The 115,343-nt window shown below is 62.7% G+C and carries 96 protein-coding genes (2 of these 96 cut by a window edge); 64 read left to right on the top strand and 32 right to left on the bottom strand.

Annotated elements, in window-relative coordinates; all coding sequences use genetic code 11:
* The 6 genes from ligA to LW136_RS10510 all read left to right on the top strand — a co-directional run.
* Positions 1–2,201: the 3' portion of an NAD-dependent DNA ligase LigA gene (ligA, locus tag LW136_RS10485; RefSeq protein WP_234175144.1), read on the top strand. Its footprint begins 169 nt before the window's first position; 2,201 of the gene's 2,370 nt are visible here — the last part of the coding sequence; its start codon lies off the left edge, out of view; the stop codon is at positions 2,199–2,201.
* A 401-nt stretch (positions 2,202–2,602) separates the two neighbouring features.
* Positions 2,603–4,138 (top strand): flagellin, encoded by a 1,536-nt coding sequence (locus LW136_RS10490; RefSeq protein ID WP_234175145.1) that lies wholly within the window; start codon positions 2,603–2,605, stop codon positions 4,136–4,138.
* 113 nt (positions 4,139–4,251) lie between these two features.
* Positions 4,252–4,545, top strand: coding sequence for a flagellar protein FlaG (locus LW136_RS10495; RefSeq protein ID WP_063543361.1), 294 nt, complete (start codon positions 4,252–4,254; stop codon positions 4,543–4,545).
* A gap of 65 nt (positions 4,546–4,610) precedes the next feature.
* A complete protein-coding gene (fliD, locus tag LW136_RS10500) occupies positions 4,611–6,059 on the top strand; it encodes a flagellar filament capping protein FliD (protein ID WP_003302380.1) in 1,449 nt (482 codons plus the stop codon).
* Between the two features lie 122 nt (positions 6,060–6,181).
* Complete coding sequence (fliS, locus tag LW136_RS10505; protein ID WP_026006571.1) at positions 6,182–6,568, top strand: flagellar export chaperone FliS; 387 nt, start codon at positions 6,182–6,184, stop codon at positions 6,566–6,568.
* A 46-nt stretch (positions 6,569–6,614) separates the two neighbouring features.
* A complete protein-coding gene (locus LW136_RS10510; protein WP_017245261.1) occupies positions 6,615–6,908 on the top strand; it encodes a flagellar protein FliT in 294 nt (97 codons plus the stop codon).
* 125 nt (positions 6,909–7,033) lie between these two features.
* Here LW136_RS10510 and ppnP read toward each other — a convergent pair whose 3' ends face one another.
* Both ppnP and LW136_RS10520 read right to left on the bottom strand, forming a co-directional pair.
* Positions 7,034–7,315 (bottom strand): pyrimidine/purine nucleoside phosphorylase, encoded by a 282-nt coding sequence (ppnP, locus tag LW136_RS10515; protein WP_003302386.1) that lies wholly within the window; start codon positions 7,313–7,315, stop codon positions 7,034–7,036.
* A gap of 77 nt (positions 7,316–7,392) precedes the next feature.
* On the bottom strand, positions 7,393–7,734 hold the full coding sequence (locus tag LW136_RS10520) for a DMT family protein (protein ID WP_003285450.1): 342 nt from the start codon (positions 7,732–7,734) through the stop codon (positions 7,393–7,395).
* 128 nt (positions 7,735–7,862) lie between these two features.
* On the opposite strand from LW136_RS10520, the gene LW136_RS10525 reads away from it, so the two are divergent.
* Entirely contained in the window at positions 7,863–8,114 is a 252-nt protein-coding gene (locus LW136_RS10525; RefSeq protein ID WP_082041303.1) for a YkgJ family cysteine cluster protein, read from the top strand.
* 252 nt (positions 8,115–8,366) lie between these two features.
* Here LW136_RS10525 and gltA read toward each other — a convergent pair whose 3' ends face one another.
* Positions 8,367–9,638, bottom strand: coding sequence for a citrate synthase (gene gltA / locus LW136_RS10530; protein ID WP_003294794.1), 1,272 nt, complete (start codon positions 9,636–9,638; stop codon positions 8,367–8,369).
* A 360-nt stretch (positions 9,639–9,998) separates the two neighbouring features.
* Between gltA and sdhC the strand changes: the two genes are divergently transcribed.
* The 15 genes from sdhC to htpG all read left to right on the top strand — a co-directional run bounded on the left by sdhC (position 9,999) and on the right by htpG (position 28,323).
* Complete coding sequence (gene sdhC, locus LW136_RS10535; RefSeq protein WP_042922770.1) at positions 9,999–10,373, top strand: succinate dehydrogenase, cytochrome b556 subunit; 375 nt, start codon at positions 9,999–10,001, stop codon at positions 10,371–10,373.
* Positions 10,367–10,735: a succinate dehydrogenase, hydrophobic membrane anchor protein gene (gene sdhD / locus LW136_RS10540; RefSeq protein ID WP_011913018.1), complete on the top strand. Its 369-nt coding sequence runs from the start codon at positions 10,367–10,369 to the stop codon at positions 10,733–10,735. Before sdhC ends, sdhD begins: the two co-directional genes overlap by 7 nt.
* Positions 10,736–10,738: 3 nt before the next feature.
* Complete coding sequence (gene sdhA / locus LW136_RS10545) at positions 10,739–12,511, top strand: succinate dehydrogenase flavoprotein subunit (protein WP_014820478.1); 1,773 nt, start codon at positions 10,739–10,741, stop codon at positions 12,509–12,511.
* A gap of 10 nt (positions 12,512–12,521) precedes the next feature.
* Positions 12,522–13,226 (top strand): succinate dehydrogenase iron-sulfur subunit, encoded by a 705-nt coding sequence (locus tag LW136_RS10550; RefSeq protein ID WP_003302396.1) that lies wholly within the window; start codon positions 12,522–12,524, stop codon positions 13,224–13,226.
* Positions 13,227–13,518: 292 nt separating this feature from the next.
* Complete coding sequence (locus LW136_RS10555; protein WP_031298534.1) at positions 13,519–16,350, top strand: 2-oxoglutarate dehydrogenase E1 component; 2,832 nt, start codon at positions 13,519–13,521, stop codon at positions 16,348–16,350.
* Positions 16,351–16,419: 69 nt separating this feature from the next.
* Positions 16,420–17,640, top strand: a complete 1,221-nt coding sequence (odhB, locus tag LW136_RS10560) for a 2-oxoglutarate dehydrogenase complex dihydrolipoyllysine-residue succinyltransferase (RefSeq protein WP_023447232.1) — start codon at positions 16,420–16,422, stop codon at positions 17,638–17,640.
* 94 nt (positions 17,641–17,734) lie between these two features.
* Positions 17,735–19,171, top strand: coding sequence for a dihydrolipoyl dehydrogenase (gene lpdA / locus LW136_RS10565; RefSeq protein WP_044314278.1), 1,437 nt, complete (start codon positions 17,735–17,737; stop codon positions 19,169–19,171).
* A gap of 192 nt (positions 19,172–19,363) precedes the next feature.
* On the top strand, positions 19,364–20,530 hold the full coding sequence (sucC, locus tag LW136_RS10570; protein ID WP_014820474.1) for an ADP-forming succinate--CoA ligase subunit beta: 1,167 nt from the start codon (positions 19,364–19,366) through the stop codon (positions 20,528–20,530).
* Positions 20,530–21,414, top strand: a complete 885-nt coding sequence (gene sucD / locus LW136_RS10575) for a succinate--CoA ligase subunit alpha (protein WP_014820473.1) — start codon at positions 20,530–20,532, stop codon at positions 21,412–21,414. Before sucC ends, sucD begins: the two co-directional genes overlap by 1 nt.
* 451 nt (positions 21,415–21,865) lie before the next feature.
* Entirely contained in the window at positions 21,866–23,185 is a 1,320-nt protein-coding gene (brnQ, locus tag LW136_RS10580) for a branched-chain amino acid transport system II carrier protein (RefSeq protein ID WP_044314279.1), read from the top strand.
* Between the two features lie 120 nt (positions 23,186–23,305).
* Positions 23,306–24,031, top strand: a complete 726-nt coding sequence (locus LW136_RS10585) for a DUF599 domain-containing protein (RefSeq protein WP_014820471.1) — start codon at positions 23,306–23,308, stop codon at positions 24,029–24,031.
* A 59-nt stretch (positions 24,032–24,090) separates the two neighbouring features.
* Entirely contained in the window at positions 24,091–24,552 is a 462-nt protein-coding gene (locus LW136_RS10590) for a PaaI family thioesterase (RefSeq protein WP_041014092.1), read from the top strand.
* A complete protein-coding gene (locus tag LW136_RS10595; RefSeq protein ID WP_023447228.1) occupies positions 24,549–24,992 on the top strand; it encodes a PaaI family thioesterase in 444 nt (147 codons plus the stop codon). Before LW136_RS10590 ends, LW136_RS10595 begins: the two co-directional genes overlap by 4 nt.
* 65 nt (positions 24,993–25,057) lie before the next feature.
* Entirely contained in the window at positions 25,058–26,299 is a 1,242-nt protein-coding gene (locus LW136_RS10600) for an MFS transporter (RefSeq protein ID WP_234175146.1), read from the top strand.
* A gap of 119 nt (positions 26,300–26,418) precedes the next feature.
* Positions 26,419–28,323 carry a molecular chaperone HtpG gene (gene htpG / locus LW136_RS10605; protein ID WP_234175147.1) on the top strand — a complete coding sequence of 635 codons (1,905 nt, stop codon included), beginning with the start codon at positions 26,419–26,421 and terminating at the stop codon, positions 28,321–28,323.
* Between the two features lie 61 nt (positions 28,324–28,384).
* Here htpG and LW136_RS10610 read toward each other — a convergent pair whose 3' ends face one another.
* Complete coding sequence (locus LW136_RS10610; RefSeq protein WP_014820466.1) at positions 28,385–28,819, bottom strand: OsmC family protein; 435 nt, start codon at positions 28,817–28,819, stop codon at positions 28,385–28,387.
* A 230-nt stretch (positions 28,820–29,049) separates the two neighbouring features.
* On the opposite strand from LW136_RS10610, the gene LW136_RS10615 reads away from it, so the two are divergent.
* From LW136_RS10615 to sstT, 4 genes are all read left to right on the top strand, one after another.
* Positions 29,050–30,075, top strand: coding sequence for an amidohydrolase family protein (locus tag LW136_RS10615; RefSeq protein ID WP_042922786.1), 1,026 nt, complete (start codon positions 29,050–29,052; stop codon positions 30,073–30,075).
* Between the two features lie 66 nt (positions 30,076–30,141).
* On the top strand, positions 30,142–30,609 hold the full coding sequence (locus tag LW136_RS10620; protein ID WP_044314282.1) for a DUF3859 domain-containing protein: 468 nt from the start codon (positions 30,142–30,144) through the stop codon (positions 30,607–30,609).
* Between the two features lie 164 nt (positions 30,610–30,773).
* The gene (locus tag LW136_RS10625; RefSeq protein WP_125898468.1) at positions 30,774–32,399 is read left to right on the top strand and encodes a methyl-accepting chemotaxis protein; all 1,626 of its coding nucleotides are present in this window, start codon (positions 30,774–30,776) and stop codon (positions 32,397–32,399) included.
* A gap of 175 nt (positions 32,400–32,574) precedes the next feature.
* Entirely contained in the window at positions 32,575–33,813 is a 1,239-nt protein-coding gene (sstT, locus tag LW136_RS10630) for a serine/threonine transporter SstT (protein WP_104097484.1), read from the top strand.
* Between the two features lie 64 nt (positions 33,814–33,877).
* Here sstT and fabB read toward each other — a convergent pair whose 3' ends face one another.
* Both fabB and fabA read right to left on the bottom strand, forming a co-directional pair.
* Complete coding sequence (fabB, locus tag LW136_RS10635) at positions 33,878–35,095, bottom strand: beta-ketoacyl-ACP synthase I (RefSeq protein WP_234175148.1); 1,218 nt, start codon at positions 35,093–35,095, stop codon at positions 33,878–33,880.
* Positions 35,096–35,106: 11 nt separating this feature from the next.
* Positions 35,107–35,622, bottom strand: coding sequence for a 3-hydroxyacyl-[acyl-carrier-protein] dehydratase FabA (gene fabA, locus LW136_RS10640; protein ID WP_003285418.1), 516 nt, complete (start codon positions 35,620–35,622; stop codon positions 35,107–35,109).
* A 430-nt stretch (positions 35,623–36,052) separates the two neighbouring features.
* Between fabA and LW136_RS10645 the strand changes: the two genes are divergently transcribed.
* The 8 genes from LW136_RS10645 to LW136_RS10680 all read left to right on the top strand — a co-directional run bounded on the left by LW136_RS10645 (position 36,053) and on the right by LW136_RS10680 (position 42,444).
* Positions 36,053–37,075 carry an NAD(P)H-dependent glycerol-3-phosphate dehydrogenase gene (locus LW136_RS10645; protein WP_031298530.1) on the top strand — a complete coding sequence of 341 codons (1,023 nt, stop codon included), beginning with the start codon at positions 36,053–36,055 and terminating at the stop codon, positions 37,073–37,075.
* Between the two features lie 21 nt (positions 37,076–37,096).
* Entirely contained in the window at positions 37,097–37,453 is a 357-nt protein-coding gene (locus tag LW136_RS10650) for a DUF4389 domain-containing protein (RefSeq protein ID WP_023447219.1), read from the top strand.
* Positions 37,450–37,908 (top strand): phosphohistidine phosphatase SixA, encoded by a 459-nt coding sequence (gene sixA, locus LW136_RS10655; protein WP_023447218.1) that lies wholly within the window; start codon positions 37,450–37,452, stop codon positions 37,906–37,908. The genes LW136_RS10650 and sixA overlap by 4 nt, the downstream gene beginning before the upstream one ends.
* Before the next feature lie 80 nt (positions 37,909–37,988).
* A complete protein-coding gene (locus LW136_RS10660) occupies positions 37,989–38,432 on the top strand; it encodes a hotdog fold thioesterase (protein WP_023447217.1) in 444 nt (147 codons plus the stop codon).
* A gap of 127 nt (positions 38,433–38,559) precedes the next feature.
* Complete coding sequence (locus LW136_RS10665) at positions 38,560–39,372, top strand: alpha/beta fold hydrolase (protein WP_234175149.1); 813 nt, start codon at positions 38,560–38,562, stop codon at positions 39,370–39,372.
* Positions 39,369–40,226, top strand: coding sequence for an alpha/beta hydrolase (locus LW136_RS10670; protein ID WP_234175150.1), 858 nt, complete (start codon positions 39,369–39,371; stop codon positions 40,224–40,226). The genes LW136_RS10665 and LW136_RS10670 overlap by 4 nt, the downstream gene beginning before the upstream one ends.
* Positions 40,227–40,460: 234 nt before the next feature.
* Complete coding sequence (locus LW136_RS10675) at positions 40,461–41,264, top strand: DUF4892 domain-containing protein (protein WP_023447214.1); 804 nt, start codon at positions 40,461–40,463, stop codon at positions 41,262–41,264.
* An 85-nt stretch (positions 41,265–41,349) separates the two neighbouring features.
* The gene (locus tag LW136_RS10680; protein WP_023447213.1) at positions 41,350–42,444 is read left to right on the top strand and encodes an AI-2E family transporter; all 1,095 of its coding nucleotides are present in this window, start codon (positions 41,350–41,352) and stop codon (positions 42,442–42,444) included.
* 15 nt (positions 42,445–42,459) lie between these two features.
* On the opposite strand, the gene LW136_RS10685 is transcribed toward LW136_RS10680, so the two are convergent.
* Entirely contained in the window at positions 42,460–43,449 is a 990-nt protein-coding gene (locus LW136_RS10685; protein WP_031298529.1) for a patatin-like phospholipase family protein, read from the bottom strand.
* A gap of 181 nt (positions 43,450–43,630) precedes the next feature.
* Between LW136_RS10685 and selD the strand changes: the two genes are divergently transcribed.
* From selD to LW136_RS10720, 7 genes are all read left to right on the top strand, one after another.
* Complete coding sequence (gene selD, locus LW136_RS10690; RefSeq protein ID WP_234175151.1) at positions 43,631–44,665, top strand: selenide, water dikinase SelD; 1,035 nt, start codon at positions 43,631–43,633, stop codon at positions 44,663–44,665.
* On the top strand, positions 44,665–45,771 hold the full coding sequence (mnmH, locus tag LW136_RS10695) for a tRNA 2-selenouridine(34) synthase MnmH (protein ID WP_234175152.1): 1,107 nt from the start codon (positions 44,665–44,667) through the stop codon (positions 45,769–45,771). The genes selD and mnmH overlap by 1 nt, the downstream gene beginning before the upstream one ends.
* A 29-nt stretch (positions 45,772–45,800) precedes the next feature.
* Positions 45,801–46,079 (top strand): hypothetical protein, encoded by a 279-nt coding sequence (locus LW136_RS10700; protein WP_014820449.1) that lies wholly within the window; start codon positions 45,801–45,803, stop codon positions 46,077–46,079.
* Positions 46,080–46,338: 259 nt separating this feature from the next.
* Positions 46,339–47,256 carry an AAA family ATPase gene (locus LW136_RS10705; RefSeq protein ID WP_014820448.1) on the top strand — a complete coding sequence of 306 codons (918 nt, stop codon included), beginning with the start codon at positions 46,339–46,341 and terminating at the stop codon, positions 47,254–47,256.
* Positions 47,257–47,290: 34 nt separating this feature from the next.
* Positions 47,291–48,253, top strand: a complete 963-nt coding sequence (locus tag LW136_RS10710; protein WP_234175153.1) for a DUF58 domain-containing protein — start codon at positions 47,291–47,293, stop codon at positions 48,251–48,253.
* On the top strand, positions 48,250–50,250 hold the full coding sequence (locus tag LW136_RS10715) for a transglutaminase TgpA family protein (RefSeq protein ID WP_234175154.1): 2,001 nt from the start codon (positions 48,250–48,252) through the stop codon (positions 50,248–50,250). The genes LW136_RS10710 and LW136_RS10715 overlap by 4 nt, the downstream gene beginning before the upstream one ends.
* A 118-nt stretch (positions 50,251–50,368) precedes the next feature.
* Entirely contained in the window at positions 50,369–51,166 is a 798-nt protein-coding gene (locus LW136_RS10720) for an acyl-CoA thioesterase (protein WP_014820445.1), read from the top strand.
* Between the two features lie 62 nt (positions 51,167–51,228).
* Here the strand turns inward: LW136_RS10720 and LW136_RS10725 are convergent, their stop codons facing one another.
* The 4 genes from LW136_RS10725 to LW136_RS10740 form a co-directional block, all read right to left on the bottom strand.
* Positions 51,229–51,777 carry a rhodanese-like domain-containing protein gene (locus LW136_RS10725; RefSeq protein WP_234175155.1) on the bottom strand — a complete coding sequence of 183 codons (549 nt, stop codon included), beginning with the start codon at positions 51,775–51,777 and terminating at the stop codon, positions 51,229–51,231.
* A 78-nt stretch (positions 51,778–51,855) separates the two neighbouring features.
* Positions 51,856–52,452, bottom strand: a complete 597-nt coding sequence (locus LW136_RS10730; protein WP_023447204.1) for a cytochrome b/b6 domain-containing protein — start codon at positions 52,450–52,452, stop codon at positions 51,856–51,858.
* 1 nt (position 52,453) lies between these two features.
* Positions 52,454–54,073, bottom strand: a complete 1,620-nt coding sequence (locus LW136_RS10735; RefSeq protein ID WP_234175156.1) for a tetrathionate reductase family octaheme c-type cytochrome — start codon at positions 54,071–54,073, stop codon at positions 52,454–52,456.
* 3 nt (positions 54,074–54,076) lie between these two features.
* Positions 54,077–54,523: a glutaredoxin family protein gene (locus LW136_RS10740; RefSeq protein WP_336512881.1), complete on the bottom strand. Its 447-nt coding sequence runs from the start codon at positions 54,521–54,523 to the stop codon at positions 54,077–54,079.
* 263 nt (positions 54,524–54,786) lie between these two features.
* Here LW136_RS10740 and LW136_RS10745 point away from each other — a divergent pair, with 263 nt between their 5' ends.
* From LW136_RS10745 to LW136_RS10785, 9 genes are all read left to right on the top strand, one after another.
* Complete coding sequence (locus LW136_RS10745; RefSeq protein WP_014820440.1) at positions 54,787–55,242, top strand: hypothetical protein; 456 nt, start codon at positions 54,787–54,789, stop codon at positions 55,240–55,242.
* A 254-nt stretch (positions 55,243–55,496) separates the two neighbouring features.
* Positions 55,497–55,934 (top strand): YqaA family protein, encoded by a 438-nt coding sequence (locus LW136_RS10750; protein ID WP_090519774.1) that lies wholly within the window; start codon positions 55,497–55,499, stop codon positions 55,932–55,934.
* A 74-nt stretch (positions 55,935–56,008) separates the two neighbouring features.
* On the top strand, positions 56,009–57,076 hold the full coding sequence (locus tag LW136_RS10755) for an AraC family transcriptional regulator (protein WP_234175157.1): 1,068 nt from the start codon (positions 56,009–56,011) through the stop codon (positions 57,074–57,076).
* Positions 57,077–57,261: 185 nt separating this feature from the next.
* Positions 57,262–58,029 carry an SDR family NAD(P)-dependent oxidoreductase gene (locus LW136_RS10760; RefSeq protein ID WP_234175158.1) on the top strand — a complete coding sequence of 256 codons (768 nt, stop codon included), beginning with the start codon at positions 57,262–57,264 and terminating at the stop codon, positions 58,027–58,029.
* 11 nt (positions 58,030–58,040) lie between these two features.
* Entirely contained in the window at positions 58,041–59,225 is a 1,185-nt protein-coding gene (locus LW136_RS10765) for an acetyl-CoA C-acyltransferase (protein ID WP_234175159.1), read from the top strand.
* A 10-nt stretch (positions 59,226–59,235) separates the two neighbouring features.
* On the top strand, positions 59,236–60,375 hold the full coding sequence (locus LW136_RS10770; protein ID WP_234175160.1) for an acyl-CoA dehydrogenase: 1,140 nt from the start codon (positions 59,236–59,238) through the stop codon (positions 60,373–60,375).
* A gap of 135 nt (positions 60,376–60,510) precedes the next feature.
* Entirely contained in the window at positions 60,511–62,130 is a 1,620-nt protein-coding gene (locus LW136_RS10775) for a long-chain fatty acid--CoA ligase (RefSeq protein WP_234175253.1), read from the top strand.
* A gap of 75 nt (positions 62,131–62,205) precedes the next feature.
* Complete coding sequence (locus tag LW136_RS10780; RefSeq protein WP_234175161.1) at positions 62,206–63,288, top strand: CaiB/BaiF CoA transferase family protein; 1,083 nt, start codon at positions 62,206–62,208, stop codon at positions 63,286–63,288.
* A gap of 269 nt (positions 63,289–63,557) precedes the next feature.
* Positions 63,558–63,824 carry a hypothetical protein gene (locus LW136_RS10785; protein ID WP_014820432.1) on the top strand — a complete coding sequence of 89 codons (267 nt, stop codon included), beginning with the start codon at positions 63,558–63,560 and terminating at the stop codon, positions 63,822–63,824.
* A gap of 846 nt (positions 63,825–64,670) precedes the next feature.
* Here LW136_RS10785 and LW136_RS10790 read toward each other — a convergent pair.
* The 5 genes from LW136_RS10790 to LW136_RS10810 are packed head-to-tail and all read right to left on the bottom strand — an operon-like array spanning position 64,671 to position 70,215.
* The gene (locus LW136_RS10790) at positions 64,671–65,822 is read right to left on the bottom strand and encodes an acyl-CoA dehydrogenase family protein (RefSeq protein ID WP_234175162.1); all 1,152 of its coding nucleotides are present in this window, start codon (positions 65,820–65,822) and stop codon (positions 64,671–64,673) included.
* A 37-nt stretch (positions 65,823–65,859) separates the two neighbouring features.
* Positions 65,860–66,954, bottom strand: coding sequence for an enoyl-CoA hydratase/isomerase family protein (locus LW136_RS10795; RefSeq protein ID WP_048329313.1), 1,095 nt, complete (start codon positions 66,952–66,954; stop codon positions 65,860–65,862).
* Between the two features lie 2 nt (positions 66,955–66,956).
* Positions 66,957–67,847, bottom strand: coding sequence for a 3-hydroxyisobutyrate dehydrogenase (gene mmsB / locus LW136_RS10800; RefSeq protein WP_234175163.1), 891 nt, complete (start codon positions 67,845–67,847; stop codon positions 66,957–66,959).
* Positions 67,848–67,883: 36 nt separating this feature from the next.
* A complete protein-coding gene (locus LW136_RS10805; protein ID WP_234175164.1) occupies positions 67,884–68,657 on the bottom strand; it encodes an enoyl-CoA hydratase in 774 nt (257 codons plus the stop codon).
* A 46-nt stretch (positions 68,658–68,703) separates the two neighbouring features.
* Positions 68,704–70,215 carry a CoA-acylating methylmalonate-semialdehyde dehydrogenase gene (locus LW136_RS10810; protein WP_234175165.1) on the bottom strand — a complete coding sequence of 504 codons (1,512 nt, stop codon included), beginning with the start codon at positions 70,213–70,215 and terminating at the stop codon, positions 68,704–68,706.
* A gap of 156 nt (positions 70,216–70,371) precedes the next feature.
* On the opposite strand from LW136_RS10810, the gene LW136_RS10815 reads away from it, so the two are divergent.
* Positions 70,372–71,262: a LysR family transcriptional regulator gene (locus LW136_RS10815; protein WP_046619524.1), complete on the top strand. Its 891-nt coding sequence runs from the start codon at positions 70,372–70,374 to the stop codon at positions 71,260–71,262.
* 123 nt (positions 71,263–71,385) lie between these two features.
* Here LW136_RS10815 and LW136_RS10820 read toward each other — a convergent pair whose 3' ends face one another.
* The 4 genes from LW136_RS10820 to LW136_RS10835 form a co-directional block, all read right to left on the bottom strand.
* On the bottom strand, positions 71,386–71,739 hold the full coding sequence (locus tag LW136_RS10820) for a YgaP family membrane protein (protein WP_046619521.1): 354 nt from the start codon (positions 71,737–71,739) through the stop codon (positions 71,386–71,388).
* A 65-nt stretch (positions 71,740–71,804) separates the two neighbouring features.
* On the bottom strand, positions 71,805–74,330 hold the full coding sequence (gene glgP, locus LW136_RS10825; RefSeq protein WP_234175166.1) for an alpha-glucan family phosphorylase: 2,526 nt from the start codon (positions 74,328–74,330) through the stop codon (positions 71,805–71,807).
* A gap of 75 nt (positions 74,331–74,405) precedes the next feature.
* Complete coding sequence (locus tag LW136_RS10830) at positions 74,406–75,503, bottom strand: endonuclease/exonuclease/phosphatase family protein (RefSeq protein ID WP_234175167.1); 1,098 nt, start codon at positions 75,501–75,503, stop codon at positions 74,406–74,408.
* A gap of 185 nt (positions 75,504–75,688) precedes the next feature.
* The gene (locus LW136_RS10835) at positions 75,689–78,808 is read right to left on the bottom strand and encodes a transglycosylase domain-containing protein (protein WP_234175168.1); all 3,120 of its coding nucleotides are present in this window, start codon (positions 78,806–78,808) and stop codon (positions 75,689–75,691) included.
* A gap of 193 nt (positions 78,809–79,001) precedes the next feature.
* Between LW136_RS10835 and LW136_RS10840 the strand changes: the two genes are divergently transcribed.
* The 3 genes from LW136_RS10840 (at position 79,002) to LW136_RS10850 (ending at position 80,927) form a co-directional block, all read left to right on the top strand.
* Positions 79,002–79,805 (top strand): AraC family transcriptional regulator, encoded by an 804-nt coding sequence (locus LW136_RS10840; RefSeq protein ID WP_102831633.1) that lies wholly within the window; start codon positions 79,002–79,004, stop codon positions 79,803–79,805.
* Between the two features lie 94 nt (positions 79,806–79,899).
* Entirely contained in the window at positions 79,900–80,619 is a 720-nt protein-coding gene (locus LW136_RS10845) for an AzlC family ABC transporter permease (RefSeq protein ID WP_102831634.1), read from the top strand.
* Entirely contained in the window at positions 80,616–80,927 is a 312-nt protein-coding gene (locus tag LW136_RS10850; RefSeq protein ID WP_045666188.1) for a hypothetical protein, read from the top strand. The genes LW136_RS10845 and LW136_RS10850 overlap by 4 nt, the downstream gene beginning before the upstream one ends.
* A 5-nt stretch (positions 80,928–80,932) precedes the next feature.
* On the opposite strand, the gene LW136_RS10855 is transcribed toward LW136_RS10850, so the two are convergent.
* Both LW136_RS10855 and LW136_RS10860 read right to left on the bottom strand, forming a co-directional pair.
* Positions 80,933–81,607 carry a TIGR04211 family SH3 domain-containing protein gene (locus tag LW136_RS10855; protein ID WP_234175169.1) on the bottom strand — a complete coding sequence of 225 codons (675 nt, stop codon included), beginning with the start codon at positions 81,605–81,607 and terminating at the stop codon, positions 80,933–80,935.
* Positions 81,608–82,034: 427 nt separating this feature from the next.
* Positions 82,035–82,808 (bottom strand): TerC family protein, encoded by a 774-nt coding sequence (locus LW136_RS10860; protein WP_101275637.1) that lies wholly within the window; start codon positions 82,806–82,808, stop codon positions 82,035–82,037.
* Positions 82,809–83,137: 329 nt separating this feature from the next.
* Here LW136_RS10860 and LW136_RS10865 point away from each other — a divergent pair, with 329 nt between their 5' ends.
* Entirely contained in the window at positions 83,138–86,164 is a 3,027-nt protein-coding gene (locus tag LW136_RS10865; RefSeq protein ID WP_234175170.1) for a PAS domain-containing hybrid sensor histidine kinase/response regulator, read from the top strand.
* 142 nt (positions 86,165–86,306) lie between these two features.
* Positions 86,307–86,696, top strand: coding sequence for a GFA family protein (locus LW136_RS10870; protein ID WP_125898437.1), 390 nt, complete (start codon positions 86,307–86,309; stop codon positions 86,694–86,696).
* A gap of 3 nt (positions 86,697–86,699) precedes the next feature.
* Here LW136_RS10870 and LW136_RS10875 read toward each other — a convergent pair whose 3' ends face one another.
* From LW136_RS10875 to LW136_RS10900, 6 genes are all read right to left on the bottom strand, one after another.
* Entirely contained in the window at positions 86,700–89,048 is a 2,349-nt protein-coding gene (locus LW136_RS10875; protein ID WP_234175171.1) for an FdhF/YdeP family oxidoreductase, read from the bottom strand.
* Complete coding sequence (gene fdhD / locus LW136_RS10880) at positions 89,045–89,848, bottom strand: formate dehydrogenase accessory sulfurtransferase FdhD (RefSeq protein ID WP_234175172.1); 804 nt, start codon at positions 89,846–89,848, stop codon at positions 89,045–89,047. Before fdhD ends, LW136_RS10875 begins: the two co-directional genes overlap by 4 nt.
* Before the next feature lie 101 nt (positions 89,849–89,949).
* Positions 89,950–90,852, bottom strand: coding sequence for a LysR family transcriptional regulator (locus tag LW136_RS10885; protein ID WP_234175173.1), 903 nt, complete (start codon positions 90,850–90,852; stop codon positions 89,950–89,952).
* Between the two features lie 45 nt (positions 90,853–90,897).
* Complete coding sequence (locus LW136_RS10890; protein WP_234175174.1) at positions 90,898–91,935, bottom strand: AraC family transcriptional regulator; 1,038 nt, start codon at positions 91,933–91,935, stop codon at positions 90,898–90,900.
* A 7-nt stretch (positions 91,936–91,942) separates the two neighbouring features.
* On the bottom strand, positions 91,943–92,857 hold the full coding sequence (locus tag LW136_RS10895; RefSeq protein WP_041014041.1) for a GGDEF domain-containing protein: 915 nt from the start codon (positions 92,855–92,857) through the stop codon (positions 91,943–91,945).
* A gap of 159 nt (positions 92,858–93,016) precedes the next feature.
* A protein-coding gene (locus tag LW136_RS10900; protein WP_086937305.1) for an IS3 family transposase occupies positions 93,017–94,563 on the bottom strand; the annotation gives its coding sequence in 2 pieces (ribosomal slippage) (positions 93,017–94,077 and positions 94,077–94,563; 1,548 coding nt in all).
* Positions 94,564–95,602: 1,039 nt separating this feature from the next.
* Here LW136_RS10900 and LW136_RS10905 point away from each other — a divergent pair.
* From LW136_RS10905 to LW136_RS10930, 6 genes are all read left to right on the top strand, one after another.
* Positions 95,603–98,086, top strand: a complete 2,484-nt coding sequence (locus tag LW136_RS10905; protein ID WP_234175175.1) for a TonB-dependent receptor — start codon at positions 95,603–95,605, stop codon at positions 98,084–98,086.
* A 75-nt stretch (positions 98,087–98,161) separates the two neighbouring features.
* Entirely contained in the window at positions 98,162–100,078 is a 1,917-nt protein-coding gene (locus tag LW136_RS10910) for a phytase (protein ID WP_234175176.1), read from the top strand.
* Positions 100,079–100,147: 69 nt separating this feature from the next.
* A complete protein-coding gene (gene tolQ, locus LW136_RS10915; protein WP_003300068.1) occupies positions 100,148–100,861 on the top strand; it encodes a protein TolQ in 714 nt (237 codons plus the stop codon).
* 13 nt (positions 100,862–100,874) lie between these two features.
* Positions 100,875–101,336: a protein TolR gene (gene tolR, locus LW136_RS10920; protein WP_102831647.1), complete on the top strand. Its 462-nt coding sequence runs from the start codon at positions 100,875–100,877 to the stop codon at positions 101,334–101,336.
* Between the two features lie 2 nt (positions 101,337–101,338).
* Positions 101,339–102,166: an energy transducer TonB gene (locus LW136_RS10925; RefSeq protein WP_419586382.1), complete on the top strand. Its 828-nt coding sequence runs from the start codon at positions 101,339–101,341 to the stop codon at positions 102,164–102,166.
* Positions 102,167–102,194: 28 nt separating this feature from the next.
* Positions 102,195–104,156 (top strand): PhoX family protein, encoded by a 1,962-nt coding sequence (locus tag LW136_RS10930; RefSeq protein ID WP_234175177.1) that lies wholly within the window; start codon positions 102,195–102,197, stop codon positions 104,154–104,156.
* A gap of 184 nt (positions 104,157–104,340) precedes the next feature.
* On the opposite strand, the gene LW136_RS10935 is transcribed toward LW136_RS10930, so the two are convergent.
* Positions 104,341–104,928 carry a phosphatidylglycerophosphatase A family protein gene (locus LW136_RS10935; protein WP_230697659.1) on the bottom strand — a complete coding sequence of 196 codons (588 nt, stop codon included), beginning with the start codon at positions 104,926–104,928 and terminating at the stop codon, positions 104,341–104,343.
* An 82-nt stretch (positions 104,929–105,010) separates the two neighbouring features.
* Between LW136_RS10935 and LW136_RS10940 the strand changes: the two genes are divergently transcribed.
* Positions 105,011–106,735: a potassium/proton antiporter gene (locus tag LW136_RS10940; protein WP_102831650.1), complete on the top strand. Its 1,725-nt coding sequence runs from the start codon at positions 105,011–105,013 to the stop codon at positions 106,733–106,735.
* 61 nt (positions 106,736–106,796) lie between these two features.
* On the opposite strand, the gene LW136_RS10945 is transcribed toward LW136_RS10940, so the two are convergent.
* Both LW136_RS10945 and LW136_RS10950 read right to left on the bottom strand, forming a co-directional pair.
* Positions 106,797–108,794, bottom strand: coding sequence for a methyl-accepting chemotaxis protein (locus LW136_RS10945; RefSeq protein WP_234175178.1), 1,998 nt, complete (start codon positions 108,792–108,794; stop codon positions 106,797–106,799).
* A gap of 211 nt (positions 108,795–109,005) precedes the next feature.
* The gene (locus LW136_RS10950) at positions 109,006–111,996 is read right to left on the bottom strand and encodes a PAS domain-containing protein (RefSeq protein ID WP_234175179.1); all 2,991 of its coding nucleotides are present in this window, start codon (positions 111,994–111,996) and stop codon (positions 109,006–109,008) included.
* Between the two features lie 207 nt (positions 111,997–112,203).
* On the opposite strand from LW136_RS10950, the gene LW136_RS10955 reads away from it, so the two are divergent.
* A complete protein-coding gene (locus LW136_RS10955; RefSeq protein ID WP_234175180.1) occupies positions 112,204–114,168 on the top strand; it encodes a DEAD/DEAH box helicase in 1,965 nt (654 codons plus the stop codon).
* On the opposite strand, the gene LW136_RS10960 is transcribed toward LW136_RS10955, so the two are convergent.
* Positions 114,165–115,343: the 3' portion of a bifunctional protein-serine/threonine kinase/phosphatase gene (locus tag LW136_RS10960; RefSeq protein WP_234175181.1), read on the bottom strand. Its footprint extends 543 nt past the window's final position; the window shows 1,179 of its 1,722 coding nt (coding positions 544–1,722); its start codon lies off the right edge, out of view; it ends in the stop codon at positions 114,165–114,167. The two genes, LW136_RS10955 and LW136_RS10960, sit on opposite strands and share 4 nt — an antisense overlap.

Below are 115,343 nucleotides of genomic sequence, written 5' to 3' on the forward strand. Positions count from 1 at the left end.
CACCCGAGTCGCCAACCCAGCGGGTCGGCGGAGCGGCACTGGCGGCGTTCGGTCAGGTGCGCCACGAAGTGCCGATGCTGAGCCTTGGAACTGCCTTCCAGGAGCAGGATCTGCTCGACTTCGACCGCCGCGTGCGCAAAGGGCTGGATCTGCCGGCAGGTGACCTGTTCGGCGATGACGCTGTGGTCGAGTACAGCTGCGAACCCAAACTGGATGGTCTGGCGGTCAGCCTGCTTTATGAGAACGGTCATCTGGTGCGTGGCGCCACCCGGGGCGATGGCAGCACGGGTGAGGACATCAGCGCCAATGTGCGTACCGTGCGCAACATCCCGCTCAAGCTGCATGGCAGTGGTTGGCCTGCGGTACTTGAGGTGCGCGGCGAAATCTACATGCCCAAGGCGGGGTTCGAAGCGCTGAATGCGCGGCAGCTGGAAAGCGGCGGCAAACCCTTCGCCAATCCCCGCAACGCCGCTGCTGGAAGCCTGCGCCAGCTGGATTCGAAGATCACCGCAAGTCGTCCGCTTGAGCTGTGTGCATATGGTGTCGGACGTAGCGACGGCGAGCTGCCGGGCACGCACATCGGGATTCTCGAAGCGCTGAAAAGCTGGGGCCTGCCCATCAGTCGTGAGCTGAAACTGGCCAGGGGCGTGGCCGAATGCCGGGCTTACTACGACGCCATCGGTGAAAAGCGCGACGCGCTGCCGTATGAGATTGACGGTGTGGTGTTCAAGGTCAACGCGGTCGCGCAGCAGCGTGAACTGGGCTTCCGTGCGCGGGAGCCGCGCTGGGCCATCGCCCACAAGTTTCCCGCGCGGGAGGAAATCACCGAGCTGCTCGATGTGGAGTTCCAGGTCGGCCGTACCGGCGCGATCACCCCGGTCGCCCGGTTGAAGCCGGTGCAGGTGGCGGGCGTTACGGTTTCCAACGCGACGCTGCACAACATGGACGAAGTGGCGCGCCTTGGCGTGATGATCGGCGATACGGTGATCGTGCGACGTGCAGGCGACGTGATTCCCCAGATCCTCGGCGTAATTGCCGAACGCCGCCCGGCCGACGCGCGCGCCGTGCATGTGCCGGAGCAGTGCCCGGTGTGCGGTTCTGCCGTGGAGCGCACCCAGCTGATCAAGCGCAGCAAGGGGCGTGAGTCGGTGAGCGAAGGCTCGATCTACCGTTGCGTCGGTCGTCTGGCCTGTCAGGCGCAGCTCAAGCAGGCGATCATCCACTTCGTATCGCGCCGCGCCATGGACATCGATGGCCTGGGCGACAAGATTGTCGAGCAGCTGGTGGACAGGGGGCTGGTCAATTCCCCGGCGGATCTTTACTGCCTGACCCATGAGCAGGTCATCGAGCTGGAAGGTTTCGCCGAAATTTCCACCCGCAACCTGCTCAACGCCATCGATGCCAGCCGCAAACCGACGCTGGCCCGCTTTATATATGCGCTAGGCATTCCCGATGTCGGTGAAGAAACCGCCAAGTTGCTGGCCCGTGCGTTGGGCTCCCTGGAGCGCATTGGTAGGGCGCTGCCGGATGTGCTGGTCTACCTGCCGGAAATCGGCCTTGAGGTGGCCCACGAAATCCACAGCTTCTTCGAAGACGAGCACAACCGCACGGTCATCGCTCAACTGCGCGAACGCGGCGTGGAACTGCAGGAGGAGGGCGAGCTGCATCCCGAATTCGCCGCCTGCGCCACCCTGGCTGGCCTGATCGACAAACTGAACATCCCCTTTATCGCCAGCACCGGCGCGCAGCGCCTGGCCGATCGCTTCGGCAGCCTGGACGCCATCATCACCGCCGACTGGCTCGACCTGCGCCAGGTCGAACGCCTCACCGAAAAAGCCGCCCGTTCATTGCGCGACTATTTCGACAACCCCGAAAACGCCCACCGCGCCCGGCAGATCGAAGCGCAACTGCGTGAATTCGGCATGCACTGGCAAAGCGAGCGCAAGCAAGCCGCAGGGCTGCCCCTCGCCGGCCAGACCTGGGTCCTGACCGGCAGCCTCGAATCGATGAGCCGCGACGAAGGCAAAGCCCGCCTCGAAGCCCTCGGCGCCAAGGTCGCCGGTTCTGTATCCGCCAAGACGAGCTGCGTGGTGGCAGGGCCGGGTGCCGGCTCGAAGCTGACCAAGGCCAACGAGCTGGGGTTGACGGTGCTGGATGAGGAGACGTTTCTAAAGCAGCTGTCGCAGCTGGAAGGCGCCTGATCGCAAATAGATGGCCGTCATTTGGTACATCGGCGGCGCCTGGTATCGCCGCCGCATCAGCCAGCTACGCCTAACCTTCTGTGGGAGCGGGCCATGCCCGCGAAAAGCCCCTGCAACCCTACCTTAAACCGCGGTCCTTCCACTGCTTGGTGGGACCTGGCTAAAGTTTCCCACCCCTCGCCCGAAAACCTGTGCAGGCAGGCTCGCTTGTTTCGTGAGCACGCTGGCGTCGTACAGGTTGTTTCCGGGGCGGGCAAATTATTTTCAACCGCCTCCTAAAGCTCACCGAAACGGCGCCGATAAGCTAATCGAATGCGAACTCGATGGGTGCCTGGGCAAAGCCGGACCCGGAGTCGCAAGCTCAGGCAAACCAAAGTAACCAGCGCCCTTGGAGGCTCATCATGGCTCTTACTGTCAATACCAACATTGCTTCGCTGAATACGCAGCGTAACCTCAGCAATTCTTCCAATGCGCTGCAAACTTCCATGCAGCGTCTGTCCACTGGTAGCCGCATCAACAGCGCCAAAGATGACGCTGCCGGTCTGCAGATTTCCAATCGCCTGACCAGTCAGATTAACGGCCTCGGTGTTGCGGTGCGAAATGCGAATGATGGTATCTCCCTCGCTCAGACCGCAGAAGGAGCGATGCAACAGTCAACCAACATCCTGCAGCGCATGCGTGACTTGGCTCTGCAGTCGGCTAACGGTTCTAATGACACCGCCGATCGTAAGGCATTGCAGAAAGAAGTTTCTGATCTACAGAGCGAGTTAACTCGAATCGCTGAAACTACCTCGTTTGGCGGGCGCAAGTTGCTGGATGGAAGCTTCGGTAACACTTCGTTCCAGGTCGGAGCGAACTCGAACGAGACTATCGATGTAGGGCTGACGTCTGTTAAGGCAAACGATATTGGTTTGAATGGTAAACAATTGACTGCGGCGGCTCTGACGGGTTTCGGTGGGCTGAGTGACGCCGGATATCAGAAAGGCGCTACTGATGCTCTTTCTGTTCAGGTTGGTAGCAGTAAGAAAGATGTGGCCTTGAGCGATGGTATGTCTGCAGCTCAGTTGGCCGGCCAATATAATAGTGTAAACGGTGTAAGTGGAGTGACTGGTTACACCGGGCTGAAGGTAACTGCTGACGCAAACACGACAGCTGGCGATACGGTAAAGCTGAACGTTCAAGGTGTTGAGATAAACTATACTCTTGGCACGACGAACGCCCTATCGTCTGCCGCGTTAAACACTGCTCTAAACGATGCGACTAAGAATGCTTTGGCGGACAAAGGCATTACAGTAGAATATAACGGTGCTACAGGCCAAGAGGCAGTTATATTCAAAAGTGTCACTGGTGAAAATATAAATGTTTCAGCGCAGGTAACTGGAGCCGCTACGGATGGCGCTACTATTAATCTGACTGCCGTGGACAAACTCGGAGGTGTAGTTGGTTCCTCTGAGCAGGTTGTTGCGGCCGTAGGTGTTGCTGGCGATGCGGTTAGTCAGGTGGTTACTGGTACTCTTGATTTTGATAGAGCTGTTTTAGATGCAGATTATGGCGCTATGACTGTCAGTGGTGCTGGGGGAATTGGTGGTGGCGCCGTGACTGTTGGCGCAGAGTCGAAATTCATTTCTGTAGCGGATATCGATATATCTTCAGCGGGTGGCGCGCAAGCAGCTGTCGATATTATCGACGCAGCGCTTGTTCAGGTTGATAGCCAGCGTGCAACCCTTGGTGCTGTTCAAAATCGTTTCGACAATACTATTGCTAACCTGCAGAACATCGGCGAAAACGTCTCTGCCGCCCGTGGCCGTATCCAGGATACCGACTTCGCAGCTGAAACCGCTAACCTGAGCAAGAACCAGATTCTGCAACAGGCCGGCACCGCGATCCTGGCCCAGGCCAAGCAGCTGCCGCAGGCCGTACTCAGCCTGCTCCAGTAAGCCGAGCGTAGTGGAAGGGGTGGCGTTGCTGCCCCAACCATTTATTGAGGTGAACCATGGACGTCGCAAGAATTGCGTTGAATTCCCTTGCGTCATCCTCTGGCAACACTGCGATGCCCAGCTCCCGTTCGGAGGCTGGGCTTTCGTCGTTGGGCGCAGAGAATGAAGCCGGCAAGGCTGAACAGAAACTGGATGTTGGTGAGGCGGTAGAGCGCATTCGTACGCAAATGCAAACGTTGCAGCGCAACCTCAACTTCAGCGTGGATGACTCCACCGGCGAAGTGGTGGTGCAGGTACTCGATGGTGATTCGGGCAAGGTGGTGCGGCAGATCCCTTCCGAGGATATCCTGCGCCTGGCCGAGCGACTGGATGAAATGCGCAGCCTGTTATTCGAGGCTAAGGCCTAGCGGCACGTTTCTTGTTTGGTTTTCGATCCAATACGGTCGTGTGGTTTATTTGACGAGGTGAAGCTATGGCAAGCGTATCAGGCATCGGTTCCGGCATCGACATCGATAGCATCGTTGCGAGTATGGTTGCCGCTGAACGTGCTCCGAAGGAAACCCAGCTTGCAACCCTCGAAAAGAAGACCACTACGCAGATCACGGCGGTTGGTGCGCTAAAGGGTGCAATCAGTGATTTCCAAACTGCACTGGGTGCGTTGAACAAGCCAGAGCTGTTCCAAGCGCGCTCGGCTACTTCCAGCAAGTCGGACCTCGTCGGCGTTACGGCGTCAACCGCCGCGGGAGCTGGCAGCTATCAACTGGAAGTCAAATCACTGGCGAGCAGCAGCAAGGTTGCATTGGCAGCGATTCCCAATACGGCCGAAGCCCCGGCGCGTTTTACCAGTGGAACGTTCGAGGTCTCGCTTGGCGTGCCAGGCATCCCGCCCGCGCCGAACACCAAGGAATCCTTTTCTGTCACGATTGACGAAAACACCAACACGCTCGCCGGTGTGCGTGATGCAATCAACACGGCCGGGAAAGACATGGGTGTTAGCGCCACCATTGTCACGGACGAGTATGGTTCTCGACTGGTGCTGAGTAGCAGCAAGACGGGCGCAGGGCGCGATATTACCGTCACTGCAACCGGGGCAGACGAACCTGGGCTCATCGGTCTTTCCGCATTGAACTTCGACGGTACCTCAGGCACCGGCAAAGATGCTCGCGTGTTGACCTCGGCACAGAGTGCTGAATTGTATGTCGACGGTTTGAAGGTAATCAGCGAGACCAACAAAGTCGATGGTGCCATTGAGGGCGTCACGCTCGACCTTAAGGCCAAAACCGTTGCAAACGAACCGCTGACTATCGCGGTGGCGGAAGACAAGGCGGGGGTTAAAAACCAGATCCAGACCTTTGTCGACAGCTACAACAAGCTGATCGGCGTGATCAATGCGCAGACCAAGGTTACATCGGTGGGTGAGGGTAAGGCGCCCGTAACAGGCGCATTGGTGGGCGATGCCACGGCGCGCACCTTGCTCAACACGATTCGCAACGAGCTGGTTAACGTGCAGGGTGATGGTGCACTGCGTGCGCTGACCGATATTGGTATCACCACACAGAAGGATGGCACGCTCGCCATTGACAGCGCCAAGCTGGACAAGGCGATGGCCGGTAATTTCGGCGAATTGTCGGGCCTGTTCACAGGTGACAAGGGGTTGGCTTCCAGGCTTGATGCGAAGCTGAAGCCATACACCGAGACCGGTGGAATACTCGAGCAGCGCAACAAGGCAATGACCGAGACGATCACTAAGATAGATGATCAGAAAGAGGCGCTCACCCGCCGTATCACCTCGCTTCAGGAGCGACTGTACAAGCAGTTCAATGCAATGGATCTGTTGGTGGGGCAGTTGTCTAATACGTCTTCGAGCCTTCTCGCGTCGCTGGAGAACCTGCCTTGGGCAGGAAGCAATTCGAAAAAGTAGGCCAGACTGCTTATACAAGAACCGCCGGTAGGCGGTTTTTTGTTTGCAAAACAAACTCAAGTCCTGCGCCAGATGACCGATAAACAGGTATGTGAGATCGATGTGGCAAGGGGCTCATCCAAATGAATGCTATGGCAGCAATGCGGCAATACCAGCAGGTTGGCGTAAAAGCCCAGGTTACCGAGGCCGACCCGCATCGCCTGATTCAGATGCTGATGCAAGGTGGTTTGGATCGTATCGCTCAGGCCAAAGGTGCGATGGAGCGTGAGGCTTTCGCTGAGAAGGGTGTGCTGATCGGCAAGGCCATCAATATCATCGGTGGGCTGCGTGATGCGCTGGATCAGGATGTTGGCGGCGAGCTGGCGGCCAACCTTGATCGTCTGTATGAATACATGACGATGCGCCTGTTCGAAGCGAGCCGGCATAATGATGTCGACAAACTGAACGAGGTGGGCAAGCTTCTGGGTGAGATAAAGCTGGCTTGGGATCAGATCGCGCCTAGGGGCTGATTCACCTGAAGCTGGCTTGCTGGCTTACCGCGTTTTCGGGGAAAAGATGTCGTTGAAGAAGCAAGCCTTCGCCGCGTTGGCGCAAAAGCTCCGCGGCGCACTGAGCGCAGGGGAGTGGGATGCGGTCAGCTCGCTGGATCATGAGTGCAGCGCGCTGGTGGCATCATTGTGCGACGAAGATGCAGCTGATGCCGGGCTGCGTGCGGAAATCGACGCAGTGGCGGCTCTGTATGATGAGCTTCAGCGGGCGGGGCGCGCTGAGCGTGAGCGGCTGGCCGCGGAGCTGACCAGGCTGAATCAGGCCAAGCAGGTCAGCCGCGCTTACGGGTCGTTAGGCTAGACGCCCGTCACGCTGGATTCTCGCGCGGCGAAGAGCTGGGCGGTACCGAGGGTGCGTGGAGTAGGGTGGATGACGCTTCGCTCATCCACCGCGAACCCACCGTCTCAGGGAGTGCTCGCTGCGTCTCAGCGGTACTCGCACAGATACGCGGTGTCTACCTTGACCTTCAGCTGAAATTTGCTGTTCGCCGGTACGGTGAACTGGCTGCCGCTGGCAAAGGTTTCCCAGGCGTCGCTACCCGGCAGTTTCACGTCCAGGCTGCCAGCAACTACGTGCATGACTTCCAGTTGCGCAGTGCCGAATTCGTATTCACCTGGCGCCATGACGCCGATCGTGGCCGGGCCTTCAGTCATGTCGAAGGCGATGGATTTGACGGTGCCATCGAAGTACTCATTGACCTTGAACATTTGGATTCCTTTGCAGGGTCGGGAAAAGGGTCGCCAGTATGCCCAAGCGCCAGGCCTGGCGTCACCTGGCAGAAGTGCTAGCTGCGAAAAATGAAGTAGACCGCTCCGACCATGCAAAGCCCTGCCCATAGATAATCGAGCTTCAATGGCTGCTGCATGTACAGCACGCTGAACGGAACGAACACCATCAGGGTGATTACCTCCTGCATGATCTTCAGTTGGCCGATCGACAGCTCGGTATAGCCGATGCGGTTTGCTGGCACCATCAGCATGTATTCGAAGAATGCGATGCCCCAGCTGATCAATGCGGCGATAAGCCAGGGTTTGCCGTTCAGGCTCTTCAGGTGGCCGTACCAGGCGAAGGTCATGAAGAGGTTGGAGCAGCAGAGTAGGGCGGCGGTTTGCAACCAGACAGGCATGATGGGGTGGGGCTCGAAATACTGACGCGCTAGCGTATTTCCAGGCGGTGCTGCGTGCAATGGCCATCTGGTGCGCACACTTCTGTCGGATTATCATCGCGCGCGTTTTTTCACTGAGTGGCAGTTTTATGGATTGTCGCCCCGGTTGCGGTGCCTGCTGTATCGCCCCCTCAATTAGCTCCTCGATACCTGGCATGCCTCATGGCAAGCGTGCGGGGGAGCGCTGTATTCAATTAAGCGCTGACTTTCTCTGTTTGCTGTTCGGCGATCCGCGGCGGCCGGTTGTCTGCTCGGCTTTTTCGGCGGACCCTGTTTGCTGTGGTGAAACTAGGGAGGATGCGATTCGATTGTTGGGTTGGCTGGAGCAAGCGACTGCGTAGGCAAGTCTGCGCTTGTTAAGTCCAAGATTGCGTATTCAACTGCTCGTCGGGCTATGAGTTGCTGGCTCCGCCGGTATGTCTGCTGAGAGCTGATCAATGACGTCAGGCCGGAAGATCGCTGATTGCGCTCGATGGCCATCGCTCACCTGTGTCGACCTTTAGTGAATCGAATGGAAGGGATAAATATTCAGTCGGCCCAGGGGGAATAAAAAAGGCTGCCCAAGGGCAGCCTTTTTTTGCGCTGGTTGTCGCTTAACGCGGCAGGTCGCGCTTGGTGTGGCCGGTGTACAGCTGACGCGGGCGGCCGATCTTCTGGCCGGAGGCGATCATTTCTTTCCAGTGAGAGATCCAGCCGACAGTGCGCGCCAGGGCGAAGATGACGGTGAACATGCTGGTCGGAATGCCGATGGCCTTGAGGATGATGCCCGAGTAGAAGTCCACGTTCGGGTACAGGTTGCGCTCAGCGAAGTAAGGATCGTTGAGGGCAATCTCTTCCAGCTTCATGGCCAGATCCAGCTGCGGGTCATTGATGCCCAGCTCGCCCAGAACCTCGTCGCAGGTCTGCTTCATGACCTTGGCGCGCGGATCGAAGTTCTTGTAAACGCGATGGCCGAAGCCCATCAGCTTGAACGGGTCGTTCTTGTCCTTGGCCTTGGCCAGGAATTTCTCGACGTTCGACACGTCGCCGATTTCGTCCAGCATGGTGAGTACGGCTTCGTTCGCGCCACCGTGTGCCGGTCCCCACAGGGCGGCGATACCGGCGGCGATACAGGCGAATGGGTTGGCACCGGTGGAGCCGGCGAGGCGTACGGTGGAGGTCGAGGCGTTCTGCTCATGGTCGGCGTGCAGGATGAAGATGCGATCCATTGCCTTGGCCAGCACCGGGCTGATCGGTTTGATCTCGCACGGGGTGTTGAACATCATGTGCAGGAAGTTTTCCGAGTAGCTCAGATCGTTGCGCGGATACATCAGCGGCTGACCGATCGAGTACTTGTAGACCATCGCAGCAATGGTCGGCATCTTCGCGACCAGGCGCACCGCGGAAATCTCGCGATGGTGCGGGTCGTTGATGTCCAGAGAGTCGTGGTAGAAGGCCGAGAGCGCGCCGACAACGCCGCACATGATGGCCATGGGATGAGCGTCACGGCGGAAGCCATTAAGGAAGGATTTCAGCTGCTCGTGAACCATGGTGTGGTTCTTCACGGTGCTGACGAACTGTGCCTTCTGTTCGGCGGTCGGCAGTTCCCCGTTCAGCAGCAGGTAGCAGGTTTCCAGGTAGTCGGATTTCTCTGCCAGCTGTTCGATCGGGTAGCCGCGGTGCAGCAGGATGCCCTTGTCGCCGTCGATGTAGGTGATCTTGGACTCGCAAGAGGCGGTCGACATGAAGCCGGGATCGAAGGTGAAGTGACCCGTGGAGGTCAGGCTTCGTACGTCTATTACATCAGGCCCTACGGTACCGGTTAAAACGGGCAGTTCGACGGGGGCAGCGCCCTCGATGATCAACTGCGCTTTCTTGTCAGCCATGTATGGCCTCCTGTTTTGTGCTTGGAATCATCATGGCCCCCCACGCAGGGCCCGCATCACTATAGAGTGATAAATCGCAAAGTCAATTTGCGTGAACCCATGCCGTAGAGGGCTCTGCAGGGGGATGCGTGCAGCTTGGATGCACTGTTTACGGCATTTATATAGGGGCTGCTATCAGCCTTTAGTGGCACTTCACCACATTGTCATTAGTGACCTAACTGTTTATACTCGGACACCGACCGGCAGGGGCCTTACAGGCAGTATTCTGTAGGTTGTCACTCGTGGGTAGCGGGTACTGCTGCGTACTCTTCCCAACAACTTTGCCCTGCGCTCTGGGGCTCTCAAGTGTGAAAAAAAGCCGTGAAAAGCCAACGACCTGTAAACCTAGATCTTAGGACAATAAAACTCCCCATCACTGCTTACACGTCGATTCTCCACCGTGTATCCGGTGTCATCCTGTTCGTCGGTATCGCCTTGCTGCTGCTCGCGCTCGATACCTCGCTGTCTTCTCCGGAAGGCTTCGAGGAGGTCCGTGTGTACCTGGGTAGCCCTCTGGCAAAGCTGGTGAGCTGGGCGTTGCTGTCCGCACTGCTGTACCACCTTGTGGCGGGTGTTCGTCACCTGATCATGGATTCTGGCCATGGTGAGACGCTGGAAGGCGGCAAGCTGGGCTCGAAAATCGTAATCGCCGTATCGGCGGTGCTGATCGTTCTGGCGGGAGTGTGGATATGGTAACCAATGTCACCAACTTTTCGCGCTCGGGTCTGTACGACTGGATGGCGCAGCGCGTTTCTGCAGTGGTTCTTGCGGCTTATTTTCTGTTCCTGCTTGGGTACCTGATTGCGAACCCGGGACTGGAGTACACCCAGTGGCACGCGCTGTTCTCGGCCAACTGGATGCGCATCTTCAGCCTGCTGGCTCTGGTCGCCCTGAGTGTGCACGCGTGGGTAGGCATGTGGACGATCTCCACTGACTACCTGACCAACATGGCGATCGGTAAGTGGGCTACCGGCGTTCGTTTCCTGTTCCAGGCGGTGTGTGGCATTGCCATGTTCACCTTCTTCGTCTGGGGCGTGCAGATTCTTTGGGGTATCTGATTCATGGCTAACATTCGTACGCTTTCTTTTGACGCCATCATCGTCGGTGGCGGTGGCGCCGGTATGCGCGCGGCGCTGCAGCTGTCCCAGTCTGGTCACAAGACCGCTGTGGTCACCAAGGTTTTCCCGACTCGTTCGCACACCGTTTCCGCTCAGGGCGGCATCACCTGCGCCATTGCTTCGGCCGACCCGAACGATGACTGGCGCTGGCACATGTACGATACCGTCAAGGGCTCCGACTACATCGGTGACCAGGATGCGATCGAGTACATGTGTTCTGTCGGCCCGGAAGCCGTGTTCGAGCTCGAGCACATGGGCCTGCCATTCTCCCGCACCGAGCAGGGCCGCATCTACCAGCGTCCGTTCGGTGGTCAGTCCAAGGATTTCGGCAAGGGCGGGCAGGCTGCTCGTACCTGCGCTGCTGCCGACCGTACTGGTCATGCGCTGCTGCATACCCTCTATCAGGGCAATCTGAAGAACGACACCGTATTCCTCAATGAATGGTACGCGGTCGATCTGGTGAAGAACCAGGATGGTGCGGTCGTTGGTGTTATCGCCATCTGCATCGAGACCGGCGAAACCGTTTACATCCGCTCGAAGGCCACTGTTCTTGCAACTGGTGGTGCTGGTCGCATCTATGCATCGACCACCAACGCGCTGATCAACACCGGCGACGGCGTGGGCATGGCGCTGCGTGCAGGCGTACCGGTACAAGACATCGAGATGTGGCAGTTCCACCCGACCGGTATCGCCGGTGCCGGCGTGCTGGTAACCGAAGGTTGCCGTGGTGAAGGTGGCTACCTGATCAACAAGCACGGCGAGCGTTTCATGGAGCGTTATGCTCCTAACGCGAAGGACCTGGCTGGTCGTGACGTCGTTGCGCGCTCGATGGTCAAGGAAATCCTGGCTGGTAACGGCTGTGGTCCGGATGGCGACCACGTGATGCTGAAACTGGATCACCTCGGTGAAGAAGTGCTGCACAGCCGCCTGCCGGGCATCTGTGAACTGTCGAAGACCTTCGCGCATGTCGATCCGGTGACCGCACCGGTACCGGTCGTGCCGACCTGTCACTACATGATGGGTGGTATCGCCACTAATATTCATGGTCAGGCCATCACTCAAGACGCCAATGGTAATGACACCATCATCGACGGCCTGTTCGCGGTAGGCGAAGTGGCTTGTGTATCGGTGCATGGCGCTAACCGCCTGGGCGGCAACTCGCTGCTGGATCTGGTTGTGTTCGGTCGCGCCGCAGGTCTGCACCTGGAGAAAGCGCTGAAGGAGGGTATCGAACATCGCGGTGCCAGCGAAACCGATCTGGACGTCGCCCTGAGCCGTCTTGCCGGTCTCAACGAGCGCACCACTGGTGAAGACGTCGCCCCGCTGCGCAAAGAACTGCAGAACTGCATGCAGAACTACTTCGGTGTATTCCGTACCGGCGAGTACATGCAGAAGGGTATCGCTCAGCTGGTGGACCTGCGCCAGCGTATCGCCAATGTCAAGATCTCGGACAAGAGCCAGGCGTTCAACACCGCGCGCATCGAAGCGCTCGAGCTGCAGAACCTGCTGGAAGTTGCCGAGGCTACTGCTATTGCCGCGGAGAACCGCAAGGAATCCCGTGGCGCGCATGCTCGCGAAGATTTCGAAGAGCGTGATGACGAGAATTGGCTGTGCCACACCCTGTACTTCCCGGGTGACAAGCGCGTTGCCAAGCGTGCCGTGAACTTCGCTCCGAAGACCGTTCCGGCATTCGAGCCCAAGGTTCGGACTTATTGAGGTCGACGATATGTTGCAAGTGAGTGTTTATCGCTACAACCCCGATCAGGACGAAAAGCCGTTCATGCAGGATTTTCAGGTCAATACCGATGGTAAAGATCTGATGGTTCTGGACGTCTTGGCTCTGATCAAGGAACAGGATCAGGGTTTCTCCTATCGTCGCTCCTGCCGCGAAGGCGTGTGTGGCTCCGATGGGATGAACATCAACGGTAAGAACGGTCTGGCTTGCATCACGCCGCTGTCCGCCGTGGTCAAGAACAACAAGCTGGTCGTACGTCCGCTGCCGGGTCTGCCAGTTATTCGTGACTTGGCCGTCGATATGAGCATCTTCTACAAGCAGTACGAGAAAGTGCGTCCGTATCTGATGAACGATACGCCGCCACCGGCTATCGAACGTCTGCAAAGTCCGGAAGATCGCGAGAAGCTGGACGGTCTGTACGAGTGCATCCTGTGCGCTTGCTGCTCGACCAGCTGCCCGTCCTTCTGGTGGAACCCGGACAAGTTCCTCGGTCCGGCCGCGTCGCTGCAGGCTTATCGCTTCCTGGCCGACAGCCGCGACACCGAAACCGAGAACCGTCTGGCAGGTTTGGACGATCCGTTCAGCGTGTTCCGCTGCCGCGGTATCATGAACTGCGTTGACGTTTGTCCGAAGGGATTGAACCCTACCAAGGCAATCGGTCACATACGCAACATGCTGCTGCAGAGCGGCACCTGATGACACCCCGGTCGCGAAAGGTTATGCGCTAGCCTGGAATGGCCGGATTGCGTTACCCGTTACACCTGCGGCGCCGAAGTTGAAGCTCGGCGCCGTAGTTTTAGTAGGAATCCCAGCTCACAAAGCCGGGATTCCACTCTGAAAATTTGATGACCAGCAGGAGCACCCGGCTTGTGCCCGGGAACTATCTGCGCGGTCCGTAGTGGCTTTACCTGAGTCGCTGCTTCAGAACTTGGGAAGTCATGCTGCGGTTTCCACGCTGGTGGTGTCTCCTTATCGAAGGTGACCAGACATGCAAGAAAGCGTAATGCAGCGCATGTGGGACAGTGCCCACCTATCCGGTGGTAACGCTGCCTATGTGGAAGAGCTTTATGAGCTCTACCTGCACGATCCCAACGCTGTGCCCGAAGAGTGGCGCACTTACTTCCAGAAGTTGCCCTCCGGTGGCAGCGCTTCAGCCGATGTATCGCACTCGACGATTCGCGACCACTTCGTCCTGCTGGGCAAGAACCAGCGTCGTGCTCAGCCTGTGTCCGCGGGCAGCGTCAGCAGTGAGCATGAAAAGAAGCAGATCGAAGTCCTGCGCCTGATTCAGGCCTACCGAGTGCGCGGCCATCAGGCAGCACAGCTCGATCCGCTTGGCCTGCAACAGCGCACCGTTCCTGCCGATCTGGCGATCAACAACTACGGCCTGACCGACGCCGACCTCGACACCGTGTTCCGCACCGCTGACCTGGCCATGGTCAACGGCCAGGCCACTCTGCGCGAAATCCTGCAGGCGTTGCAAGAAACCTATTGCCGCACCATCGGCGCCGAGTACATGCACATCGTCGATTCCGAGCAGCGCAGCTGGTTCGTTCAGCGCCTGGAAAGCGTGCGTGGCCGCCCGGACTTCTCGCCGGAGATCAAGAGCCATCTGCTCGAGCGCCTGACTGCCGCCGAAGGCCTGGAAAAGTACCTGGGTACCAAGTATCCGGGCACCAAGCGTTTTGGTCTCGAAGGTGGCGAGAGCCTGATTCCGCTGCTTGACGAGATCATCCAGCGTTCTGGCTCTTATGGCACTAAGGAAATCGTAATCGGCATGGCCCACCGTGGCCGCCTGAACGTGCTGGTCAACACCTTTGGCAAGAATCCGCGCGACCTTTTCGACGAGTTCGAAGGCAAGAAGGTCGAGGGTCTGAGCTCAGGTGACGTGAAATATCACCAAGGCTTCTCCTCCAATGTGATGACCCCGGGTGGCGAAATTCACCTGGCCATGGCGTTCAACCCGTCCCACCTCGAAATCGTTTCCCCGGTGGTCGAGGGTTCGGTGCGGGCTCGTCAGGATCGCCGTTGTGATCCGGTCGGCGACAAGGTGCTTCCGGTAACCATCCACGGCGATGCTGCTGTCGCCGGTCAGGGCGTGGTGATGGAAACCTTCCAGATGTCGCAGACCCGTGCTTATCGCACCGGTGGCACCATTCGCATCGTGGTCAACAACCAGGTCGGCTTCACCACCAACAAGCAGGAAGATGCTCGTTCCACCGAGTACGCAACCGATGTGGCGAAGATGATCCAGGCGCCGATCTTCCATGTGAACGCAGACGATCCCGAGGCGGTGCTGTTCGTCACTCAGCTCGCTGTCGACTACCGGATGCAGTTCAAGCGCGACATCGTCATCGACCTGATCTGCTACCGCCGTCGTGGTCACAACGAAGCGGACGAGCCGAGCGGCACTCAGCCATTGATGTATCAGAAGATCGCCAAGCAGCGCACCACTCGTGAGCTGTACGCCGATTCGCTGATCCAGTCCAAGGTGCTGGACGACGAGCGTGTTCAGGCCAAGATCGACGAGTACCGTACGGCGCTCGACAATGGGCTGCACGTAGTCAAGAGCCTGGTCAAAGAGCCGAATAAAGAACTCTTCGTTGACTGGCGTCCGTATCTGGGTCATGCCTGGACTGCCCGTCATGACACCAGCTTCGATCTGAAGACCTTGCAGGATCTGTCCAACAAGCTGCTGCAGACGCCGGAAGGCTTCGTGGTGCAGCGTCAGGTCTCGAAGATTCTCGAAGATCGCCAGAAGATGGGTGCGGGCGCGCTCACCATCAACTGGGGCTACGCGGAAGTCATGGCGTACGCCACGCTGCTGTTCGAAGGCCACCCGGTACGTATCTCCGGTCAGGACGTCGGCCGCGGCACCTTCTCGCACCGCCATGCTGCGCTGCATAACCAGAAGGACGGCAGTACCTACATTCCGCTGCAGCACCTCTATGAAGGTCAGCCGCGTTTCGATCTGTACGACTCGTTCCTCTCCGAGGAAGCGGTTCTGGCTTTCGAATACGGTTACGCCACCACCATGCCCAACGCGCTTGTCGTGTGGGAAGCGCAGTTCGGCGACTTCGCCAATGGCGCCCAGGTAGTGATCGACCAGTTCATCACCAGCGGTGAGCACAAGTGGGGTCGCCTGTGTGGCCTGACCATGCTGTTACCACATGGCTATGAGGGGCAGGGCCCGGAGCACTCGTCCGCTCGTCTGGAGCGTTACCTGCAGCTGTGCGCCGAGCACAATATCCAGGTTTGCGTGCCGACGACTCCGGCGCAGGTCTACCACATGCTGCGTCGCCAGGCGATTCGCCCGCTGCGCAAGCCGCTGGTTGCGCTGACACCCAAGTCGCTGCTGCGTCATAAGCTTGCGACCTCGACTCTGGAAGAGCTCACCCAGGGTTCCTTCCAGACCGTTATCCCGGAAGTCGACGCGATCGATCCGGCGAAGGTCGAGCGTGTAATCATGTGTAGCGGCAAGGTCTACTATGACCTGCTGGACAAGCGTCGTGCCGAAGGCCGCGAAGATATCGCCATCGTACGTATCGAGCAGCTGTATCCGTTCCCGGAAGAGGATCTGGCCGAAGCGCTCGCGCCTTACCAGAATCTCAAGCACATCGTCTGGTGCCAGGAAGAGCCGATGAACCAGGGTGCCTGGTACTGCAGCCAGCATCACATGCGCCGTGTGGCCACCGCACACAAGAAGGAACTGTTCCTTCAGTACGCGGGTCGTGATGCTTCAGCGGCGCCGGCGGTCGGTTACGCCTCCATGCATGCCGAACAGCAGGAAAAACTGCTGCAGGACGCCTTCACCGTTTAACCATTTCGTGCAAGGGGCCGCGATATCGCGGCCTCGATGTAGAAACCGAATCAATAGGACCCCTGAATAATGGCTATCGAGATCAAAGCCCCTACATTCCCGGAATCGGTTGCCGACGGCACCGTTGCCACCTGGCACAAGCAGCCGGGCGACGCGGTCAAGCGTGATGAGCTGATCGTCGACATCGAAACCGACAAGGTGGTGATGGAAGTGCTCGCCGAAGCTGACGGCGTGCTGACCGAGATCGTCAAGAACGAAGGCGACACCGTGCTGAGCGGCGAGCTGCTCGGCAAGCTGGAGGCTGGTGCTACTGCCGCCGCTGCACCTGCGCCGGCTGCTGCCCCGGCTCAAACTGCTGCTCCGGCTGCTGCCGCAACCGCAGGTGAAGAGCCAATCCTGGCTCCTGCTGCGCGCAAGATGGCCGAAGAGAACGGCATCGATCCGAACAGCATCGCCGGTACTGGTAAAGATGGTCGCGTGACCAAGGAAGACGTGGTTGCCGCCGTTGAAGCCAAGAAATCCGCTCCGGCTGCTGCTGCCAAGCCGGCTGCTCCGGCTGCATCCGCTCCGATCTTCGCCGAGGGCGATCGTGTCGAGAAGCGCGTGCCGATGACCCGCCTGCGTGCGAAGGTCGCCGAGCGTCTGGTCGAAGCGCAATCCTCCATGGCGATGCTGACTACGTTCAACGAAGTCAACATGAAGCCGATCATGGAGCTGCGTTCCAAGTACAAGGACCTGTTCGAGAAGACTCACAACGGCGTGCGCCTGGGCTTCATGTCCTTCTTCGTCAAGGCCGCGGTCGAAGCACTCAAGCGCCAGCCGGGCGTCAATGCTTCCATCGATGGCAATGACATCGTCTACCACGGTTATCAGGATATCGGCGTCGCCGTTTCCAGCGACCGCGGCCTGGTGGTTCCGGTCCTGCGCAACGCCGAGCACATGAGCCTGGCCGAGATCGAAGGCGGCATCAACAACTTCGGCAAGAAGGCCAAGGCCGGCAAGCTGACCATCGAAGAGATGACTGGCGGCACCTTCACCATCTCCAATGGTGGTGTGTTTGGTTCGCTGCTGTCGACGCCGATCGTCAACCCGCCTCAGACCGCCATCCTCGGTATGCACAAGATCCAGGAACGCCCGATGGCTGTTAACGGTCAAGTGGTCATCCTGCCGATGATGTACCTGGCGCTGTCCTATGACCATCGCTTGATCGACGGCAAGGAAGCTGTGACCTTCCTGGTTACCATGAAGGACCTGCTGGAAGACCCGGCCCGTCTGCTGCTGGATATCTGATAGAAACGTCACGGGCTGCAGCTGGTAGGTCAGGCGAAAGCCGTCCCTGCTGCCTGCAGCTTTTGGCTTTTAGCTGCTTTTAAGAGGATTCGTAATGAGCCAGAAATTCGACGTCGTCGTCATCGGTGCCGGCCCTGGCGGCTATGTGGCCGCCATTCGTGCAGCCCAGCTGGGTCTGAAGACCGCATGTATCGAAAAATACCAGGGCAAGGATGGTAAGACCGCTCTGGGCGGCACGTGCCTGAACGTAGGTTGCATTCCTTCCAAGGCGCTGCTGGACAGCTCCTACAAGTTTCATGAAGCCCACGAGAGCTTCAAGGTTCATGGCATCAGCACTGGCGAAGTGGCCATTGACGTTCCGACCATGGTCGCGCGCAAGGACCAGATCGTTAAGAACCTTACCGGTGGGGTTTCGGCTCTGCTGAAGGCCAACGGTGTGACCGTATTCGAAGGCCACGGCAAGCTGCTGGCCGGCAAGCAGGTTGAAGTGACCGGCCTGGACGGCAACGTGCAGACCTTGGCTGCCGAGAACGTCATCCTTGCCTCCGGCTCGACTCCGGTAAACATTCCGCCGGCGCCGGTCGATCAGAACGTCATCGTCGACTCCACCGGCGCACTGGACTTTCAGAGCGTTCCGGGCAAGCTCGGCGTCATCGGTGCCGGCGTGATCGGCCTCGAGCTGGGTTCGGTCTGGGCGCGCCTCGGCGCGGAAGTGACCGTTATCGAAGCCATGGAAAAGTTCCTGCCGGCTGCCGATGAGCAGATCTCCAAGGAAGCGTTCAAAGTCCTCTCCAAGCAGGGTCTGAAGATTCTGCTGGGCGCTCGTCTGACCGGTTCGGAAGTGAAGGGCGATCAAGTGACCGTCAACTTCACCAGCGCCGAAGGCGAGCAGCAGATGACCTTCGACAAGCTGATCGTCGCAGTTGGCCGTCGTCCGGTCACCTCCGAGCTGCTGGCTGCCGATGCTGGTGTCGATATGGATGAGCGCGGTTTCATCTTCGTTGACGACTACTGCGCGACCAGCGTCCCTGGCGTCTACGCCATCGGTGATGTTGTTCGCGGCGCCATGCTGGCCCACAAGGCCTCGGAAGAGGGCGTGATGGTTGCCGAGCGTATCGCTGGTCACAAGACCCAGATGAACTATGACCTGATTCCGTCGGTCATCTACACTCACCCGGAAATCGCATGGGTCGGCAAGTCCGAGCAGGCGCTCAAGGCTGAAGGCGTTGAAGTCAACGTCGGTACCTTCCCGTTCGCTGCCAGCGGACGTGCCATGGCTGCCAACGACACCGCTGGCCTGGTCAAGGTCATCGCCGATGCCAAGACCGACCGTGTGCTGGGCGTTCATGTCATGGGCCCAAGCGCTGCCGAGCTGGTTCAGCAAGGCGCAATCGGCATGGAATTCGGCACCAGTGCCGAAGACCTGGGCATGATGGTGTTCTCGCACCCGACGATGTCCGAAGCGCTGCATGAAGCGGCCCTGGCTGTGAATGGCCACGCCATCCACATCGCCAATCGCAAGAAGCGCTAATCGGTTTCGTGCTGTACCCGGGCCCGACGTATCTGTGGATACGCCGGGCCTTTTGCAAACTGCAGATTCGAAAAGGATTGCAGGTCGCTGAGAGGTATCGTGAATTCGCAGATAGTTTTCAGCGACTTGTGAGGGGGCACGGCGGCTCGTCGTGCCGTAAATGCGCCAATACCAAACCAGACGGTAGAAAGCATGAATCTTCACGAGTACCAAGGTAAACAACTGTTCGCTGAATACGGTCTGCCCGTGTCCAAGGGTTACGCAGTCGATAGCCCGAAGGAAGCAGCGGAAGCCTGCGACAAGATCGGCGGAACGCAATGGGTGGTCAAAGCCCAGGTGCATGCCGGTGGACGTGGCAAGGCAGGTGGCGTAAAGCTGGTTCGCAGCAAGGATGAAGCACGGGCGTTTGCCCAGCAGTGGCTTGACAAGCGTCTGGTGACCTATCAGACCGACGCCAATGGTCAGCCAGTCAGCAAGATCCTTGTCGAGGCTTGTACCGATATCGACAAGGAGCTCTATCTGGGCGCCGTGGTTGATCGCGCGAGTCGCCGGGTCGTGTTCATGGCCTCCACCGAAGGTGGCGTGGATATCGAAAAAGTCGCTCACGACACGCCTGAGAAAATCCTCAAGGCCACCATCGACCCGCTGGTCGGTGCACAGCCGTTCCAGGCGCGCGAGCTGGCATTCCAGCTGGGTCTGAAGGGCGATCAGGTCAAGCAGTTCGTCCATATCTTCGTCGGCCTTGCCCAGCTGTTCCAGGACTATGACCTGGCCCTGCTCGAAGTGAACCCGCTGGTGATCAAGAAGGACGGCAACCTGCATTGCCTGGACGCCAAGATCAACATCGACAGCAACGCCATCTATCGTCAACCCAAACTGCGCGACATGGCCGATCCGTCTCAGGACGATCCGCGCGAGGCCCACGCGGCCAAGTGGGAGCTCAATTACGTAGCGCTCGACGGCAACATCGGTTGCATGGTCAATGGTGCGGGCCTGGCCATGGGCACCATGGATATCGTCAACCTGCATGGCGGTGCGCCGGCGAACTTCCTCGACGTGGGCGGTGGTGCCACCGAGGAACGCGTGACCGAAGCGTTCAAGATCATTCTCTCCGATAGCAATGTCGCGGCCGTTCTGGTGAACATCTTCGGCGGCATCGTGCGATGCGACATGATCGCCGAAGGCATTATCGGTGCCGTTCGCGAAGTGGGCGTCAAGGTACCGGTGGTGGTTCGCCTGGAAGGCAACAACGCCGACTTGGGGGCCAAGATGCTGAGTGAAAGCGGTCTGAACATCATCGGTGCGAGCAGCCTGACCGATGCGGCCATTCAGGTTGTCAAAGCCGCGGAGGGCAAGTAATGAGCGTATTGATCAACAAGGACACCAAGGTCATTTGCCAGGGCTTCACCGGCTCGCAAGGTACCTTCCACTCCGAGCAGGCCATTGCCTACGGCACGAAGATGGTCGGCGGCGTCACGCCGGGCAAGGGCGGCACCATGCACCTCGGTCTGCCGGTATTCAACACCGTTCGGGAGGCCGTCGAGACCACCGGTGCTGACGCCTCGGTGATCTACGTGCCGGCGCCGTTCTGCAAGGACTCGATTCTCGAAGCGGCTTTCGGTGGGATCAAGCTCATCGTCTGCATCACCGAAGGCATTCCGACACTGGATATGCTCGAGGTTAAGATCAAGTGCGACGAGCTCGGTGTGCGCCTGATCGGGCCGAATTGCCCCGGCGTGATCACGCCCGGTGAGTGCAAGATTGGCATCCAGCCGGGGCACATCCATATGCCCGGCAAGGTCGGTATCGTCTCGCGCTCCGGCACGCTGACCTACGAAGCCGTGAAGCAGACCACCGACGCCGGTTTCGGCCAGTCGACCTGTGTTGGTATCGGTGGTGACCCTATTCCGGGCTCGACCTTCATCGATATCCTCAAGCTGTTCCAGGATGATCCGCAGACCGAGGCCATCGTCATGATCGGCGAGATCGGCGGTTCGGCCGAGGAAGAAGCGGCGGCCTTCATCAAGGCCAACGTGACCAAGCCAGTCGTTTCCTACATCGCGGGTGTCACGGCTCCGGCTGGCAAGCGGATGGGGCACGCCGGCGCGATCATTTCCGGCGGCAAGGGAACGGCGGAAGAGAAATTCGCAGCCCTGCAGGACGCCGGCGTGAAGACCGTTCGCTCGCTTGCCGATATCGGCAAGGCGCTGGCGGAAGTGACTGGCTGGGAAATGAAGGCCTGATGTAACGCCCGCCCGGCTGCAGCCGGGCGTTCGAGCTGCTCAGTCTTCGCATGCCCCGAGGCAGACCTGACGGTTCTGCCTCGGGGCTTTCAGCTTTGGGGTTGGTAATGTTGCAGCTTCAATCGCTGCTTGGTCCCGCGCTTCATCTATCACGCGTTGAGCGCTTCAACCCTGCGGCGCGACGTTTTTTCGCGGCCAATGCTGACGCTCCGGTCAGCATCCATCGCCGCATCGTGGCATCATTGCCGCTCATTCATACGCTTGTTCGGTCCACAAGAGCGACAGCGTGCAACGAAGGATTCGGCCCAACCGGCTGAATGACGTTTCCCCTTATCCCTGAAGGAAACCCGTAATCCCATCATTCAGGCCAATATGAACCGCTGACCCGTCGCGCTCGTGGCATGTGCGTCGCGTTCATTTATGCCGTCATCCATTTGGTAGTTTTTTCCGCATGAATCGTTTGAAAGGTTTTGACCTGCTGGCTCTTGGCTTCATGACATTTGCGTTGTTCCTTGGCGCCGGCAACATCATCTTCCCGCCCAGCGCCGGTATGGCGTCGGGCGAGTTTATCTGGCAGGCGGCGCTGGGCTTCTTGCTGACAGGTGTCGGGTTGCCGCTGCTGACCGTCGTCGCGCTGGCGCGAGTGGGTGGGGGCATGGACCGTTTGACCGCACCGCTCGGCAAGGTCGCTGGTACGGTGCTGGCGGTGGCCGTCTACCTGGCGATCGGTCCGCTGTTCGCGACTCCGCGCACCGCCGTCGTTTCGTTCGAGATGGGCATTGCGCCATTCAGCGGTAACGCCGGCATGCCGCTGTTCATCTACACGCTGGTGTTCTTCGCGGCCATGCTGTTCCTGGTGCTGAACCCCGGTCAGCTGGTCAACCGTATCGGCAAGTTCATTACGCCGGTGCTGCTGGCGGCACTGCTGGTGCTCGGTGGCGCGGCGATTTTCGCCCCGGCGGGAGAGGTCGGTGCTGCGAGTGAGAGTTACCGTGCGTCGCCGCTGATCAAGGGTTTTCTCGAAGGCTATCTGACCATGGATACCCTCGGCGCTTTGGTTTTCGGCATCGTGATCGCCACCGCCATTCGCGACCGCGGTGTCACCGAGCCCGCGCTGGTTACCCGTTACTCGATGATTGCCGGCGTGATTGCTGCGGTCGGGCTGTCGTTGGTCTATCTCGCTCTGTTCTATCTCGGTGCTACCAGCCAGGGCATCGCCGCCGGTGCGGAGAACGGCGTGCAGATTCTGACGACCTACGTGCAACACACGTTCGGGACGCCGGGCAGCCTGCTGCTCGCAGTAGTCATCACGCTGGCCTGCCTGACCACGGCGGTCGGCCTGACCACGGCCTGTGGCGAGTTCTTCAGCGCATTGCTGCCGGTTTCCTATCGCACAGTGGCGGTCGTTTTCGCTCTGTTCAGCCTGCTGGTGGCCAACCAGGGTCTGACGCAATTGATCAGTGTGTCGGTGCCGGTCTTGGTGGGCCTTTACCCGCTGGCCATCGTCCTGGTTGCTCTGAGCTTGCTGGATCGCTTCTGGGTTTCTCCCTCGCGGGTGTTCGTGCCAGTCATGGCGGTGACGCTGATCTTCGGCGTTGTCGATGGACTTGCCGCCGCGGGCTTCATCGATTGGGTTCCGGTGCTGTTCACGCAGTTGCCATTGGCCGATCAGAGCATGGGCTGGCTGGTTCCGGTTCTGGTGATGCTGGTGTTTGCAGTCGTCACTGATCGCCTGCTCAGTCGCGCCGATCAGGCGCAGCATCACGCCTGACTTGTTCTCGCGCTGCGCCGTGGCTGACGATAGATCGGTCGCGGGGTAGCGCTGACATTAGGCGCAAGCTTCGGCGACGCGGTGCTGGCTATAATCGCGTGATGTCTCCGAGGGCGCGCCATGACGTTATCCGATTCAACCCTGCCGCATCTGATCGCCGTGCTCTGGTTCATCGTCTGTTGGGCTGGATACACCCGCTACGCGAGCTGGCGCGGCCGGGATACGGCTTGTCTGGCGAGTGTGTTGCACCTCTATCGGCAGGACTGGATGCAGCGCCTGCTGTTGCGTGACAACCGTATCGCCGATGCCAACGTGATCGGCAATCTGGAGCGCAACGCATCGTTCTTTGCATCCAGCACGCTGATCATCCTTGCAGGCATCCTGACCGCGTTGGGTGCATCCGATCGAGCGGTTTCTCTATTGGCCGACCTGCCATTTGCGCAACCGGTCAGCCGCGGTCTTTCGGAAGTCAAGCTGCTGTGTCTGGCGGTCGTCTTCGTCTATGCGTTCTTCACCTTCAGCTGGTGCATGCGCCAGTACAACTTCGCCGCGGTACTGGTTGCTTCGGCGCCGATGGTGGGCGAGCGCAACGTCAGTGATCAGGAGCGCAGGGCTTTCGCCGAGCGTGCGGCGCGGGTCCTGTCCATGGCGGCCAACCAGTTCAACTTCGGCTTGCGCGCCTATTACTTCGGCATGGCCACCTTGGCCTGGTTCGTTCACCCCTGGTTCTTCATGTTGGTCACCACAGGCGTGGTCCTGATCCTCTACCGCCGCGAATTCCACTCGGACGTGCTCGGGGTGATGGTATTCACGCCAACTTCCCCGGCCGAAATGCCCAAGGAATAGGGCGCGTGCATGGCAAGGCGGTATCATGCGCGCCTTGAGCCATCCCCCCGAGAATTCGAATGAGCGATAGCCAGATACTCGAGCGCACCCAGCGCTTCTTGTCCTTTCTGCGACACTGTCAGGTGCTGGGTCTTACAGTCGAGCATGCCGACAGCCGCGGCCTTACCCTGCGCCTTCCATACAGCGAGAAGATCATCGGGAACCCGGAAACCGGCGGAGTCCATGGCGGCGCGATCACCACGCTGATGGACACCACCTGCGGCATTTCCACGGCCTGCGCCCTGCCGGAGCTGGAAGTTTGCCCGACGCTCGATCTGCGAATCGACTACATGCATCCCGCCGAGGCCGGACACGATATCTTCGGGTTCGCCGAGTGCTACCGCGTCACCCCAACGGTCATCTTTACTCGTGGCGTCGCCTATCAGCGCGACATCAACGAACCGATCGCTCATGTGGTAGGCACCTTCATGCGCATGGGCAAGGCTGCACCGGCAGCCATGGGCAAGGAGGGCGGCGCATGAGCGATTTTAACCTCAACGAGCTGGTCCAGCATGCACACGCCAACAACGATTACGACGCGCTGATCAAACTGGTGCCGTACGCCAAGCTGATCGGCATTGAGTGCCTGCGGCTCGGTGACGAAATGGTTTTTCGTCTGCCGCAGAACGAGGACAACATCGGCAATCCGCTACCGGCCATTCACGGCGGGGTCATCGCAGGCTTCATGGAGCACGCGGCGATGCTGCATCTGCTGATGTTCATGGGCGCGCCACATTTGCCCAAAATCATCGACTTCTCGATAGATTATCTACGCGCCGGTCACTATCGTGACACCTTTGCCGCCTGCCAGGTCTGGCGCCAGGGTCGCAGGGTCGCCAACGTCGCGATCACCGCCTGGCAGACCCATCAGGCCGAGCCCATCGCCACCGCCCGCTGCCATTTCAAGATCGACGAGCCCTGACGCATTCGTCAGGGTGGCGTTGCGGTGTGCGGCGTCACCTTGTGCGATTGCGTGAAGGAACTCGAATGGAAGCACTTCTGATCCTCGGCGGCTTGCTGCTGATTCTTGCTGGCGCCGTCTGGCTCATCAGCCTGGCATTCTCGACGAGCTTGCTCTGGGGCCTGGGCAGCCTGCTGCCTCCATTGACGTTGGCGTTTGTATTCAGTCACTGGCGCGTTGCGCGCAAGGCGCTGATCCTGTCCTGCCTGGGTTTCATTCCGCTGATCGTGGGGCTGTCGCTGCTGGCCAGTCGCGATGCCGAGCGGCTGGATGCGATTTTCAGTCTGCGTTGGCTGCCAACTCAGGTCGAGCCGGATCTTGCCATGGGGGTGCGCGGGGAATTGAACGGACGTCGATTCGCGCCGCAACAGGGTGAGCTCATAAATGGCGTACTGAATCTGCGTGAGGGGAAGGGCTTCTTCGCTCGCCAGGAGGTAACGATTCGCTTGCGCGAACCGATCGAGGGTGCGTTGCGCATCGACGTTCTGCCCGACGACATCGGCGCATTGCCTGAGGTCGAAATCGCCTGGCTGAACCCCGATCAGGAGCTGCCGGAGACGCGACGCCTCGATCGCGGTTACACGTTGCATCTTGATCTGCAGCCGGTGGCGCCGAACAAGCTGCGTGGCGATTTCCATCTCGTGCTGCCGCCACAGTTCGACACCAGCATCACTGGCGTCATCGAGCTGTACACCGATCGCCTGCGCTACCTGAATGGTCAGGTCGACCGCCGCCATGATTCGCGGGACACCCTGGCCTTCGTGATCGAGGACTACCTGCAGCGTCGTCACGCGAGCCGGGACGTCGCTTTGCAATCGACGCCCGTCGTCACGTTGCCGGCCGAAGAGTTAGAGGTTGAGGTCCAGGCTCAGGTGAATGGCGAGATGCAGGCGTTCACGCTGCCCCTGGCAAAGAACGAGCAGGGCTGGCACGTCAGGGGCGATGACTATCCGCCCCTGACCGAACCTGCGGTGGAGACACCTGTAACGACGATCAAGGCGGCTGAGCCCGTTGCTGCGACGGTGCCGCAAAGCAGTCTGGATCGGCGACTGCGCTTCTCGATGGAGCAGGTCCTGCGCACGCCTGACCGCTATCAGCACCTGTTGATGCGCGCGCACACCGAGCGCGGCGGTGTTGCAGAAGGGCGCTTCGCTGGTCTGGATAGCGAGGGCAATCTGATCATCAGGCGGGTCATCAGCGGCCCAGGCGAAGCGACCTATAACCTGGCTCCCGGGGAGATCGTGCTGCTCGAACTCGTTGACCCTTGACTGACTGGCCGGCGTTGCGACGCGTCGGCTGCCCTTGAAAATCATCGCCACGCCCCCATCTGCCAGACATCGCCGCAACCGCGGTCCGTGCCATTACGCTGATGTGGAGTTTGTAGACGATGAGTGTGGAGACTCAAAAAGAAACCCTGGGCTTCCAGACCGAAGTGAAGCAGCTGCTTCATCTGATGATCCATTCGCTGTATTCCAACAAGGAAATCTTCCTTCGCGAGCTGATTTCCAACGCCTCCGATGCCGCCGACAAGCTGCGCTTCGAAGCGCTGGCCAAGCCGGAGCTGCTTGAGGGTGGCGCTGATCTGAAGATTCGCCTCAGCTTTGACAAGGATGCCAATACCGTCACCCTGGAAGACAACGGCATCGGCATGAACCGCGATGACGTGATCGCGCATCTGGGTACCATCGCCAAGTCTGGTACTGCCGACTTCCTGAAAAATCTCTCTGGCGACCAGAAGAAGGATTCGCACCTGATCGGTCAGTTCGGTGTGGGCTTCTATTCGGCGTTCATCGTCGCCGACAAGGTCGACGTCTACAGCCGCCGCGCCGGTACCCCGGCCAGCGAAGGGGTGCATTGGTCGTCGAAGGGCGAGGGCGAATTCGAAGTCGCCACCGTCGAAAAGGCCGAACGCGGCACCCGCATCGTCCTGCACCTGAAGAAGGGCGAAGAAGAGTTTGCCGATGGCTGGCGCCTGCGCAACATCGTCAAGAAGTACTCCGATCACATCGCGCTGCCGATCGAGTTGCCTAAAGAGTTCCACGGCGAGGAGAAGGACAAGCCGGCCGAGCAGGAGTGGGAGACGGTCAACCGCGCCAGCGCCCTCTGGACCCGTCCGCGCACCGAGGTGAAGGACGAGGAGTATCAGGAGTTCTACAAGCACGTCGCTCACGACTTCGACAACCCTCTGTCCTGGAGCCACAACAAGGTCGAGGGCAAACTCGAGTACACCTCGCTGCTCTATGTGCCCGGCCGTGCGCCATTCGATCTGTATCACCGCGAGGCGCCGAAGGGCCTGAAGCTTTACGTCCAGCGCGTCTTCATCATGGATCAGGCGGACGAGTTCCTGCCGCTGTACCTGCGCTTCGTCAAGGGCGTGGTCGATTCCAACGACCTGTCGCTCAATGTGTCCCGCGAAATCCTGCAGAAGGATCCGGTCATCGATTCGATGAAGTCGGCGCTGACCAAGCGCGTGCTGGACATGTTGGAGAAGCTGGCCAAGGACAAGCCCGAGGACTACAAGAAGTTCTGGTCGCAGTTCGGCCAGGTACTCAAGGAAGGTCCGGCGGAAGATTTTGCCAACAAGGAGAAAATTGCCAGCCTGCTGCGTTTCGCTTCCACCAGCGACGCGTCGGGCGAGCAGTCGGTTTCGCTGACCGATTACCTGTCGCGCATGAAGGAAGGTCAGGACAAGGTTTACTACCTGACTGGCGAAAGCTACGCGCAGGTCAAGAACAGCCCGCACCTGGAAGTCTTCCGCAAGAAAGGCGTCGAGGTACTGCTGCTCACTGATCGTATCGACGAATGGCTGATGAGCTACCTGACCGAGTTCGACGGCAAGCAGTTCGCCGATGTTGTGCGCGGCGACCTGGATCTGGGCAAGCTGGATTCCGAAGAGGACAAGAAGGCTCAGGAAGAAATCGCCAAGACCAAGGAAGGGCTGATCGAGCGCCTGAAGGGCGCGCTGGGTGATGAAGTCGCCGAGGTGCGCGTCTCCCATCGTCTGACCGACTCGCCGGCGATTCTCGCCATTGGCGAGCAGGACCTGGGCCTGCAGATGCGGCAGATTCTCGAGGCAAGCGGGCAGAAGGTGCCAGAGTCCAAGCCGATCTTCGAGATCAACCCGCAGCATCCGCTGATCGAAAAGCTCGATGCCGAGCCGGACGAGGATCGCTTCGCGGATCTGTCGCACATCCTGTTCGACCAGGCTGCGCTGGCGGCGGGGGATAGCCTGAAGGATCCCACTGCTTACGTGCAGCGTTTGAACAAACTGCTGGTCGAACTATCGGCCTGATCCCTGGCTGCGATGTACGAACGGCCCGTCAAGTGACGGGCCGTTTTCGTTTCGGGTTGCTTCAGAGCAGGACGCTGACCAGACGAGTGCCGTGGGTGAGATTGTCGGCTACCGGGCAACGCTGCTCGATCTGCTCCAGCAATGCCTGCTTGCCGGCCCGATCCAGATCCGCGTCGATGTCCACCTTGATGCGTAACTCCTGAAAGCCCGGCCGTACAGCAGGATCGCGTCCGAGCAGTCCGGCGGGATCGTAATCGGCTTCGATCTCGAAGCGCATGCCGCGCAGTTCGATCTTCTGCTGGTGAGCGATGAAGCGGCCGATGGTGCCGAAACATCCGGCCACTGCCGCCAGAATGGCTTCCAGCGGCGTCGGGCCGAGGTCTTGGCCCGCCGCGCTCTTTGGCTGGTCCATGATCAGGCGGTGGTTACCGCATTGCACCTCGATTGCCATTCCGGCATTCAATGTTCCGTGCGCGCTGATGGTTTTCATTGCCATGCGATGGGTCCTTTTGTGAAGCGGAAGAAAAGCAGCGCGCAGTGAGGTAGCGGCTGCGCGGTTGTGGTGGTCATGAGACTAGTGTGATGGCGATGGATGGTCGTTGATTTCAGTCAAATACCGTGGGGGGTATATCTAGGCTGAGCCCCTGGTTGTGTCCCGCAGCATGGCGAAGCTGAACGGGTAGCCCTCCTGGCGGTCTACTCGCTGGCTGTCAGGAGGACCGAGCTTTGTACCTTTTCAGAATATTTTCCGTTGTAGCCCTCGTTACGTTGTCGTCCGTCGCGGTAGGGGAAGGGCGTGACTATCGTTACAGCGATGCGCATCTGCACTATGTGGATTTTTTCCAGGAAACCGATGGCATGCAAAAGCTGCTTGCAGCGATGGACGCGGGCAGCATCGATCACGTGATGATCAGCGGCATTCCGGTGGCGAAGAAATGGCACGAGAACGAGCCCAAGCGGCCTCGCTACTACGCCGGTGACGATGCGCCGGTTTACTGGTACAGCGCGACCGACGTGCTGGTTGCCGCGGCGCTGGAGGATCTCGATGAAGAGCAGCGCAAGCGTTTCCATCCGTTTCTTTCCGGTTTCAACCCTAACGACAAGAACGCCGACGCGCATATCCGCCGCATGCTGGAGCTGAACCCGGGTCTCTGGCAGGGTCTGGGGGAGGTATTCACCCGACACGATGACGTGACCGCGTTGACCGAGGGCGACACCCCGCGGGCCAACAACGAGGCGCTGGCCAGGGTCTATCACCTGGCGGCGGAGTTCGATCTGCCGGTGATGCTGCATTCCAACATCACCTCCAAGCGAGAGCGCAATCCGCTCTACCTGGTCGAGCTGGAGGAGCCGCTGCGCAATCATCCGCATACGCGCTTTATCTGGGCTCATGCCGGAACCAGCATGGAGCTGCACCGACACCAGGAAAAGCTTGAATTCCTGCACGATACGGTCAGCCGCCTGCTCGATGACTATCCGAATCTGTACATCGACCTTTCCTGGACCATGTTGCAGCCTTATCTGCTGGACGAAGATAAGCGTCCCGACCCGAAGTGGGTCGCGCTGGTGAAGCGGCATCCCAAGCGCTTCGTGATCGGCTCAGACGTGGTCGGCCATTTCGATAACCTGGCGACCGGCATGCACGCCTTCGCTCCCTTCCTCGATGCACTTCCAGCCTCCGTAGCGCAAGGCGTGGCGCGAGATAACTTTCTCGCGCTGCTCCCCCGCAAGCGTCAGGCTGAGCTACGTTGAGCGTCATGAGACTGTAATCGGGGCGTCATAACCTGCCTGCTTCGCAAACAGGAAGGAGCAGGTTCCATGTCGTTCACTCGTTGGGCGCTCGTCGCCATGGTACTGAGTGTGAGTTCGCCCGCAGCGCTGGCGCAGGTCGAGGTCGTGGGTGCCGTGGAGTACGGCGTGTTCGAAACCGTCAAAGAGGATTTCGAGCCAGGCGAGCGCGTGCTGACTCGTCGTGACCAGCCCATTCGCCAGACGACTGAGGTGCCGGCGCGGCTCGGAAGCAAGTTCGGCCTGCGCTATCGCCTCGCTGGTAAGCACAAAGCCGATACGCCGCTGACCTTGCTATACCTTACGCCAGGTGTGGTGACACCCGATGGCAAGCGGCATGACAAGTTCGAGGTCGTGCAAGCGCTGGTGTCGGGCGCCGAAACGGACGTGATGGCGTTCGAATTCACCGAGCCCCATGAGATTGTGGCTGGCCGATGGCATCTGATGGTATTCCAGGGAGACCGCAAGTTGGCCGAGCAGGCATTCCACGTGCGGTGATGGCCATCCTGTCCGGTTCTGCTGGCCATTCGAACCGTTAGTCGGTGTGAGGGGTGCGAGAGGCAAAAAGCTGGCGCCAAAGTTCAAGTGATTGGCCAGGCCTTCCGATAACGGAACAAGTCACGGTTTGTGGCTGTTCCGTTTTTCATGGAGAAGGTAGTCCCATGTCGATTCGCTCGCTCACTATTGGTAAACGCTCAACACTGGGCTTCGGCCTGATTGGCCTGCTCGTCCTCTTCCTCGGTCTGTTCGCACTGAACCAGATGACCAACATGCGCAACGAGAGCAAGGAGGTCGATGAGAACTGGCTACCCAGCATCATGGCGCTTAGTGAACTCAACGTCACAGTAATGCGCATTCGAGCCAATACCCTGCGCCTGGCTCTGGCTGAAGAGTCGCAGATGGTGCAGGAAACTGCCCAGCGCTTGACTCAGCTGCGCAGCGAAGTGGCGCAACGTGATGCCGATTACGCCAAGCGAGTAACTACGGCTGACGAGCGTGCTGCGTATGAACGCTTCAAGCAGAGCTTCGAACAGTACCTGCTGCTTCAGCAGCGTGTCGTCGAGCATGTGGTCCGCGGTGAGCGCGCCCAGGCCGTGACGATAATCAACGGTGAAATCAACGGGCACGCGGATAACGTGACTGCGTCACTGAACCAGCTCCTGACCATCAACAGCGAGGAAGCCGGCGGGGCGGCGGATCGCGCGTCCGCACAATACGACACGGCGTTCAGCTGGGTGGTAGCGACGCTGGTGTTCGCTGCCGCTATCACCGTTACGCTGGCCTGGGTGTTCACCCGCAGCGTCGTGGGCCCGCTGGGAACTGCTGTTTCGGTAGCCGAGCGTATCGCTGGTGGTGATCTGACCGGCGATTTTGTGGTCGAGGGCAAGGACGAGCCGGCCCGCCTGCTGACATCACTGAAAGCCATGCAGGCCAATCTGCGCTCGACCATTCAGGGCATCGCCGACTCGTCCAATCAGCTTGCCTCGGCAGCCGAGGAGCTCAACGCGGTCACCGAAGACTCCACCCGCGGCCTGCACCAGCAGAACCACGAGATCGAACAAGCGGCTGCCGCCGTGAATGAGATGACCGCAGCCGTAGACGAAGTGGCGCGCAATGCGGTGGCTACCTCCGAGGCCTCCCAGGACTCCAACGACACCGCACAGCGCGGGCGCAAGCAGGTGCTGCAGACAGTCGAGTCGATCAATCTGCTGGCGAGCGACGTGACCAACACCGCCGGAGAAGTCGAGCATCTGGCTGGTCAGGTGCGGGACATCAGCAAGGTGCTGGAAGTGATCCGCTCGATTGCCGAACAGACCAATCTGCTCGCACTGAACGCCGCGATCGAGGCGGCTCGGGCTGGCGACGCTGGGCGCGGCTTTGCGGTGGTGGCCGACGAGGTACGTGCCTTGGCGCATCGTACCCAGCAGTCCACCGGTGAGATCGAGCAGATGATTGGCAGCGTGCATCAGGGCACGGACAAGGCCGTGCACGCGATGCAATCGAGCAACGAGCGTGCCCGTACCACGTTGGAAATGGCTCGGGCGGCCGGCGAAGCTCTTGATGGCATCACCTCGGCGATCAGCCAGATCAGCGAGCGCAACCTGGTGATTGCCAGCGCCTCAGAAGAACAGGCTCAGGTCGCGCGGGAAGTGGATCGGAATCTGGTTAATATCCGTGACCTGTCGCTGCAGTCCTCGGCAGGTGCCAATCAGACGAGCGCGGCCAGTCAGGAACTGGCGCGCCTGGCCATCGACCTGAACGGTCTGGTAGCGCGCTTTCAGGTGTGACATGCGCTAGCCGCAATAGCGCCTTCCCGCCGTCTGTAGGCGCTTCAGCAGCCTCCTGTGCCCCCGTGACAGCACAACGCTGGGCATGGGCGGGAGAGCGGCGTACCATCCGGCGTTTTTCCATGGCAGGCACGGGCTGTTTCGGGCCGTACCTGCCGAGCTGCGAGATGCGCCCATGTCCGATATGCCTCGATTCATTCGCTTCATCAGTCGTACCAGCCTCGTTGCCCAGATCGTCGCGGGCCTGGTGGCTGGCGCCTTGCTTGCGCTACTGCTGCCTGGCGCAGCAAAATCCGTAGCTCTTCTCGGTGATCTGTTCGTGCAGGCGCTCAAAGCGGTAGCACCGATTCTGGTGTTCGTGTTGGTGACCTCTTCACTGGCCAACCACAAGCGCGGCCAGCCTACCCATATCCGCCCCATCATCTTGTTGTACGCGCTCGGCACGCTGAGTGCGGCGGCCGTTGCCGTGCTGGCGAGCTTCATATTTCCAACCACGCTCACGCTGGTCAGCGGTGCTGCGGATGTAACGCCGCCGTCGGGCGTGGGGGCCGTATTGCAGACGCTGCTGTTCAATATCACGGCTAACCCGGTGCAGGCGTTGCTCGACGGCAACTTCATCGGCATCCTGGCCTGGGCCATCGGACTTGGCTTCGCCTTCCGTCATGCACAAGAAAGCACCCGGCATCTGATCAGTGACCTTTCCGATGGCGTCACCTTGATCGTCAAGGTGGTCATCCGCTTCGCCCCGCTGGGGGTATTCGGGCTGGTAGCCGGCACGTTGGCCGAATCGGGCTTCGACGTGCTGCTGGGCTACATGCGGTTGTTGCTGGTGCTGGTCGGCGCGATGCTGTTCATGGCGTTGGTGATGAATCCGCTGATCGTGTTCTGGCAGATCCGTCGCAACCCGTATCCGCTGGTATTCGCCTGCCTGCGAGAAAGCGGTATCACGGCGTTCTTCACGCGCAGTTCTGCCGCGAACATTCCGGTGAACATGCAGCTCTGCCAGCGGCTCGGGCTGCACAAGGACACCTATTCGGTATCCATTCCGCTCGGGGCGACGATCAACATGGGCGGCGCGGCGATCACCATCACGGTGCTCACCCTGGCGGCGGTCAACACTCTGGGTATCGAGGTGGATATCGCCACGGCGGTGCTGCTCAGCCTTCTGGCTGCGGTATGTGCCTGCGGTGCGTCGGGTGTCGCCGGTGGTTCGCTGCTGCTCATTCCGCTGGCGTGCAGCCTGTTTGGCATCTCCAATGACCTAGCGATGCAGGTGGTGGCTGTCGGCTTCATCATCGGGGTCGTCCAGGACTCGGCGGAAACCGCGCTCAACTCCTCTACCGATGTGTTGTTCACCGCCGCTTCATGTATTGCCCATGGCGATATCGATGGGGGCGCCGAGCGCCGGGTGTGACGGCATTAGGTGGAAACAAAAAACGGCGCCCTAGGGCGCCGTTCTTGTTTGTCGCTAGTCAGATTCAGCCTTTGTAACGGCGCAGCACCAGCGTAGCGTTGGTGCCACCGAAGCCGAAGCTGTTGCTCATCACGGTGTCGAGCTGCACGTTCTCGCGGGTTTCGCGAAGAATCGGCATGTCGGCGACTTCCGGATCCAGCTCGTCGATGTTGGCGGAGCCCGCGATGAAGTTGCCTTCCATCATCAGCATCGAGTAGATCGCTTCATGAACGCCTGCAGCGCCCAGCGAGTGACCGGACAGGCTCTTGGTCGAGCTGATGGTCGGGATCTTGTCGCCGAACATGTTGCGCACGGCCTTGATCTCGGCAACGTCACCGACCGGCGTGGAGGTGCCGTGGGTGTTGAGGTAGTCGATCGTGGTATCAACGGTCGACATTGCCTGCTGCATGCAGCGCAGGGCGCCTTCGCCACTCGGCGCAACCATGTCGTAGCCGTCGGAAGTAGCGCCGTAGCCGACGATTTCCGCGTAGATCTTGGCGCCGCGCTTGAGTGCGTGCTCCAACTCTTCGACCACCACCATGCCGCCACCGCCGGCAATGACGAAACCGTCACGCTTGGCATCATAGGCGCGGGAGGCTTTCTCCGGCGTATCGTTGTACTGGCTGGACAGCGCGCCCATGGCGTCGAACAGGCAGCTCTGGCTGTAATGCTCTTCTTCACCACCACCGGCGAAGACCACATCCTGCTTGCCCATCTGGATCTGTTCCATGGCGTGGCCGATGCAATGCGCGCTGGTGGCGCAGGCCGAAGCGATGGAGTAGTTGATGCCCTTGATACGGAACGGCGTGGCCAGGCAGGCGGATACCGTGCTGCTCATGGTGCGCGGAACACGATATGGGCCGATGCGCTTGACGCCCTTGTCACGCAGGATGTCGATGGCTTCCATCTGGTTGATGGTCGAAGCACCACCGGAGCCGGCCACCAGGCCGATGCGCGGGTTGGAGATGTCATCGAGGGTGAAGCCGGCGTCTTTCACGGCCTGCTCCATTGCCAGATAGGCGTAGGCGGCAGCGTCACCCATGAAGCGCAGGACCTTGCGGTCGATCAGTTCTTCGAGGTTCAGATTGACGGAACCGGAAACCTGGCTGCGCAACCCCATGTCCGCGTAGGACTGGTTGAAGCGAATGCCGGGGCGGCCGGCGCGCAGGTTGCCGGAGACGGTCTCTTTGTCATTGCCCAGGCAAGAAACGATACCCAGGCCAGTGATCACGACGCGACGCATGCGGATGTCCTTCAAAAGCTGTCGGTAGAGGTGAACAGGCCGACGCGCAAGCCTTCGGCACTGTAGATCTCGCGGCCATCAACGCTGACGGTGCCATCGGCAATGCCGAGAATCAGCGAGCGGTTGATGGTGCGCTTGATGTGAATGTTGTAGGTGACTTTCTTGGCGGTCGGCAGAACCTGACCGAAGAACTTCACTTCGCCGGAGCCGAGGGCACGGCCACGGCCGGGGTTGCCCTGCCAGCCGAGGTAGAAGCCGACCAGCTGCCACATGGCATCCAGGCCCAGGCAGCCGGGCATGACCGGATCGCCTTCGAAATGGCAAGCGAAGAACCAGAGATCAGGGTTGATGTCCAGTTCGGCGACCAGTTCGCCCTTGCCATACTTGCCGCCGACTTCACTGATGTGAACGATACGATCGACCATCAGCATGTTCGGCGCGGGCAGTTGCGCATTACCGGGACCGAAGAGTTCGCCGCGGCTGCAACGAAGCAGGTCTTCCCGAGTAAAGGCGTGTTGTTTGGTCATGCGTATTCCTCAATGGGCCCCTTGCGAAGGGCTTTGCTGCTTACATACCGGGCCAGAGTTCGAGGCCTGATCATCAAGACTAGTCATAGACTGCCGCGTTGTGGCTAAAGTCACAGCCCGCCAACAGCGACGCCATTCAACCCGTACCTGCGGCTGAATGCGCAAAGACAGAATTGGGCGGCTACTTTAACACTCCTTAACGGCGAACGAGGACCTTGCGACAGCGTGTCCTCTATAGACAATCGTTGCAGTGACGGTTGCATGGCGTGAACGAATACCGATCCAAAGGCCCCCGGGAGGCTCTGGGCTAGCCTTCGTGACGACTGTAACCAAATGATTTCACTGGGCCCCGTAGTTGCGCTGGCCGCTGTGAAGATGAAACGTATAATGCCCGGCACTGCCATTTCGGATGGCCAACAACGGATTCCACATGACACGACAGCAACCCATCGCGGTACTCGGCGGCGGCAGTTTCGGTACCGCGATCGCCAATCTGCTGGCCGAGAATGGTCACCACGTCCTGCTCTGGATGCGCGATGCGGAGCAGGCCGAAAGTATCCGGACGCTGCGACAGAACCCGCGCTATCTAAAGGGCGTCGAGATCCTTACGCAGGTCGAGCCGACCACCGATCTGTCGTCGACCCTCGATGCCTGCGAGCTGATCTTCGTTGCGCTGCCGTCCAGCGCGCTGCGCCAGGCACTGCAGCCGTTCGCGGCGCAGCTCGGCGGCAAGATGCTGGTCAGTACCACCAAGGGCATCGAGGCTGACGGCTTCATGCTGATGAGCCAGATTCTCGAGCAGATCGCGCCGCAGGCGCGCATCGGCGTGTTGTCCGGACCGAACCTGGCGCGTGAGGTGGCCGAGCACGCGCTGACCGCAACGGTCGTGGCAAGTCAGGACGAGGCGCTCTGCCGCAGCGTCCAGCAGGTGCTGCACGGCCGCACCTTCCGCGTCTACGCAAGCTCGGATCGCTTCGGCGTCGAGCTGGGTGGGGCGCTAAAGAATGTTTACGCGATCATGGCGGGTATGGCCGCAGCGCTGGGCATGGGTGAGAACACCCGTAGCATGCTTATCACCCGCGCTCTTGCGGAAATGACTCGTTTCGCCGTGAAGCTGGGCGCCAATCCCATGACCTTTCTCGGCCTGGCCGGCGTCGGCGACCTGATCGTCACCTGTACATCGCAGAAAAGCCGCAATTTCCAGGTGGGCTTTGCGCTCGGTGAAGGCCTCAGCCTTGATGAGGCGGTTTCCCGGCTGGGCGAGGTCGCGGAAGGCGTCAACACTATCAAGGTGCTCAAGTGCAAGGCCGAGGAGCTGCAGGTGTATATGCCGCTGGTCGCGGGTCTGCATGCCATCCTGTTCGAGGGGCGTACGCTCGATCAGATCATCGGTGTGCTGATGCGTGGCGAGCCCAAGACCGATGTGGACTTCATTTCAACCGACGGTTTCTGAGCCGAGCGTAGGGGACATTCCATGAGTCAATCGAACCAGGCAACGGACCGGGAATCGCTGATCCTGCGAGCCGTCTGGATGCTGATCTTCTTCTTCGTCTGGCAATTGGCCGAACTGGCCCTGCTGGTGGTCGTGGTGCTGCAGCTGGTAATGCGCCTGGTCAAGGGCTACCCGGACTCCAGCCTGCAGGGCTTTGGCGACAGCCTCAGCCAGTACATCGCCCAGATTGGCCGTTTCGCCACCTTCAATACCGAACGCAAGCCCTGGCCGCTTTCGGACTGGCCGACCCCGCGCCCGGCGGATGTCGAGCTGACCACCCCGGCTCCGCCCGTTGCGCCGCACGAGCCGAAGGACTCCCAGCAGGGTCCGACGGCATGAAGCTGTGGCTGCTACGACACGGCGAAGCCGAACCCCGTGCGCGCACCGATGCGGAGCGCAACCTGACCGAGGGAGGGCGCCGCGACGTGCGGCGCAGCGCCACTTTTCTTCGCGGCAAGCCGCTGCAAACGATCCTGGTCAGTCCGTTTCATCGTGCACAGCAGACTGCGGACGAGGTGCGCAAGGCGCTGAGCTTCGGCGGTCAATGTGAAACCGTGGACTGGCTGACGCCGGAGGCGGATCTTGGCGAAGCATTGCGCCAGCTCGATCTGCGCGGCGAAAGCGATCTGCTACTGGTCACCCACCAGCCCTTCGTCGGCAATCTTGCCGGCTGGCTGATGAACGGCAACTATGCGGAGCCTGTGCCGATGGCGACCGCGTCCCTGGCGGAGCTGGAGGGTGAGGCAATAGCCGGAGGGCTGATGCGGCTGGTGTCCTTGCGTCACGTTAGTTAGGGTTGACCGGTCCGCCAGGCTGTTTTGCTCACGGCGGCACATCAAGCAAAGAACAACAATAGACGTCAGGAGTATGCGCCTTGAGTATCTGGCACCGTCAGCCAAACCTGGAAGAGCTTCACAGTACCCGCAAGAACACCATCACCGAATTGCTGGACATCCGCTTCGAGACCTTCGATGACTCGTCCATCACCGCCAGCATGCCGGTCGATGCACGCACCCACCAGCCTTACGGCCTGCTACATGGCGGTGCCTCTGTAGTGCTGGCTGAAACCCTCGGTTCGATGGCCAGCTATCACTGCATCGACAGCAGCAAGTTCTATTGCGTTGGCCTCGAAGTGAACGCCAACCATCTGCGCGGTTTGCGCAGCGGGCGCGTGACCGGCGTATGCCGGCCGGTGCACCTGGGACGCTCGACCCATGTCTGGGATATTCGTCTCAGCGGCGAGGACGGCAAGCCAAGCTGCATTTCACGTTTGACCGTCGCGATCGTGCCCCTGGAAAAAGGCGCTCCCGCGGGCTGACAGCAAACCTGGAGCATTGCGGCCTGCTGATTGGCCTGAATGCCCTTCATTCGGCAGGGCTATGGCGATTGCTGCCTGCCGAGGCCTGCCAGACAATGAGGCTTCAGTCTGTCCGGCAACGCCTTCCATGTCGCAACGCATCTTCTTCGCCCACGCCAATGGCTTTCCCTCGGCCACCTATCGCAAGCTGTTCGACGCCCTGGCGCCGGAATACCGGGTCACGCACATGGACCGCCATGGGCACGACCCGCGCTTTCCGGTCGACGATAACTGGAACAACCTGCTCGACGAGTTGTTCGAGCAGCTCGATCGATTGCACGAGCCGGTGTGGGGGGTAGGGCATTCGTTCGGTGGCATGCTGCATTACCGCGCCGCGCTGCTGCGCCCGGACCTGTACCACGGGGTCGTCATGCTGGATTCGCCGATACCGACCTGGTTCGACCAGACGGTGATCTGGGCGGCCAAGCGCCTCGGTTTCATCGACCGGCTGACGCCGGCTGGCCGTACGCTGGGACGGCGCGAACAGTTCGCCAGTGTCGAAGAGGCACGCGCCTATTTCGCCGGCAAAGTCCTGTTCAGCAGCTTTGATCCGGAATGCCTCGAAGCCTATCTCGAGCATGGTCTGGAGCCTGTGGGGCAGGGGGTGCGCCTGCGTTTCGATCCGCGGACCGAAATCAGCATCTATCGCAGCGTGCCTCATCTCACTCCCGGTTGGCCGCCGGCCTTGAAGATTCCGCTGGCGATGATTCGCGGGCGCGATAGTCGTGTCGTGCTGCCGCATCATGGTTATCTGCTGCGGCTGATGTCGCGTGGCGAAGCGCACAGCTTGCCAGGAGGCCACATGTTTCCGTTCGAACAGCCGCAGCAGACCGCAGAAAAGCTGCGTGAACTGCTTGGTCGCTGGGGCAGCTATACCGAGCTTTCCAAGGGGGCTGCATGAGCGTGCTGTTCGAAGAAGTCCGGCTGAGCCTGCCGCATCTTGAGGTGGCGGCGCATCTTTACGGGCCTGACGATGGCAAGCCGGTGATTGCGTTGCATGGCTGGCTGGATAACGCGGCAACCTTCAGCCGTCTGGCGCCCAGGCTGCAAGGGCTGCGCATCGTGGCGCTGGATCTGCCTGGTCACGGCCATTCCGATCATCGTCCGATCGGGGCCGGATACAACATCTGGGACTATGCCCATGACGTGCTGCAGGTCGCCGAGCAGTTTGGCTGGCAGCGCTTTTCATTGCTCGGGCACTCCATGGGCGCGATCGTTTCCGTGCTGCTCGCCGGTGCGCTACCCGAGCGCGTCGAGCGGCTCGCATTGATCGATGGCGTGATTCCCTACACCGGCGAGGCGGATAGCGCGCCGCAGAAGCTTGGTTCCGCCCTCGAGGCGCTGCTCGCGGTGAACGACAAGCGCAAGCCGGTCTACGCGAGTTTCGACCAGGCTGTGCAGGCGCGGATGAAAGGCGTCGGCGCGGTCAGTCGCGAGGCGGCCGAGATGCTCGCACAGCGAGGGTTGATGCCTGTGCCCGGCGGCTACACCTGGCGCACCGATCCACGCCTGATGCTTCCCTCGGCAATGCGGCTGACCCGCGCCCATGCGTTGGCCTTCGTCAGTCGGGTCGCTTGCCCGACCAGCCTGGTGCTGGCCGAGCAGGGGTTGATGATGCAGCCTGAGCTGCTCGAGCTTGTCGAAAGCTTCCCGTTCGATATCCGCCGCCTGGCGGGTGGGCATCATTTGCATCTGGACGATGACATTGGCGCTGAGGCGGTCGCCAGGGTATTCAACAGCTTCTTACACGACTGACGTATCCGGCGGGCTCGCAATACTCTCTCGCAAACCCTTGCTTGACTTGCTTTTGCCAACTGGCGAGGCTGGGAAGCAATGTTCCAGCAGAGCCAGCGCAATGATCAATCGCTACAGTGCCACGTTTCCCTGCGAGCACCGGCCTGCTGACGTTCTGAGCCTATCGGGTCCATGCGACGCGATACGCCGGTTGAGCTTCGGCAAGCAGTCGAAGGTGTCCCGTTGAGGAGAGTTATGCGAAGTGCATGGATAGCAGCGGCGGCGTTTTTCTCCGCCGCTGTGCTGGCGGCTGACGTTACCGGGAGTGCCGATCTGGAGCGCCTGCCTCGTTTTGCCCAGGCGCAGATCGTCGATTACCGGCAAACCCAGGTTCAGGAGCGGGTGTATCCGCAGGACTCGATACGTCGCATCAGTGGCAACCTGCGGATGGCCTCCCAGGTGGTCGTCTCTGGCGAGCTGACCGCGATCACCTATCAATTGCCAGCCACGCACACGGGTATTGAAGCCTTTACCGAGGCTCGCGGCACGCTGTTGCAACGGGGCGCCGAGTTGCTCTTCTGGTGCGAAGGGCGTGAGTGTGGTTCCAGCAGTCTGTGGGCCAACGCAATCTTCGACAAGTCGATGCTCTACGGTCCCGAGGCGCAGCAGGCCTATCTATTGGCGCGCATGCCCGGCGGTGAGGGCGAACTGATCGCGCTGTACGGGATTACCCGTGGCAACGGTAGGCCTTACCTGCATGTCGAACAACTTCTCTCCGACCGGCCTTTGACGGGTGTACTGCCGACTGCGGCGACATTACAACGACAGCTGCGCAGCACCGGCGAACTGCGTCTACCGGATCTGGCCGATGAGCCGACGGCCGAGTGGGGTGCGCTGCTGGCCAACGTCATGCGCCTGGACAGCACAACGCGGGTGAGCCTGGCCGGGCGTAGCGCAGCCGCCTGGCGTGAAGCGCTGGTCGCCGAACGCATTCGTGGCGGCCGCCTGGAAGTGGATGAGTCGGAGCAACCCGGTTTGCTCATCAGACTATTGCGCTGATCCTGCGTAACGGCTGCAATAGCCGTCTTCGCTGACGCGTCACGCTGACAGAACGCGCCGGCTCTTTTCAGTAGAGTAATTTCACATGCTCAACAATGATCGCCTGCTGGTGCAGATTCTGCTCCTCGGGCTGCTGGCCGCCTGTCTCTGGGTACTGGCGCCCTTTGCTTCCGCGTTGTTCTGGGCTGCCGTTCTGGCATTCGCCAGCTGGCCGGTCATGCGCGTGCTGACCCGTTGGCTGAATGGCAATGCCACGCTCGCCGCCGGTCTGCTCACGTTCAGCTGGATGGTTCTGGTGGCGGTGCCGCTGGTTTGGCTGGGCTTCAACATCGCCGACCAGATCCGCGATGCCAACGCATTGCTGCACGATCTGCAGGTCGAGGGACTGCCGCCGGCGCCGGCCTGGCTGGGTGAGGTGCCGCTGATAGGCGATGCACTGCTGAATTTCTGGAGCACCGTGGACGAGCAGGGCACGGCGCTGATCGCCAGCATTCGGCCCTACATCGGCCAGGTCGCCAACTGGCTGCTAGTGCGCAGCGCGCGCATCGGCGGCGGGATGCTCGAACTGGCGCTGAGCCTGGTGCTGGTGTTCTTTTTCTATCGCGATGGGCCACGCTTGTCGGCATTCGTCCATAGCCTGTTGCACAGGCTGATCGGTGACCGTGCGGATCATTATCTGGAACTCGTTGCGGGGACGGTGCAGCGAGTGGTCAACGGGGTGATAGGCACTGCCGCGGCTCAGGCGATTCTGGCCTACATCGGTTTTCTCATCGCCGGGGTGCCGGGGGCGCTGGTGCTCGGGCTGCTGACCTTCGCCTGTAGCTTCATCATGGTGCCGCCGCTGATCTGGGGCCCAGCCGTTGCCTGGCTGGCCTGGCAGGGCGATTACGGTATGGCGATCTTCCTCGGCATCTGGGGGATGTTCATCATCAGCGGCGTGGACAACGTGCTCAAACCCTATCTGATCAGCCGAGGGGGCAATCTGCCGCTGGTGGTGGTGCTGCTCGGTGTGTTCGGCGGCATTCTCGCGTTCGGTTTCATGGGGCTGTTCCTCGGCCCGACCCTGCTCGCGGTCGCCTATAGCCTGCTGGGTGACTGGCTGATCAAGGAGGTGCCGCAGATGCCACCGCACGAATCGACGCAGCTCGCGAACGAGCGGCGGGAACCTGCCGGGCGGTGAGGTGGCGTCTGCCGGTCACTGCTCCTCTTCGTAGCGCACGAGGGCGTCGTGGGCGACGATGCGGCCCAGCGCTATGAGCTCCGGCGCCTTGTAGAACTCGTAGAAGCGGCAGGCCCGCTTCGGAATATTGACCAGCACATTCGGCGGATAGCCGGCGATCTTGTACTGCGCCAGCGAAGACTGCATGACATCGAAGCTCTGGTTGATCAGCTCCAGCAGCGACGCCGGGCCAGTCACATCGATTACCGTCGAGCCTTCCGCCGATCGAGGCGCGCTGCGGCTGGTCGGTGCGGCCGGTGGCTGATCACCGCGAGTCAATTCGCCTGCGCGGATATCCTCGATCTGTTCGGTCAGCTCGGCTTCGTCCTTGCGCCAGAACGGGATGTGCGAGCTGATCGAGGTCATGAGCGAGTCGAAGCGGCCGGGGCGCTCGATCTCCGGTAGCGGGTATTGCTTGTGATTGTTGGCGTTGAGGTTGACCGCGATGATCATGTCGCAATGCGCCGACACCACCGGGACGATCGGTAGGGGATTGAGCAGGCCGCCGTCGACCAGCATGCGATTGCCCTGCATGACCGGCGTGAACAGGCTCGGGATGGCCGCGGAGGCGCGCATCGCCAGTTCCAGGCTGCCTTCCTGAAACCAGATCTCCTGCTGATTGGTCAGGTCGGTGGCGACCGCTGTGAACGGAATCGGCAGATCCTCGATGCGGGTCTTGCCGACCATGTCGCGGATGCGGCCGAACACCTTTTCGCCGCGGATCGCGCCGAGACTGAAGCTTGGGTCGACCAGGCGCAGCAGATCCAGATAATCGAGGCTTTCGATCCAGCTGCGGTACTCGTCGAGCTTGCCGGCTGCATAGATGCCGCCGACGACCGCGCCCATTGAACAGCCTGCAATGCAGGCGATCTCATAGCCTCGTGCCTCCAGCTCCTCGATCACGCCGATATGCGCATAGCCCCGTGCGCCACCTGATCCCAATACCAGTGCAACTCTCTTACTCATGCGTTTCTCCCTGTGGCACTCGCGATAGCTTCGTGCCTGGCCGGCAAGCCTGCAAGGGCTGATCGGACCTCGTCACGCTCGAGCCTGTCGTTGCATGCCCGAATCCGGCGGCAACCGGCGAATCTACAGCGGCCTTTGCTACAATCGCCGCCCGTTTGTGCACGTGTCACGAGAGAGCCTGATGAGCGAACCGATCCGCCTCACCCAGTACAGTCATGGCGCCGGCTGCGGCTGCAAGATATCGCCCAAGGTGCTGGACGTGATTCTTGCCGGCAGCGGAGCGCAGAACCTCGACCCGCGTCTGTGGGTCGGTAATGCCTCGCGTGATGATGCCGCGGTGTACGGCATCGATGAAGAGCGCGGCGTGGTGTCGACCACAGACTTCTTCATGCCCATCGTCGACGATCCGTTCGATTTCGGTCGCATTGCTGCGACCAATGCCATCAGCGACATCTACGCCATGGGTGGCGATCCGCTGATGGCCATCGCCATCCTTGGCTGGCCGGTCAACGTGCTGCCGCCGGAAGTCGCCCGCGAAGTGATCGCCGGTGGCCGCGCCGTCTGCGATGCCGCAGGCATTCCCCTCGCCGGCGGCCATTCGATCGATGCGCCCGAGCCGATCTTCGGCCTGGCCGTCACCGGCCTTGTGAACAAGCACCAGATGAAGCGCAATGACACCGCTACCGCCGGCTGCACGCTGTACCTGACCAAGCCGCTGGGCATCGGCATCCTCACCACCGCCGAGAAAAAGGCCAAGCTGCGCGCCGAGGACGTCGGGCTGGCCCGCGACTGGATGTGCACCCTGAACACTGCCGGTAGCCGTTTCGGCAAGCTCGAGGGGGTTCGTGCCATGACCGACGTCACCGGCTTCGGCCTGCTCGGCCATCTGGTGGAAATGGCCGACGGCAGCGGCCTGACTGCCGAGATCGACTACGACCGCGTACCGCGGCTACCGGGCATCGAGTACTACCTGGAGCAGGGATGCGTGCCCGGCGGGACCCTGCGCAATTTCGACAGCTACGGTGAGCGCATCGGCACGCTCGACGAACGCCACAAGCAGCTGCTCTGTGACCCCCAAACCAGTGGTGGCTTGCTGGTCGCGGTGGCGCCGGAAGGCGAAGCTGAATTCCTCGCCGTTTGCGCCGAGCTCGGCCTCGCCCTGGAGCCGATCGGCCAGCTGGTGGACGCGCGCAGCCATGCGGTAGAGGTGCGTTGATGCGCAGCGATACCGAAGATTTTCGCGCGCTGTTCCTCAACGACACCCCGATGATGGATGCCCGTGCGCCGGTGGAATTCGACAAGGGCGCGTTTCCCGGCGTGGTCAACCTGCCGCTGATGAGCGACATCGAGCGGCAGAAGGTCGGCACCTGCTACAAGCAGCACGGCCAGAAAGCCGCCATCGAGCTGGGCCATCAGCTGGTGTCCGGCAAGACCAAGGCGGAGCGGCTTCAGGCCTGGGCCGATTTCGCCCGGGCTCATCCGAACGGCTACCTGTACTGCTTCCGTGGTGGTTTGCGTTCGAAGATCGTCCAGCAATGGCTGAAGGATGAGATGGGCATCGAGTACCCGCGGGTCGTCGGCGGCTACAAGGCGATGCGCCATTTCTTGCTGGACACCATTGATCAGGCTGTCGAGCAGTGCGGTTTCGTGCTGGTGGGCGGGATGACCGGTACCGGCAAGACCGAAGTGCTGGCGCAGCTGGATAACAGCCTGGACCTGGAAGGCCTGGCCAATCACCGGGGCTCCAGCTTCGGCAAGCGCGCGACACCACAACCGGCGCAGATCGATTTCGAGAACGCCCTGGCGATCCGGCTGCTGAAGATGCGTGCAGCGGGCATCCAGACGTTCGTTGTCGAGGATGAGGCGCGTCTGGTCGGGCGTTGCTCGATTCCATTGCCGCTGTTCAACGGCATGCAGGAATTTCCGCTGGTCTGGCTGGAGGACAGCCTGGAAGGGCGCGTCGAGCGGATTCTCAAGGACTACGTGATCGACCTGTGCGCTGAATTCATCGCCGAGCAGGGCGAGAACGGTTTCGCTGCATTCGCCGAGCGTCTGCAGCAAAGTCTGGTCAATATCAGCAAGCGACTCGGCGGCGAGCGTTACCAGCGCCTGGCATTGCTGATGGATCAAGCGCTGGCGGAACAGGCGCGTAGTGGCTCTGTCGACCTGCATCGCGCCTGGATTGAGACGCTGCTGGGTGAGTATTACGACCCCATGTACGCCTATCAGCGCGAGAGCAAGGCCGAGCGTATCGAGTTCGCTGGCGACCAGCCGTCCGTGGTCGAGTATTTGCGGCACCGTCAGGCGCGAGCTGCGCCTTAACTCCTGAATGGCATACGAGGGATCATGCGATGAAAACCTGGCTATCTTTGCCTTTGCTGGTTCTGTTGCTGGCCGGTTGTGCTGGCAAGACGGCATACCGTGACAGCTGCGCCGCGGAGCTGAATGCGGCGTGGAAGGAGCAGAGCCTGGCGGAAGCCGAAGGCTTCGCCGGTACGGTCAGCTACTCCAAGGCCATGGCCTTGCTGACCGGCGCCAAGACGCAGCAGCAGTTCGAAGCCTTCCGCGGTTGCACGCAGAAAGCGCAGAAGGCGCGCTTCTACCTTCGCGAATCCCGCGCCGGTCGCTGAGCCGGCGCCTTCAGTTGCCGGTCCGTTCGCTAGCGCACGGGCCGGCAATTGCCTTCGAGCCTTCCGGCTCGCTTACCGCTTTCCCGCGGCCGTCATCTCACAAGCAATGTCTGCAGCTGCTTTCCATCGTCTGGAAACAGGCGCAGCGGCGTGAGCGCTGCAACGGTGCCAGGATCACAAACTCGTCACCGGGCATTTCCTTCGCTTTGCCTGGCCGCAGCTGACCAGTAGCATCAGTGCGACGAACGAAGGAGAGTCTATGCGCACCCGATTGGACGCCTGCCTGCGAGCAGTCAACGAAGTATTGCTCGGCAAGGAAGCCCAGGTTCGACTGGCCCTTGCCTGTCTCTTGGCCCGAGGTCATCTGCTGGTCGAAGACATGCCGGGCATGGGCAAGACCACCCTGAGCCATACCCTGGCCAAGGTGCTGGGATTGGAGTTCCAGCGCATCCAGTTCACCTCCGATCTGCTGCCCGGTGACATTCTCGGCACCTCGGTGTTCGACAAGGACAGCGGACAGTTCGTCTTCCACCCGGGTCCGATCTTCGCCGAGCTGGTGCTGGCCGACGAGATCAACCGCGCCACGCCGAAGAGCCAGAGCGCGCTGCTTGAAGCCATGGAGGAGGGGCAGGTCACCATCGAGGGGGCGACGCGCCCGTTACCTGACCCATTCTTCGTCATCGCCACACAGAACCCGGTCAGTTCAGGTGGCACCTTTGCATTGCCGGAATCGCAGCTTGACCGCTTTCTCATGCGCGTTTCCCTGGGCTATCCGGCCAAGGCAGCGGAAAAGGCGCTGCTGCTGGGCGAGTCGCGACGCGATCTGCTGACCCGCCTCGAACCGCTGCTGGAACACGACGAACTACGTGCCATTCAGGACGCGGTGGGCAACGTGCGGGTCAGCGATGCGCTGGTCGATTACGTGCTGCGACTGGTGGAGGCCACCCGCACGCAGCCGCAATTCGCCTGGGGACTGTCGCCGCGGGGCAGCCTGGCCCTGCTTGCGGCTGCACGTGCCTGGGCATTTCTCGATGGGCGCGACTACGTGATTCCGGAGGACGTGCAGGCGGTGTTGCCGACCGTGGTCGGTCATCGCCTGCGCGAGCGCGCGGACGCCACCGGTCATGGCGGCGGTGCGTTGGTGCAATGGTTGCTGCGCGAAGTGCCTGCCCTGTGACAGCGACATCCGGGCATGACGGCGGGCAACTGTCGTGAGGCTGTTGCCGCGCTTTCGTGACCGCTGGCTGCTGCGGCGCATCCCGCCCGCTTCCAGCGTGCGCCTGAACCAGCGGCGCATCTTCATCATGCCCACCGCGGTCGGGCTGGCGTTCCTGGTGGCGCTGCTGCTGATGCTGCTGACCGCGATCAACTACCAGAACAGCCTGGCCTACGGCCTGACCTTTCTGCTCGGGTCGTTGTATCTCGTCACCATCCTGCATACCTGGCGCAATCTTGCCGGCCTGGTCCTGCAGGCGGGCGGAACCACCGCTGCATTCGTCGGTGAGCAGGCGCTGTTGCGGGTGCGTCTGGAAAGTCCCGGTCGCGCCTATCAGGCGGTGGCGCTCGGCTGGCCGGCCAGCGGCTTGCGCCTGGTCGATGTGCCGGCGGGCGGCGCCGTCGAAGTCGAATTGAGCCTGCCGACGCAACGCCGCGGCTGGCTGCGACCGGGGCGTGTGCGGGTCGAGAGCCGTTTTCCGCTGGGCCTGCTGGTGGCCTGGAGCTGGATCGATCTGGAGCTGGCGGCGCTGGTCTACCCGCAGCCATCGATTGCCGAGCGCCCGCCCGGCGGCAAGGCGCAGGAAGCCGAGGATGAGGGCACGCTGACGCACGGCGCCGGGGTCGACGACTATCAGGGGCTACGGGCCTGGCAGCCGGGCGATCCGCGCCGACGCCTGCACTGGAAGGCCTATTCCCGTGGCCAGGGCCTGCTGGTGAAGGATTTCGCCAGCCTGCTCGGTAACGATCCGCTGCTGGACTTCGATGCCCTGGACGGCGACACCGAGCAGCGCCTGTCGAGGCTCTGCCACTGGGTCGTCGACCTCAGCGACAAGCAGCAGCCGTTCGCACTGCGCCTGCCGGGTGAGCTGGTCGGACCCGATGGCGGGCAGGCTCATCGGGATGCCTGCCTGCGTGCACTGGCGCTGCATGGCCTGAGCGAGGAGGGCGTGAAGTGAGCGCGAAGCCGGGAATTCCGCGCAACAGCCTGATCTGGCTGCTGGTGGCGCAGGTGCTGGTGATCCTGCCGCACCTCACTCATCTGCCGCTATGGATCATCGGCCTGTGGTTGGGCTGCGCCAGCTGGCGGATCCAGATATTTCGCATGCGTGCGCGTTATCCGCGCAGCTGGCTCAAGGCGCTGCTGATGATTGGCGCCGGCTTCGGCGTGTATTTCTCGCGCGGCAGCCTGGTCGGCCTGGAAGCCGGCGTAGTGCTGCTGATCGCTGCGTTCATTCTCAAGCTCGTGGAGATGAGCACCCGTCGCGATGCGCTTGTACTGATCTTCCTCGGTTTCTTCGCAGTAGTGACCAGCTACCTGTTCGAGGACAGCCTGGTCGCCGGACTGTATAGCCTGCTGCCCGTCACCGCATTGCTGGCCGCGATGATCGGGCTGCAGCAGAGTAGCCTGGTCACCCGACCATGGCCGACGGTACGCCTGGCCGGTTCGCTGCTGTTGCAGGCGATTCCGCTGATGCTGGTGCTGTTTCTGTTCTTCCCCCGCCTGCCGCCACTGTGGTCGTTGCCGCAGGCCGGCGACCGCGGCACAACCGGCTTGGCCGATCACATGGCGCCCGGCGATATCGCCCGTCTTGGCCGTTCGGCGGAGCTGGCCTTTCGCGTCACCTTCGACGGCGACATTCCGCCCCGCGGCCAGCTCTACTGGCGCGCGGTGACCTTCGAACGCTTCGACGGTCGTCGCTGGTCGCAGTCCTACGCTTCGCAGCTTCCCCAGGCGCCGGAGTGGCAGGCGGCTGGTGAGCCGCTCAGCTACAGCATCGTCATGCAGCCCAGCGGCCAGCCCTGGCTGTTCGCGCTGGATGTGCCGCAGGTTGCGTCCGCCGAGGCGCAGCTTATGGCGGATTTTCATCTCCAGCGCCGCCAGCCGGTGAACAAGCCGCTGATGTATCAGGCGACTTCATGGCTGGACGCGCGTCGCGAAGCGACCAGCGCACCGGCGAGCCTCGGGCGCGCATTGCAGCTGCCGGAACAGGGCAATCCACGTACTCGCGCCTGGGCGACCGAGCTACGGCGCTCTGCGCAAGAGCCGCAGGCGATGGTGGATGCGCTGTTGAAGCACTTCAACCGCCAGCCCTATCACTACACCCTGGAGCCGCCGCCGGTGGGGAGCGATATCGTCGATGATTTCCTGTTCGAGACGCGCAGCGGATTCTGCGCACACTACGCCGGGGCCATGACGTTCGTGCTGCGCGCAGCGGGCATTCCGGCCCGGGTGGTGGCGGGCTATCAGGGCGGTGAGGTCAACCCGGCGGGCAACTACCTTTCCGTTCACCAGTTCGACGCCCACGCCTGGGTCGAGTACTGGGTCGCGGAGCGTGGTTGGGTCAGTGTCGACCCGACCTTCCAGGTTGCGCCCGAGCGGGTGGAGCAGGGCCTGGAGCAGGCGCTGGCCCGTGAGCAGAGCTTTCTCGCCGACGAACCGATGTCACTGCTGCGCTACCGTGATATCGGCTGGATGAACGCGCTGCGCCTGCGCTGGGACAGCCTCAATTACGGTTGGCAGCGCTGGGTACTCAACTATCAGGACGAGCAGCAGTCGCAGATGCTGCAACGCTGGTTCGGCAAGCTGGACGGCCAGACGCTCGGTCTTGGCCTGGTGGCGCTGCTGGGTGTGCTGACCGGCGTGCTCGCGCTGCTGCTGTTCAAGCCCTGGCGGCGCGAAACGGACGCTCAGCAGCGCCTGTTCCGGCGCTTCGAACGACTTCTGGCACGTCATGGCGCGCGCCGCCACAAAGGCGAGGGCGCCCGTAGTTTCGCCCAGCGCGCCGCAGCGATGCTGCCCGAACAGGCGCCGGCCATTCTTGCGTTCGTCAGCCTCTACGAGGCGCAGCGCTACGCCCAGCAAACTGATGCGACTGACGACCTGTCACGCGCCTTGAGCCAGCTGCGTCGGGCGCTGCCCTGGCGTCCCGCTGCGCCGGCACAACGTGGCTGACGTCCATTGCCGGCATGGATGATTCGGCATTTCATGCGGCCGCTTCTGCCAGGCAGGCTCGCACCCTCACCGGCGCCCCTTTAACATCGCTCGCATAACGAACGATAACGAGGTGGATATGGAGCTTTGCGAGCTGTTGCAGGCGGTGCGTGACAACCCCGGCAGTGTGGTGGTACCGGCCAGCTGGGGACAGGGGCGTGCCGGTTTCGGCGGTCTGGTCGCCGCGCTAGTCTTCGAAAGCATGCGCGCCAAGGTGCCCGACGGCAGACCGCTGCGTTCGCTGGCGATCACCTTCGTCGGGCCGCTGGCGCTGGACACGCCGGCGAGCTTCGAGGCCGAGGTACTGCGAGAAGGCAAGGCCGTGAGCCAGATGCTAGGCCGCGTGATGCAGGACGGGCAGGTGGTCACCATAGTCCAGGGCAGCTTCGGCGCAGCGCGCAGTTCCGTCGTGGATGTCGCGGCAGAGCCGGCGCCAGCCATGCCACCGGTCGAAGCCTGCCAGGAACTGCCTTACGTAGCAGGCGTAACGCCGGAATTTACCCGCTACCTGGCCATGCGCTGGGGCATCGGCGGGCTGCCATTTTCCGGCAACGCGTCCCGCGAAATGGGCGGCTGGGTGCGCCAGCGTGGTGATGTACCCCGCGAACCGATGACTGAAGCGCACCTGCTGGCGCTGGTCGATGCCTGGCCGCCTGCCGTGTTGCCGCATCTGAAGAGCTTCGCGCCCGGCAGTTCACTGACTTGGACCATCGAATTCATCCAGCCGTTGCCTGAACTCGACAGCCACGACTGGTGCATGTACCGCGCAGTTATCGAGCATGCCCGTGACGGCTACGGCCACTGCGCCGCGGCGTTGTGGACACCAACCGGAGAATTGGTCGCGCTGAGCCGGCAAACGGTGACCGTTTTTGGCTGATGGCCGATCGGCGGTGTGCGTTACCGATGTTCATCGCCGAGGTGCCGCGCTACGCGAGGGTTTTACTTGCGATCGGTGCGGTAGATCTTTTCCGGATTCATCTTCGGGCTCCACGGCAGGCCGGCGTTCTGCCAGCCGTTCTGTAGGCGAAAACCTGCCTGCGGTCCTTCCTTTATCGCCGCGCCCTGAAATCCATCGACGACATACCGCGCATTGGGAAAACCGTTCTCACGCAGGAAATCCGCACTGGGTTTGCCACGCTCGCTGCCCGAGCGGCACATGGTGATGATTTCGGTGTCGGCGCCCAGCCCACGCTTGTCCAGTTCGGTCTGGATCTGCTCGAGGAACTTCGGATTACGGTTGGTCTGGAACGCACCGCGCTCGTCATTCCAGGCGTTCCGCTCGACGAGCAGATACGGAATGTTGGTGTCCACGGCATCGGTGAAGCCGACGAACATGATCTCCACCGGGTCGCGGACGTCGATGAAGAGGACCTTTGCACCCTCCTGTTGGGCGCGGGCGTAGGCGTCTTGCGGGGTGACTTCGAGTTCTACTGCCTGGGCCGCGAAAGCCAGCATGCTGAGGGAAAGGGCGATCAATGAGGATTTCATCCGGAGCTCCGACATGAAAGGACGTAGATGTTCGGGTCATCTTATACCGGCGGGGGTATTTATCCACTCATTGATCATTCAGTGCTTCTCTTCCCAGCCGCTCAGCATGGCTCTGATGTGTTCCAGGGGCGTCCGCCCGGTTGTGGCCAGGTATACATGCGCTATCAGGAAGATCAGCATCATGAACGCGCCCGCCGTGTGCAGCAGTGCGACCTGTTGCAAGCCGAACCAGGGCGAGAGTAGCTCCTGTACCTGCTCCCAGAAGAGATAGAGCAGCCCGGTCAGCCACAGCAGCGGGCCGATCATCACTTTGACGAACAGGTACGACAGGCGCTGCAACGGGTTGTGCTTGCGCTCCACCGTGATCTTGTACGGATGGGGGGCGCCCATGAAAATCCCGTGGACGTAGTAGCGCAGCATCCGGTCGATGTTGTTCAGCGTGGGAATGTACTGGCGCCACTGGCCGGTGGTGAAATGCCAGAAGATACCGAATACCCACAACAGCATCAGCAGCCAGGCTGATACCTCATGGATTCCAACCGCAGTGCGAAACTCCAATAACGCGTGGCTGCCATGAACCGCGAAGCCGCTGAACAACAGCGTGATGATCAGTGTGGCTTGTGACCAGTGCCAGAAGCGCTCGAAACGGGTAAACAGGTAGAGACGCTCGCCCATGTCAGTGACTCCTTCTGCGGCGGCGCGAGAGTACGCGCAAGGCGGCATGGATGAGGACGCCCAGCAGGGCGAGGCCAGCCAGCCCAAAGCCGATCCGGTCGAGCAGGGGGCTGTGGTGTTTGCCAGTCAGCCAGATGCCGGGAACAGTGCCGAGCTGGCTTTGCCGGGCATGGCACTGTGCGCAATCGAGCGCCTCTTCCTTCGGTGCGACCATATGGGTGATCGGCCACAGCATCGACGTGTCGACGAAGTCGAACTTGCCACTGTAGGGCGCGCCAGAAGCGTCAGCTCCAGCCTGCAGGGCCTTGGCCCAGTCGAAGTTGTACCAGAACGCCGTATCGTTCGGGATCGCGGTATGCGGCACCAGCAATGTCAGGAGTTCGGTATCGAAAGGCTGGCGCCCGTGAAAGGTTTTGACCGGCCAGATGCGTGCATCAGTGGCCCCCGGTGTGCCGTGAAAGCTATTGATCGGTACCCGGGTGCTTGGGTCTATTACAGTATCGGGTTGCACATAGCTAACCCGACCGTCGAACCAGACATAGTCGGGCACTACATCCTCGCCGAGTACGAAACTGCCCTTTCTGCTGTCGTAAAGAACCTGACCGCGCTCGTTGCGCGTCTGGAATGGCTTGCCGTTGGCGTCCATTCTTCCGGCGCTGGACCAGTCCCAGGCCATTTTGGTAGGCACGCCGCCGCGGGCGAAGGCCGGGATATGACAGCTCTGGCAGGCAAGCACGCTGGTGTGGTCATTAAGGCGCCCGGTGTGCAGCAGGTTTCCCAGGTGCGGCTTGTCACCATGGCAGGACTGACAGGTCGAACGGTTGCGCTCGCTGCGCTCACCTCGAGTGACTGCGCCGTGCGGGTCGCTGGCAGTAACGTTGATGCGACTGCCGGCGATCCGGTGCTCCTCGGCAACGTGGCCCGTCGCACAGGTGAAATCGAGACCCTCCGCGGCCATGTGCACGTCCAGCTCACGCGACGGCGCATTGAGCGACGAATCGAGATCGCCGTGTTTCACGCCGTCGCCACCGCCGCCGTAGTAATGGCAGGTCCCGCAGGTCCGGCGCGTGGTTGCGCCAACATGGCGTGCCACGGCGGCCAGGTCGACCGGTTCGATGAATTTGCCTGAGCCGGGTGCGGTTTCGCTGCGCACCAGCGGCGGATGCCCAGCGAGGCCCGCAAGCTTGAGGTAGTTGCCGGTGTTATGGCAGGAAAGGCAGTCGACCTTGGTTTCGTCGGTAAAGTCGAAGCTGGCATCCTTCCAACCATAGCCGATGTGGCAAGACTGGCAGAACGCCTCGTTGGAACGGTCGCCGATGCAGAAGCCGTTGAGCATGGTCTTCTTGCCCAGACGCTGACCGGTATCCGGGTTTATGTAGTCCCAGGTCCAGTGCCGCGTGGCCATGATCTGCTTGGCTGCCTTGCCGTGGCAGCTCAGACAGGCCCGCGTTACTTCTTCGCCACTGGCGAAAGGACCCAGCAGGGCATCGAAACGAGCGTGATTGGCGGTGGATGCTTGCGCCAGGCCGCCAGCAAGCAGGAGCGGCGCTAGTAGCAGGGCGATGGTGCGCTGGCGGAATGCTCTCACTTGCTGCATGGCAGCGGCGCTAGGGTCCAGCATAGATCACCCCTGGCAATCTGCTACTGCAGCCATTGCGGCTGTAGCAGCATGACGACGCCCCGCGGGAGCATCACCGCACCGCTGATGAGCTTCAGCGTGCCGCCAGGTCGTTTTGTGAGCTTGCGGCTGCTCAGCGCGAGCACGGCGAAACAGGTAGTACATCTGATCAGCAATGACGAACGTCAGCACTGCCGGCGGCCAGACGCCGGCGCCACGGGACAGGCGCAGCAGATCGGCGCGAGCGGCAGGATCGCGATCGACTTCCCGCAGGCGAATCTCCAGCTCCGAATGCTGCGTGGAGAGCTCCGCGAGATGGGCCTTGGCTGCGCTGCAGTGCGGGCAGCCGTCACGCACGAATACCTTAAGCACCGTTGCGTTAGCGAAGGCATGAGCGCTGGCCAGTATCCCCAGAAGCATCAACAGAGCCCCGCGCAACACGACGTGGTACATGAGCGTGCTTCCCAGATGCTGGCCCAGCCGCCGGCGGGGCGATGGCACATGGTTTGCGAATCCACGCCCATCCTCGACCGTCCTTTTCCGGCCGGCAATGATCTGTAGCAAGGTTGCGCGGTGTGAGCGGCCTTGGCACAGCAGGGTGGACTAATCTCTTAATCAGCGTCATGTAACCGGACCTGGCAAGCGGACAGAATCAGGCACCGGTGAGACAGGCCTGTGCCGTGCTGTTTGCCGTCCTACCAGCGGAGATTTTGGCGATGAAGATCGAGCGATTCGAAGACCTGATCGACTGGACACGCGACACCCATGCCATGCTGGCTCGTTGCATGGCTCGCTGTTCCGACAAGCACGAAGAGACCCGAGCCAAATGGCTGCTGGTCTACATTGCCGACCACGAGAGAGCACTGGCGGAAACGGTCGACAAGATCGAGAAGCATGCCGACCCGAAGGCATTGCATACCTGGATCTACGACTATCTGACACGCAATCCCGTGTTGCGCAATCAGGCCTGTAAGGCTTACGACACCATGACGGTGGAGGAGATTTCCCTGGATATCTTCACCATTCATAACCAGGTGATCGATCTCTACCGCTCCTTGGCGCGTCGCGCCGAAATTGATGGTGCACGCAATCTCGCCGAGGACCTTCTACGCATGGAAGAGCACGAGACCATGCGTCTTGCTCGTCAGGTGAGCCGTATTCACGAGATGTGATGTCAGTGCGGCCCGTCCTGCCGTCCATGGCAATGTCCGATCTCGGCAACACCGGTGCCGCATGTAAATTTGCCCTGTTGCCCTGTTGCCCTGTTGCAAGGTGACACAGTGACGCCGGCTAGTCTGTCGCGAGTGAATCGCCGCGGGCTTGGAGGTTCTTACTCAAGCATCATCCCAGCCGCAGTCACCGCCCAAGCGATGCGCTTTCCCGCATACTGCGCGCCGTCAGTCAGCATGGTTACGGTTGCATATTGATGGTGTCGCTCTCCGGCTATCTCGGCCTTTTTCTCGCGGCGTTCGGTGCCGCCACGCTGCTACCGATGCAGTCCGAGGCGGTGCTCGCCGGCCTCCTTCTTTCCGAACGCTACACGGTCTGGGCCCTGGTCGCCGTGGCCAGCCTCGGCAATGTGCTGGGCTCGGTTGTGAACTGGCTGCTCGGGCGTTACGTCGAGCATTTTCGCCACAAGCGCTGGTTTCCGGTCAACGAGCGGCAACTGACGAAGGCGCAGCACAGCTACCATCGCTACGGTCGCTGGACCTTGCTGCTCAGCTGGGTGCCGATCATTGGTGATCCGCTGACCCTGGTCGCCGGCGTGATGCGTGAGCCGCTATGGAGCTTTCTGCTGATCGTCACGTTGGCGAAGACCGCGCGCTACCTCATGGTGATGGGGTTGACCCTGGGCTGGATGTGACGCAAGGGCTGACAGCGCGACCGTGCCTGGCCGATCATGGCGGCCAACGACTACAGGGCAGGAAACCGAGCCGCATGACCAGCGAGGCGCAAACGACAGCAGACGAGGCAGCCGTCTCGGCGATAGCCCGCCGGGACAGCATCAGCGTCCGCCTGGTAGCCGAGGCGCTGCTGGGTTTCGTGCAGCCCGGGCTATCCACCGGGCAGCTGCTGGATGAGATCGGTCTCGACCCCGCCTGCCTGCAAGATCCCGACGGCCGCATGGACGTGCGTGACTACTCGCAACTCTGGCTGCGACTGGCGCGGCGCTTCGATGACGAATTCTTCGGCATGGACCCGCGCCGGCTGCGCTGGGGCAGCTTCGTCTTTCTCAGCCGCAGCTGCATCCAGCAGCCGACACTGGAGAAGGCGCTGGTTCACGCACTGAGCTTTCTCGGGCTGGGCCTGGAGGACCTGCGTGGCAAGCTGATCCGCAGCCAGAGCCTGGCTGAAGTGTTGCTGCGCGAACGCAACCCCGAGCCGGCGCGAGCCTTTTGCTACTTCACCTTCTGGATGCTCCTGCACGGCCTGGCCTGCTGGCTGGTGGGGCGGCGTATCCCGCTGCTGGCGGTCGAGTTGCGTTGTGCCGAACCGGACTACACGGATGATTACCGGGTGATGTTCTCCGACAACCTGCGTTTCGGCCGGCCGTCGACGCGGATTATTTTCGCTGCCGAAGTGCTCGATCTGCCGATCCGTCGTAGCGAAGCAGAATTGCAGGCCTTTCTCGCCGAAGCGCCAGCCAACATCCTGGTGCGTTATCGCGACCACTCCAGCCTGGCCAGTCGCATCAAACAGCACCTGCGCAGCCTGCCTGCCGAACGCTGGCCAGACAGCGAGACGCTGGCACAGACCCTGTGCATCTCGGCCTCGACCCTGCGTCGCCGGCTGGCGGAGGCGGGGCAGCCTTATCAGGCCATCAAGGACGGCTTGCGCCAGGAAATGGCCACCGAATGGCTGGCCGACGCCGCCATCAGCTATGGCGAAATCGCCGAGCGGCTGGGGTTTGCCGATGTCAGTTCGTTCTACAAGGCGTTCCGCAAGTGGACAGGTATCAATCCCGGGCACTACCGCAACCTGATTCTGGCGCCGGCGCGCGCCTGATAGCGCGTTGTTGGGCCTGAGGCCTCCAGCTGTCCTCACGCCTTTAGCGATAGCGGGAAGATTGCCTTTTGCCATTGGCCAAAACGGTCAGGCAGGTTGAGAACATCGACCATTGCCGCACCCGTGTCGCTGTCCAAAGATAACCCCGGCTTCGCACCGAATAACAACAAGCACGGGAGACAGCCATGCAGATTCGCGACAAGGTATTCCTCATTACTGGCGGCGCCTCCGGCCTTGGCGCTGCGGCGGCGCAGGCGCTGGTCGAGGCGGGCGGCAAGGTCGTGCTCGCCGATCTGGACGAAGCCGCGGCCAACGCCACGGCACAGGCGCTCGGGCCTAGCGCCCTCGGCGTCGCCGCCGACATTCGTGATGAACAGGCCGCGCGCCATGCCGTCGCCGCCGCCCGCGAACATTTCGGCGCGTTGCACGGGCTGGTCAACTGCGCCGGCGTCGCCGGCGGCGAAAAAGTCCTCGGCCGCAACGGCCCGCACAGTCTGGACGGCTTCAGCCGCATCGTCGGCATCAACCTGATCGGTAGCTTCAACATGCTGCGGCTGGCCGCCGAGGCGATGGCCGAGAACGCGCCTGACGAAGGTGGCGAGCGCGGCGCGATCATCAATACCGCATCGATCGCTGCCTTCGACGGCCAGATCGGCCAGACGGCCTATGCCGCGTCCAAGGGCGGGGTGGTCAGCATGACCCTGCCTGCCGCCCGCGAATTGGCGCGCTTCGGCATCCGCGTGATGACCATCGCCCCCGGCGTGTTCGAGACGCCGATGATGGCCGGGATGACCCAGGAAATCCGCGACTCGCTGGCCGCCGGCGTGCCGTTTCCGCCACGCCTGGGCCACCCGGCCGAATACGCCGCGCTGGTGCGGCACATCTTCGAGAACAGCATGCTCAATGGCGAGGTGATCCGTCTCGACGGCGCCTTGCGCATGGCCGCCAAGTGAAGGAAGCAGAGATGAAAGATGATCCGATCGTAATCGTCAGCAGTGCGCGCACGCCCATGGGCGGTTTTCAGGGCGACCTGCAGGGGATGACCGCCTGGCAGCTCGGTGCTGCCGCCATCCGCGCGGCGGTGGAACGCAGCGGCCTGCCGGCCGAGAACGTGCAGGATGTGCTGATGGGCTGCGTGCTGCCTGCCGGCCAGGGCCAGGCACCGACACGTCAGGCGGCGTTGAGCGCCGGGCTGACCCGCGCCACCACCTGCACCACGGTCAACAAGATGTGCGGCTCGGGCATGCAGACGGTGATCATGGCCCACGACCAGCTGCTTGCCGGGAGTGCCGATATCGTCGTCACCGGCGGGATGGAAAGCATGTCCAACGCGCCTTACCTGCTCGACCGAGCCCGTGGCGGCTATCGCATGGGCCATGGGCGGGTGCTCGACCATATGTTTCTCGACGGTCTGGAAGACTCGTTCGACAAAGGCCGGCTGATGGGCACTTTTGCCGAAGAATGCGCCGACGCGTTCGGCTTCAGCCGTGAAGCCCAGGACGCTTACGCGCTCGAGTCCCTGCGCCGCGCTCAGGTGGCAATCAGCGAGGGGCGTTTTGCCGAAGAGATCGTTGCGCTGGAGGTCACCCAGGGCAAACAGCAGCGGCATATTCGCGACGACGAGCAGCCACCCAAGGCGATGCCGGAAAAGATTCCCAGTCTGAAGCCGGCGTTCCGCGAGGGCGGCACGGTGACTGCGGCCAACTCCAGCTCGATTTCCGATGGTGCCGCCGCGCTGCTGCTCATGCGCCGCTCCGAAGCCGAGCGCTGGGGCCTGCAGCCACAGGCGGTGATCCACGGCCACGCGGCCTACGCTGATGCACCGAATCTGTTCACCACAGCGCCGATTGGCGCGATCCGCAAGCTGATGGAGCGCACCGGTTGGTCCACCGAAGACGTTGATCTGTTCGAGATCAACGAAGCCTTCGCGGTGGTCGCCATGGCCAGCATGCGCGAGTTGGGCTTGGACCACGCCAAGGTCAACGTCAACGGCGGTGCCTGCGCGCTCGGCCATCCCATCGGTGCCTCGGGCGCGCGGATCCTGGTGACGCTGCTTTCGGCCCTTCGTGCACGTGGTCTGCGCCGTGGCGTGGCGGCGATCTGCATCGGCGGCGGCGAAGCCACCGCCATGGCCGTCGAACTGATCTGAGGAGGCATCCATGCTGCCCAATGAAGATCAAAACGCGATCGCCGAGATGGCTCGCCAGTTCGCTCAGGAACGGCTGAAGCCTTTCGCCGAACAGTGGAGTCGCGAGCATCGCTATCCCGCCGAGGCGATTGCCGAGATGGCCGCGCTCGGCTTCTTCGGCATGCTGGTGCCAGAGCAGTGGGGTGGCAGCGACACCGGCTACCTGGCCTATGCCATGGCATTGGAAGAGATCGCCGCCGGCGACGGCGCCTGCTCGACCATCATGAGCGTGCACAACTCGGTAGGCTGCGTGCCGATCCTGCGTTTCGGCAACGACCAGCAAAAGCGCGACTTCCTCGGTCCGCTAGCACGCGGCGAGCAGATCGGCGCCTTCGCCCTCACCGAACCACAGGCCGGTTCCGACGCCAGCAGCCTGCGTACTCGTGCCCGGCGTGACGGCGATCATTACGTGCTCAATGGTGCCAAGCAGTTCATCACGTCGGGCAAGCATGCCGGCACGGTGATCGTCTTTGCGGTGACCGACCCGGACGCCGGCAAGCGCGGTATCAGTGCCTTCATCGTACCCACCGACAGCCCGGGCTATCAGGTGGTACGGGTCGAGGACAAGCTCGGTCAGCACGCGTCGGATACCTGCCAGATCGCGTTCGAGGACCTGCGCGTGCCGGTGGCCAACCGGCTGGGCGAGGAGGGCGAGGGCTATCGCATTGCCCTGGCCAATCTCGAAGGCGGACGCATCGGCATCGCCGCCCAGGCAGTGGGCATGGCGCGCGCGGCGTTCGAAGCAGCGCGTGATTACGCCCGCGACCGCGAAACCTTCGGCAAGCCGATCATCGAGCATCAGGCCGTGGCCTTTCGCCTGGCCGACATGGCCACCCAGATCGCCGTGGCACGGCAGATGGTGCATCACGCCGCCGCGCTGCGCGAAGCCGGGCGGCCGGCATTGGTGGAGGCGTCGATGGCCAAGCTGTTCGCCTCGGAGATGGCGGAGAAGGTCTGTTCCGCCGCGATTCAGACCCTGGGTGGCTACGGCTACCTGTCCGACTTCCCGGTGGAGCGTATCTACCGCGATGTGCGGGTCTGCCAAATCTACGAAGGCACCAGCGACATCCAGCGCCTGGTCATCGCGCGCAACCTTGGAGGGCCGGCTTGACCGAAACCAGGTGCGCCTGCGTGCCCTGCGGCGCATCGATACGTGATTTCAGTGGTGCCGGTAGAACGCCGTTTCCTCGACCGGCACTTGCACAATAAAAACAAGATAGAGGTAGGAAACATGCAACCAGGATTGATGCAGAACGCCCCCCTGTTGATCAGCAGCATCGTCACCCACGCCGCCCGTGCTCACGGTGATCGCGAAATCGTCTCGCGGCTGGTCGACGAACCCCTCTGGCGTTATGACTATGCCGGGCTCGCCGCCCGTTCGGCGCAGGCCGCCAGCATGCTGGGCAAGCTCGGCATCGGCCCCGGCGATTGCGTGTCGTCGCTGGCCTGGAATACTCACCGTCACTACGAGCTGTTCTTCGCCGTGCCCGGCATCGGCGCCGTGCTGCACACGGCCAACCCGCGGCTGTCGGACGAACAGATCGTCTACACCATCAACCACGCCGGCAGTCAGGTGCTGCTATTCGACAGCAGCTTTGCCGAGTGCGTCGCCCGGCTGCGGCCACGTCTGGGCAACATCCGCCATTTCATTGAACTGGCTGCGCAACCGAGTTCTGGCCTAGAGGATGTCCTGGGCTACGAGCAGCTGATCGCCGACGAGCAGCCGCTGGACTGGCCGCAGTTCGACGAGAACGCCGGCGCGGTGCTCTGTTACACCTCCGGCACCACTGGCGACCCCAAGGGTGTGCTCTACAGCCACCGCTCGGTGGTGCTGCATGCGATGGCCGCCGGCCTGTCCGGCGCGTTCGGCCTGTCCGCCTTCGATTGCATCATGCCGTGCTCGTCGCTCTATCACGGCACCGCCTGGGGCATCCCATTTGCCGCGGCGATCAATGGCTGCAAGTTCGTGCTGCCGTGCGACAAGATGGACGGCGCGAGCCTGCAGGAACTGATCAAGACCGAGGGCGTGACCCTGTCCGGCGGCGTGCCGACCATCTGGACCATGTACCTCGCCCATCTGGAACGTAGCGGTGAGGATTCCGGCAGTCTGGCGCGGCTGGTGATCGGCGGTTCCGCCGTGCCGCGGGCGATGGCCGAAACCTTCCAGACCAAGTACGGCGTCGCGGTCTGCCAGCTCTGGGGGATGACCGAGACCAGCCCGCTGGGTGTTGTGGCCACGCCGACGCCGAAACTGGCCGAACGTGGTCAGCAAGCGACCAACGACACCATCTGGACCCGTCAGGGCCGCCTGCAATTCGGTATCGAGCTGAAGATCGTCGATGAGGAAGGGCGCGAGCTGCCATGCGATGGCGTCAGTTCTGGCAGCCTCAAGGTGCGCGGCCCCTGGACGGTCGAGCGCTACTACCGCAGCGAAAAAAGCGCGCTGGATGAGGATGGCTGGTTCGATACCGGTGACATCGCCACGCTGGATGCCGATGGCTTCATGCGCATCACCGACCGCAGCAAGGACGTGATCAAGTCCGGCGGCGAATGGGTCAGCTCCATCGATATCGAGAACGTCGCGGCGGCCTGTCCCGGGGTGAAGGTGGCAGCCGTGGTCGGCGTATTCCACCCCAAATGGGAGGAGCGCCCGGTACTGGTGATCGAGCCGCATGTCGATGCTGAGGTTACGGTCGAGACGATCCTCGCCCATCTGGAGCCGAACATCGTCAAGTGGTGGATGCCGGACGCGGTGATCTTCGACGCGGTGCCATTGACCGCCACCGGCAAGATCGACAAGAAGGTGCTGCGCGAGCGCTATCGCAACCATCTGGTCGAGAACCAGCCCAGCGCCGTGAACCAGTAACGCCTGTTACCCATACGCGCTCCGTGCTTCGGTGCGGGGCGCGTCTGCGTGCGTGTGCATCAAGGAGATCGACCCATGAACGAACACGACGCCACCCGTAGCGGACCGCTGTGCGGCCTGCGCGTGCTGGAGTTCGCCGGCATCGGCCCCGGCCCGCATTGCGCCATGCTGCTGGCCGACATGGGCGCCGAGGTGCTGCGCATCGAGCGCGAAGGCGGCAATGGCTGGCCGAACCCGGTGGTCGATCGCGGGCGCAAGACGCTGACCCTCGACATCCGCAGTGTGGCTGGGCGAGAGCGCTGTCTGACGCTGGCCGTGGACGCCGACGTGCTGATCGAAGGCTTCCGCCCCGGGGTGATGGAACGGCTGGGGCTGGGCCCGGACGAACTGCTGGCGCGCAATCCGCGGCTGATCTACGGACGCATGACCGGTTGGGGGCAGACTGGGCCGTTGGCCAGGGCTGCCGGGCACGACATAAACTACATCGCCTTGACCGGCGCGCTGGCGGCAATCCGCGGCGAGAGCGGGACGGCGATTCCGCCGTTGAACCTGGTCGGTGATTTCGGCGGCGGCTCGCTCTATCTCGCCGTCGGCATCCTCGCCGCGCTGTGGGAGCGCGAACGTTCGGGGCAGGGGCAGGTGATCGATGCGGCGATCGTCGATGGCGTGTCGTCGTTGATGACCTTCTTCGCCGGCCTGCTGCCGAGCGGGCGGATCGACATGCAACGCGAACGCAATCCGCTGGCTGGCGCTGCGCCGAACTACCGTTGCTATTGCTGCGCCGATGGTCGCGAGATTGCAATCGGGCCGCTGGAGCCACAGTTCTGGCACGAGTTGCTGGAGCGATTAGACGCGCCGGAAGCGCTCTGGGCGGGTTGCGCCGATCCGGCCGAATGGCCTGCGCAGAGCGAGCTGCTGGAGCAGCTGTTCGCGACCCGCACGCGAGCCGAATGGTGCGCCTTGCTCGAGGGCAGCGACGCCTGCTTCGCGCCCGTGCTTGAACTGGAAGAAGCGGCGCAGCACCCGCATCTGCGCCAGCGTGGCGTTTACCAGGACCTTGATGGTGAGCTGCAGGCAGCACCGGCGCCGCGTTTTTCCCGCACGCCCGGCAAGGCGAGGCGGACGTTACGTTGCAGTGCGGAAGAGGGGTGGGACTGAGTTGCACAGCTGACGTTAAGCACTGTTACGACGTACGCAGGCTTGCGCGCGAGTATCGAAGTCGACGACTTTCATGCTGCGAAAAAAAGCGCGTCCATTATTGGGCAAGCAGTCAGGAAAATGATTCCTGAATATATAACGCTTATATCGCAACACTGTTCAAAGTAATCATTCGGGGGTCGACCAAAGTAGTGTGCAGCGCCCGTAAAGCGCGGCCTAGACGTGCCGCACGTCGGTTTTGGTTTGCGAGTTGGCACCAGCTGACTACTATGAAAACGGAGGCTGCTTATTACAACAAAAACGGGGAGTACAACGTCATGATTAATGATGCCGAACAACAAGTAGTTGCACTTGAACTGTGCCGTTTCCTGGCCCACTGCGTCGCTGCGATCGTTGTCGTGGGGATGCTGTTCGTGGCCCTCGTCGGATCCTGGCACGCTGCCCTCAGTGTAGGTGTCGTCCCTTTGCTCGCCATCATGGCCTGCGATTACCTAGCGAGACGCAAGGAAACTGCTGTGCAGACAGCAGACGCCTGATACGACACAGGCGCTAACCAGCCGAAGAACCTTTTTATGCCCATCGAGCGATAGACACCCTGACAGTGAACCACTGCCGGGGTGTCCTGCGTTATGCAGCCGCGAATCGGCTGTATCACTATCGCGCCCTTGCACGTCGCCGCGCACAGAGGCGGTTACCCAAAGGTGTTACTCCTTTCGTACAGCGTAACGGTCACTGAGGTGGGCGGTAACGAATCAGGCGCGGATTCTGTGCTCTCTGTGCATGTCCAAATCGTAACCTATTGAAAAATATGGAATTATCAAAACTGGCATGACGAATGCTTTGTTATTGGCATAACAAGAACAAGAAAGCACATCCAATAACAAAAACAACACGTAGCGACTCCGACACAATAAAAACAAGCAGGTGGGAGACGTAGCAAACTGATTCTTTTGGAGAGGAATTGCCCGACAGGTTTCCTGTCGACCGGACCGAGAACAATAAAACTGCCTTGAGGCAGCTCCAGAACCGGTTGAGCCCGCGAGGGTAGTGGCAACATCAGCGACCAAAATAATCCGTTTGTTCTTTATGTCCCTTATGGGACTGCTACTCGGACGATGTCCGACCGGGCTGCCAACAAAAACAACAAGCCCGTCAGCAGAAGAAGAACAAAGCAACACGACCTGAAGGGGAGCCTAGCGGCTCCCCTTTTTATTTGGGCCGCAAGACAGCGGCCGCGCTGTCAGGCGTTGTGGGCATTGATTGTGTAATTGAGTGGGCTTCGATACAGCCAGGCTGGCTTTGCCGTACGGGTGAAGGCGCCAACGTGACGAATGCCGAGCTGTCAGATTGCAGCACGGCATTCGTCCAGCACGCAGTGGCGTTTACAGCGGGTAGTTCGCCAGCTCCCGCGCGATCAGCAGGCGCTGGATCTCGCTCGAGCCCTCGTAGATCTGCGTAATACGGGCATCGCGGTAATAGCGCTCGACCGGATAATCCTCAAGATAGCCGTAGCCACCGTGGATCTGCACCGCCTGCGAACAGACCTTCTCCGCCATTTCCGAGGCGAACAGCTTGGCCTGGGAGGCTTCTGACAGGCACGGCAGACCGGCGCTCTTCAGCCTTGCGGCATGCAGGATCAGCAGACGCGCCGCATTCAGCTGGGTCTGCATGTCGGCGAGCATGTTGGCGATGCTCTGGTGCTCGGCGATCGGCTTGCCGAACTGCACGCGCTCGCGGGCGTAGAGCAGGGCCGCTTCGAAGGCCGCGCGGGCGATGCCCACGGCCTGCGCGCCGATGCCGATGCGTCCGCCTTCGAGGTTCGACAGCGCAATCGCCAGGCCCTTGCCGCGCTCGCCAAGCAGATTGGTCTCCGGGATTCGGCAGTCGCTGAGCGAGACCGCGCAGGTGTCCGAAGCGCGGATACCCATCTTGTGTTCGCTGCGCTCCACCGCGAAGCCGGGCGTGTCGGTGGGCACCAGAAACGCGGAAAGTCCCTTCTTGCCGAGGTCCGGATCGGTCACCGCGAAAACGATGGCCAACTTCGCCCGCTTGGCATTGCTGCAGAACTGCTTGCTGCCGTTGAGTACCCACTGGCCGTCCACCAGCTCTGCGCGGGTGCGCAGGTTGTGCGCCTCGGAGCCGGCCTGCGGTTCGGTGAGGGCGAAGCAGCCGATGGCGCGACCGCTGGCCAGTTCCGCCAGCCACTCGTCCTTCTGCGCCTGCGAGCCGTAGTTCAGCACCGGGCCGCAACCCACCGAGTTGTGGATGCTCATCAGCGCGCCGGTGGCGCCATCGCCGACGGAGATTTCCTCCACGGCCAGGGCGTAGGCGACGTAGTCGATATAGCTGCCGCTCCATTCTTCCGGGACTACCATGCCGAGCAGGCCAAGCTCGCCCATCTGGGCGACCAGGGCGTCGTCGATCCAGCCGGCCTTTTCCCAGGCCTGTGCATGGGGTGCGATTTCGCGGCGGGCGAAGTCGCGCGCCATGTCGCGGATCATGCGTTGGTCTTCGCTGAGTTCGAGGTCATGCATTGCGCGGTCTCTTCTTGTTGTTGTGCTGCAAAGAGGTTCAGGCCGTGGCGCTGCGGCGTGTCTTGCCGGTGGTGGCCTTGAAGCCGTCGAAGAACGCCTGGACGCGCTCCGGCGTGACCTCTGCCAGCGTCGGCGGATTCCAGCGTGGGGACTTGTCCTTGTCGATGATCAGCGCGCGCACGCCTTCCATGATGTCGCCCTTGGCGAACCATTGACGGTCCAGATGCAGCTCCAGGGCGAAGCAGTCGGCCAGCGGCAAATTGCGGCCGCGCCGCAGCATCTCCAGGGTGACGCACATCGCCAGGGGTGAGCGGCTGTCGAGCACCTTGAGGGTCTCGGCGGCCCAGTCGCTGAATTCGGGACGGTTCTCGGCTGCCAGCGAGGCACGAACCGATGCCACGTCCTGCTTGGCGAAATGCTCGTCGATGGCCTGGTGCAGCGCTTTGAGTTCGGAACCGGGCAGCCTGTTGGTGCCTAGTGTCGCCACCAGGGTGCGCAGCGCCTCCTGGGGATGGACCGACCAGCTCATGCGGTCCAGGCAGCGATCCAGCTCGGCAATCTGGTCGTGGCTGACGCACCAGTCCGCCAGGCCCACGTGCAGCGCATCGGCGGCGCGGATCTGCAGGCCGGTGACGCCCATGTAGGTGCCAAGCTCACCCGGCAGGCGCGAGAGGAAATAGCTGCCGCCCACATCCGGGAAATAGCCGATGCCGACTTCCGGCATGCCCATGCGCACGCGCTCGGTGACCACCCGCAGCGACGCGCCCTGGACCAGGCCCATGCCGCCGCCGAGGACGAAACCGTCCATCAGCGCCAGCAGTGGTTTCGGGTAGGCATGGATGTACTGATCGAGGGCGTATTCCTCCTCGAAGAAGGTTTCGTGCTCGGTGTCGCCGCGCTGGAAGCTGTCGTACAGCGAACGGATGTCACCGCCGGCGCAGAAGGCTTTTTCGCCATTGGCGCGCAGTACTACGGCATGAATCTGCGGATCGGCAGCCCAGGCGCTGAGCTGCTGGTGCAGCAGGCGGACCATTTCCAGGGTCACCGCATTCAGCCCGGCCGGGCGGTTGAGGGTGAGGTGGCCGACGTGGTTGCGTACGGCGGCCAGCACGGGGCGTTCGGTTGCACTCATGGTCAGGTGTCCTTGCGGTACTGATTGATGATCGCCGAGAAGTCCAAGCCGCCATGACCCTGGGCGCTGAAGCTCTGGTAGAGCTGCTGGGCGAGGGCGCCGAGGATTACCGGCTGGCGCACCTGCTTGGCGGCCTCGGTGGCCAGGCCGAGGTCCTTGAGCATCAGATCGCTGCCGAAGCCGCCGCTGTAGCCGCGTGAGGACGGAACGTTGTCCAGCACGCCGGGGAAGGGGTTGTAGGTATCCGAGCTCCAGCAGCGGCCGCTGGAGGTGTTGATCACGCCGGCCAGGGTCTTGGCATCCATGCCCAGCGCGACGCCCAGCGCCATCGCCTCGGCGACGCCGATCATGGAAATGCCCAGCAGCATGTTGTTGGCGACCTTGGCCACCTGGCCGTTGCCGGCTGCACCGCAGTGCACGATGTTCTTGCCCATGGCCGCGAGGATCGGCTGCGCACGGTCGAAGTCCGCGTCGCTGCCACCGACCATGAAGGTCAGGGTGCCGGCTGCTGCACCGCCGGTGCCGCCGGAGACCGGTGCGTCGAGCATCGGGTTGCCATGCTCGGCGGCGGCCTTGGCCACTTCGCGGGCGCTGTGCGGATCGATGGTCGAACAGTCGATCAGCATCACACCGGCACGGCTGCTGGCGATCAAGCCGTTCGCGCCCAAGTACACGCTCTTCACATGGGCTGCGGCCGGCAGCATGGTGATGATCAGCTCGGCGTTGCCCTGGGCGATGGCGGTCGGAGAGTCGACCGGCAGCGCACCGGCGCCGACCAGGTTTTCGACGGCCGCGGCGTTGAGGTCGAAGACGCTGAGTTGGTGGCCTGCCTTGAGCAGGTTGTGGGCCATGGGCGCGCCCATGTTGCCGAGACCAATGAATCCGATATGCATGGCGTGTTTCCTCTTCTTGTTATGGCCAGATGCGGCTTAGCGATTGGTGAACTCAGGCTTGCGCTTCTCGCTGAACGCGGCCATGCCTTCCTTCTGGTCGGCAGTGGCGAACACCGCGTGGAACACACGACGCTCGAAGCGGATGCCTTCGGCCAGCGTGGTTTCGAAGGCGCGATTGACGCTTTCCTTGATCATCATGGTGGCCGGCAGGGATTTCTCGGCGATCACGCGGGCGGCCTTGAGGGTTTCCTTCAGCAGGCTTTCGGCTGGGAACACACGGGCGACGAGGCCGGCGCGCTCGGCTTCGGCAGCGTCCATCTGGCGGCCAGTCAGGCACATGTCCATGGCCTTGGCTTTGCCCACTGCACGGGTCAGACGCTGGGTGCCGCCGATGCCCGGCAGCACACCGAGGTTGACTTCCGGTTGGCCAAAACGCGCGTTGTCGCCGGCAAAGATCATGTCGCAGAGCAACGCCAGTTCGCAGCCGCCGCCCAGGGCGTAACCGGCGACAGCGGCAATCAGCGGCTTGCGGCGGGTGGCGATACGATCGGCTTCGGCGAAAAGATCGTCGAGATAGACCTGCGGGTAGGACAGCTCGGCCATTTCCTTGATGTCGGCGCCGGCGGCAAAGGCCTTGGGCGAGCCGGTCAGGACGATGCAGCCGATCTGTGGATTGGCCTCGAGCTGGCCCAGCGCCTGGTTCAGCTCGCTGATCAGTTGGGCGTTGAGCGCGTTGAGCGCCTGCGGCCGGTTAAGGGTGATCAGAGCAACGCGTTCTTTGATTTCTACGAGCAGGGTTTCGAATGTCATTTCAGCATCCTTTGGGCCGGCGCGCGCGCCGGCTTGGTGAGTGATTTCACTTAAGATTGATGGTGGTGTTGACCGGGCCGCCGACCTCGTTCTCATCGAACCAGCGTTCGGTGATGGTCTTGGTCTGGGTGTAGAACTGCACCACCTGCTTGCCGTACGGGCCGAGGTCGCCGAGCTTGGAAGCGCGTGAGCCGGTGAAGGAGAACATCGGTACCGGCACCGGGATCGGTACGTTGATGCCCACCTGACCCACATCGATCTCTTCCTGGAAGTGCCGCGCGGCCGCGCCAGAGCGGGTGAAGATGGCGGTGCCGTTGCCGTTCGGGTTGGCGTTGATCAGCGTGATGGCTTCGTCCATGGTCGCTGCCGCCATGACGCAGAGGACCGGGCCGAAGATTTCTTCCTGATAGATGCTCATCTCGCGGGTAACGCCGGAGAAGATCGTCGGGCCGACGAAGTTGCCCTTTTCGTAGCCGCTGACGCTCGGGTTGCGGCCGTCCAGCTCCAGCTTGGCGCCTTCGCGTACGCCGCGTTCGATCAGCCCGCTGACGCGATCCAGCGCCGCGCAGGAAACCAGCGGACCGACGTCGGTGCCGGCCTCGACACCGGCGTTGACCTTGAGTGTCTGCGCCTTGGCGACCAGATCGGGAATCCAGGCCTGCGCTTCGCCCACCAGCACCACCACCGACAGCGCCATGCAGCGCTGGCCGGCCGCACCGAAGGCAGCACCGGCGAGGTTGTTGAGGGTCTGCTCCTTGTGCGCATCGGGCAGCACGATGGCGTGGTTCTTCGCGCCCATCATGCACTGCACGCGCTTGCCGGCCTGGCTGGCGCGGTTGTAGACGTGGGTGCCGACCCTGGTCGAGCCAACGAAGGATACCGCCTTGATATCCGGGTGGTCGCAGATCGCATTTACCGCGTCCGCACCGCCATGCACCACGTTGAGCACGCCCGGTGGCACGCCGGCTTCCAGCGCCAGTTCGCACAGGCGCATGGTGACCATCGGGTCCTGCTCGGACGGCTTGAGGACAAAGGTGTTACCGGTGGCGATGGCCATCGGGAACATCCACAGCGGGATCATCGCTGGGAAGTTGAACGGCGTGATGCCGGCGCAGACGCCCAGCGGCTGCAGCAGGGTATAGGTATCGACGCCGGCGGCGACGTTGTTCGCCAGCTCGCCGAGCTGCAGGTTGCCGATACCGGCGGCGTGCTCGACCACTTCCAGGCCGCGGAACACATCGCCCTCGGCATCGGCCAGGGTCTTGCCCTGTTCGGCGGTGAGGATCGCCGCCAGCTCCTTCATGTTTTCACGAATCAGTTGCTGGTACTTGAGGAAGATGCGCGCACGCGCACCGATCGGTGTCTTGCGCCAGGTCTTGAAGGCTTTCTGGCCGCTGGCGACGGCACGGTCGATTTCCTCGGCAGTCGCAAAAGGCACGCGCGCCAGGACTTCCTGGGTCGCCGGGTTGACGACATCGCGCCAGTCCTGGGTCGTCGATTCGATAAATTCACCGTCGATCAGCAATTTAACGGTAGGAATGGAGCTGGACGTTGTCATAAGGCTCTCCGCCTGAAAAGGCACTGTTGTTGTCATGGCTCGCGGACGGCTGCGATCAGTTGCACTGAATGTAGCAATGCAAAAAACCACATTACAATGCGATCGACTGCAGAGTCGCTCTGCATAAATGCACAGGAGCTGATGGAGGCTTCAACCATGGACTGGGACAATCTGCGCTATTTCCTCGAGGTCGCCCGAGCGGGGCGGCTGACGACCGCGGCGCGCCGGCTCGCTGTCGACCACACCACCGTGTCCCGTCGTTTGCAGGCGCTGGAAAAAAGCATGGGCCTGCAGCTCTTCCTGCGCGAGCCGGGTGGTTACAAGCTCACCGAAGCCGGGCGCAATCTGTTGCCGCGGGTCGAGGCCATGGAAAGCGCCAGCGTGGCCATCGAACATTCGCTGCCGAGCATGGCCGACGGCCTGTCCGGGCAGGTGCGCATCGGCGCCACCGAGGGTTACGGCACGGTGATGCTCGCCGGCCAGCTCACCGGGCTCAGTCGGCGCTATCCGCACCTGAACATCGACCTGCTGGCGTTGCCGCGCGCGGTGCGACTGTCGCGTCATGAGGCGGATATCGTCATCACCCTGGAACGCCCGGAGCGTGGACCGTTCATCATCACCCGGCTCACCGACTACGTGCTGCGGCTGTATGCGTCGCCGGCGTATCTCGACGAACACCCGCCGATCCGCAGCCGAGAGGATCTGGCCGCGCACCGCTTCGTCAGCTACGTGGATGACCTGCTGTTCAGCAAGGAGCTGCTGTTTCTCGATGGCATCGCCGACGCCCGCTCCATCGGCCTGCGCAGCACCAGCCTGCTGGCGCAGCAGGAAGCAGTGGCGATGGGGGCTGGGATCGCGATCCTGCCGGCGTTTTCCGCCGACGCCGATCCTCGGTTGCGACTGCTGCTGCCGGAGGAGGTCAGCTTTACCCGCACCTTCTGGATGCTGATGCCGATCGAGTTCAAGGACCTGGCGCGCATGCGCACGACCTGGGACTACCTGAAGGAAATGGCGCAGCAGAACCAGGGCCGACTGCTGGGCCAGTAGTTATCGCTGGCCGAGCTGTCCAGAGAACCAGGGCGGCGCCGCGAGAGTGCCGGGAGCTTTACGCTTCAGCCGTGTATGGCAGTTATGCGCAGGCGGCACATCATCGAGGCGCTGCCCGGTCGATCAGACGCGCGGCGTGGTGCGGCTTTCGTTGCCCATGGGGGTGGAGTCCGGCATTTGTACGCTGGTATCGGTGAAGTCCGAACTATGCACTTCGGAATCCATCGGCATATGGCTGTAGCGCTGGCTTGGCAGTGCCGGCTTCGCTTCCATCTCGGTCAACAGGCGCTTGCCCTCGCAACGGCCGCTGATGCCGCGGGCCAGGGCCATGCCGCCCATTGCCAGCTCGGCCAGACCGAAAATTCCGCCACGACGCAGCCCTTTGCCCATCAACACCAGGCCGCCGGCCAGCGAGGCGGCGCGCTCCCAGCCGTGGACGTTCTGTGGGGCGGATTTGTCGAACATTTGCTTGATCATGACGCGGCATCCTCTATGCAGGTGGTTTATAGATGACTGCGGCGTGCGGGTAGCGTTCCGGCTGTTCATCGCTGCCAGAGAATGAGCGGCAGCTCCAACGGCACCGCCAGGCCCAGCGCGGGGCTGGGGACGACCCGTGCCGTGTAGTCGGCCTCAGGGCGCTGGGTGCTCAGCTCGGTCCGGAAGCTGGCGTATGAGCCTTCGTGGCGCTGGAGTACCAACGTGTGGACGCTGGCCGGCTCCGCTCCCTGCGATTCGGCGAACAGCTGCACGGCTATCTGCTCCGGTTCGATTCGGCCGAGGTGCAGGCGAGCCTCGATGTGCTGGGCATCGCCCTCGCGCCGCCACTCAAGCTGTTCGAAGGCCAGTTCGTGCCAGTAACTGCGCAAACTGGTGATTCGGCGCGACATCTCGCTGGCCAACGCAGAACCATCCGCGCAGCGCTGTCGGTAGTTGCCGGACAGCGGCAGGTAATAGCGCTCGGTGTATTCACGCACCGTCCGGTCGGCGGAAAAGCGTTCCACCAGAGCACTCATGCTGCGGCGCATGCGTTTCACCCAGGCGGTGGGGATGTCCTGCTGGTCGCGCTGGTAGAAGCAGGGCACGACTTGCTCTTCGAGTAGCCGATACAGCTGTTCGGCGTCCGCGGCATCGTGTTCGGGTTCGTGCTCCAAGCCGTCGCCGACGGCCCAGCCGAGGTCGGCGGCATAGGCTTCGGCCCACCAGCCGTCGAGCTGCGAAAGATTCAGCCCACCGTTGGCCAGGACCTTCATGCCGCTGGTGCCACTGGCTTCCCACGGGCGACGCGGGGTATTCAGCCAGACATCCACGCCCTGCACCATGTGCCGGGCGATACGCATGTCATAGTCCTCGAGAAAAACCACGTGGCCGGCAATATCGGGGCGCGCGGCGAGCCGCTGCCATTCGCTGAGCAGCGCCTGGCCTGCGCGATCGGCGGGGTGCGCCTTGCCGGCAACCAGCAGCTGCACCGGGTAATCGCGATGGGTGAGGAGGCGCGCCAGCCGTTCCGGGTCCTGCAGCAGCAGGTTGGGGCGTTTGTAGGCGGCGAAGCGCCGGGCAAAGCCCAGCGTCAGCCGTTGCGGATGCAGGCGCGAGCCGGCGAATTCGATCTCCGCAGGCGAGGCGCCGTGCACCGCGAGGCTGCGGGCCAGGTGGCTGCGTACGAAGCTGAGCAGTTCGCCACGAGCATGCTGGCGGATCTGCCACAGCCAGCGGTCATCGACCTGGGCCAGAAGATCGTCCACTGAGGCCTGGTCGGTGCCGCGCCAGGGAATCTCATCGCCATGCAGCTCATACCAGTGGGCTTCGGCGTCCGGCGATACCCAGGTCGGCAGATGGATGCCATTGGTGACATGACCGATCGGCACCGACTCGAGCGGCCAGCGCGGATAAAGCTCGCGGAAGATGTAGCGACTGGTGCGGCCATGCAGCTGGCTGACGGCGTTGACCGCCCCGGCCCCGCGCGTTGCCAGGTAGGCCATGTTAAATGGCTCGTGTGGGTCGTGCACATGCTTGCGTCCCATGGCCAGCAGCGCCTGCAGCGGGATGCCCAGTTCGTACTCGGCATAGCGCTCCAGGTATTTGCTCAGCAGCTCCGGCGGAAAGCGGTCGAAGCCGGCTTCGACGGGCGTATGGGTCGTGAACAGATTGCCCGCGCGGGTTGCGTGGAGCGCCACTTCGAAGGACACGCGCTCCCTGGCCATGTAACTGCGGGCGCGTTCCAGTACGGCGAATGCTGCGTGGCCGTCGTTCAGGTGAAGCACATCGGCCTGCAGCCCGGCGGCTTCGAGCAGCCGCCAGCCGCCGATGCCCAGCACCAGCTCCTGGCGCAGACGCATTTCGTTGTCGCCACCGTAGAGTTCGCTGGTGATCAGTCGTGCGATGGGCGGGTTGGCAGGGTCGTTGGTGTCCAGCAATAGCAGGCGGTGGCGGCCGACCCTGGCCTGCCAGCCGCGCAGCCAGATCTGCACGCCGGGCAGCTGGATCGCAAAACGCAATGCTGTTCCGCTGGCGTCGAGCAGCGGTTCGATGGGCATCTGCCGGGTGTCATTGACCGGGTAGAGCGCCTGCTGGCGACCATCCGGGCCGATGCTCTGGCGAAAATAGCCGTGCTGCCAGAGCATGCCTACTGCGGTTATCGGTACGCCGAGGTCGTTGGCGGCCTTGAGCTGGTCACCGGCGACATTGCCGAGCCCGCCGGAGTAGATCGGCAGCGCCTCGCTGAGCATGTACTCCATGGAGAAGTAGGCGACTCGCGCGAGTTGTTCGCTGTAACTCTGGTCACCGTGACTTTGACTGGCGAACCAGGTCGCCCGCTCCAGGCGTGCCTGCTGAGCTTCGACGATGCCCTCCACCAGACGATGGCATTCAGCGCGCTGCAGCAGTGCTTCCAGCTTCTGCAGCGGCACCGTGCTGAGCACCAGGCTGGGATTGCGCGTGAGCTGCCACAGGTCGTTATCGATCAGCTGCCACAGGTCATCGTTCTGGCTGGTCCAGCGGATGGACTGATCAAAGGCGAGCTGGCGCAGGGTTTCCGGGGTGATGGCGGGGCGTTCGGATGCAGGCGTCATGCGGGCTCTCTCGTCTGAACTGGGCGCACGGTATTTTCCAGCATAGGCCTATCGCCGCGGCTGATGGCCAGCGGCTCAGCGTCGCGGGCCGGCTGCAGGTTGCGGTACCTCGCCCGGGGTGACGGGCTCCTTGTCGATGGTTTCCTCGACCTGCTGCTCGTCGTCGCGATCGGCTTCAAGGCCATGCTGCTCTTCAGTGTGCTTGGGGTCGTACTGCAACTCGATGAACACCGGGAAATGGTCGGAGCCGATATCAGGCAGCCGCAGCAGGCGGATGAAGCGGAAATGCGCGCTGTGGAAGAAGTGATCAAGCGGCCAGCGCAGAAACCAGTGATGGGCATGGAAGGTGTTGTACATGCCGCGGCCGACCCGTGGATCGAGCAGTCCGCTGATCTTGCGGAACAGGCGCGTGGTGGGCGACCAGGCGACATCATTGAGGTCACCGCTGACGATGATCGGGTCATCGCTGTCCTGGATGCTCCTGGCGACCACCAATAGCTCTGCGTCGCGCTCGGTGGATTCCTCGTTCTCGGTCGGGCTGGGCGGTGCCGGATGCAGAAAGTGCATGCGCACCGCGAGCTCGTCGCTGACACGCACCCGGGCATGCATGGAGGGCACGTCGTCCTCCACCAGAAAGCACAGCTCCGGCTCTTCCAGCGGCAGACGTGAAAAGACATGCATGCCGTAGAGGTTGTCCAGTGGGCAGCGGATGCTGTGCGGGTATTGCTCGGCGAGTTGCTCGAGCTGCGTTTCCCACCATTGGTCCGATTCGAGGGTCACCAGCACGTCGGGGCGGTACTCGCGAACCAGCGCCAGCAGCCGATCGGACTGCCGATTCGGCCCCAGCACATTGGATGACATCACCCGGATGCGCGGCCCTGCAGCATCTGTCTCCGCCCTGCGCACCTCGTTGCGCCAGGGGCGTGTGTAGGGCACGACCCATGCGAGCTGGTATACCAGGCAGGCGCCGGCCAAGGCAGAGATCAGGTAATGCCACGGCTGGCTGTAGTCGAGCAGCATGCCTTGAGCGACGAGCAGGGCGACCAGCAGCGCGCCGAGTTGCAGGCGCGGAAACTCCCATACGCGCACCCACCAGGCGCGATGCCGCCACAGCGGCAGGAGTGTGACGAGCACAAAGAGTCCCGTGGTGAGCAGCAATATCCCTTCGATCATGACGTTTCCCGTTGCGGCCGATCAGTTCGGCAATCAGGTGTGCACTCCAGATTGGTTCCAGGACCGGGGTATTCGACAGGCAAACAGGCGAAGCGTCGCAAACGAATTCGGATTACGTCCAGTTGTCGCCGGTGCACGCGCCGAAACCGGCGCCGGGAAGGAACGCCGGTGCGGGCGTTTGGGGATCAGTTCTCGGCCGAAAGCATGCCGCTGGTCAGTGCCGGGAGGTCATCCGGTCGGCACAGCGTGTTATGACCTTGCAGGTAGGGTTGCAGGATGGGCGCCATGCCCTTGAGCGTTTGCACGGGCAGCGCCGAGGTAAAGCGGAAGCTGTCGGCGGCGCGCCCTGGCACATAGGCTGTCAGCGTGCCGAAGTGGTTGGGCCCGAGATAGAAGACGAAGGTGGCTGTGCGGTTCAGCGCCAGCGAGCTGATCAGCCGGCCGCCAGCGCCGACGCTCTGGATGCGGTTGTCACCGGTGCCGGTCTTGCCGCCCATTCGCAAAGCGCTTCCGTCCTGCTGCACGAAACTGCCTTGCAGGCGCCGTGCGGTACCGCCTTCGACCACATTGGCCAGTGCATCCTGTAGCGCGCGGGCCACTTCGACCGGCATCACCCGCTTGCCGGTCCCGGTGGCAAGGCCCATGCGGGTTTCATAGGGCGTGCCCTGGGCGAAGTGCAGGTTGTCGATGCGCACGCTGGGCAGGCGGACACCATCGTTGAGGATGATGCCCATCAGATCGGCCAGCGCAGCCGGCCGATCACCCGAGCTGCCCAGCGCGGTCGCCAGTGACGGCACCAGGTTGTCGAACGGATAGCCCAGCCGCTGCCAGCGGCGATGAATGTCGGTGAAGGCCTCGACCTCCAGCATGATGCGAATCCGGCTGTCGCGCGCGCTCTTGTGCCGGCTGCGGAACAGCCAGCCGTAGACTTCCTGGCGCTGCGCGCGGCTGTCGGCAACCACTTCGGAGAGCGTCGCCTGCGGGTGGGCGATCAGGTAGCCCAGCAGCCAGAGGTCCAGCGGGTGCGTGCGGGCGATGTAGGCCTGATCGGGCAGGCTGTAGGCGCCCGGGCCATAGCGGGTGTAGAGCGCATCCAGCTTCTTGTCGTTGAGATCGGAGTCCGGCAGATGCTGCTTGAGAAAGCTGTCGAATACCGGCCGCTCGGCATCCGGCATCAGGTAGCGATGCACGGCCGCCAGGCGCACGGGTGTCGGCCGCATGCCCTGCAGGAAGGTCTCGATGCGCTGCTCGGCGCTCTTGTTGCGGTACTTCTTCCAGAAACGTTGCAGGAACACCGAGCCCTCGCGATCGGCGAAGCGGGTCAGGTATTCCTGGCGGCGCGGGTCCTTGTCGTCACCCAGCAGTTCGGCACTATTGATGGTTTCGTAGGTGCTGTAACTCACCAGATCACGCATCAGCCGTACGAAGGGCAGATTGATCGATTCGCGCAGCGATTCGCGTACGGTGGGGATGCGTCCGTCGTCTTCACGGCGGAAGTTGCCGAAGCGGTGCATGCCGGCGCCGGTGAAGAAGCGTTCGGCGGGGCTGGCCGAGTAGCGCCGATCCAGCGCGGCGTCGAGCATGCGCTCCAGGCTGCGGTCGCTGTGCGTGGCCAGGTAATCGATGGCCCAGCGGCTTAGATTGGCCTTGGTGTCGATCTTGCGCAGCTCGCCCGGGGTGAGGCCCGAGTAGCGCTGGTGCAGCTCGGCGATAACCTCAAGATAGGTGGTCAGCACGCGCAGCTTGGCGGTCGAGCCCAGCTCCAGCTTGCTGCCCTCGTTGATGTCGAACGGCTGGTTGGTGTTGTCGGTCTGCACCCGCACCTGGAAGCCTTCCTCGCCGCGCTCGAACAGCGTGAAGCTGTAACGCACGGCGGCGGTCTTCTCCGGGGACAGCATGCGATCACCGAACAGCCCGACCGTTTCGGCGAAAGCGGGATCGGCCAGGCGCACCAGGTACTCGCTGATCTGTGCCTGCAGATCACCCTGCAGCGGCGTGCTGGCGGTGAGATCCAGGCGATCCAGGTCGTACAGCGGCAAGCCGAGCAGCCCGGCCAGGCGCATGCGCGCGACGGTGATGCCTTTGGTGGCGTCCACCTGCCGGATCGCCGAGTCGCGACTCGGGCTTTGTCCAAGGACGCGCTGGCCCAGCGCGGCGTCGCGCAGGCCGGCATCGATGATGCCGCCGTTGGCCAGCAGGCGGATATGACTGTCGGTCAGCGTTGCCATTTCCTCGCGGCCGGCACCCAGGTAGTACGACGGACGCCGCTGTGCAATCAGCAGCGACAGCACCTGACGCAGCGCCAGACCGCGCGCCTGCGCATCGACCTCGTCGGCGCTGCGTGGATCGAGCAGGCGATTGACTTCACGGAAGTCGGCGCCGAACCATAGTCGCAAACCATCGGCGATGCCATGCACTTCACCGTGTCCGGGCGCCGCGGAGAGCGGCACGCTGTTTAGGTAGTCGCGCACGATGCGCTGACGGGTGGCCAGGGTTTGCGGGCCCTCGCGATAGGTACGCACGCTGGCGGAGATCATCTGCCGGATCTTTTCCTGCGGATCGCCGGTGCGGCCTTCGGGCGAATGCCGATACTTCTCGACCTGGGTGGCCAGGGTGCTGCCGCCGGCGGCCTGGCCGCTGAGGCCAAGGCGCTTTTCCAGCTGGCTGATCGCCGCCTTGGTGAAGCGCGGCCAGTCCACCGCCGGGTTGGCGTGGGGGCGGCTGGCGTCCAGCAGGCCACGGTCCTCGATGAACAGCAGGCTCATCACCACCAGCGGCGGGATGTCCTCGAAGCGCTCGTAATACTGGCGTGGATAGCTGTTGGTGTAGATCGGCACGCCGCGGCAGTCGTTGATGGTCAACCCGGCCTGGGAGTCCTCGGGGTAGGGCGGAAAGAAGCCGTGGTTGGTGTAATCCAGCAGTGCCCGCGAGAAGCGTGCCTGCTCCTCGATTCTGAAATTGCGCTGTGACAGCTGTTGAATGAAGCGCGGCAGATCGATGTAGCCCAGGCGGCGGTCGAACGGGCCGTCTTCTGGGAACTGAATGCGTGGGCTCGGCCCCGGTTTGACCACGTAATCCAGATCGGCCGCATAGCGGCTTAACCAATGCGATTGCCACCGGGCGCTGTCCAGCTCCTGCCAACCGAGATAGCCACCGCCTGCCAGCAGCGAAATACCGACGAGCAGCGCCAATCGGCGTGCCGTCTTGCGACGGCCTTTAGCTGATGTGCGGGATGATTTGGGGGAAGGGGCGCGCTTGTTACGCCCATCCTGGGATGTCTTGTCGGACCGCCATACTGCGCCCATGTGTGCCTGGCTTCCTAGCAGTGCTCTACGGCAAGCATAGTTCTCCCACACGGCTTAAGCGATGGCGGTTTGACGAACGGAGCGGCTCAAGCACGAGCCTTGAAGCGGAGGCGGTGGGGCGCTTGGTGAGTTGCTCGTCGTAGCTGTGGACCGCTACTGTGAGACGTGCATCGTTCGGGGCTTGGGAGTAGTAATGAAGGGCAATAACGATTGGATACGGCGCCCTGACGAGCCTGGCCCCCTTGAGCGGCTTGAGGCCTACTTCAGTGGCTACGGTTACGCTCCCCACAGGCATGACACTTATGCGATCGGCTGTACGCTCGCCGGCGTGCACCGTTTCAACTACCGCAAGAGCGCCCGCTACAGTCTCCCTGGAAATACCTTCGTGGTGTATCCCGACGAACTGCACGACGGCGAGGCGGGGAGCGAGGCGGGTTTTCGGTACCGGATAATCTATATCCAGCCTGCGATGCTGCAGGGGCCGCTCGGTGGGCAGCCATTGCCTTTCATCAATGACGGGATATCCCGTGATCCACGCTTGCGGCGTGTCGTCTGGGCGCTGCTGTCTTGCCTGGACAACCCGATAGAAGAGTTGGAGCAGCAGGATGCGCTGTTTGACCTGGCCCAGGTCATGTCCGTCGTAGCCGGGAAAAGAGTCAATCGACGACGAGCCGACTTCCGCGCCGCCGAACTGGCTCGGGAGTACATGCACCATCATCTGGATGGAGCTCTCAGCCTTGACGAACTCGAGCGGGTTTCCGGCCGGGATCGCTGGAACCTGTCGCGCGATTTTCGCGCCCTGTATGGCACCAGCCCATACCGTTACCTGACGTTACGTCGCCTAGATCATGTTCGGCGGTTGCTTTCGAACGGGATATCAGTGGCCGACGCCGCACTCGTTTCGGGGTTTAACGACCAGAGCCACATGAGTCGCCACTTCAAACAAGCCTATGGACTTACCCCTGCACACTGGGCACGGCTGATGCGGCTGAGCTGAAGTCAGCGCGCGGTTGCACGATCGTACAAGAATCCTTCGGCGGCACTACTCACACTTCGCAGGGCATGTCATCGCGCAGCTCGGAGTGGAGTAATTGTCAGAAATAGTAGAGAGCGCGGACCCGGCGGCGCCGCTCGTAACCGGCAGCGCTTTGAAACAGGCCCTTCCGGCGGCATTGTCGGTCATGCCGGTTGCCATGCTGTTCGGCGTGCTTGCCGCACGGTCCGGCTGGTCGGTACTGGATGTTTTGCTGCTCGGCTTGCTAGGTTTCACTGGCAGCGGGCAGTTTGCAGCATTGCCGCTGTCCGAAAGTGGCACGGGGTTCTTTACGCTGCTGCTTGTAGCTGCATCGATCAATTGTCGTTACCTGCCGATGGCGATCTCGACTATACGACGGATGCCTCGATCTGCATTCGCGCGCGCCTGCAGTGCGCACATGCTAGGCGACGAAGCCTATGCCTGTGAACGGGACGACGAGCCGATCGACCGGATGCTGCAGATACGCAGCGCGATATTTCTAACCTGGGTACTGGCAGGAGCCTTTGGCGCTGTGATCGGTGGGGTCCTGCCTGAAGATTGGCTCAGCAAGGATTTCAACCTCGGATTTCCGGCGAGCGCTGTGTTGTTTTACCTCGCCTTGTCGCAGCTGAAGGCACGGCGAGCGCACATTCGGCGCCATCAGGTCGCCGGGGCAGTTCTGATCTGTCTTTGTGCCGCAGCTTCCCTCGGCCTGATCCTGACGCTTGGTCCTGTGTACTTCTGGATTCCCGGCGTATTGCTCGTAGCCTTGCTATTGAACGGAGTCCGAACATGAACGAGGCGGTCCTGATTGCCACCGCCGCGCTGCTGATCACCAGCTTGTTGGTCAGAGTCGTGCCAGTATTCGTCAGCATGCCGCTCGGCGCGGGCGGTCTACGCATCGTCGGGCAGATCCTGCCGACCGCGGTGTTCATCAATCTCGCAGTCTACGTCGCATACAGCGAAATCAGCGCTGCACCGGCTGCTGCTGCGACGTCACTATTGGGTGTCGCTCTGCTCGCCACCAGCGGCCGAGTCGGTCTGGTTGGCAGCATGCTGTTCGGTGCAGCGCTCTACTACACAGCGGCAGCCCTCATCGGCTGATCGAGTCAGAACCAACGATCGTTACGCTTACGGCCGCGGGTGAGCATTGGCAGGATCAGGCCCACCAGCAGCCCAGCACCGGCGATGCTGCCGCCATAGACCATGTACTGCATGAGCACCTGCTTGTTCTCGTCGCCGAGCCGCGCCTGGGTCGTACGCAGTTCCGACTGTGCTTCGGTCAGCTCCGCCTCGAGGGCGATGCGGCGGGCGTCGAGTTCGTCGATCAGAGCTTTGCGCGAGTCCAGGGTTTCCTGCATGCCTTGCACGCGCACCTTCCAACTATCGTCGATGGTCTTGAGTTCCTCGCTCAGTTCGGCGACTTGCTGTTCAAGCTGCGGCAGGCGCTCGGCCTGGCCGGGAACGTCCTGCAGTTCCTTGCTGGGTATCCAGACGTTGCTGCCGGACTCCGAGCGGACCTGACTGTAGTCGCCCTGGGTGCTGATCAGCTCGACCTTCTGCCCCGAGGTAAGCGTGCCGACGATGCGATAGCCATCCGTGGGGCCGCTGCGTACGTAGGTGTTCAGGCTGTCGCTGACCCAGCGCGCGTTATCGGGCGATTCCTGGGCATCCACAGGCCCTGCAATGAGCAGGGCACCGAACAGACTGGCGCCGATGATTTGTCGCGGATGGGAAAAGCTAAACCGGGAGAGCAAGGCAAAAAGATGAAGAGATATGGACATGAAAAGTTCGCGTTATTGGAAGAATAGGACCCAAGCGTGGGGTGGTGAGGTCGACTGCATCTGGCACGCGAGACTCTGGGCCAGCCGCAGAGAAAAGCACCGCTTTTAGTGGCCGGACGCGGTGGCAGCCACAGATCGGAGCCTGACGTGCAAACGGCACGAAAATGAAGATGCTCCGCGGGTGCATCAGCTGACTGACCGTCCTCCCCGGCGAAAGTTCAGGCGGTTTTTTTCGGGCTGACAATGCTGGCGATGAGGGGCGGCGAGCTGGGCAACTGCAGTCGATGCCAGCCGCAAGCGGCTAAAACCGCGGGGTGGGGCGGTGCGAGACCGAGCCGGTCTCTATGCCGGCATGGCTGTGAGAGCTTCGGTGCGGCGGGCCTGCTCCAGCGTGACCCCTGTTCGCTGATGCAGGCCCACCGTCAGTTTATTTCGATTGCTCTTGAGCGAGACCGAGCTGCTTCTGCCGTGCGCGCCGGGCCATCATGTTCAGCATCTCGACCCCGGCGGAGAACGCCATGGCGGCATACACGTAGCCCTTTGGTACGTGGGCGCCGAAGCCTTCCGCGATGAGGGTCATGCCGATCATCAGCAGGAAGCCGAGCGCGAGCATCACGACGGTCGGGTTCTCGTTGATGAATTTGGCCAGCGGGTTCGCCGCCAGGAGCATCACGGTCACCGCGACGACCACGGCAATGACCATGATCGCGACATGATCGGTCATACCCACCGCAGTGATGATGCTGTCCACCGAGAACACCAGGTCGAGCAGCAATATCTGCGCAATCGCGGCGCTGAAGCCCATCGTGACGGCATTGTCGAGCTGCTTGCCTTCGAACATGTCGCCGCCCGGTGTCGGGTCGACACTGTGGTGAATCTCCTTGGTGGCCTTCCAGAGCAGGAACAGGCCGCCGGCGATCAGAATCATGTCCTTCCAGGAAAACGCATTGCCGAACAGTTCGATGACCGGCTCGGTGAGCTGAACGATCCAGGCCACCGTGCCGAGCAGGCCCAGTCTCAGGACCAGCGCCAGGCTGATGCCGATGCGCCTCGCGCGCTCACGCTGATGCTCCGGTAGCTTGTTCGTCAGAATCGAAATGAAGATCAGGTTGTCGATGCCGAGCACCACCTCCATGGCGATCAAGGTTGCCAGGGCAACCCAGGTGGTGGGTTCGGAGAAGAGCTGGATAAGCGATTCCATATGGATCTCTAGCGTGAGTGATGACGATCCCGCGTCTGGCGGGTGCGCGAGCATAGCTGGAAGGCAATCCGTAACAGAGCCCGCATTTTGGACCGCTTTGTATCAAATCGATTCAGTGCCAAGTGGCGGCTGCCTCGCGTGTGGTAACCGTCCCTATAGCGCCAGGATGCGTCGAAATCCCATGCGCCTGGGGCGCCAGAATCAGGCAAGCCAGACCGTTTGTTCTTTGGCCACCACTTGACACCTGCGGGTGCAAAGCCCGGCGGTTTCTGCTTTTATGACCTGCAGCACGCTGCGGGATTACCGCCGCCCATTCATCACGATGCATAGTGGAAATAGCTCTGGAAAATCTGACCCGAGAGGAGCTGGTGGCTGAGGTGGCGCGCTTGCGCGCGGTTCTGGGCCTGGCTGGAATCGATCCAGACCCAGCCTTGTCCCAAGTTCCCCTTGATACCCAGCCCGCCCGCGAGCAGCATCGTCAGCACCCGACAACCGTACAGTCGGGCGTCTCGAAAGATCTCCCTGAAACGCTGCATGCCAGCCTCCTGGCACTGGCTGGCAGCGAGGCGCGTCAGCGCGCGATATTCGAGAGTGCGATCGACTTCGCCATCATCCTGACCGACACCGCAGGCATCATCACAGACTGGAATGCCGGCGCCGAGCAGGTGATGGGCTGGACCGCAGACGAGATGCGTGGGCAGAGCGCGGAGCGCTTCTTCACGCCGGCCGATCGTGCCTGTGACTGGCTCGGCGAAGAGATGCAGAGCGCGCTACGTGAGGGCCGCGCTCTGGACGAGCGATGGCACTTGCGCAAGGACGGTCAGCAGTTCTGGGCTGCGGGCGAACTCTCGCCGATCCATGACGAAAACGGTGCACACCTCGGCTTCATGAAAATCCTGCGTGACCGCACCAGCGAGCACCTTGCGGGCCTCGCCATGGAAGACACCCAGGTGCGTTATCGGCTGGCCGCGAAGGCGACCAACGATGCGGTCTGGGACTGGGATCTGATCAGCAATCACGTGCTGTGGAACGATGCGCTGGAACATGCGTACGGCCATCCGCTGGCAAACGTCGACAGCTCCGGTGACTGGTGGCTGGCGCATATCCATCCGGATGACCGTGCACGTATTCACCGGTCGATCCACGCGGTCATCGATGGCAGCGAGGTGACCTGGACCGACGAGTATCGCTTTCGCCGTCTGGATGGCTCCTATGCAGATATCCTCGACCGCGGTCATGTGATTCGTGACGTTCACGGCCAGGCCGTGCGGATGATTGGCGCGATGCTCGACCTGACGCGCATGCGCGCTGCCGAGGCGGCCTTGCGCCAGAGTGAGGAACGCTTCAGCACCATTCTGGAGACCATCGAGGCGGCATTCGCCATCGTTCAGGTCAAGTTCGACGCCGACGACAATCCCGTGGATTACTGCTTCCTCGAGGCCAATCCTGCCTTCGAGCGCCAGGCCGGCGTAGACTTGCGCGGCAAATGGGTCACCGAGTTCGCGCCGGACCTGGAGCAGTTCTGGTTCGAAGCCTATGGCCATGTCGCCAAGACCGGTGAGCCTGCCAATTTCGAGAACTATGCCGAAGCGTTCGAACGCTGGTTCGATGTTCGCGCCGTCCGCGTCGGCGATCCCGCCGAGCGGCGAATCGCCATTCTCTTCAACGACGTCACCGAGCGCAGAAACGCCGAAGAACGCCTGCGCATCAGCGAAGCTCTTGCGCGGGAGAATATTCAGCGCGTCCAGCTGGCGCTCGAGGCGGGCGCGATCATCGGTACCTGGAACTGGCATCTGCCAACCGACCGCTTCACCGTGGATGAGGGGTTTGCGAACGCCTTTGGCCTCGATCCCACCCTTGCTCGTGACGGGCTTAGCCTCGAGCAGATCATAGCAACGGTGCACCCTGAGGACCGGGACGGACTGATCGTAGCGATCGAAGAGGTCATCGCCCGCGGTGGTGCCTATGCGCACCAGTACCGTGTGCGCCGCGCTGATGGAAGGTTCTACTGGCTTGAGGCCAACGGGCGCGTCGATCATGCCGAGGACGGAACGCCGTTGAGCTTTCCCGGCGTCTTGATCGACGTCGAGGACCGGCGCTCCATCGAGGCGGAGCGGGATCGCGCCACCGCTGCGCTGCGCGCACTCAACGACACGCTGGAACAGCGTGTGGCCGAGCGGACGGCGGAGCTGATCCAGGCCGAGGAGAAGTTGCGTCAGTCGCAGAAGATGGAAGCGGTCGGCCAGCTGACTGGCGGTCTTGCCCATGACTTCAACAACCTGCTGGCCGGTATCAGCGGTGCGCTGGAATTGATGAATCTGCGGATTTCCCAGGGGCGGCTGGACGACATCGATAAGTACATGTCGGCCGCGCAGGGCGCCGCCAGGCGTGCCGCGGCGCTGACTCATCGGCTGCTCGCCTTTTCCCGCCGGCAGACTCTCGATCCGCGGCCGGTTGACGTCAACATGCTGATGGAGGGCATGACCGAGCTGATCCAGCGCACGGTGGGGCCGAGCATCCTCCTCGAAACCATCAGTGCGCCCGACCTCTGGGCGGCGTCGGTCGATGCCAGTCAGCTGGAGAACGCGATCCTCAATCTCTGCATCAACTCGCGCGACGCGATGCCCGACGGCGGTCGGATCACCATCGAGACCGCCAACCGCGTGCTCAGTCCGGAGATGGCGCAGGCCTATGACCTGCCCGCCGGCGAGTATCTGTCGCTGTCCGTCACCGACACAGGGACCGGCATGACGCCCAGCGTGATTGCAAAAGCGTTCGACCCGTTCTTCACCACCAAACCGATTGGCGAAGGCACCGGGCTGGGGCTTTCGATGATCTACGGATTTGCCAAACAGTCCGGCGGGCAGGTGCGCATCGATTCCGAGGTCGGTCGCGGAACCTCGATGTGCATCTACCTGCCGCGCTACCACGGCAATGCCGGGACCGGCACGTTGGCGCAAAGCAACCCCGCGACAGCGCTTGCGGGCGCCTGCGGCACGATTCTGATCGTCGACGACGAGCCGACCGTGCGCCTGCTGCTGATGGATGTGCTGGGCGACCTCGGCTACACACTGATCGAAGCATCGGACAGCGTGGCCGGGCTGAAGCTGCTGCAGTCGGATGTGAGCATCGACCTGCTGATCACCGATGTCGGCTTGCCCGGTGGGATGAACGGCCGGCAGATGGCCGATGCCGGTCGCCAGGTGCGCCCCGGTCTGAAGACGCTGTTCATCACTGGTTATGCCGAGAGCGCCGCGTTGGGCAACAGCTCGCTCGGCGCTGGCATGCAGGTGCTGACCAAGCCTTTCGCGATAGATGTCCTCGCTGCCCGGGTGCTCGAGATGATGAAAGGCTAGCTGCCATCGGGTGTGCAGCCTTAAAGCAGGGGCTACGTTCGTCATTAGTGCGGCCCGTGAGAGGCGACTACGCTTCAGGGCGATAGAGTCTGCGACCTGAACCTTGGGTGCGGGCCTTCAGCACTGACGGAGGAGACGCAAGGTGAACTCATTAACCGGTGGCTGCCTGTGCGGCAACCTGCGAATCGTGACGGCGGGGCAGCCCTATCGGGTCGGGATCTGCCACTGCCTGGACTGCCGCAAGCATCATGGTGCTTTGTTCTACGCAGCTGCGGTGTTCCCGCAGGATGCGGTAACCGTCGAGGGCGAGACGGCCGAATATGCCGGACGGCATTTCTGCCCGCGCTGTGGCTCGTCTGTTTTTTCCCGCCTCGCCGATGAAATCGAGGTGCATCTCGGCGCCCTGGATGCACCCGACCAACTGACGCCGACCTACGAATGCTGGACCGTGCGTCGCGAAGGCTGGCTGCCGCCGTTTCCGCTTAACCGGCGCTACCAGCACGATCGCGACGACTCCAGCCGCTTCGAATGAGCGTCATTGCCCGCTGGCGATCAGCGGCTGCTCGGTCTTTTGCGTGTTCGGCAGCACGCGAATCGCGATGAATTTCGAAGTTGGCGTGTGGCTGCGGTCGCCGAAGCTTTCCAGCGGTACCAGCGGATTGGTTTCCGGGTAGTAGGCGGCGGCCTGGCCGAGCGGGGTGTCGTAGGCGAGGAGGGTGAAACCGCGCACGCGGCGCTCGATACCGTCGTCCCACAGCGAAATAAGATCGACTTGCTGGCCGGCTTCCAGGCCCAGTCGCTGGATGTCGGCGGGATTGACGAACACCACATCGCGCATGCCTTTCACCCCACGATAGCGATCATCCAGGCCATAGAGCGTGGTGTTGTACTGATCGTGGGAGCGCAGCGTTTGCAGGATCAGGTCGGCCTCCATGCCGTCATGGCGGGCTTGCTCGGGCAGCAGATCGGCGGGCAACGAGAGAGCCTTGAACTCGGCGCGACCGCTGGCGGTATTCCATTCGCGCCGGGCAGCGGCATTGCCCAGGTAGAAGCCTCCAGGGCGATGCAGGCGGTGGTCGAAGCCGGTGAAACCGGGAATGGTGGCCGCGATCAGCTCACGGATACGGGCGTAGTCCTCCACCAGCCAGAGCCAGTCCACCGGGCGTTTGCCCAGTGTGGCGGCGGCGATGCCGGCGACGATGGCCGGCTCCGAGCGCATCTCGGCGGACGCGGGCTCGAGCTGGCCCCGGGAGGCGTGGATCATGCTGAACGAGTCTTCCACGGTGACCGCCTGCGGGCCGCAGGCCTGGCGGTCGATGTCGGTGCGGCCGAGGCACGGCAGGATAAGCGCGTCGCGGCCCATGGTCAGGTGGCTGCGGTTGAGCTTGGTGCTGATCTGTACGGTCAGCGCGCAGTTGCGCAGCGCCTGCTGGGTGCGCGGGGTGTCCGGCGTGGCCTGGGCGAAGTTGCCGCCCAGACCGATGAACACCTTGACCTGCCCGGCGAGCATGGCCTGGATGCATTCCACGGTGTTGTAGCCGGGCTGGCGCGGCATCGGCAGGTCGAACTGGCGCTGCAGTGCATTGAGCAGCGCGAGCGGCGGCCGCTCGTTGATGCCCATGGTGCGGTCGCCCTGTACGTTGCTGTGGCCGCGCACCGGGCAGGCGCCAGCGCCGGGCTTGCCGAGGTTGCCGCGCAACAGCAGCAGGTTGGCGATTTCCTGGATGGTCGCCACCGAGTGACGGTGCTGGGTGATGCCCATCGCCCAGCAGACGATGGCCTTTTCGGCGTTGCGGTAGATCGCGGCCGCGTGGCGAATGGTTTCGCGGTCGAGCCCCGACTGCTGCTCGATCAGCGCCCAGGGCGTGGCTTCGACCTCGGCCAGATAGGCGTCCAGCCCGTGGCTGTGCTCAGCCAAAAACGCGTGATCGAACACTGCCGGCGCGCCGCTGGCCTGCGCTTCCTGCTCCCATTGCAGCAGGTACTTGGCGATGCCGCGCAGCACCGCGAGATCGCCACCGAGATTGGGTCGCAGGTAGGCGCTGTGAGTTGGCGCGTCTTGGTTGGCGAGCATCTCGATGGGCTTCTGCGGGTGCTGGAAGCGTTCCAGCCCGCGCTCGCGCAATGGATTGAAGCAGACCACCTGAGCGCCGCGCTCCACAGCCTGACGCAATGGTTCGAGCATGCGCGGATGGTTGGTGCCGGGGTTCTGGCCGAGAACGAAGATCGCATCGGCGTGATCGAAATCTTCCAGCGTCACCGTGCCCTTGCCGACGCCGATGGATTCGGTCAGGGCGACGCCGCTGGCCTCGTGGCACATGTTCGAGCAGTCGGGAAAATTGTTGGTGCCGAAGCTGCGACCGAACAGCTGGTAGAGATAGGCCGCTTCGTTGCTGGCCCGACCGGACGTGTAGAAGGCTGCCTGGTGCGGGCTGTCCAGGCCGTTCAAGTGTCGGGCGATCAGCGCAAAGGCATCGTCCCAGCTGATCGGCAGGTAGCGGTCGCTGGCAGCATCGTAACGAACCGGTTCGCTCAGGCGCCCCTGGTACTCGAGCCAGTAGTCGCTCTGCTCGCGTAACTGACTGACGCTGTGGCGGACGAAAAAGGCCGCGTCCACGCGGCGCCGAGTCGCTTCCCAGTTCACTGCCTTGGCGCCGTTCTCGCAGAACTTCACCGCACCGGCCTCCGGCGAATCACCCCAGGCGCAGCCGGGGCAATCGAAGCCGCCGTTCTGGTTGGTGCGCAGCATGGCGCGGATGTTCTTCAGCGCGTTGCCGCTGCCGAGCCAGGCGCTGGCCACGCTGCGCAGCGCGCCCCAGCCGCCTGCCGGGCCGGCGTAGGGCTGGAAACGGGTGGCGGGATGGAAGCGGGACGTGCGGCTCATGGGTGGCATCCGTTCTGTTCGGGCAGCGCGGGCGCCGGGCTGTAGACCCGCGGCGCGCTGTGGTGGGGCAAGTGAATGAGGTTGAGGTGATGCTGACGCGCCCACTCCACGGTCAGGTGGGTCGGCGCGGACAGACTGACCAGCGTGCCGATGCCGGCGCGCACGGCCTTGTGGATCAGCTCCAGGCTGCAGCGGCTGGTGACCACGACGAAGCCTTCGCTCGGGGTACGGCGCTGCAGCGTCAGCGCACCGATCAGCTTGTCCAGGGCGTTGTGCCGGCCGATGTCCTCGCGGCACAGGGCGATCTCTCCGTTGCCGTCGATATACAGCGCCGCGTGCAGTGCGCCGCTGTCGCGGGCCAGCAGCTGGGCGTTGGCGATGCGCTGGCGCAGATCGTGGAAATGCCCTTCGGGCGGCAGATCGATTGGCGAAAGTGGTGCGAGCTGCGGCAATGCCTGCTCCAGCGCCTGCACACCGCACAGACCGCAACCGCTGTGGCCGGCCAACTGCCGCCGTTGCTGCTTGATGTGCCAGAACGCCCGCGGGCTCACCTGCACTTCGGCATGCTGCGCGCTGCCATCGCCCCGCAAACGCAGGTCGCGTAGATCATCGATGCGCTCGATCAAGCCGGCGCTCAGGCTGAAGCCGATAACGAAGTCTTCCAGATCCAGCGGTGTCACCATCATCACGGCCTGATTGAGGCCGTTGTAGCTGATGGCCAGGGCGCATTCGTCAGCCAAGGGGGCCGCGCCGAGATCCGGAGCATTGGCGCTTGGGGCGTTGAGGGTGGCGTATTGCATGGCGATGGCCTGCGACAGGTCGACGCAGGGAGCCTAGGAGCGCAGGGATGGATCGTCCAATCGCTATGTTCGATAGGGTGATCGAGCGTATCAATCGCCCGTCAGGAGATGGCAGGACTTTGCCGCTGCAACAGCTCGCGCGCTTCGTTGAAACAGGCTTCGCCCAGCGCGGATCGCGGTGAGCCGCGACGCAGGATCAGCCCAAGCGGCGCGAGGGTACTGGCGTTGTCGATGGGCGTCAGGGTCAGTCGGCTGTCCAGTGCTTCGAGGCCGCTATCCAGCGGCATGATTGCGCAACATAGTCCGGCGCCTACGGCCTGCAGCAGATGATGCACGGCATCCGTCTGCAGCCGCGGTGCCAGGCTCAGGCCACGGCTACGCAGTGCGTGGTCGATGGACTGGCGAAAGTGCATGCCGCCGGTCAAAAGACCTAGCGGAAGATCGGCGAGCGCTTCCCAGCGCAGCGATGGCGCGTCGAAGCGAAAATGGCGCTCGTCATGCAACAGCCCCATGCGGGTTTCGCCGAGCGGCAGGCTGGTGAAGTGCGCGTCATCCAGCCGTTCCAGATAGGACAGGCCCAGGTCCAGCAGATTGCGATTGAGCCGTTCGAGAATCTGATCGCTGCTCAACGCGAACAACTCGAAGCGCAGATTCGGGTGGCGCTCGCCGAAGGCCTGCACCAATTGCATCGGGTCGAAACCGGCCAGCGGCACCACGCCCAGGCGCAAGGTGCCGACCAGCTGGCCACGGCAAGAGGCGGCTTCGGCCAGCAGGCCGTCCTGTGCGGCGAGCAGGCTGCGCGCCCAGGCCAGGATGCGTTCGCCTTCGGGGGTGAAGCCTTCGAAGCGCTGGCTGCGGATTACCAGTTGCAGGCCGAGTTCGTCTTCCAGGCCGCGCAGGCGCATCGACAGCGTCGGCTGGGTGACATGGCAGCGCGCCGCCGCCTGACCGAAATGACGTGTTTCATCCAGCGCCACGAGAAACTTCAGCTGCTTGATATCCATGCCCGCTCGCCTCGAAGGTAATGCGGACGGCACCTTAGCACGCCGTCAGGGGGCGTCGAACAGCGGCTGCAGCCCGCTGGGCACCACCCCGGTCCAGCGCTTGAAGGCGCGACGGAAGTTGGTGGTGTCGTTGAAGCCGAGATGCCGCGCCACGGCCTCGTTGCCTAGGCCGCGGGCCTGATAGAGGTAGAGCGCAACGTGCGTGCGCACCAGATCGAGTTGCTCCTGGAAATGCGTACCGTGCTTGGCCAGCTTGCGCTTGAGCGTCGCCGGGCTCATGGCGAACGCGACGGCGACGCGCTCCAGGTTCAGCGGCTCGCGGATGTGGTCATGCAGGTATTGGTAGAACGCATCGAGAAAGGCGCAGGGACCTTCCAGCGCATCGATCTGCTGCTGGCTGGCCTGCTGCGCGACCTGGCCTACGGTCGCCGAGGCATCCGGCCAAGACTGATGCAGATATTCGCGGGGCAGGCTGAGCAGGGTCAGGTGGCGGTCGAACTGCAGCGCGTCACCCAGGTGCACCCAGTACTGCTCGATGTGCCGCGGCTGCGGATAGGCAAACTGAAAGCGCCAGGGCAGGCGCAGGCCGCTGCCGCGCTTGCACAGCGCGACGATGGCGGTCAGGTGCGCTTCGATGAGAAACCGTTGGTGGCGGCCGGCGCTGCCGTTGTCCAGCCAATAGATGTGCAGCTGCTGCTCGTCCAGCAGCAGCCTTGGCGCCAGCAGCGGGCAGAGCAGGGCGCGGAACTGGCTAAGCCGCTCCAGCGTCTGTTCGAGGTTGCCGGCGTTGGCCAAGGCAAGGCTGACATCGCCGTAGTGCCCGGGCAGCAAGCGCTGGCCGAACAGAAAGCTGCTGTCCGCAGCACCCAACAAGCGTTCGGTGTTGCCGATGAGCGTCAGCAGCTGCTCCGGGCTGACACGGGCGCGGCCGCTGGCGACGTCCTCGTAGAACAGCCCGCTGCCGCGCAGCAGCGCATGGCTGTCGATACCGCGCGAGAGCGCCAGGTCGAGCAACACCGCCGGCTGGTGGTGCGCAGCGATGAAGCGGGTGTCCCATTCGTACCAGCGTAACGGGCTTTCCATGGTCGCCTCAGGCGCAGCGTGGCAGGGACTGCTTGGCCTTGGCCAAACCGAGGTTGAGGCGTTTGAGCAACTGCTCGGCATCGTCGTCGAAGGCCATTACCACTGCGGTACTGGCGCGCAGATGCAGGCGTTCGCCGTGCTGGCGCGTCTTGTGCGCGAGGCTGGCGACGGCGGTCTGCAACTCCTCGGCGAGCTGCCGCGCCTGTTGCTCGGCGGTATCGGGCAGCAGCACGACGAAGCGATCCCCGGCGAGGCGGCAGAGCAGGTCCTGATGGCGCAGGTTGAGCACCAGCAACTGCGCCACGGCCTGCAACACGAGATCGCCTTCTTCCTGGCCGTAGCGCTGGTTGACCCGGCTGAACTCGTCGAGGTCCACCGCCAGCAGCGACAGCGGCCTTTGCTCGTCGGCGGCCTGGCGTAGGGCCGAGTCCAGTTGCCGACGCAGGTACTCGGCGGTGCCGAGCGGGGTCAGGTTGTCGAACAGGCGATGCTCGCGGAAAAGCCGTTCGCGCTTGTGCATCTGCGCGTTGATGGCGCGCTGTTCCTGGTTCAGGTGGTAGATGCCGAACGTCAGCAGGATCAGGCCGACCGGCATGGGCGCGGTTTCCAGCCAGTTGTCCCAGGCGATGTTGGCGGGGATCTGGATGAACTCGTCGAGCAGGTCCATCCACCAGGAAAAACAGATACAGGCCAGCCCCAGCGCCAGCAGCCGCGTCACCCGACCGGCCGGGCGGCTGTGCAGCAGCATGATCAGCCAAGCGAGGGCGAGGGCGGCGCAACCGCCTTCACCGACCACGTCCATCCAGTCGATCTCGCCCCAGGATTTGAGCTGGCCGACGGCGAGGAGCAGCTGCAGACCGACGTTGGCGGCCAGGGCGAGGCCGAGGAGGGTGAGGGTGTGGAGTTTGAGGAGGGATTTCATCGGGTCTCCGTGGCGAGGGATCGCGCCAGTGCGTGAGGGCACGGAAACAGATGGATGTGACGGTTGGATGAATGGGGTGGGGGTTGAATTGGCTCAGGGATTTTTTGGTTTGGTTGATTTGCTGGCGGCGATTTTCAAGGTAGTTGTCGCGTGAGCGTGTCACGCTGCCTTTGATGTTTGCTGCAGTACCGCTTCCCGCTCCGGGTTCAGGCACACGATTGGTGCCAGCACCCAGTTCCTGATGTTGCCGCTCCAGCGCTCCGGGTGCCGTGCACGCGCCGCCTCGTACAGCTCGATACGCTTGCGCAGCAACTCTTCCGCCTGGCCAGTATGTCGCTGCGCCGGGGTCACGAACTTCAGGGCGCTGTGGCGATGTTCATGGTTGTACCAGGCCACGAAGCTGTTCACCCAGTTCCTGGCCTGCTCCAGCGTGTCGAAGGGCCGCTCCGGCCACAGCGGGCAGTACTTCGCCGTGCGGAACAAGGCCTCGGCATAGGCGTTGTCATTGCTCACCCGCGGGCGGCTGAACGAGGGCATCACACCCAGGTTCTGCATGGCCGCCAGCATGGTCGAGCCCTTCATCGCGCTGCCGTTGTCCGAGTGCAGTACCAGCGGCTGGCCTGCCCGCTGTTCACGTAGGCAGGCCTGGCGTAGCAGCTGGGCGGCCTGCTCGGCGCTTTCACTTTCATGCACCTCGTTGGCCACCAGCTTCCGGCTGTAGACGTCCTTGATCATGTACCAGTAGAAGTAACGGCCCTTGACCGTGGTCGGCAGCCAGGTGATGTCCCAGCACCACAGCTGGTTCGGGCCGTCGGCCACATGGGTCGTCAGCGCTCGTTTCACCGGTGGGCGGCTACGGCCGCGCGGATGCTGCTGTTCGGCGTCCTTCAGCAACCGGTAAAAGGTCGACTCCGAGGCCAGCCAGGTGCCCTGATCGGCCAGCCGCGCCACGATCTGCTGCGGCGGCAGGCTGGCAAACTCGGGCTGGTTGGCGACCTCCAGCACGCGGCGGCGCTCTTGCGGGGTCAGCTTGTTGGCCGGCTCAGCTCGCTGTGCCGAAGGACGCCGATCCTCCGGGCAGTGCTGCCAGCGCTGCAGGCTGCGCAGCGACAGGCCCAGTTCGGCGCAGGCCTGCGCCCGCCGCGCTCCCGCCGCCACGGCGTCCTCGATCAACTGCAGCGTTTCACGGCGATCCGGGGCGCTGATCATTCGTCCTCGTCCTTCCCCCAGAGCGCCTCGGCTTTTTTTCGCAACACCAGCAGAGCCGCGGTTTCTGCCAGCGCCGCATCCTTGCGCCGCAGTTCACGCTCCAGCTGCTTGATGCGCTTCTTCGCGGCCTTTTCCTCTTCGCGTTCGCGCCGGGTCTTGATCGGCTGAGCCAGGCTGTTGGCCTGCTCGCAGGCTTCGCGCCAGGCGTTGATCTGCTCGACATACAGGCCTTTGCGCCGGCAGTACTCCGCCAGCTCAGCCGCATTGAGGCTGGCGCTTTCCAGCACCACCCGAAACTTGTCCTGGCTCGACCACTGGTCGGCCTGCTGTCCATCTCCCGGCACCACTGCTCCCGCTGCTCTGGCCTGTTTGCGCCAAGCATACAGGGTGGCATCAGTAATGCCTGTCGCTTCCACCAGCTCCGGCACCGTCCGGTTCAAGGGCGGCATCATCTGCCGCACCACCCACTCCCGATGCTCTATCGAATAACGCGCCACACGGCTCTCACTTCCGCCCACCGACCAAGACTCATCGAATCAACTCACACGACAACTATCCTGACGCGGCGGGCTGGGTGAGATTAGGGATGTGGTTTGCCCTGCTGGATTTGGATCAGTTCTGGACGAGGGGCTTGCTGGCATCGAGTCGATGCCGATTGCCGAGTTGCCTGGCGATTCAGGTTTCGCCCTGCTGGGCGAGTCCCTTTTGGCAGTCGCCCCAAAAGGAACCAAAAGGTCTTGCCCCACCATCCGGGTCTCGCTGCGCTCGACTGCCCTCGTTCCATCGCCGCTCCGGGGGCCGGCGTACAAGGGCCATCCATGGCCCTTTACGCCTTTCGCGGCATCCATGCCGCTCACTCCCCTACGCAACGATTGCACTCGGCCTCCTGAAAAGGGCGATTGGCGTTGCTCGTTAGTCAGTGCAATGACCCGAAGCGGCGCGGTATCAACTGGTTTGTTGGATCCCACGCTCCGGTGCTGGAGGTCAAGCTTCGGCTTTCCAGCGCCATGATTGGAGCAGGCTCTCCTCGCAGGAGCTTGGACCGGATTGCAAGGAGCGTCTCCCCCCGGCTTTTACTTGCAGTGATCATCAGGCGACACCTGTCGCCCCTTCAGGAGGGTGAGTGGAATTGCTGTGCAAGGGGGTGAGCCGCATGGATGCGGCGAAAGGCTTAAAGGGCCATGGATGGCCCTTGTAAGCCGACCCCTGGAGCAGCGATGTAGCGAACGGACCCCGCGCGTAGCGCGGGGCCGTATGCAGGGGCAAAGCGTTTTTGGTTACTTTTTCCGCGTCTGGAAAAAGTGACTCGCCCAGCAGGGCGAAACAGAAACCGTCGCCCCCTTCGAAATGCGGCTCTGGCACGCAGCCCGCACGAAAAAAACAGGTCATATCAGCTCAACCCCACCTCCAAAATCCCCCAAAACCCACCTTTCCAACCCCTCCCCAAATCCCCTGTCACAGAACCGCCATATCCCCCACCTACCGTCCGCTGCAGTTCCGGGATGGACCCGGTAAACACCGTTCGGGGGATTGTTCATGAGCACATACCGCAGCGGCATCCGCCATGCAGGATTCCGCATCAGCCTGCTGGCCCTGGCCGTCAGCGCCGGTTCGGCGTGGGCCGAGGAGCCGCTTGTCATGGAGCACGTCGAAGTCATCGGCCAGGCGGTCAGCATCGACGAAGCACTGAAGGACCAGCGCAATTCCGACAGCGTGAAGAGCGTGGTGCATGCAGACGGCATCGGCCAGCTGCCGGACGACAACGCCGCCGAGGCGCTGCAGCGCATTCCGGGCATCTCGGTCGAGCGCGACCAGGGCGAAGGGCGTTTCGTCAGCGTGCGTGGCATCGCGCCGGATCTGAACAGCGTCACCATCAACGGCACCCTGGTCCCATCGCCGGAGAGCGATCGCCGTGCCGTGGCGCTCGACGTGCTGCCATCGGAGCTGGTGCAGTCGCTGTCGGTGGTCAAGACGCTGACGCCGGACATGGATGCCAACTCCCTGGGCGGCACCATCGAGGTACAGAGCCTGTCGGCCTTCGACCATGACGGGCTGTTCTACAGCCTCAGCGGCGAGGGCAGCTATGACGACAACGTCGACAAGACCAGCCCGAAATTCTCCGGCGCCATCAGCGACCGCTTCAGCCTGGGCGATGGCGTCGACAATTTCGGTGTCGCCGCGGCCGTCAGCTGGCAGGAGCGCGACTTCGGCTCGGACAACGTCGAGACCGGCGGCAAGTGGGACTTCGCCGACGACGGCGCGCGGCTGGAGGAACTCGAGCAGCGCGACTACGAGATCACCCGCGAGCGCACCGGCTTCGGGCTGAACTTCGACTACAAGCCGGACGATGTCAGCAGCTACTACCTGCGCACGCTGTACAGCCGCTTCAAGGACACCGAAACGCGTAACGCCGCCGGTGTCGCCTTCGAGGATTCGCAGCTGCCGGGCGAGACCGGTGACGCCGAGGGCTGGCGCGAGCTGAAGTCCCGCGAGGACACCCAGACCGTGCAGTCCTACGTGTTCGGCGGTGAACGCATGATGGGCCTGTGGACCCTGAGCGGGCAGGCCGGTTACAGCCAGTCGCGCGAGCGCAATCCGGGCGGTATCGCCAGCGCGACCTTCGAGGGTAATTTCGCCGATGCCGGCTTTTCCAGTAGCCGCAAGCCGCGCCTGACGATCGATTCGTCCTACTACGACCCGGCGTCCTTCGAGCTGGATGAAGTGGAGTGGGAGAAAAGCGACACCCGCGACCGCGAGAAAAACATCCGCCTGGACCTGGCGCGTGAGTACGACATCCAGGGTTACGCCGCGCAGGCCAAGTTCGGCGGCAAGCTCAGCCGCCGGCACAAGGACAACGATAACGAAGTCTGGAAGTACGACGATTTCGACGATCTGACCCTGGCCGACTTCCAGGCCGGCAACGTCGACTATGCGCTCGGCCGCTTCGGCCCGGGCATCAGTGCCTCGGCCATCGAGGGCGCGATTGGCGGTCTGGATGCCAGCGAGTTCTACGACGAGGAGGAGTCGCGCATCAATGACTTCGACATGCACGAGGACATCAACGCCGCCTACCTGATGAACACCGTGGATATCGACCGCTGGCGCGTCATCGCCGGCCTGCGCTACGAGGGCACGCGCTTTCGCGCCAAGGGCACCGGCCTGCGCGATGACCAGTTCGAGTCGATCTCCAGCAGCAGTCGTTATGACCACTGGTTGCCGGGGCTGCACCTGCGCTACCAACTGACCGACGACACCATGATCCGTGCCGCCTGGACCAACAGCGTGGTGCGCCCGACCTTCGGCCAACTGGCGCCCGGTTTCGTCATCGAAGGCAACGACGCCGAGTTCGGCAACCCCGATCTCAAGCCGCTGGAATCGATCAACTACGACCTCGGCATCGAGCACTACATGGGCCGCGCCGGCGTGGTGTCGGCGTACCTGTTCTACAAGGACATCGATAACTTTATCTACAACACCGATCTGGCCGGCACCGGTCAGTGGGCCGCGTTCGACGAAGCGCTCAGTTTCCAGAACGGCAGCAGCGCGAAGCTCTACGGCCTGGAGCTGGCCTACTCGCAGAAGCTCGACTGGCTGCCGGCGCCGTGGAACGGCCTGTTGCTGGGCGCCAACGCCACCTTCAGCCAGTCCGACGCGGATATCGAAGGGCAGGGCATGCAGCGCAGCATCGACCTGCCGAACCACTCCGACACGGTCGGCAACCTGATACTCGGCTGGGAAAACGACCGGCTCAACCTGCGCCTGGCTGCGAACTACAAGTCGGACTACCTCTACGAGGTGGCCGGCATCGACGACGAGGCGCACGACCTGTACGTCGACGATCAGCTGTTCGTCGATTTCAAGGCGGGCTACTTCATCACGCCGAGCCTGCAGCTGACCTTCGAGGCGCTGAACCTGACGGACGAGTCCTACTACGTCTACAGCGGCCGCCGCGCCTACAACGCCCAGTACGAAGAGTACGGCCCGACCTACAAGCTCGGCCTGACCCTCACCCACTTCTGACCCCATGCCGCTCCGGTGCCCGCCGTTCCCCTTTTCGGTCGGGCGCCGGCAGGCGGCAGCCTGAATGGATACACCATGAACGCATTACCCAAAACCATGCTGCTCGGCCTGTGCATCGCATTGGCGGCCTGCCAGTCCACGCAACCAGATACACCGGCGAAGTCGGCCCAGCTGAACATCAGCAAACCGCTGCTGGCCGGCCTCGAGTACGCCCAGCTGGTAAGCGGCGACACCCCTTGGGCCGGTGCCGACCGTGTGCAGGTCGATGACCAGGGCCTGCAGCTGCTGGACGCCGCCGGTAACAGCCTGGCGCGCCACGCCGGGCGCTTCGAAGGACTGGACCATCGCGTCGACCGCCAGGGCCTGCTGCTCGCCACGGTCGAGCGCAAGCGCCAGCAGGCGATGCTGATCGGCCTGAACGCCGCGCGTGCCTGGAGCCAGCCGCTGTACCTGCCGCGCACCGCATTCGCCATCGAGGGGCTGTGCCTGTACCGCGACAGCGCGCGCAACGACTTCGTGTTTCTGCTCGGTGAGGAGGGCGTCGGCGAGCAATGGCTGGTCGGCAGTCAGGGCCGCCTGCTCGATGAGGCGCGGCGGGTGCGCGGGCTCAGCCTGCCGCCGCAAAGCGCCTTCTGCCAGACGGACGATGCCAGTGGGCAGCTCTATGTCAACGAGGAGTCCGTCGGCTTCTGGCGTTACCCGGCCGACGCCGAGGCGCCGTTGCAGCGCGAGCCGGTCGATTTGCGCCAGCCTTTCGGCAGCCTGGCCCATGCCGCAGCGGGCATGACGCTGGTGCCGGGCGGACTGCTGGCGCTCGATCCCGAAGCCTCGGTGCTGCATCTGTACCGGCAGAACGAAGCCGGCTGGCAAGCCGATGAGGTCATCGCACTGGACGGTTTCGACGAACCGGAGCGCATCAGCGCGCGTCGCACCTCCGAAGGAGTCGAACTGCTGCTGGCGGACGAGCAGGGCCTGCATCGCGCCCAGTTGGCGTGGCAGCCGCAGGCACTGCAGCATCCCGAACCCATCGTCAGTTTGGCGGCAGCGGTGGAGACCGGCCCGGTGCCCAGTCTGGGTGACGCCGCCGATGACCCGGCGATCTGGGTCCATCCGCGCGATCCTGCGCAGAGTCGCGTGCTCGGTACCGACAAGAAAGGCGGCCTGGTGGTGTACGACCTGGAGGGTCGCCAGCTGCAAAGCCTGACCGTCGGCCGGCTGAACAACGTCGATGTGCGCAGCGGCTTGCGCCTCGGCAGCATGCGCGTGGACCTGGCCGTGGCCAGCAACCGTGATCACAACAGCCTGCACCTGTTCGCCATCGACCGCGCGAGCGGGGTGCTCCGCGATATCGGCCAGATCGCCACGCCGCTGAGCGATATCTACGGCCTGTGCATGTTCCAGAATCGCCAAGGTGTCACCTACGCGATCGCCAACGACAAGGACGGCACCTTCGTCCAGTACCGCCTCGATGGCCAGTCCGGCCAGCTGCAGGGTGAACTGGTGCGGCGCTTCAAGCTGGACAGTCAGCCCGAGGGCTGCGTGGCCGACGACCGCAGCGAGCGGCTGTTCGTCGGTGAGGAAGACGTCGCGGTGTGGGTGGTCGATGCCCGCGCCGATGTGCCAGCGGTGCCGGAGCAGGTCATCGATGTCGGCGGGCCGGTCTACGACGACATCGAAGGTCTGGCCATCTACCACGGCGAGCGCGGTGACTACCTGGTGATTTCCAGCCAGGGCAACGACAGCTACGTGGTGCTCGATGCCCAGGCGCCCTATGGCATGCGCGGCGCCTTCCGCATCGGCCTGAACGCCGAGCGCGGCATCGACGGAGCGTCCGAGACCGATGGGCTGGAAGTCACCTCGGCCAACCTCGGCGGCATCTGGAACCGCGGAATGCTGGTGGTGCAGGACGGCCGCAAGCGCATGCCCGAGGGGACGCAGAACTACAAGTACCTGCCCTGGTCGGCGATCGCCGATGCGCTGGGGCTGGATTGACGTCATCGCCCGCTAACCGACCCGCAATCCAATAGCAGCTGCCCCAGTCGGGGCAGAAGGAAACGATTCATGCAAACGACTCTCGAGCACATGTCCATCTGGGGCCTGATCAGCGAAGCCAGCCTGGTGGTCCAGGCGGTGATGATGATTCTGGTCCTGGCCTCGGTTTCGAGCTGGTACCTGATCATCCGTCGCAGCGTGGCGTTGCGCAGCGCCGAACGCCTGCAGCGCGGCTTTCTGCAGCGCTTCCGGCAGGGCGGCGATCTTGCCCAGCTCTATCGCGAAGGCCAGGCGCAGCCGTTGCCGGACGAGGCCGCGCTGCAGCGCATCTTCCTCGCCGGTTACGGTGAGTTCGCCCAGCTGCAACGCCAGCCGGGGATCGCGCCGGATGTGGTGGCGCAGGGTGTCGAGCGCAGCCTCTACGTGGCCGTCGCCGAGCAGGAGGAGCGTCTGGAAAAGGGGCTGCAGTTTCTCGCGACCGTGGGTTCGGTGAGCCCCTATATCGGCCTGTTCGGTACCGTGTGGGGAATCATGAACTCCTTCCTCGGCCTGTCGCAGGTGCAACAGGCGACGCTCTCGACCGTCGCGCCGGGCATCGCCGAAGCGCTGATCGCCACGGCCATTGGCCTGTTCGCGGCGATTCCCGCGGTGATGGCCTACAACCGCTTCGCTGCCCGTGGGCAGACGCTGGTCGGCCGTTACTACGCATTCGGTAACGAGCTACAGGCGCGCCTGCATCGGCGCCTGCACGCCGCTTCACCCAACGTCGCCGCAGCCGCCTGAGGAGGACGCCTTCATGCTGGTCAAACCACAGCACAAACACGGGCCCAAGGCGGAAATGAACGTGGTGCCCTACATCGACGTGATGCTGGTGCTGCTGGTGATCTTCATGGTCACCGCGCCGATGCTGGTGCAGGGCGTCAAGATCGAGCTGCCCAAGGTCGCAGCCGAAGCGCTGCCGGTGGAGAACGAGCGGCAGATCCTCACGCTCTCGGTAAAGGCCGATGGCGGCTTCTACTGGAACCTGGGCAGCGAGCTGGACATCGACAACCAGACCGACAGCGCCGTCGACCTTGCCGAGCTGCAGGCCAAGGTCGGCGCGATCATCGCCGAGCGCGGCGACACCCAGGTCTATGTCCGTGCCGACGAGGCGGCGGACTACGGTCGCGTGGTCGCTGGTATCGCCGAGCTGCAGCGCGGCGGGGTGGTCAACCTGGGGCTGATCACCGAGGCGCCGGCCGGAGTCGGGCAGCCGTGATGATGACCTTCAGCACGCCCGCCGCGCATGGCAGCGAAGTTGTCCCGCGACAGTGGATCGGTCCGGTCGGGGCTGCATTGCTGACCCTCGGGATGCACGCCGGACTGTTTGCGCTGTTGCTCGGCAGCTGGTCGCCAGCGCTGGAAATGCCGGTCGCCACCCAGGTGATGCAGACCCAGTTGATCAGCCTGCCGCCGCCGGCGCCAACCGAGAGCGCAGCGCCGGTCGAACCGCCAGTCGAGCCCGTGGTCGAACCGCCGCCGCGCGAGCCGCAGGTCGATACCCACGCCCAGCAGCAGCGCCTCGAGCAGGCCGAGCTGGCCTTCAAGCGCGCCGAAGGGGAGCGCAGGGCCGAGCAGCTGCAGCAGCAGCGCGAGCAGTTGGAACGCCAGCGCGAACAGCAGCGTCAGCGCGACGAGCAACGCCGCCAGGAACAGGCACAGGAGCGGGAACGGATGGTTCAGGAAGAGGCACGGTTGCAGGCGGCGCGCGAAGCCGAGGCAACGGCACGCGCCGAAGCGGCTGAGCGCGCACGACAGGCTGCTGCGGCCGAAGCGGCCAGCCGGCAATACCTGCCGATTGCCAAGAAGCCGCCGGTCTATCCGCAACGGGCGCTGGACTCCGGGCTTCAGGGTTCCTGCACGGTCAGCTACACGGTCGATGTGCAGGGTCACGTGCGCTCGCCCGAAGTGGTCGGCGACTGCCATCCGCTGTTCATCCGCCCATCACTCACCGCCGCCAAGAGCTTTCGCTACCAGCCGCGCATCGTCGAAGGCCGCGCGGTTGCCGTGCCCGACGTAAAGAACACCTTCCATTACCGCATCGAATGATGCCGTTACGACTCAGGAACCGTTTTCGATGAAACAGGATTTCACCGATTTTCACGCGAGCGTGGGCGCTCATGACGACCAACCGGTCAATGCGAGCGGCAACGTGCCGCTGCAGCAGGCGATCGATCACCGCCGGCGCGGGCTGCTCAAGGGTGGGCTCGGCCTGGCCGGCATCGCCTTTCTCGGCGGCGGGATGGCCGGCGCGCGAGCCGCGACCCGGGGCGATTCGCTGCTCGGCTTCGAAGGTATCCCGACCCAGCTCGACCCGCATTTCGACCGTGTCGAGGTGGCGCCGGGCTACAGCGCCCGGGTGTTCTTCTCCTGGGGCGATCCGGTGCATGCCGACGCACCCGAGTGGCAGTCGGATGCCAGCGACGATTGGCAAGCCCAGCTCAGGCAGGCCGGCGACAACCACGACGGCATGCATTTCTTCCCGTTCCCCGACGCGCCCGACAGCCGCGGCCTGCTGGCCATCAACCACGAGTACGTCAACCCGACGTTGCATCCAAAAGGCATCGCCGTGGTCGATGGCCGCCGCCCGCTGGAACAGGTGCGCAAGGAGCAGGCGGCCCATGGCCTGAGTGTCATCGAGGTGCGCAAGGATGCGCAGGGTGAATGGCAGCGGGTGATTGATTCACCCTACAACCGCCGCATTTCCGGCATGACGCCGATGGCCATTGCCGGGCCGCTGGCCGGCCATGCAGCGATGCAGACCATGGACGACCCGGAAGGAAACACGGTGCTCGGCACGCTGAACAACTGCTCCAGCGGCTTCACGCCCTGGGGCACCTATCTGGTCTGCGAGGAGAACTGGCACAACTACTTCGTCAACCACGACGCCGACGACCTTGCCGCGCGCGTCTCGCACAACCGCTACGGCATCGCCGGCAGCGGCATGAGCAAGCTCTACGGCTGGGGCACGGTCGATCCGCGTTTCGATGCCACGCCGCAGGCAGGCCAACCCCATGGCGGCTTCGTCAACGAGCCGCACCGGTTCGGCTGGGTGGTGGAGGTCGATCCGTTCGACCCGCAGAGCGCGCCGGTCAAGCGCACCGCCTTCGGCCGCTACTGCCGCGAGTGCTCGGTGCTGTCGCTGGGCGAGGACGGGCGCATGGCGTTCTACTCGGGCGACGACACCAAGGGCGAGTACGTCTACAAGTTCGTTCCCAGCGGCCGTTTCGTGCCCGGTGCGGACGCCGCCAACCGCCGCTTGCTGGATGAGGGCACCTTGTATGTCGCGCGTTTCGATGCCGACGGCAGTGGCCAGTGGCTGGCGCTGGTGCACGGCGAGCATGGCCTGACCGCGGAAAACGGCTTCCCCAGCCAGGCCGAGGTGCTGCTCAACGCCCGCGCCGCCGCCGACCGCGCCGGCGCGACGCCGATGGATCGGCCGGAGTGGGTCGCAGTGCATCCCGATACCCGCGAGGTCTACGTCACCCTGACCAACAATGACGGGCGCGGCACCAAGCAGCCGCTGGACAAGGCCAATCCGCGACCGAACAACCTGCACGGGCAGATCCTGCGCTGGCAGGAAGAGGGTGGCGACCCGGCGGCGACGCGTTTCCAGTGGGAAGTCTTCCTGCTCGCCGGCGAGCGCCGTGGTGCGCGAGATGCCCAGGGCCAGTCGGTTGCCTCCAACCTGATCGGCACGATCGACGGCGACTGCTTTTCCTCGCCGGACGGGCTGGCCTTCGATCGTGACGGGCGTTTGTGGATCGAAACCGATTTCGACGATGACGAATCGGCGATGCAGGCCATGGGCACCAATCAGCTGCTATGCGCCGATCCGAAAACGCGCGAGGTGCGGCGTTTCCTGGTCGGGCCACGGGGTTGCGAGATCACCGGTATCACCTGGAGCCCGGACTACCGCGCCATGTGGATCAACGTGCAGCACCCGGGGCTGAGCTTTCCGGCCAGCGACGGCCAATCACGTCCGCGCTCGTCCACCGTGCTGATCACCAAGGACGATGGTGGCGTGATCGGCAGCTGACGATCACGCCGCGAGTAGGGGGCCAGGCTAGGCGGCGCCCCGCATCCTGAATCAGGGCAGGCACAACGGGCGGTAGCTACCGTTGGCGCTTCCGGCGCATCATCGTTTCTGCTGCGCCGAGCTCCTGCCAGGTCGTACTGCCTGGCGGGCCTTAGCTGCGCCGCCTCGTGGTGATCGACCGGCGCTACACGCGCAACCAAAGCGTTCGGGCCCCACGCAATGCGAGCCAAGCTAACAGCGCGGCCAGCACGTCATCCAATGCGATACCCAAGCCTCCACCAATCGTTTCGACGAATCCTATGGGCGGCGGCTTGGTGATATCGAAAAGCCTATATAGTGCGAATCCGGCACCGAGTAACCACCATCGATGGGCTGTGGCCAGCCCCAAAAATACGAGTGGAAAAGCGAGATACTCGTCGGCAACGATCTGAGCGGCATCACCGCCTCCAAGCAAACGCGAGGCCCAGTGACACAGCGGAACGCCGACCACCAGCAGCGCAGAGATGAACAGCAGTTGCTTTGCCTGCGGCCGCCCCCAGAGCCACCACGCCAGTGGTATGCCAAGCAGTGATCCGAACGTTCCGGGCATCCAGGGCAATGATCCCAGCCCGAAGCCTGTGGCAATCAATAAAACGACTTGCTCTGCGATCAATTGTCGAACCTCTACGGTGACCATCTGGCGTAACTGCAGAAATGCTCGCAACATCTCGCATAAAATTGATTCGACCGTCCGGCATTGAACATCGCACAAACTGGACGTTGCTTTTTCCATTTCAAAAATTTTTGCCGGCGCTGCGCTGGACTACTTTCGTGCTGCTTGGCTACAGCGGCGCATTGATAAATAAGGACCCTCGGTGTTTGCAATTGACAAGTTACTGCTGGTGGCAGCGGTACTAATTCTCTTCGGCGTGCTTTCCAGCAAATTGTCGGCGCGTCTGGGGCTGCCCGTGTTGGTGTTGTTTCTGATCACCGGCATGCTGGCGGGGGACAACGGCATTGGCGGAATTGTTTTCGATAATGCTGTTTCCGCTCATGCGCTCGGTACTCTGGCTTTGGCACTTATCCTGTTTGACGGCGGTCTGCAAACGCCCGTTTCGTCCATAAGGAAGGTCTGGAAGCCAGCTTCGTTATTGGCAACCGTTGGGGTGCTCGCAACGGCTGCTATTGCTGGGCTAGCAGCTGCCTGGATGCTTGAGCTTCCAATTCTCGAAGGGATGCTGCTGGGCGCGATTATCGGATCGACCGATGCTGCAGCCGTATTTTCGCTACTGCGAAATGCCGGAATTCACATTAACCAGCGGCTCAAGTCGGTGCTGGAGATCGAAAGCGCTTCCAACGACCCCATGGCCATCTTTCTGACGGTGGGCTTATTGGAGGTGCTGGTCAACGGCATGCCGCTTGGCTGGGGTCTGCTTCAGATGTTTTTGATGCAGATGGGGGTAGGCGCACTGGTCGGGCTTGGGGTCGGATGGTCGGTGCTCAGGCTACTGAGCAGGATAAAGCTCATTGCGACTGGTCTGTATCCCGTGCTCGTCGCAGCCGGCGGGTTGCTAGCCTATGGCATATCCGCAAATCTGGGCGGCAGTGGATTTCTGGCGATCTTCGTCGCTGGCGTGATGATCGGAAACCAGAAGTTCGTTTTCCAGCGCAGCACCTTCCTGTTCATGGATGGCCTGGCATGGCTTAGCCAGATCACGATGTTCGTGGTCCTCGGCCTGCTCGTCGATCCGGTTTCGCTGCTCGATGTCTGGGTCGAGGGGTTGGTGATTGCACTGGTCCTGGTGTTGCTGGCCAGGCCGTTGGCCGTCGCACCAATGCTTGCGCTTTTTGGATTCAATCTCAGGGAGACGGCACTCGTTTCCTGGGTAGGCCTACGTGGTTCGGTGCCGATCATCCTGGCAATCTTCCCGTTGCTTTTCGGACTGCCTAATGCGCCCCTGATCTTCAATGTTGTGTTCTTCGTGGTTCTGCTATCGGCGACAGTGCAGGGTTCTACGCTCCCGCTCGTCGCGCGCAAGCTGGGGCTGACGGAGAAGCCACCGGCGGCGCCCGCCGCGACTCTCGAAATCTCGTCACTCCACGATGTCGACGCGGAAATCGTCGAATACACGCTTGGTAACGATGCGAGAGCCGCCGGCCGTTTGCTCTCGCAGATGGCGTTGCCCGAAGGCGTAGTCGTGGCGATGATCACGCGAGGGTCGGCCGTCATACCGCCTCGAGGATCGACGCGACTTGAGGCCGGTGATCATCTGTTTGTCGTGCTCAAGCCAATCAATCAGCCTTTCGTCGACTGTGTTTTTTCTCAGGCAATTGAAGCATCGAGGACCGACCTGCCCAACCTTGAACTCCGGCTCAAGGGCAGCACCAAGGTCGAGGATGTGTGGGATTCCTATGGTATCGACCTGGCAACAGACAAGGGCCAGACTCTGGATCAGTTGATCAAACGGGCCCTCGACAGCAATGCCGGTCAAGGGGCTGAACTCATGGCTGGTTCAGCGCTGTTGATCGTCCGTGAGCAACTGCAAGGGCGGATTACGACGGTTGGCATCCAAGCAGTATCGCTCGATACGAGTTCGTAATGCATACCTGTTGTAATGGGCGAAGAGAGGCCCGCTAAGCGCCTCTCTCGTCCAGGCTGTATCAGCGGACCTTGAATCGGCTTACGACGGCCGTGAGGCGTCCATTCGTGTCCAGGAGCGACTCGGTACTCCTATCGACGCTCGCGCCGCTTTCGACCAGTTCGTCAACCACATGCCGCACGGCGACCATGTTCCGGTTGATCTCCTCGGCTACGGCGCTCTGTTCTTCCGCCGCGGTGGCGATCTGGGTGCTGAGATCATTGATGTGAACGACCGAGTTGGTCATTTCATCAAGTCCAACGGTGACCTGAGCCGTTTTGTCGGCTGTCGCCTGGCAGCTGGCCTTGGTTTGTTCCATCGCCTGAACGGCAGAGCCGACCGCATCCTTCAGGCGTTGCAAGGTTTCATTGATTTCGGAGGTGCTCTGCTGCGTCCGTGCCGCAAGTGCGCGGACCTCGTCAGCGACGACCGCGAAGCCACGGCCCTGTTCGCCGGCTCGGGCCGCCTCGATCGCCGCATTCAGCGCAAGCAGGTTGGTCTGCCCGGCGATGTCACCAATGACGCCCAGTACATCGTTGATGCGCTGGGCATCGGCCTGCATCGCCTGGACTTTCGCCGTCGCGCTTTCCACTTCGCTGACCAGGGAGCGCACGCTGCTCGAGGCATCCTCGACGACTAGGCGGGAGGAGACCGCATTGTGGTTGGCCGTCTGGGTGAACGTCGCCGTATCGCTGGCACTGTGCGCAACCGATTCGGCAGTCGAGCTCATTTCGTTGATCGCGGTAACGGCCTGGTCGGTTTCCGAGGCGTGCCGGGCCAGCGCGTCATTGGTGATACGGGACAGGTGCTTGAGCTGCGCGATCTCGGACTGGATCTGGGTGGTGGCGTCACTCACGTCGATCATCATTTTCTGCAGGTAGCCGATGAATCCATTGACTGAGCGTCCGACCTGATCGACTTCGTCCTCGCCCTTGATAGCGATACGCCTGGTCAGGTCTGCGTCGCCTGCGGATAGGGAATCGATGTTTGTCTTCAGAACGGCAAGTCGTTTCATCAGCTGATTGATCGCGACAAGCATGAGCGCGAGCAGGATGAGCACCATCGGGATCTGCAGGGATGCAAGCGTCCTGAGCATCGCATCGCTTCGTGCCTCAAGCTTGGCGGTCGGCAGGGCGGCGGCGAGGAACCAGGGGGTACCTTCGACAGGCGTCATGAAGAAGCTGAATTCTTCGCCGGACTTGCTCGTGAATACCTCCCGTCGCAACGCTTGCGACGGGCTGGCGAGCGCCTTCTGTACGGTCGCGATGAAGGGCGACTGTACGGACATCTCGGAAACGTTGCGTAGCACCATGTCCGAGCCAAGTTGCGGCTGGTTGCTGAGGATCTTGCCGTCGGCCTCGACGATCATGACCTCGCCTTCGATCTCGTCTTGCTTTTCGGCAACCAGGCGGTTGAAGAAGCCGAGGGTCAGGTCGATCGTCGACACGCCCCAGGGAGAGCCGTCCTTATAGATAGTCATCGCGCAATTGGTACGCGGCTCAGCACTGGCGTCATCCTTGTAGGCCGCTGCCCACACACATTTGCCGCGCGGTGCCTGCATGCCGCCTCGGTGCCAAGGCTCCTCGAAATAGTTACGCGATTCGGCCGAATTCCAGTGGGTATTGACGATCAGTTTGCCGGATGCGTCCCGGTGATAAAACGTGCTGTGCTTGGCGCGGCCTGGCGTACGGACGTCGGGGAGCGGCCAGATGCCGCCACCGAAGACCTTGACGTCACCGTACTGGTCGACGAGACCGGGTAGGACCCGGTCGATCTCGTCACTGTCAAGCATCGGCACCGTCTGGGTGATGCTGCGTGCTTGCGCTTCGACTCGCGCCAGGTCCATTGCGATGTGCTCGCCAATCTCGGTGACCTGCGACATGACGATGGTTTCGCCTGCCTCTATGAGCTGTGGCGTGACGAAGCGCTTGATCCCCAGCATCGTGAGCAACATGACCAGGAGAACGAAGCCGATGAAAGCGGCCGTGTAGCGAGCTTTGATGGTACGCAAAGAGAGCATGGATCCTGAACCTTGAGACAGCCGGCCCAACGGAGGGCATGGCGATGGTGCGCTATCGGCTAGTTGACCGATTAGTTAAGAAATCGGCGACTAACGGTCCTTCGAGAATGGCTCGCAGGTTATTCGTCGTATTACCAGGTGCGCGGCCATCGAATCAGGCATCCAGTAGTGATGCCCCACACGGTCATGGGCCCCGCTGCGCCGATGTTGCTCAGCAGACGTCGGCGCGCAGCTGCTCGACGGCATCTAGCAGCTGGTCCTGGGTGAAGGGCTTGGCCAGTCGCTGCAGCGGCAGGGCCGGGGTGGCCGATGGCAGTTCGGCATAACCGGACACCAGCAGGATCGGCAGCTCCGGCCGGCTTGCCCGTACCTCGGCAGCCAGTTGCGCGCCGCTCATCAGCGGCATGGCGTGGTCGGTGACGAGCATGTCGATCTGCGCCACCTGCAGCAGCTCCAGCGCCTGCGCAGCGGAACGCGCCGTCAAGACGTGGTGGCCGGCGGCTTCGAGCATGCCGGCGGTGCCGAACAGCACCAGTTCGTCATCATCCACGGCCAGCACGGACAGCGGACGCGTGGTTCTGCGCGGGAGGTCATGCGGTAACGGGCTGTGAGTCGGTTCCGCGGCTGGCTCGTCCTCCAGTGCTGGCAGCCAGATTTGCGCGGTGGTGCCGGCGCCCGGGCTGCTGCGCAGCACCAGCCGCCCGCCGGATTGCTCGGCCAGGCCATGCACCATCGACAGGCCGAGACCGGTGCCCTTGCCGATGCCCTTGGTGGTGAAGAACGGTTCGACCGCGCGCTTGAGCGTCGTTTCATCCATGCCGGTGCCGCTGTCGCTGACATTCAGGCGAACGTAGCGCCCGGCGGCGAGGCCATGCTGCTCGCTGGACAGCGTCACCTGTTCGGCGACGATGAGGATACGGCCCTCGCCGCCCATGGCGTCGCGCGCGTTGGCGGCGAGGTTGAGCAGGGCGGTTTCCAGCTGGTTGGGATCGGTCTTGACCCGCGCCAGTCGCTGCGGCAGATCCACTTCCAGCTGGATGGTCGGGCCGAGTGAGCTGAGCAGCAGTTCCTTCATGCCTGCGATCAGTTGCGCCAGGTCGATCGGCGTCTTGTGCAGTTCCTGTTTGCGGGCGAAGGTGAGCATGCGCGCGGTGAGCGAAGCGCCGCGCTCGGCACCGGCCCTGGCATTGTCGACCAGGCGCAGCAGCGCGGGCTCGGCGGGCATGCGCCGACGCAGCAGGTCGAGGCTGCCGAGCACGGCCATCAGCAGATTGTTGAAGTCGTGGGCGATACCGCCGGTGAGGTTGCCCAGCGCCTCCATCTTGTGCAGCTGCTGCAGTGCCTGTTCGGCATTCACCCGTTCGCTGATGTCCAGCGCCTCGGGTACCAGGGCGAAGATACTGCCGTCCTCGCCCGTGACCGGGCGCACGGAGAAATCGAAGACGCGCACGCCCTGCGGCATGTTCAGGGTCATGGTCTCGCGCTCGGTGGCACCGGCCGCCACCCGCCGCGTCATCTCGCGGACCCTCTCTGGCATGCCGGGTGTCGCGGCGAACCAGGGCGATTCCCAGAATGGCAGGTAGGCCAGTTCGTTGAAGCGGGCGCCGATGCCCGCCAGCGCCGTGGCGTTCACATAGAGAATCGCGCCGTCCGGCGCGAGCATCGCCATGTACAGGTGCGAGGTTTCCAGCACCGCACGAATGTTCGCCTCGCTGCGGGCCAACGCCGCGGTGCGCTCGGCGACCTTGGCTTCCAGCTGTTCCAGAAAGCACTGCTCGCGTTGCCTGACTGCCGCAGCAGAGCGCACACGCTCGATGTGCGCCCAGGAGCGATCGGTGACTTCTCTGAGCAGGGCGAGCTCGCAGGCGCTCCATACTCTAGGCACGCGGTCATGAATGGCCATCAGTGCGGTCAGTCGGCCCTCCTTGACCAGCGGCAGGCAGATGGTGGCGGCGATATCCAGTTGCTGGAAGGTCGCCGCGTCGGCGGCGGGCAGGCGGGCGAGGTGATCGTCGACGATGAAGGCTTCGCCAGCGCGCAGCTTCTGGACCGCGAGGCCGCCGAATGCGGCGAGCCGGTAGTGGCCGACGATGCTCATGCAGCCCGGCGCCGACCAGTCGCCGCGGATGGTGAAGCTGTCCTGGTCGGGCTCCATGTCGGCGTAGGCGCAGCTGGACAGGCCCAGATGCTCGCCGAGCATGCGTGTGGTGATATTCAGGATGGCGTCTGCGTCGACGCTGCGGGCGGTTTCCTTGGCCAGAGCGTCGAGGAAACGCAAGCGTTGTTCGTTTTCGCGCAGGGCCTGTTCGGCCTCGGCGCGCTCGGTGACGTCATGACCCTCGACGAAAATGCCGCAGACATCGCCATTCGCATCGGTCACCGGCTGGAAGACGAAATCCAGCAGGCGCTCTTCCTCCGCCTCTCCCTGGATGCGCTGCAGGCCAACGCGGATACCGGAGCCGACAAAGGCCGTGCCGCTGCGATAGACCTGGTCGAGAATGTCGATAAAGCCCTGCCGCTCGACCTCCGGCAGCGCTTCGCGTACCGGCCTGCCGATGACATCGCGTTCACCCACTACCCGCAGATAGGCCGGGTTGGTCATCTCGAAGACATGTTCCGGGCCGCGCAGCATCGCCGTCAGCCCCGGTGCCTGTTCGAACATCTGTTGCAGGCGTGCCTGCTGGCGCTGCAGCTCACGCTCGGCCATTACCCGCTCGGTGGTTTCCACCACGAGAGCGATCACGCCGGCCGGCCGGGCCTGATCATCGAACACCGGCGAATAGTCCAGATTCATCCAGGCGCGCTCGGGGCGGCCGCTGCGGTACAGCAGCAGTTCCTGGTCCTTGTACGACAGCGCGCCGCCAGCCAGGACGACCTTCATCACGTTGTCGTTGAACTCGGCGACTTCCGGCCAGCCCTCGCGTACTTCAGAACCGAGCAACTGCGGATGTCGGCTGCCGGCGAGCTCTGAATAGGCGTCGTTGTAGATCATGACGCCGCGCTCGCCCCAGAGCAGCGCGATGGGCGTCGGCGAAAGCAGCAGCATGGCCGTGACGGTCTTCAGGCTCGACGGCCATTCCGCCAGCGGTCCCAGCGCCGTCTGCGACCAGTCGAAGCGGCGAATCAGTGCGCCGAGCGCGCCGCCGGCGGGGAGAAATGCGAGGCTCGAGTCGTCAGGCGCGAGGTTTGCTGCTGGGTCCATCAGTAGCGATCCGTATCCGGTGTGAAGACAGGGCAGGGCTGTACAGGCGAGAGCTGGTTCAGCTCAGACAGCCGATTGCCCGGGAAGTCGTGCCGGCGAGGCAGGCGATTGCTGGCACCATTCGCTGCTGTTCGTCCTTGCAGCGGCCAGCGTACAGGGAAAAACCCGTACCATATCAACGATATGCAATGCCCACGGTGATTTCCGATGTTTTCTGCCGTCAAGCGTTACAGGGCTCTGGTCGCCGGGGTGCTGCAGCGCTGTTTTCCACGTACCTCGGCCCATCTGCGTGATGAGGACGAGCTGTTGTTTCGTCGCTGGGGCGGTGCGCCCGGCAAGGCGAACAAGGCCACGGCCAGCAAACGCAGGGGCAAACCTGCCACCAAGTCAAAGAGCAAGTCGGAAGGGCCGCCGCATGCCACCGCCAAGCCGCGCAAGGCCGCCGCTCAGGGCATCTATGCGGCTGCGCAACTGAAGATTGAGGATGCGCAGGTCCAGGCGATGCGTGACCGCGTCGAGCAGGCGGTAGCTGCCGGGATCGTGAGCGCACCGTCGCAGGAGCAATGGGCGATGATCCTCAGCCGCAGCCCGGTGACGCGAATCTTCGCCGGCGCCGGCTCCGGCAAATCCACCACCTTGTTGCTGCGGGTGGTGTTCATGCTCTGCCACATGGGCGTCGAGCCTGGGCGGCTGACAGTCATTTCCTTTACCAATGCCTCCTGCGCGCAGCTGCGCGAACAGCTGGTGCGGGTGCTTGGCTTCTGGCAGGTGCCGTTCGATGCGCAGCAGGCGCGCCAGTGCGTGCGCACCTTCCATTCGGCCATGGCGCAGCTGGCGCGTGAGGTGCTGGCCCGGCCGGTGTGGTTCGAGCAGCTGGACGACAAGGCCGCCGCGGCGGACGAGCCGGACAACCCGCTGGCCACCGCACGCCTGCGTCCGGCGCAAGTTCGCCTGCTCAAGCAGGCCTATCAGCAGTGCTACGCCGAGCAGGCGACATTCCGCGAACGGGTGCATCGGCTGCTCGACTTGCCTGCGCCGCCAACCGAGAGCGAGCAGGGCAAGCGCGCTGCCCCGAAAGCGCCAGGGGATGCCTTCACCCTGGCCGGCGAGTTCACGCCACTGCCGCTGTACGAGGCCTTCTACGCCCAGGCTGGGTTTATCGAGAGCATCGGCATTCGCATCGACCAGTTGCAAGCGGCCAGATTGCAGTGCGCGGCGCGTGAAAAGGATTTCATCGAGGCGCTGGTGAGCTTTCATGGCTACTTCAGAGCGGCGTTGCGAGAGCAGGGGCTGATGACCTTCAACGAGGCCTTTCAACAACTCACCGAGCGCCTGGGCTCAGGCTCGGATATGCCACAGGCCAGCCTTGCCCCGTTCGAGCACCTGCTGATCGACGAATTTCAGGACATTTCCCCGCAGATCGTCCAGTGGCTGCAAGCGCTGCATCGCCAGCTGGCGCGACAGAAGGTCGGCCCGAGTCTGATGGCCATTGGTGACGACTGGCAGTCGATCTTCGGCTGGCGCGGCAGTTCGCCGGAGTTGTTCATGGACTTCGACAAGTACTTCCCGCGGCGTGGCGCCAAGGGCAGCGAGACGCTGCTGCTGGAGACCAACTACCGCTCCATCGAGCCGGTGATTCGTGATGGCGAGGCGGTGCTGGCCGGCGTGCAGTTCAAGCAGATCAAGACCAGCCGGCCATGCAAGCCGACGCAGCCCGGCGACCACGGGGTAAAGCTGGTCACCGGTTTCGAGCTGAACAAGGGCCTGCCGAAGCTGATCGAGGCGATCACTGCGCAGTGCGCCCATGTGGCCGAACGGCAAAGCCGCGAACGCACCGCGGTGCTGCTGCTCAGCCGGCGCAACGAGCCGCTGCGGACCATTCAGGCGCAGCTGGACCGCAAGCTGCCGGTCAAGGCTTACACCATCCACCGCGCCAAGGGACTGCAGGCCGAGGTGGCGATCATCATCGATGACTGCGCCCCGGTGCAGCCGCACCCGCTGCGCAATGCGCTGTATGCCTACTCGGGTTTCTTCCGCAACAGCTATGACCAGGCCATGGCCGATGAAAGCCTGCGCCTGGGCTATGTGGCGATCACCCGCGGCGTCAGCCGGGTGTTCTGGTACACGCGCAAGCCTCAGGGTGCCACGGCACTGTTGCGCCAGCGCAGCTAGCGCAACAGCAGCGCAACTACTGTACCGGCCAGCAGCAGCGACAGGCCCTTCCAGAACAGCAGCGGATTGCGTTCCAGCAGCGGCGGGCGGGCCCGGTTGAGAAACGCCGGGTTGGGCTGGCGCAGCTCGAAGACGAACTCCGACAGCTCGGCATAGCGCCGCGCCGGATCGGGATGCAGCGCCTTGCCCAGCACTTCGTCGATCCACGCGGGGATATCGCGCTGCGCATGGCGCAGCGGCTGATAGCACAGGCGTTTCTGCGCTGCGGTGGTGCGTGCCCTGGCGACGTCGGCGCCGTAGGGCAAGCGACCGCTGAGCAGCTGATAGGCAATCACCGCCAGCGAATACTGATCCGAACGCGGCGTGCCGGCCTCGCCGAGGAAGTATTCCGGGGCGGTATAGGCGGCGGTGCCGAGCAGGTTGTCCTGCGTGCCCGGTGCGTTGCGTTCGGCGAGCCCGGCGACGCGGGTCGAGCCGAAATCGATGATCTTCAGGGTGCCGGTGGCATCGATCATCAGGTTCTGCGGGCGCAGGTCCTGGTGCAGCATTTCCAGGCGGTGGAAGGCGCGCAGGCCGCGGGCGATCTGCTCGACGATGCCGCGCACGGTTTCCAGGTCCGGCTGTGGATGGTCGAGCATCCACTGCGCCAGCGTCTGGCCATCGATGAATTCGCTCACCGTGTACAGGTAGCGGCGCTGCCGCGGTGGCGGGCAGGCCTTGACCACATGAGGATTGTCCAGGCGCCGGGCGATCCACTCTTCCAGCAGGAAGCGCTCCAGATAGGCCGCGTCGCCCCGCAGATCCATCGACGGCGTCTTCAGCACCACTTTGGCGCCGCTGGCTTCGTCGACGGCCAGGTGCACATGGCTGCGGCTGCTGATGTGCAGCTCGCGAACGATGCGATAGCCGTCGAACTGCATGCGCGGCTCCAGCAGTGGCGGCAGCGACAGTTCGCCGAGTTGCCGCTGCACGTCGTCGACGGCCTGCTCCGGCAGGCTGTCGATGCGCACCAGTTGTGCGGTGAGGTTGTCGTCGCTGCCGTTGGCCAATGCCCGCTCGACGATCCGGCGCGCCGCCAGGTCGAGGTCGTCGCCATGCTCGGCGACGAGCTGCGCCGCATCCCGCGCGCCGATGTGCTCGTAGACGCCATCGGTGGCGAGCAGGAACAGATCGCC

The organism is Stutzerimonas kunmingensis, from assembly GCF_021432085.1.
Taxonomy (GTDB): Bacteria; Pseudomonadota; Gammaproteobacteria; order Pseudomonadales; family Pseudomonadaceae; genus Stutzerimonas.

What these genes read in the sequence shown, in the direction of transcription:
- LW136_RS10490 (WP_234175145.1), top strand. Translation starts at nt 2,603, where the DNA reads ATGGCTCTTACTGTCAATACCAACATTGCTTCGCTGAATACGCAGCGT.
- LW136_RS10495 (WP_063543361.1), top strand. Translation starts at nt 4,252, where the DNA reads ATGCCCAGCTCCCGTTCGGAGGCTGGGCTTTCGTCGTTGGGCGCAGAG.
- fliD (WP_003302380.1), top strand. Translation starts at nt 4,611, where the DNA reads ATGGCAAGCGTATCAGGCATCGGTTCCGGCATCGACATCGATAGCATC.
- fliS (WP_026006571.1), top strand. Translation starts at nt 6,182, where the DNA reads ATGAATGCTATGGCAGCAATGCGGCAATACCAGCAGGTTGGCGTAAAA.
- LW136_RS10510 (WP_017245261.1), top strand. Translation starts at nt 6,615, where the DNA reads ATGTCGTTGAAGAAGCAAGCCTTCGCCGCGTTGGCGCAAAAGCTCCGC.
- ppnP (WP_003302386.1), bottom strand. Translation starts at nt 7,315, where the DNA reads ATGTTCAAGGTCAATGAGTACTTCGATGGCACCGTCAAATCCATCGCC.
- LW136_RS10520 (WP_003285450.1), bottom strand. Translation starts at nt 7,734, where the DNA reads ATGCCTGTCTGGTTGCAAACCGCCGCCCTACTCTGCTGCTCCAACCTC.
- LW136_RS10525 (WP_082041303.1), top strand. Translation starts at nt 7,863, where the DNA reads ATGGATTGTCGCCCCGGTTGCGGTGCCTGCTGTATCGCCCCCTCAATT.
- gltA (WP_003294794.1), bottom strand. Translation starts at nt 9,638, where the DNA reads ATGGCTGACAAGAAAGCGCAGTTGATCATCGAGGGCGCTGCCCCCGTC.
- sdhD (WP_011913018.1), top strand. Translation starts at nt 10,367, where the DNA reads ATGGTAACCAATGTCACCAACTTTTCGCGCTCGGGTCTGTACGACTGG.
- sdhA (WP_014820478.1), top strand. Translation starts at nt 10,739, where the DNA reads ATGGCTAACATTCGTACGCTTTCTTTTGACGCCATCATCGTCGGTGGC.
- LW136_RS10550 (WP_003302396.1), top strand. Translation starts at nt 12,522, where the DNA reads ATGTTGCAAGTGAGTGTTTATCGCTACAACCCCGATCAGGACGAAAAG.
- LW136_RS10555 (WP_031298534.1), top strand. Translation starts at nt 13,519, where the DNA reads ATGCAAGAAAGCGTAATGCAGCGCATGTGGGACAGTGCCCACCTATCC.
- odhB (WP_023447232.1), top strand. Translation starts at nt 16,420, where the DNA reads ATGGCTATCGAGATCAAAGCCCCTACATTCCCGGAATCGGTTGCCGAC.
- lpdA (WP_044314278.1), top strand. Translation starts at nt 17,735, where the DNA reads ATGAGCCAGAAATTCGACGTCGTCGTCATCGGTGCCGGCCCTGGCGGC.
- sucC (WP_014820474.1), top strand. Translation starts at nt 19,364, where the DNA reads ATGAATCTTCACGAGTACCAAGGTAAACAACTGTTCGCTGAATACGGT.
- sucD (WP_014820473.1), top strand. Translation starts at nt 20,530, where the DNA reads ATGAGCGTATTGATCAACAAGGACACCAAGGTCATTTGCCAGGGCTTC.
- brnQ (WP_044314279.1), top strand. Translation starts at nt 21,866, where the DNA reads ATGAATCGTTTGAAAGGTTTTGACCTGCTGGCTCTTGGCTTCATGACA.
- LW136_RS10585 (WP_014820471.1), top strand. Translation starts at nt 23,306, where the DNA reads ATGACGTTATCCGATTCAACCCTGCCGCATCTGATCGCCGTGCTCTGG.
- LW136_RS10590 (WP_041014092.1), top strand. Translation starts at nt 24,091, where the DNA reads ATGAGCGATAGCCAGATACTCGAGCGCACCCAGCGCTTCTTGTCCTTT.
- LW136_RS10595 (WP_023447228.1), top strand. Translation starts at nt 24,549, where the DNA reads ATGAGCGATTTTAACCTCAACGAGCTGGTCCAGCATGCACACGCCAAC.
- LW136_RS10600 (WP_234175146.1), top strand. Translation starts at nt 25,058, where the DNA reads ATGGAAGCACTTCTGATCCTCGGCGGCTTGCTGCTGATTCTTGCTGGC.
- htpG (WP_234175147.1), top strand. Translation starts at nt 26,419, where the DNA reads ATGAGTGTGGAGACTCAAAAAGAAACCCTGGGCTTCCAGACCGAAGTG.
- LW136_RS10610 (WP_014820466.1), bottom strand. Translation starts at nt 28,819, where the DNA reads ATGGCAATGAAAACCATCAGCGCGCACGGAACATTGAATGCCGGAATG.
- LW136_RS10620 (WP_044314282.1), top strand. Translation starts at nt 30,142, where the DNA reads ATGTCGTTCACTCGTTGGGCGCTCGTCGCCATGGTACTGAGTGTGAGT.
- LW136_RS10625 (WP_125898468.1), top strand. Translation starts at nt 30,774, where the DNA reads ATGTCGATTCGCTCGCTCACTATTGGTAAACGCTCAACACTGGGCTTC.
- sstT (WP_104097484.1), top strand. Translation starts at nt 32,575, where the DNA reads ATGTCCGATATGCCTCGATTCATTCGCTTCATCAGTCGTACCAGCCTC.
- fabB (WP_234175148.1), bottom strand. Translation starts at nt 35,095, where the DNA reads ATGCGTCGCGTCGTGATCACTGGCCTGGGTATCGTTTCTTGCCTGGGC.
- fabA (WP_003285418.1), bottom strand. Translation starts at nt 35,622, where the DNA reads ATGACCAAACAACACGCCTTTACTCGGGAAGACCTGCTTCGTTGCAGC.
- LW136_RS10645 (WP_031298530.1), top strand. Translation starts at nt 36,053, where the DNA reads ATGACACGACAGCAACCCATCGCGGTACTCGGCGGCGGCAGTTTCGGT.
- LW136_RS10650 (WP_023447219.1), top strand. Translation starts at nt 37,097, where the DNA reads ATGAGTCAATCGAACCAGGCAACGGACCGGGAATCGCTGATCCTGCGA.
- sixA (WP_023447218.1), top strand. Translation starts at nt 37,450, where the DNA reads ATGAAGCTGTGGCTGCTACGACACGGCGAAGCCGAACCCCGTGCGCGC.
- LW136_RS10665 (WP_234175149.1), top strand. Translation starts at nt 38,560, where the DNA reads ATGTCGCAACGCATCTTCTTCGCCCACGCCAATGGCTTTCCCTCGGCC.
- LW136_RS10670 (WP_234175150.1), top strand. Translation starts at nt 39,369, where the DNA reads ATGAGCGTGCTGTTCGAAGAAGTCCGGCTGAGCCTGCCGCATCTTGAG.
- LW136_RS10675 (WP_023447214.1), top strand. Translation starts at nt 40,461, where the DNA reads ATGCGAAGTGCATGGATAGCAGCGGCGGCGTTTTTCTCCGCCGCTGTG.
- LW136_RS10680 (WP_023447213.1), top strand. Translation starts at nt 41,350, where the DNA reads ATGCTCAACAATGATCGCCTGCTGGTGCAGATTCTGCTCCTCGGGCTG.
- LW136_RS10685 (WP_031298529.1), bottom strand. Translation starts at nt 43,449, where the DNA reads ATGAGTAAGAGAGTTGCACTGGTATTGGGATCAGGTGGCGCACGGGGC.
- selD (WP_234175151.1), top strand. Translation starts at nt 43,631, where the DNA reads ATGAGCGAACCGATCCGCCTCACCCAGTACAGTCATGGCGCCGGCTGC.
- mnmH (WP_234175152.1), top strand. Translation starts at nt 44,665, where the DNA reads ATGCGCAGCGATACCGAAGATTTTCGCGCGCTGTTCCTCAACGACACC.
- LW136_RS10700 (WP_014820449.1), top strand. Translation starts at nt 45,801, where the DNA reads ATGAAAACCTGGCTATCTTTGCCTTTGCTGGTTCTGTTGCTGGCCGGT.
- LW136_RS10705 (WP_014820448.1), top strand. Translation starts at nt 46,339, where the DNA reads ATGCGCACCCGATTGGACGCCTGCCTGCGAGCAGTCAACGAAGTATTG.
- LW136_RS10720 (WP_014820445.1), top strand. Translation starts at nt 50,369, where the DNA reads ATGGAGCTTTGCGAGCTGTTGCAGGCGGTGCGTGACAACCCCGGCAGT.
- LW136_RS10725 (WP_234175155.1), bottom strand. Translation starts at nt 51,777, where the DNA reads ATGAAATCCTCATTGATCGCCCTTTCCCTCAGCATGCTGGCTTTCGCG.
- LW136_RS10730 (WP_023447204.1), bottom strand. Translation starts at nt 52,452, where the DNA reads ATGGGCGAGCGTCTCTACCTGTTTACCCGTTTCGAGCGCTTCTGGCAC.
- LW136_RS10735 (WP_234175156.1), bottom strand. Translation starts at nt 54,073, where the DNA reads ATGCTGGACCCTAGCGCCGCTGCCATGCAGCAAGTGAGAGCATTCCGC.
- LW136_RS10740 (WP_336512881.1), bottom strand. Translation starts at nt 54,523, where the DNA reads ATGTACCACGTCGTGTTGCGCGGGGCTCTGTTGATGCTTCTGGGGATA.
- LW136_RS10745 (WP_014820440.1), top strand. Translation starts at nt 54,787, where the DNA reads ATGAAGATCGAGCGATTCGAAGACCTGATCGACTGGACACGCGACACC.
- LW136_RS10750 (WP_090519774.1), top strand. Translation starts at nt 55,497, where the DNA reads ATGGTGTCGCTCTCCGGCTATCTCGGCCTTTTTCTCGCGGCGTTCGGT.
- LW136_RS10755 (WP_234175157.1), top strand. Translation starts at nt 56,009, where the DNA reads ATGACCAGCGAGGCGCAAACGACAGCAGACGAGGCAGCCGTCTCGGCG.
- LW136_RS10760 (WP_234175158.1), top strand. Translation starts at nt 57,262, where the DNA reads ATGCAGATTCGCGACAAGGTATTCCTCATTACTGGCGGCGCCTCCGGC.
- LW136_RS10765 (WP_234175159.1), top strand. Translation starts at nt 58,041, where the DNA reads ATGAAAGATGATCCGATCGTAATCGTCAGCAGTGCGCGCACGCCCATG.
- LW136_RS10770 (WP_234175160.1), top strand. Translation starts at nt 59,236, where the DNA reads ATGCTGCCCAATGAAGATCAAAACGCGATCGCCGAGATGGCTCGCCAG.
- LW136_RS10775 (WP_234175253.1), top strand. Translation starts at nt 60,511, where the DNA reads ATGCAGAACGCCCCCCTGTTGATCAGCAGCATCGTCACCCACGCCGCC.
- LW136_RS10780 (WP_234175161.1), top strand. Translation starts at nt 62,206, where the DNA reads ATGAACGAACACGACGCCACCCGTAGCGGACCGCTGTGCGGCCTGCGC.
- LW136_RS10785 (WP_014820432.1), top strand. Translation starts at nt 63,558, where the DNA reads ATGAAAACGGAGGCTGCTTATTACAACAAAAACGGGGAGTACAACGTC.
- LW136_RS10790 (WP_234175162.1), bottom strand. Translation starts at nt 65,822, where the DNA reads ATGCATGACCTCGAACTCAGCGAAGACCAACGCATGATCCGCGACATG.
- LW136_RS10795 (WP_048329313.1), bottom strand. Translation starts at nt 66,954, where the DNA reads ATGAGTGCAACCGAACGCCCCGTGCTGGCCGCCGTACGCAACCACGTC.
- mmsB (WP_234175163.1), bottom strand. Translation starts at nt 67,847, where the DNA reads ATGCATATCGGATTCATTGGTCTCGGCAACATGGGCGCGCCCATGGCC.
- LW136_RS10805 (WP_234175164.1), bottom strand. Translation starts at nt 68,657, where the DNA reads ATGACATTCGAAACCCTGCTCGTAGAAATCAAAGAACGCGTTGCTCTG.
- LW136_RS10810 (WP_234175165.1), bottom strand. Translation starts at nt 70,215, where the DNA reads ATGACAACGTCCAGCTCCATTCCTACCGTTAAATTGCTGATCGACGGT.
- LW136_RS10815 (WP_046619524.1), top strand. Translation starts at nt 70,372, where the DNA reads ATGGACTGGGACAATCTGCGCTATTTCCTCGAGGTCGCCCGAGCGGGG.
- LW136_RS10820 (WP_046619521.1), bottom strand. Translation starts at nt 71,739, where the DNA reads ATGATCAAGCAAATGTTCGACAAATCCGCCCCACAGAACGTCCACGGC.
- glgP (WP_234175166.1), bottom strand. Translation starts at nt 74,330, where the DNA reads ATGACGCCTGCATCCGAACGCCCCGCCATCACCCCGGAAACCCTGCGC.
- LW136_RS10830 (WP_234175167.1), bottom strand. Translation starts at nt 75,503, where the DNA reads ATGATCGAAGGGATATTGCTGCTCACCACGGGACTCTTTGTGCTCGTC.
- LW136_RS10835 (WP_234175168.1), bottom strand. Translation starts at nt 78,808, where the DNA reads ATGGGCGCAGTATGGCGGTCCGACAAGACATCCCAGGATGGGCGTAAC.
- LW136_RS10840 (WP_102831633.1), top strand. Translation starts at nt 79,002, where the DNA reads ATGAAGGGCAATAACGATTGGATACGGCGCCCTGACGAGCCTGGCCCC.
- LW136_RS10850 (WP_045666188.1), top strand. Translation starts at nt 80,616, where the DNA reads ATGAACGAGGCGGTCCTGATTGCCACCGCCGCGCTGCTGATCACCAGC.
- LW136_RS10855 (WP_234175169.1), bottom strand. Translation starts at nt 81,607, where the DNA reads ATGTCCATATCTCTTCATCTTTTTGCCTTGCTCTCCCGGTTTAGCTTT.
- LW136_RS10860 (WP_101275637.1), bottom strand. Translation starts at nt 82,808, where the DNA reads ATGGAATCGCTTATCCAGCTCTTCTCCGAACCCACCACCTGGGTTGCC.
- LW136_RS10875 (WP_234175171.1), bottom strand. Translation starts at nt 89,048, where the DNA reads ATGAGCCGCACGTCCCGCTTCCATCCCGCCACCCGTTTCCAGCCCTAC.
- fdhD (WP_234175172.1), bottom strand. Translation starts at nt 89,848, where the DNA reads ATGCAATACGCCACCCTCAACGCCCCAAGCGCCAATGCTCCGGATCTC.
- LW136_RS10885 (WP_234175173.1), bottom strand. Translation starts at nt 90,852, where the DNA reads ATGGATATCAAGCAGCTGAAGTTTCTCGTGGCGCTGGATGAAACACGT.
- LW136_RS10890 (WP_234175174.1), bottom strand. Translation starts at nt 91,935, where the DNA reads ATGGAAAGCCCGTTACGCTGGTACGAATGGGACACCCGCTTCATCGCT.
- LW136_RS10895 (WP_041014041.1), bottom strand. Translation starts at nt 92,857, where the DNA reads ATGAAATCCCTCCTCAAACTCCACACCCTCACCCTCCTCGGCCTCGCC.
- LW136_RS10905 (WP_234175175.1), top strand. Translation starts at nt 95,603, where the DNA reads ATGAGCACATACCGCAGCGGCATCCGCCATGCAGGATTCCGCATCAGC.
- LW136_RS10910 (WP_234175176.1), top strand. Translation starts at nt 98,162, where the DNA reads ATGAACGCATTACCCAAAACCATGCTGCTCGGCCTGTGCATCGCATTG.
- tolQ (WP_003300068.1), top strand. Translation starts at nt 100,148, where the DNA reads ATGCAAACGACTCTCGAGCACATGTCCATCTGGGGCCTGATCAGCGAA.
- tolR (WP_102831647.1), top strand. Translation starts at nt 100,875, where the DNA reads ATGCTGGTCAAACCACAGCACAAACACGGGCCCAAGGCGGAAATGAAC.
- LW136_RS10925 (WP_419586382.1), top strand. Translation starts at nt 101,339, where the DNA reads ATGACCTTCAGCACGCCCGCCGCGCATGGCAGCGAAGTTGTCCCGCGA.
- LW136_RS10930 (WP_234175177.1), top strand. Translation starts at nt 102,195, where the DNA reads ATGAAACAGGATTTCACCGATTTTCACGCGAGCGTGGGCGCTCATGAC.
- LW136_RS10935 (WP_230697659.1), bottom strand. Translation starts at nt 104,928, where the DNA reads ATGGAAAAAGCAACGTCCAGTTTGTGCGATGTTCAATGCCGGACGGTC.
- LW136_RS10945 (WP_234175178.1), bottom strand. Translation starts at nt 108,794, where the DNA reads ATGCTCTCTTTGCGTACCATCAAAGCTCGCTACACGGCCGCTTTCATC.
- LW136_RS10950 (WP_234175179.1), bottom strand. Translation starts at nt 111,996, where the DNA reads ATGGACCCAGCAGCAAACCTCGCGCCTGACGACTCGAGCCTCGCATTT.
- LW136_RS10955 (WP_234175180.1), top strand. Translation starts at nt 112,204, where the DNA reads ATGTTTTCTGCCGTCAAGCGTTACAGGGCTCTGGTCGCCGGGGTGCTG.